Raw genomic sequence first — 113,654 nt, 5'->3', positions numbered from 1 at the left:
GTGCGGCTGCTGCGGCGGGGTGGCGGTTTCGACCTGCTGCTGCGGATGGAGCGGCCCGGCGGGGACGGCGGCTATCTGCTCGCCCTGGACACCACCGGGGGCAACGGGCCGGACCGGCAGGGAAGTTGGGGGCACCAGCTGACCCGGCTGTACGCGATCCACCGGCTGCCGCCGGTACTGGTGGCGCTCTGCCGGGACACCGGCACCGCGCGCCGGGCGGCCGGGCCGCTGCGGATCGGGACGCCCGAGTGGGCGGCGCTCACCGTACGGCGCCTGGCCCTCGGGCCGCACAACGTCCCCCTCGTCCTGGACCCGGTCGCCGCCGGGCGCGACCTGCCGCTGGCGGCGTTCGCCGCGATCACCCACAGCCGGCAACCGCACGGCGGCGCGGTGCTGAGCGCGCTGGCCGCCGCGCTGAAGTCCGCGGCGGACGGCCGGTACGCGGACCTGGTCCCCGTACTCGCGGAGCTGGTCGCCACCGGGGTGGCCGAGGAACCGAGGGCCGCCCGCATCTGGCACGGCCTGGCCCCCAGACCGCGCCGGCGGCCGCGGAACGCGTAGCCGAGGGAGCGCTCCTCGGCGGTCGTACACATGGCGAAGGGCCCCGTACCTCGCGGTACGGGGCCCTCCACGCAGCTCGCAGGAGCTACCAGGTCCGGTCGGGCCACGCGCGGCCGGGGCCGCGGGGGTCAGACCGCCGGGATCACTTGGTGATCTTGGTGACCTGGCCGGCACCGACGGTCCGGCCACCCTCACGGATGGCGAACTTCAGGCCCTCCTCCATGGCGATCGGCTGGATCAGCTGAACCGACATGGTGGTGTTGTCGCCCGGCATGACCATCTCGGTGCCCTCGGGGAGGGTCACCACGCCGGTCACGTCCGTGGTACGGAAGTAGAACTGCGGGCGGTAGTTGTTGAAGAACGGCGTGTGGCGGCCACCCTCGTCCTTGGACAGGATGTAGGCCTGCGCCTCGAACTCGGTGTGCGGGGTGACCGAGCCCGGCTTGATGATGACCTGGCCGCGCTCGACGTCCTCGCGCTTGATGCCGCGGAGCAGCAGACCGACGTTCTCACCGGCCTGGCCCTCGTCGAGCAGCTTGCGGAACATCTCGATGCCGGTGACCGTGGTGGTGGTCTTCTCGGTCTTGATGCCGATGATGTCGACGGTCTCGTTGACCTTGAGGACACCACGCTCGATACGACCGGTGACGACGGTGCCACGACCGGTGATCGTGAAGACGTCCTCGATCGGCATCAGGAACGGCTTGTCGACGTCACGCTCGGGCTGCGGGATGGACTCGTCCACGGCCTTCATGAGGCCGAGGAGCTTCTCGCCCCACTCCTTGTCGCCCTCAAGCGCCTTGAGCGCCGAGACCTGGACGACCGGAACGTCGTCGCCCGGGAACTCGTACTCGGTGAGGAGCTCACGGACCTCGAGCTCGACGAGCTCCAGGATCTCCTCGTCGTCCACCATGTCGGCCTTGTTCAGGGCGACGACGATGTACGGAACGCCGACCTGGCGGGCCAGGAGCACGTGCTCCTTGGTCTGCGGCATCGGGCCGTCGGTGGCGGCGACCACCAGGATGGCGCCGTCCATCTGCGCCGCACCGGTGATCATGTTCTTGATGTAGTCCGCGTGACCCGGGCAGTCGACGTGGGCGTAGTGACGCGCCTCGGTCTGGTACTCGACGTGCGCGATGGAGATGGTGATACCGCGCTGGCGCTCCTCGGGAGCCTTGTCGATCTGGTCGAAGGCCGAGGCCTCGTTCAGGTCCGGGTACGCGTCGTGCAGCACCTTGGTAATGGCGGCCGTGAGGGTCGTCTTACCGTGGTCGATGTGACCGATGGTGCCGATGTTGACGTGCGGCTTAGTCCGCTCGAACTTCGCCTTCGCCACTGGGGTCCTCCTGTGGAGTGGTTCTGTACGCCTTACTCATCGGCGCCAGGTGATCTTTGCTGGGGTGCCATCCGCCGGGGCCGGCCTCGGGTTCGGGACCGGGCCCCCGGCGCATGGTGTCAAGCCTAAGGCGTGTACCTGGGTGGTTACTCGCCCTTGGCCTTCGCGATGATCTCCTCGGCGACGTTCCGCGGAACCTCGGCGTAGGAGTCGAACTGCATCGAGTAGCTTGCGCGACCCGAGGTCTTGCTGCGGAGGTCGCCGACGTAGCCGAACATCTCCGAGAGCGGCACCAGGCCCTTGACGACCCGGGCGCCGGCCCGCTCCTCCATGGCCTGGATCTGGCCACGGCGGGAGTTGATGTCGCCGATGACGTCGCCCATGTAGTCCTCGGGCGTGGTGACCTCGACGGCCATCATCGGCTCAAGGAGCACGGGGGACGCCTTGCGCGCGGCCTCCTTGAAGGCCTGCGAACCGGCGATCTTGAAGGCGAGCTCCGAGGAGTCGACCTCGTGGTAGCCACCGTCGAGAAGCGTGACGCGGACGCCCGTCATCTCGTAGCCGGCCAGGATGCCGAACTGCATGGCCTCCTGCGCACCCGCGTCCACCGAGGGGATGTACTCCTTGGGGATGCGGCCACCGGTGACCTTGTTGACGAACTCGTACGAGGCGTCGCCGCCCTCGATCGGCTCGATCGCGATCTGCACCTTGGCGAACTGACCGGTACCACCGGTCTGCTTCTTGTGGGTGTAGTCCACGCGCTCGACGGCCTTGCGGATCGTCTCGCGGTACGCGACCTGAGGCTTGCCGACGTTGGCCTCGACCTTGAACTCGCGCTTCATCCGGTCGACCAGCACCTCAAGGTGAAGCTCGCCCATACCGCCGATGACGGTCTGGCCGGTCTCCTCGTTGGTGTGCACCTGGAAGGAGGGGTCCTCCTCCGCGAGACGCTGGATGGCGACACCCAGCTTCTCCTGGTCACCCTTGGACTTGGGCTCGATCGCGACCTCGATGACCGGCGCCGGGAAGTCCATGGACTCCAGGATCACCGGCTGCTTGTCGTCGCACAGCGTCTCACCGGTGGTGGTCTGCTTCAGGCCCATGACGGCGACGATGTCGCCGGCGCCCACCGCCTCGATCTCCTCACGCTTGTTGGCGTGCATACGGTAGATCTTGCCGATGCGCTCCTTCTTGCCCTTGACGGAGTTCAGCACCGAGGTGCCGGACTCCAGGCGACCGGAGTAGATCCGGACGAAGGTGAGCTTGCCGAGGTGCGGGTCGCTCATGATCTTGAACGCCAGCGCCGACAGCGGCTCCTCGTCGGACGGCTTGCGCTTGACGACCGTCTCCGCGTCCTTCACGTCGTGGCCCTCGATGGCCTCGACGTCGAGCGGGGAGGGGAGGAAGCGCACGACCGCGTCGAGCAGGGGCTGGACGCCCTTGTTCTTGAACGCGGTGCCGCAGAACACCGGGGTGACCGTGGTGTCGTTGGACTTGCCGGAGGCGATGGTGATGCGGCGGATCGCGGTGTACAGCTGCTCCACGGTGGGCTCCTGGCCCTCCAGGTACAGCTCCATGATCTCTTCGTCGTTCTCGGCCACGGCCTCGATCAGCAGACCGCGGTACTCCTCGGCGGCCTCGGTGTGGGTGTCCGGGATGTCGACGGTGTCGTACATCTCGCCCTTGGCGGCCTCGGCGGACCAGACCAGGGCCTTCATCGTCACGAGGTCGATGACGCCCTTGAAGTCGGCCTCGGCACCGATCGGCAGCTGCATGACCAGCGGCTGGGCACCCAGCCGGTCCTTGATCATGTCGACACAGCGGTGGAACTCGGCGCCGGTGCGGTCGAGCTTGTTGACGAAGCAGATACGCGGAACGCCGTAGCGGTCCGCCTGACGCCAGACGGTCTCGGACTGCGGCTCGACACCGGCGACGCCGTCGAACACCGTCACGGCACCGTCGAGCACGCGGAGCGAACGCTCCACCTCTACGGTGAAGTCGACGTGGCCCGGGGTGTCGATGATGTTGATGGTGTGGTCAACGTCTTCCAGCGGCCAGTGGCAGGTCGTCGCGGCGGACGTGATCGTGATGCCGCGCTCCTGCTCCTGCTCCATCCAGTCCATCGTGGCAGCGCCGTCGTGGACTTCACCGATCTTGTAGGAGACACCGGTGTAGAACAGGATCCGCTCGGTGGTGGTCGTCTTGCCCGCGTCGATGTGGGCCATGATCCCGATGTTGCGGACCTTGGCCAGGTCAAGCGAAGTGGTAGCCATAAGGCTTCAGTCTTCTCTCGGTCTCGATGTGGGGTGCGACTACCAGCGGTAGTGCGCGAAGGCCTTGTTGGACTCGGCCATCTTGTGCGTGTCCTCGCGCTTCTTGACCGAGGCGCCGAGGCCGTTCGAGGCGTCCAGCAGCTCGTTCATGAGGCGCTCGGTCATGGTCTTCTCGCGACGGGCGCGGGAGTAGCCGACGAGCCAGCGCAGCGCGAGCGTGGAGGCGCGACCGGGCTTGACCTCGATCGGCACCTGGTACGTGGCGCCACCGACACGGCGGGACTTGACCTCGAGCGACGGCTTGACGTTCTCCAGCGCGCGCTTCAGCGTGATGACCGGGTCGTTGCCGGTCTTCTCGCGGAGGCCTTCCATGGCGCCGTAGACGATGCGCTCGGCGGTGGAGCGCTTGCCGTTCAGGAGGAGCTTGTTGATGAGCGAGGTCACCAGAGGAGAGCCGTAGACCGGGTCGATGATGACCGGGCGCTTCGGGGCGGGGCCCTTACGAGGCATTCTTACTTCTCCTTCTTGGCGCCGTAGCGGCTGCGGGCCTGCTTGCGGTTCTTGACACCCTGGGTGTCCAGCGAGCCGCGGATGATCTTGTAGCGAACACCCGGCAGGTCCTTCACACGGCCACCACGCACGAGCACGATGGAGTGCTCCTGCAGGTTGTGTCCCTCACCCGGGATGTAGGCCGTGACCTCGATGCCGCTGGTCAGACGCACACGCGCGACCTTACGCAGGGCCGAGTTCGGCTTCTTCGGGGTGGTCGTGAACACACGCGTGCAGACGCCGCGGCGCTGGGGCGAACCCTCCAGTGCGGGCGTCTTGTTCTTCTCGACCTTGTCCTGCCGGCCCTTGCGGACCAGCTGCTGGATCGTAGGCACTACTTCTCCGGTTTCTGTGTGCCGTGTAGTGAAGCTAACCTGGAACGTCACCGACCCACGCGGTCGGGTGTGTCGGATACCGCGGACTTCCCCGGTCAAGCGGAGGAGGCGCGGATCGCGGTGGCCGTGACCGGCTCGCCGTGCGGCTGAGGACACGCACACGAGCCCAGGCACACCCCAGGCACAAGGTCTGAGCGTACCTACCGTATGGACCTGGGTCAAAACAAATGACCATGCCCACCCAGCGGACGGTTCGTTCGCCCGGGGACTGGCGCCCGGTACGGGGTCTCGGGACGCCGGGGCGGCGGGTGACAGCGCGGCGGTGTCGCCGTCACGGGGGCGGGTGGGCCTCGCCCGAGGCGGAGCCCGGCCGCTCGGGGTCGGGGGTCTCGGAGTCGGCTGACGGGGCAGGGCCCGGGTCGGGCGCCGGGTGTTCGGGGCCGGCCGGCGGGTCGGGGCGCTCGTGACGGGCTGCCCGGCTGGTGGTGAGGCGGGGGATGGTGGGCACCCGGGAGGCGCGCCGCTTGGGGACGAGTACGGGGCGGATGGCCGGCTCCGCCGGGTCCGGGGCGGGCTCGGCGGCGGGGGCGGAGCCGGGAGCGGACGGGCCCAAGGGCGGGCGCCGGTGCGGCTCCCGGTGCCGATCCGGTTCCCGGGGCGGTTCCTGGTCCGGTTCCCGGTGCGGACTCGGCTGCGACGAGCCGCCGGAAGGGCGGGTTCCGGGGGCGTCCGGGCCGCCGGCCTCCCGTACGGCTCCGGGCTCGGCCGGTCCGCCGGCGCGGCCGTTCCGCGGTGGCGCCGTGGCCTCCTTGCCCGGCACCGGCGGCGCACCGGCCCCGGTCGCGGTCTCGTCCGGGCCCCAGCGGTCCTGCGGAAACGGGATGACCGCGGACTGCCCCGGCGTCCGGCCGACCAGGCGCAGCCTGCGCCCCTGGGCGATCCGGCGGGCCTCCTCCAGCGCGGGCTCGTACTCGTCGGCGGCGTCCCGCCATCCGTTGACGTACGCCTGGAACTCGCGGCGGGACAGCTCTTCACGCAGCAGGACGACGACCTCCTCGGGCTCGTGGTCCTGGAGGTAGCGGCCGAGGCGGGCCAGAAAGGCCGCCAGGTCGGGAACAGGTTCGGGCAGTCCGCGCGACGGAGCGGAGGCACGGGACGCGTCCGGGCTCCGGGACTCGCGGCACTCGGGCCGGTCGAGGCGCTCGGGCTGCCCGGCGCGGGTGCGCCGCGGACCGGGTACCGGGTCGGCGCCTCCGCCGCGCTCGTCACCGCTGGGCCGGGAGCGGTGCTCGCTCTCGACCATGAGCCCTCTCTCTCGCAGCCCGGCGCCGTCGGTTCCGGCGGCTCGGGACGACCCGCCTCGGGGCGTTCCGCGAGATTCCGCGAGACAACGGAGTCCGGAGCACCCGCCCCTTCCCTCGAAACGGGCCCGCCCAGCTTACGAGAACGCCCGGTCAGGCCCGGCGGGACTTCTTGGCGTGATCCGCCGCCCCGAGCTCGCCCCGACCCGCCGCACTCTCCCAGTCGGGGAGGAACTGGCCGGCGACGCGGATGAACATCTCCCGCTGGTCCGCCGGCACCCCCAGCGCCGCGGCGGCCTGTTCCAGGGTGAGCCGGGCCGGCCGCGGCTCGTCGGCGAGCGGCGTGTGCTCGGGCAGCTTGGGCAGCGGCAGATCCTCCTCGGCCAGGCGGCCGGATCGGACCAGCATGTCGCGTACGGGGACACGGAGGACATGGGCGAGGCGGCGCATGGTCTCCAGGTCAGGTGTGCCCTGACCCTGGAGCAGCCGGGTGATCGCCGCCCGGTGCACTCCCGCCTCGTCCGCGAGACGGGACTTGCCACCGCCGCGCGGGCTGTCGATGTCGTACCCCTGGCGGCGGATCACCTCCTGAATCCATGCGGTGAACGTTTCCGGATCGCTGGCAGACATCGGGGCCTCCCTTCGGGCGGCACCACAGTATCGCGCTTGCACGCACACAGTTGCGCTTCCGCGCAATCAAGTACCGGAAGTTGCACCGATTCTCGGCCATTACACCGCGCGATCACGTGGTTGCGCGCACGCTCGCAACATGTGAAAGTGCGAACGCGCAACGAATGAATCGCTCAAGTGTTCGTACGTGCATCAGGGGGGTCCTGTCATGCCTGTCAGCCATTCACCGTCCACCGACCGGGCTCCGCAGCCGGCGTCCCCAGGGACGGCGCCGGACGCGGGGCGCCCGCCTGCCGACCTCGGCTGGTACGCCGAGGCGGCCTGTGCCGGGATGGCGCCGGACATCGTCTTCGCCCGGCGGGCCTCCGACGCCGCCCCCGCCCTGCTCGCCTGCGCCCGCTGCCCCGTCACCCGGGAGTGCGAGGCGATAGTCGACCCGTCGCACACCTGGTTCGACGGAGTCAGCGCGGGACGGCTCTGGCACAACGGACGCCCCGTCGACCTCGGCCGCGGCCGCTCGGCCCGCGCCCGCCGCCTGGCCGGGGCCCGCCGCGCGGCCGGCGGCGGCGGCTCCGGACAGACCGAACGGATCGAGCGGACGGAACGGATGGAACGGACGGAGCGGACCGGGCAGGGCCAGGCGGCGGCGACGGCGACGGTGGAACGGGGCGGGGCCCGGCCGGGGCCGGCGGCCGCGCCGTCCGGGCGGGTGGCGTGAGCCCTCTGCCGCCCTCGCTGATCGCCGACGCCGCCGGCCCGCGTGCCACACCACCGCCCACCCGCGTACGGCGTCCGTTCCGCCCTCGTCCCGACCCCGAAGGGAGCCCCCTCATGAACGACACCACCGACCGCCCGGCCGGCCCGCCCAGGCCGAGGACGGCGGCGAACGGACAGCCGGCCGCCCGGCGCGACCCCGCCGACGGCCTAGCGATCGCGCGGGACGCCGCACTCTGGATCACCGCGCTGGCCCGGCAGTTCCCCGAGCTGCACACCGAGCTCGCCCCGGCCCCCGGGCGCCGCGGGGCGCCGTCGACGCGGCACGCGCCGCTCGTACCCGACCTGGCGGAGCGGTCGGCGCTCCGGCGGGAGGAGCGGCGCGAGGCGCTGCTCAACGAGCAGCGCCACGGCCTGGCCGTCCCCGGATACGGCGCGGCCCCGATCCGGCTCCATGTCTCGGACGCCATCCGGGACGTCAGCGACGGGGTGATCGAGCTGGAGGAGGCGGTCTACGACCGGCTGGGCCTGGGGCGGCCCCGGCGCGCGGACGTCCCGCAGCGGCTCGCCCGAATCGGCGCGCTGCTCGGCCGGATCGCGGAGGACGCCACCCTCGCCCGGCATGTCCGCGATGAGCTGCGGCGGATGGCGCGGCGCTGCGGGCGGGCGCTGGGCGAGGCCGAGACGATGGTGCGGCTGCCGGGGCGCTGCCCCTGGTGCGAGTCGGTGTCGCTGCGGGCCTTCCCGGTGAGCCGGGCCGTGGTCTGCGTCAACCCCGGCTGCCGCTGCGGCGGGCCGGAGTGCGACTGCGCGACCGACCCGGCCTTCCGGCACGTCTGGGCCGAGAGCACCTGGCCGGAGCTGGCGGAGGCGGCCGGCCTGCCGCTTGCCGAGATCGCCGCGCGACTGGAGGCGCCCGCCGCCGCGGCCGGCACGGTCTCCGGAGGGGGCCGGTGAACGGCGCTTTGACCGGCGCCCCGCTGGTGACCGGCGATCTGGCCGCCCAGGAGGCGGGGGTCCTGCCCGCCACCATCCGCAAGTGGGTGCAGCTGGGACGGCTGTCACCGGCGGGCCGACGCGGCCGGGCGCAGCTGTACCGGCTGGAGGACGTGTTCGCCGCGGAGCGTTCGGCACGCCGCCGACCGGGGCGTACCCGATCGAGCGGTACGGGCTGAGCCGGCCCCCTGGCCCGCACGCAGACGACCACTACGAGCACATGGACGACCACGGCGCCGGGGCGCCGCGTTCCCTCAGGGTGACGCGGCGCCCCGGCGCCGTCATGTCCGCGCGTCGCCGTACACGCACCGGAGCTCAGGTGTGTTCGGGCCGGTCGGGCGGCTCGGCCTCCGGCCTGGCGCGGATGGGGAAGACGGGCGCGGGCGGGGTGGGGGCGGGGCGGTCGGGGGCCGTCACGCCGACTGCCCCGACGGCCTCGCGCCAGCCGAGGGAGAAGCCCCGCGCCTCGGCGTCGACGGCGAGGCGGGTGCCGGCCTTGACCACGACGGCCGTGAGCACACGGGCCGTTCCACTGGTGTACGTACCGGCCTGGGCGCTCTCGGCCGCCACCTCCACGGCCGCGGCCACCACGTCCGCCAGGCGCTGCCGCGCACGTACCGGTTCCGCTTCCTCCCAGCCGGCCCGCTCGTGCTGCTCTTCTTCTCCGCGCACCTCTGCACCGCTCCTCACAGGTCCCGTCGGATTCCTCCGTGCGTTCCACGCTGTGGTTCGACGCTCCTCGGGCGAGCCGAACAGCCTGTCGAACGTTTGTTCGGAGTAGCGAGAGTAGCGCAGCCGATGCCCCGGACGGAGTTGGTTGCGACGGCCGCGACGCCCGATCACACTGGGAGCAGCGGCAGAGCTGTGCCCGGTGACCGGGACGGCGTCTGCCGCTTCGTGTTTCCCGCACCGGTACGCGTACCCCCTGCGGCGACCCGTTCGCCTGCCCGTACGCGTACTCCCGCACCGCACCCGAAGGGAGCGTCCATGTGAGCCCACTCGCCTTCCCGGACGTGGAGCGGCTGGTGGTCGACCACCTCCGCGACCGGCCGGAACTGACCGGTGTCACCGTCGACAACCGGCCGCCCGCCGGCTTCGACGGCACCCAGCGGACCGTCCTGGTCTCCCGCGTCGGCGGAGCCTGGGTGGACGACCTCCATCTGGACCGGCCGCTGGTGGACCTGGAGGTCTACGGGCCGGACAAGACCGCCGCCCACACGGTGGCCCTCGCCGCCCGCGCCGCGCTGCTCCAGGCCGCCGGCACGGTCTACGGCTCCGCCGCCGTCACCGAGGTGGTGGAGGCGGACGGGCCGCGCTGGCTGCCGGAGTACAACCGGCCGAACGCCAACCGCTACCTCTCCACCGTCCGGCTCTCCATCCGCCCGGCGTCCTGACGCGCCCCACGGCGTCCCGGAACCACCCGGGAACCGTGGAGCGAGCACACCCCGAACCGGCCCCACTGCACCCGCGGCGGGGCCTTCGCCATGCCGGCGGCGCCGCCGGCATGCCGGCAACCGCCTCACACCAACCCTCCCCAGAAGGAGTCCCCATGCCGAACAACGGAAGCCAGATCCGCGTCGCGGGCACCGGTCGCATCCTCGTCGCCGCGACCGGCGCCACCCCGCCGGCCGCCCCGAAGAACACCACCGAGGAGTGGGCGGCCGGCTGGACGGAGCTCGGCTACACCAGCACCGACGGCATCAAGTTCAACAAGAAGGACAAGATCGACCCGGTCGACACCTGGCAGTCCGTCAGCCCGGCCCGGTTCATCTACTCCGACCGCGACCTGACCGTGAAGTTCCAGCTGCTCCAGTTCAACAAGGACACGCTGCCGTTCTTCATGGGCGGTGGCGCCGTCACCTCGGTCGGCGGCGCCGGTGTGACCGACACCTACAGCTTCGCCATGGGCGCGGAGCCGCAGAAGGACGAGCGTCAGCTCGGCATCGAGTTCAAGGACGGCTCCGACGTCACCTACCGCTTCGTCATCCCGCGCGGCCAGGTGACCGAGACCGAGGAGATCGCGCTGACCCGCACCGGCGCGCTGAAGCTCGGTGTCACCTTCACCGCCCTGGCCGTGGAGGGCAGCTCCACGCTGGCGACCTGGATCATGAAGGACAAGTCGTACGCGTAAGGGCGCGGCGCTCCCCGGCGCCCGCCCGCTCGGGCGTGGTGCTCTCCCGGCGCCCGCCCCTGCCCCTGCCGGTGTCCGGCGCCCGTCCTCGTGGCGGGCGCCGGACACCGGCGTCTCCGTTTCCCAGCCCCTCCCCCCTGTCTTTCGATTGCCTCCGAAGGAGCACGCATGTCCTCGTTCGATGTCAACGCCGCGCGCGCCCAGCGCCTGGAAGCCCTCGGCCGGGCCTGGTCGTTCGAGGTGGACGGCCAGTCCTTCGAGCTGCCCACCGAACTCACCCGCGCCACCGCCCGCAAGCTGCGCGACCTGGACGACAACGACGTCGACGGGCTGCTGCGGCTGCTCCTCGGCGAGCGGCAGTACGAGCGCTTCGACGCTCTGGAGGTCACGATGCAGGACATCGCGGCCGTCATGGAGGCCTACGGCAAGGAGACCGGGCTCGGCCTGGGGGAAGGCTGAGCCTCGGCGCGCTCGCGGAAGAGCACGCCGAGGCCCTGGAGGCCGATCTGCTGCGCCACTACGGCGTGGACCTGCTCGACTGGCACCGCGGCCGGCTCTCCTCGCGCCGCCTCGCGGTGCTCGTCCGCCATATGCCCCGCGACAGCGCCCTCGCCCGCGCCCTGCACGGTGAGGCCGCGGAGTGGCAGGTGGGCGACTACCTGCTGGCCGCGGCCGTGGACCATCTCGCCGAGTCCAACTGGATGTTCGCCACGGTCAACCAGGACGAGGACGCGGAGCCGCTGGAGTACCCGGTGCCGGTGGTCCGGCCGGGTGCCGACGACGGTGCCGGCGACGGGACGGGCGGCGAGCAGGCCGAGGAGACCGGGCCGCCCGTGGCCGCCGGACCGGGCCCGGCCGAACTGCTGCACTTCTTCAGGTGACCACCCGGGGCCGGGAGCGGCCACCGGTACGCGGGCGCGGCCCGTCAGTGGATCACGCCCGCCTCGTACATCACGACGGCGACGAAGCCGAGCAGCATCAGGACCTCCAGGCCCAGCATCCCCCAGAGGATCGTCAACGCCTCCGGCCGGGCGGTGAGTTCGCTCTTGCTGCGCACGAAGCGGCGGGGGAAGCCCGGGTCGTACACCAGCACGGCCTCCCGGCCTGGGGTGCCCCAGCTGCGCCAGCTCAGTCGCGACCGGTAGTAGACCTTCTCACCGACGGCGGTCGTGAACACGAAGCTCGTGCTGCGGCGGTCCTCGGAGGTGGCGACGGAGCGGCATTCACCGACGGCCTCCACGCCGACCCGGCCCAGACGCCGCCTCAGCCACAGCGGATAGACGCCGAACCACGCCATGAACGGCAGCGGTGCCACCACCCACACCACAGCGACCCACAACATGACCGTCACGCCCGGATCGTGGCACGCGGCGGCGCGGAATGACAAGGGATCCCGTCACCACAGGAGGTGACCGAAGTTGGCAGGGAACAACGACCCGGTCCTGCATTTGTGGACCAAGAGCGAAGCAGACCAGGTAAAGCACAAACTCAACGGACTGAGCACCACCGTCGAAGGGCTCAAAGTCGCCGTCGGCATCGTCGGGCTCGGCTTCACACCCTTCAAGTTCGACGCGTCCGTGCTCAAGGGCGATGAGAAGGGGATCGTCTTCCTCGGACGTCAGCTGGTGACCTTCCCCTGGGCGAAGGACAAGGACGACCGTGATGCGAACAAGCTGGTCCGGCTCGCCGAGAAGGCGGAGAAGGCCGGCGACAAGGCCGTCCAGGCGCGCGATGACGCCGAGCACATCCGATCGCGGGTGGCGCAGGGGATGTCGGGGTCGAACGGCGGGCGGGCCGGCGACAATTCCGCTGTCGAATCCACCCGGCGGCGGGCCGAAAAGGCCGCCAAGGATGCCGAGAAGGTGCTCGTGAAGGCACGTCGGCACTACGTCGACACGCTGAAGACCGCGCAGAAGACCCGGCACGGAGAAATGGACGCGGAGAAGTCCAAGGAGAAGGCGGTGAAGTCCCTGCACTCCGTGCGGAGCGACCTCCGCACCACCAGGGACCACCTGCGCAGGCTCCAAGAGGAGCTCGCCGGATGACCCGCACGCAGGGCCGTCTTCCCGAGGTGATCGACAAGGAGAGCAGCACGTGGGTCTGAACAGCGCATTCAGCAAGGCCGCCGGCGGAGCGGGCAGATTCCGCTCCGCCATGGACCAGGCCAACGCCTCACTGGGCCGCATCAGGCAGTCCTCCGGCACCGCGTCCACCGCGGTGGGGGCCATCAAGTCGTCGGCGGGCCACGCCACCACCGCCATGAACAAGGTCAAGGCCGGCACCGACAAGGCGCACACCTCCCTCGGCCGGCTCCGCACCTCCGCGAACAACGGCGACAAGGCCGTCGGCACGCTGCGGACCGGGCTGAACAACGCCAACACCGCCTTCGGCAAGGCCAAGGGCGGCACCGACAAACTCAAGTCCTCCCTGGACAAGCTCAGGGGCTCGGCCGACAAGGCGAAGAAGTCGCTCGGCGACGTCAAGCGCCAGGCCGACTCCGTGGAGAAGTCGGTCGGCAAGGCCGGCAAGGGCGCCGACCGGACCGGCAAGTCCATGGGCGGCGGGCTGGCCAAGGGCCTCAAGGGGGCGGGCCTGGCGCAGAAGGGGCTCAACCTCGCCATGGCGGCCAGTCCCTTCGGGCTGATCATGACCCTGCTCGCGCCGCTGATCACCAGGTTCGTCGACATGGACAAGATCGTCGACATGGTGTCCAAGGGCTTCAAGACCGGCATGTCCGTGATCGGCAAGGCCGTCTCGGCGGCCAACCGCGCCGTGGTCCCGATCCTGAAGGGCCTGGGCAACCTTATGCTCGCGCCGTTCCGCGGCTTCGCCAACGGCATGAACGTGGTCATCGGCGCCCTCAACGGCTTCAAGGTCAACATCCCCAGCTGGGTGCCGGTCTTCGGCGGCAAGAGCTTCACCATGAACCTGCCGAAGATCCCGGTCCCGCACCTCGCCAAGGGCGGCCTGGTCCAGCCCCGCAACGGCGGAACCCTGGCCGTGATCGGCGAGGCCGGCGAGCACGAGGCGGTCATCCCGCTCAGCCGGCTGGAGCGCATGCTCGGCGCCGGCGGCAACCGCGCCCAACTCGCCCGGCTGACCGAGGCCGTCGAGCGCCTTGCCGACCGGCCCGTACACGTCCAGGTCGACGGCCAGACCATCGCCCGCGCGGTGATCGCCGGACACCGCCAGCTCGCCCGTCGCTGACCCCCGCCACGGAAAGGAGGCACACCCATGCCACGCAACCTCTGGCTCGGCCTGCCCGGACGGCTCCGGGAGATCAGCCAGGCCGCCACCGCCTTCGAACGCGGTGCGGACCTCGGCATATCCCAGTTCACCTCGCTCGGCGGGCAGATCACCACGATCGCCCCCCGCCGCGCCCCGCGCCGGATCAAGCTCACCTTCGACCGGCTGTCCCCGGAGGACGCCGCCCATCTGGACCGGCTGGCCCGCCGTGTCGACGGCCCCGAACCGGTGGACCTGATCGACCCGGTGGGCCGCAACCTGCTGGACCCGCTCCAGGCCGCGGGCCGCGGGGCGACCAACAGCGCCGCCGGCTTCTGGTACACCTCTGTCACCGGCGCGGGCAGGCTCGAACCGTCCACCGCGCCGGAAGCGGCACCCCACACGTACCTGTGGAAGCCGGAGCAGACCACGGCCCAGCTCAACTGGCACCGCCGCCCCCGTGCGGGCTTCCCGGTGTCGCCCGGGATGCGGGTCCGGTTCACCCTGCCGCCGTCCTGGCGTACGGGGCCCTGCACGACCCGGCTGCACTGGCGGGATGCCGCGGGCACCTACCTGTCGTCCGCCGCCGACACCGGGCACACCCTGCTGGCGACCGCGCCGGCCGGGGCCGCGCTGGTCACCCCCTCCGGGATCGCGGGCGAGATCGGCACCTACGCCCTGGACGGCGCCGTCCTGACCATCGACGACGACCAGGTGCCGGCCGCCCCGGCCAACCTGCTCCCCGCCGACCAGGCCGCCGGCAAGGGACCGCTCACCCAGTGGTCCGCCACCGGACTCACCCTGTCCACGGACGCGTCGGGCTTCGCCGTGGCGTCGCTGGCCGCCACCACCGCGGGCACCCTGACCTTCGTCAACGGCACCGCGAAGGGCCACCCCCTGCCGGCCGGCCCCGGACAGGTCGGGCTGGTGCTGCCGACGGCCGTCCGCACCCGGGCCTCCGGCTGCCAGCTGACCTTCTTCGACGCGGCCGGCGCCACGCTGGGCACCGTCAGCGGATGGTCCCCCGCCGCCGTGCCGGCCGGGGCCGCCCAGGTCTCGGCGACCGTGTCCTTCGCCTCCGCGGCGGCGGCGTTCCAGTCCCGGATCGGGCCGGCCAGGCTGCTGCACACCGACCCGACCGCACCCCAACCGCCCGGCGACGGCTGCCCGGTGATGTCCGTGGTCTCCTACACCGACACCCCGGCCCGCCCCCTGCCGTACCGCAACATCTCGATCGAGCTGGCGGAGGTGACCCATGCGAGTGGCTGACGAGAAACTGACCGACTCGCTCCGCACCGGGGCGCGCCTGACCGACCAGACCGTCCGCCTCGGCGGCCGGGACGTCACCGAGCAGGTGCAGTCCTGGCAGCTGGAGCGCAGCTACAGCACCGATCTGCCCGACGCCATGCGGGCCTTCGCCGGCAGCGCCTCGGCGCAGCTCCAGCTCCAGGTCTCCGGTGCCGACGGACGCTCGGCACCGGCCCTGTACTCGCCGTGGGCGCCGCGCGCCACCGGTGACCTCGCCCGCCCCGGCCAGTCCGTGGTCCAGGGCTACGGCACCGAGGCGGGCGTCCTGCCGGCCTTCCGCGGCACGGTGCGCAACCGCTCCGCCGCCTCCGGGACGGACACCGTGCAGATCACCGCCCTGGACGGGGCGGAGCGGCTGCGCGGTCCGGCCGAGCTGCCCAAGCCGTACGCCGGGTTCTACTGGCGCCGGCCGGTGGCCACCGCCACCTGGTGCGTGGACGAGCTGCTGCGCCAGGCCGGGCTGCACTCCGCTCCCCCGCCGCGCTATCCGGAGTTCCAGGCCGCCGCGCCGCTGACCCTGGTGCACGCCTCCCTGCACGGCGGCTTCGCGGCCGGCTACGGGCAGCCGGAGGTCGTCCCGGACCCCCGGCACTACCGCTGGAGCCGGGAGGGCGCCCCGCACGAGATGGCGCTGGTGCCGCACGCCGCTGCCCCGGACACCGCCGCGCTGACCGCGACCTGGTTCCCGCGCAGCCGGGTGACCGTGCCCGGCAGCCGGCTGTTCGCCGAGGCCTGGGTGAACAGCGCGGTGGGCTTCGGCTCCACCGCGGCCCTGGAGGTGGACCTCAACCGGACCGGCACCCAGACCGGGCGGCTGCGGCTGGCCGTCGACTTCGCGGCCGGCAAGGTGATCATGCACTCGGGCACCCGCGAGGGCACCGGCTGGTTCTTCTCCTGGGGCGTCTCCGCGCTCACCAGGAAGCCGGGAGTGTGGCACATCGGCGGCTTCTTCGACACCGTGTCGGCGGGCTCCTCCGTACTGCCCACGGTGCAGCCCTTCCTCACCGCCCCGGACGGCGTGCACTACCCGTGCACCCCGGCGACCTTCGCGGACGCCTCGGCCGCGCAGCCGGCCGCCGAGCTGTACCAGCTGCGGCTGGTGACCCAGCTGGCCGCCGAGAGCGTCCAGCTCAGCAGCGGTCTGGCCGCGGCCCCCACCGCCTCCGAGTTCGCCCAGACCGGGGCCTGGACCAAGGAGGTGGTGCTCGACGACGCCATCCTGCCGCTGTACGCGCTCCCGCGGGTCTCCGGCTCCCAGTGGGAGGTGATCACCCAGATCGCCAAGGCCAGCATGTCCACGGCCGAGCTGGACGAGCGCGGGGTCTTCCGCTGGCGCAACCACACCCGGTTCGAGAAGACGCCCACCGCGGCCGACCTGACCCTCACCTCCGTACGGGACATCGCGGCCCTCACCGTCACCGAGGAGATCGACGCCTGCCGCAACTACTGCGTCCAGCCCTACCGGGACTGGTCCAAGGTCGCGGTGGTCTCCGGCACCACGTACCACGACACCGCCGTCCGGGAGATCCCGCCGGCCGGCTCGGTGACCCTGAAGTACGTACTTGCGGAGGAGGAGTTCGACGTCGGCCCGCCGAACGTGGACGACGACCAGAGCGTCGCCCCGGGCTTCTCGGTGCGGTTCGCCGCCTCCAACGCGGCCGGCGCGCCGGCCGTCAAGGGCGAGGTGGACATCCTGGCCCGCCGCGAGGAGGGCGTGCTCATCCTGCGGCTCACCAACCGCGGCAGCCGCCGGCTGTACACGGTCTCCGAGGACGGCAGGCCGTCGGTGTTCATCCAGACCCTCAAGCCGTCCACCGAGGCCGCCGAGCGGGAGGCCACCTCGTACTCCTCCGGCAGCGCCAGCGAACGCTTCTACGGCCGGCAGGAGTTCTCCGCCGAGGCCAGCGACTGGGTGCAGGACTACCCCGCCGCCCAGGACCTGGCCGACGCCATGCGGCAGGCCGGGCAGTACCCCGTACCGGTCCTCGGCGAGGTGGAGGTGCTGTACGACCCGCGCATCCAGCTCGGCGACGTCGTACGGGTGGTGGACACCAGCGGCGCCGCCCTCGACACCCTCGCCTGGGTCGTCGGCATCAAGACCGCCTCCACGGCGCCCGGCACCGTCCAGCAGACCCTCACCCTGCGCGGCACCAGGTCCAACGGCCTGCCGCAGGACGCCGGACTGACTCCCGACACCGCCTCCGACCGGGACCCGCTGCCGGCCGGACCCGACTACGCCGCCGTGGCCGCCGCGTACCCCACGCTCGGCGACCTCGCCGCCGACTGGCGCACCTGGCGACGCGTCAAGGAGGGCACCTGATGACCGAGCAGCCGCCCGGGACCGCGCTCCCGCAGCCGGCGACCGACGCGAGCACCACCGAGCCGCCGGGCTCCGACCCGACGCTGCCGGTCGAGGTGGTCGTGGAGGACCACTCCGCCGAGCCCGGCCCCGAGACCCCCGCCCCGCCCGCGCCGGACCTCCCGGCCCCGGACACCGCCCCCGTCGCCCCCGTCACCGGCGGAGGACAGGAGGAGATCGCATGACCACCCAGTACACCCCGCTCAGCGGTCTGCCCTACCCGCAGCCGAGCGACCCCGCCGACCTGCCGGCCCACCTCAGGTCCCTCGCCGAGGCCGTCGACGGGCGCACCGTGCTGCGCTTCGGCACCGCCGCCGAACGAGACGCCAAGGCGCCCACCCCGGTCGCCGGGACCATCGCCTGGATCGCCTCCCCCGGCCGGCTGATGTACTACACCGGCTCGGCCTGGGCGCCGGTCGGCGCGGTGCCCGTCTTCCGGGTCAACATCGACGGCGGCTCCACCACCAGCACCACCTACGCCGAGACCCTCACCGACGCGGTCGGCGACCCGATGAACGCCGCGTTCACCGTGCCCGCCTCCGGCCAGGTGATCATCACCGTCGGCTGCTACATGAACAGCACCAACGCCGGTGTCGCCGCCTATATGTCGGCCACCGTGCGCAACGCCTCCAACGCCGTGGTGCTGGCCGCCTCGGACGACCGGGCCGCGCTGATCATCAACACCAACCGCTCCTCGGTGTCCACGCAGTTCCTGGTCAGCGGCCTGGCGATCGGCACCAGCCACACCGCCACCCCCGGCTACCGCACGGCGAACGCCGCCAGCGCCGGCCACTTCGACACCCGCTTCATCCGCATCGACCCCGTCGTCTGACGGCCATGTGACCGCCCCGCCCGACAAGCACCACGCAACCCGCCCGGCCCCGCCCCACCTCCGCCGCCCGGCCGCCCCGCACCCACCCGCGGGACGGCCGGGCGGCGGCGTTCGCGCACGAGCCAGGGCCCACCGCCAAGGAGGCCCCGATGGCAGTCCCCCTCACCCCCGACCGGCTCCTCGCCGCCCTGCGCGCCGAGGGCGTCCACGTCGTCGAGCACCCCGGCTGGCGCACCCGCAACCGCAACCACAAGGGCGCCTGGGGACCGGTGCACGGGGTGATCGTCCACCACACCGTCAGCAGCGGCTCCGCCGCCTCGGTCGCGCTCTGCCGCGACGGCCACGCCGCGCTGCCCGGCCCGCTCTGCCAGGCCGTCGTCGACAAGGCGGGCACCGTCCATCTGATCGCCAACGGCCGCGCCAACCACGCCGGTTCCGGTGACGGCCGGGTGCTGCGCGCGGTCACCGCCGAGGCGGCCGCCCCCGCGCCCCGGTCCCAGGACACCGACGGCAACGCGCACTTCTACGGCTTCGAGTGCGTCAACCTCGGCGACGGCCGGGACCCCTGGCCGACCGCCCAGCTCGACGCCGTCGAACGCGCCGCCGCCGCACTCTGCCGGGCCCACGGCTGGTCCGCCGCCTCGGTGATCGGCCACAAGGAGTGGACCGCCACCAAGATCGACCCCCGGGGCTTCGCGATGAGCGGTCTGCGCGAGCGGATCACCGCCCGCCTCGCCGCCACCCCCCAGGGCCGCCCCGCCCCGCGCCACCACCCCTTCCCCGGCCGGGCGTTCTTCACCGGCTCCCCGGACTCCCCGCTGATCACCGCGATGGGCCGCCGGCTGGTCGCCGAGGGCTGTTCGGCGTACGCGCAGGGGCCCGGCCCCCGCTGGAGCGAGGCCGACCGGCGCTCGTACGCCCGGTGGCAGCGGAAGCTCGGCTACCGCGGCGCCGACGCCGACGGCCGGCCGGGCGCCGCGTCCTGGGACGCCCTGAAGGTCCCGTACACACCCTGACGTCCCGAGGAGGGGAGATCCCGTGTCCGACACCGCCAAGCGCACGGCCCGTACCGTGCTGCAGACCGCCCTCGCGCTCGCCGTCGTCCTGCCCGCCGTCGTGGAGGCGGCCGGGCTGCCGGCCGCCCTGCCCTGGGTCGCCGGGGCACTGGCCGCCGCGGGGGCGCTGACCCGGGTGATGGCCCTGCCCGCCGTACAGGCGCTGCTGCCCCGCTGGCTCCGCACCGAGGCGGCCGAGGGCCCGCACACCGTCCACGCCCCGGGGGCCGCCCATGAACGGAACTGACCGCAACGACCCGATCATGGTCACCCTGGAGCTGGAGCGGCTGCGGGGCACCGTGGAGGCAGGGTTCGCCCGCGCCGACGGCTCGCTCGCCCTGCTGGTCCAGCGCAGCGACCAGACCGACAAGCAGCTGGCCGACCACGAGGCCCGGCTGGACGCCCTGGAGCACTCCCGCTGGCCACTGGCCAGTGTCTCGGTGCTGATCGCCGCCGCCGGGCTGGTCCTCGCCCTCTGGACGGCCACCGGCCGTTGAGACCCCGCCGTACGCCGAAGGGCGGCCACCCCCAGCCTCGGGAGTGGCCGCCCTTCGTATCGCTACTTACTGGTTGTACGGACCGTAGTCGTAGTCCTCCAGCGGAACGGCCTGGCCGGAGCCGGTGCCGAACGGCGAGTAGTCGATGTCGTCGTAGCCGACGGCCGAGTACATCGCGGCCTTGGCCTCCTCGGTCGGCTCGACCCGGATGTTGCGGTAGCGGGACAGGCCCGTACCGGCCGGGATGAGCTTACCGATGATCACGTTCTCCTTCAGGCCGATCAGGGAGTCGGACTTGGCGTTGATCGCCGCGTCCGTCAGGACCCTGGTCGTCTCCTGGAAGGAGGCCGCCGACAGCCACGACTCGGTGGCCAGCGACGCCTTGGTGATACCCATCAGCTGCGGACGGCCGGAGGCGGGGTGACCGCCCTCGGTGACCACCCGGCGGTTCTCCGACTCGAACTTCGACCGCTCGACCAGCTCGCCCGGCAGCAGCTCCGCGTCGCCGGACTCGATGATCGTCACCCGGCGCAGCATCTGCCGGATGATGATCTCGATGTGCTTGTCGTGGATCGACACGCCCTGCGAGTTGTAGACCTTCTGGACCTCGCCGACCAGGTGGACCTGGACGGCCCGCTGGCCGAGGATGCGCAGCACGTCGTGCGGGTTGGTGGCACCCGCGGTGAGCTTCTGGCCCACCTGGACGTGCTCGCCCTCGGAGACCTCGACACGGGCGCGCTTCGAGATCGGGAAGGCCGTCTCGTCGCTGCCGTCGTCGGGGGTGACGACGATCTTCTTGGTCTTCTCGGTCTCCTCGATCCGGACGCGGCCGGCCGCCTCCGAGATCGGGGCGACACCCTTGGGCGTACGGGCCTCGAAGAGCTCGACGACACGCGGCAGACCCTGGGTGATGTCGTCACCGGCCACACCACCGGTGTGGAAGGTACGCATCGTCAGCTGGGTGCCGGGCTCACCGATGGACTGGGCGGCGATGATGCCGACCGCCTCGCCGATGTCCACCAGCTTGCCGGTCGCGAGCGAACGGCCGTAGCAGAAGGCACAGGTGCCCACCGCGGACTCGCAGGTCAGGACCGAGCGGGTCTTGACCTCCTCGACGCCGGCGGCGACCAGCTGGTCGATGAGCACATCGCCCAGGTCGACGTTGGCGGGCGCGATGACCCGGCCGTCGACCACGACGTCCTCGGCGAGCATCCGCGCGTACACGGACGTCTCGACGTCGTCCGCCTTGCGGAGCACACCGGCCTCGTCCCGGCCCGCGATCTTCAGCTTCAGACCACGCTCGGTGCCGCAGTCCTCCTCGCGGATGATCACGTCCTGCGAGACGTCCACCAGACGACGGGTCAGGTAACCCGAGTCGGCGGTACGCAGCGCGGTGTCGGCCAGACCCTTACGGGCACCGTGGGTGGAGATGAAGTACTCCAGCACGGACAGGCCCTCGCGGAAGGACGCCTTGATGGGACGGGGGATCGTCTCGTTCTTGGCGTTCGACACCAGACCACGCATACCGGCGATCTGACGCATCTGCATCATGTTTCCGCGCGCGCCCGAGTTGACCATCATGAAGATCGGGTTGGTCTTCGGGAAGTTGGAGTTCATCGCCTCGGCGACCTCGTTGGTCGCCTCGGTCCAGATCTTGATGAGCTCCTGGGTGCGCTCGTCCTTGGTGATCAGACCGCGCTCGTACTGCTTCTGGACCTTCTCGTCGCGCGCCTCGTAGGAGCGGACGATCTCCTTCTTCGCCTCGGGGACGACGACGTCCGAGATGGCGACGGTGACGCCGGAGCGGGTGGCCCAGTAGAAGCCGGAGGACTTCAGGTTGTCGAGCGTGGCCGCCACGATGACCTTGGGGTAGCGCTCGGCGAGGTCGTTGACGATCTCGGAGAGCTGCTTCTTGCCCACCGAGTAGTCGACGAACGGGTAGTCCTCGGGCAGCAGCTCGTTGAAGAGCGCGCGGCCCAGCGTGGTGCGCAGCCGGAAGCTGTCACCCTGCTGCCACTCGGGCTCACCCTCCTCGGCCACCGGCGGGGTCCAGTCGCGGGGCGGGACGGTGCCGATCGGGAAGCGGATGTCGATCTTCGCCTGGAGCGAGAGCTCCCGGGCGTCGAACGCCATGATCGCCTCGGCGGTCGAGTTGAACGCCCGGCCCTCGCCCTTGACCTCGCGCTCGTCCTCGTCGGTGGTGAGGAAGAACAGGCCCAGCACCATGTCCTGGGTCGGCATGGTGACCGGACGGCCGTCGGCCGGCTTGAGGATGTTGTTCGAGGACAGCATCAGGATGCGGGCCTCGGCCTGCGCCTCCGCGGACAGCGGCAGGTGCACGGCCATCTGGTCGCCGTCGAAGTCCGCGTTGAACGCGGTGCAGACGAGCGGGTGGATCTGGATGGCCTTGCCCTCGACCAGCTGCGGCTCGAAGGCCTGGATGCCGAGTCGGTGCAGGGTGGGCGCACGGTTCAGCAGCACCGGGTGCTCGGCGATGACCTCTTCGAGGACGTCGTACACCACGGTGCGGCCACGCTCGACCATGCGCTTGGCCGACTTGATGTTCTGCGCGTGGTTCAGGTCGACCAGGCGCTTCATCACGAACGGCTTGAACAGCTCCAGCGCCATCGCCTTGGGCAGACCGCACTGGTGCAGCTTGAGCTGCGGGCCGACGACGATGACGGAACGGGCCGAGTAGTCGACGCGCTTGCCGAGCAGGTTCTGGCGGAAGCGGCCCTGCTTGCCCTTGAGCATGTCGGACAGCGACTTCAGCGGGCGGTTGCCCGGACCGGTGACCGGGCGGCCGCGGCGGCCGTTGTCGAACAGGGCGTCGACGGCCTCCTGGAGCATGCGCTTCTCGTTGTTCACGATGATCTCGGGCGCGCCGAGGTCGAGAAGCCGCTTCAGGCGGTTGTTGCGGTTGATGACGCGGCGGTACAGGTCGTTGAGGTCGGAGGTCGCGAAGCGGCCACCGTCCAGCTGCACCATCGGACGCAGGTCCGGCGGGATCACCGGGACGCAGTCCAGCACCATGCCCTTGGGGCTGTTGCTGGTCTGCAGGAAGGCGGAGACGACCTTGAGGCGCTTGAGCGCACGGGTCTTCTTCTGGCCCTTGCCGGTGCGGATGATCTCGCGGAGGCGCTCGGCCTCCTCGTCGAGGTCGAAGGACTCCAGGCGCTTCTGCAGCGCGGCGGCGCCCATCGAGCCGTCGAAGTAGGTGCCGAAGCGGTCGCGCAGCTCGCGGTAGAGCAGCTCGTCGCCCTCCAGGTCCTGGACCTTGAGGTTCTTGAAGCGGCTCCACACCTCGTCGAGGCGGTCGATCTCGCGCTGGGCGCGGTCGCGCAGCTGCTTCATCTCGCGCTCGGCGCCCTCGCGCACCTTGCGGCGCACGTCGGCCTTGGCGCCCTCGGCCTCCAGCTCGGCCAGGTCGGTCTCGAGCTTCTTGGCGCGGGCCTCCAGGTCGGCGTCGCGGCGGTTCTCGATCTGCTGGCGCTCGACGGAGACATGGGCCTCCAGCGAGGGCAGGTCGCGGGTGCGGCGCTCGTCGTCCACGTACGTGATCATGTACGCGGCGAAGTAGATGACCTTCTCAAGGTCCTTCGGGGCGAGGTCCAGCAGGTAGCCCAGCCGGGACGGGACGCCCTTGAAGTACCAGATGTGGGTGACGGGGGCGGCCAGCTCGATGTGGCCCATCCGCTCACGGCGCACCTTGGCGCGGGTCACCTCGACGCCGCAGCGCTCACAGATGATGCCCTTGAAGCGGACGCGCTTGTACTTGCCGCAGTAGCACTCCCAGTCCCGGGTCGGACCGAAGATCTTCTCGCAGAAGAGTCCGTCCTTCTCGGGCTTGAGGGTGCGGTAGTTGATGGTCTCCGGCTTCTTGACCTCGCCGTGGGACCACTGACGGATGTCGTCAGCGGTGGCGAGGCCGATACGCAGCTCGTCGAAGAAGTTGACGTCGAGCACTATGCGTCAATCCCTCTCAGGGTCGTGCCCCTCGTGATCAGCGAGTGAAGATCAGCGAACGTAATGGGGCGCTCAATCATGGTCTGTACGGTCCCGGGGACGGCCGGGGCTCCTGGTTCGGAGCCCCGGCCGGGCCCGTCAGACCTCTTCGACGCTGCTCGGCTCGCGCCGCGACAGGTCGATGCCGAGCTCCTCCGCCGCGCGGAAGACGTCCTCGTCGGTGTCGCGCATCTCGATGGACATGCCGTCCGAGGACAGCACCTCCACGTTGAGGCACAGGGACTGCATCTCCTTGATGAGCACCTTGAAGGACTCGGGGATGCCGGGCTCAGGGATGTTCTCGCCCTTGACGATGGCCTCGTAGACCTTCACACGGCCGGTGACGTCGTCGGACTTGATGGTCAGCAGCTCCTGGAGGGCGTACGCGGCGCCGTAAGCCTCCAGCGCCCACACCTCCATCTCACCGAACCGCTGGCCACCGAACTGGGCCTTACCACCCAGCGGCTGCTGGGTGATCATCGAGTACGGGCCGGTCGACCGGGCGTGCAGCTTGTCGTCGACCAGGTGGTGCAGCTTGAGGATGTACATGTACCCGACCGAGATCGGGTCCGGGAACGGCTCGCCGGAGCGGCCGTCGAACATCCGGGCCTTGCCGGTGGGCTCCACCATCCGCTCACCGTCCCGGTTGGGGATGGTGTGCTGGAGCAGGCCGGCCAGCTCGTCCTCGCGGGCGCCGTCGAACACCGGGGTGGCGACGTTGGTGCCCGGGGCGACCGAGTCGGCGCCGATGGCCTGGAGGCGCTGCGCCCAGTCGTCGGCGAGGCCGGAGACGTCCCAGCCGCGGCTGGCGAGCCAGCCGAGGTGGATCTCCAAAACCTGTCCCGGGTTCATCCGGGACGGGACGCCGAGCGGGTTGAGGATGATGTCGACCGGGGTGCCGTCCTCCAGGAACGGCATGTCCTCGATCGGCAGGATCTTGGAGATGACGCCCTTGTTGCCGTGGCGGCCGGCGAGCTTGTCACCGTCGGTGATCTTGCGCTTCTGGGCCACGTAGACGCGGACGAGCTGGTTGACGCCCGGGGGCAGCTCGTCGCCCTCCTCGCGGTCGAAGACGCGCACGCCGATGATCTTGCCGGTCTCGCCGTGCGGCACCTTCAGCGAGGTGTCGCGGACCTCGCGCGCCTTCTCGCCGAAGATCGCGCGGAGCAGGCGCTCCTCCGGGGTCAGCTCGGTCTCGCCCTTCGGGGTGACCTTGCCGACCAGGATGTCGCCGGCGACGACCTCGGCACCGATGCGGATGATGCCGCGCTCGTCGAGGTCGGCGAGGACCTCCTCGGAGACGTTCGGGATGTCCCGGGTGATCTCCTCGGGGCCCAGCTTGGTGTCACGGGCGTCGACCTCGTGCTCCTCGATGTGGATCGAGGAGAGGACGTCGTCCTGCACGAGGCGCTGCGACAGGATGATCGCGTCCTCGTAGTTGTGGCCCTCCCACGGCATGAAGGCGACCAGCAGGTTCTTGCCGAGCGCCATCTCGCCGTTCTCGGTGGCGGGGCCGTCGGCCAGCACCTGGCCCTCGATCACCCGGTCGCCCTCGGAGACGACGACCTTCTGGTTGACCGAGGTGCCCTGGTTGGAGCGGGAGAACTTGGCGATGCGGTACGTGGTGTACGTGCCGTCGTCGTTGGCGACGGTGACGTAGTCGGCCGAGACCTCCTGGATGACACCGTCCTTCTCCGCCTTGATGACGTCGCCGGCGTCGGTGGCGCAGCGGTACTCCATGCCGGTGCCGACCAGCGGGGCCTCCGCCTTGATCAGCGGAACGGCCTGGCGCATCATGTTCGCGCCCATCAGGGCGCGGTTGGCGTCGTCGTGCTCCAGGAACGGGATCATGGCGGTCGCGACCGACACCATCTGGCGCGGCGAGACGTCCATGTAGTCCACGTCGTCGGGCGCGACGTAGTCGACCTCGCCGCCACGGCGGCGGACCAGGACGCGGGCCTCCTCGAAGCGGAGGTCGTCATTGAGCGGCGCGTTGGCCTGCGCGATGACGAAGCGGTCCTCCTCGTCGGCGGTCAGGTAGTCCACCTCGTCGGTGACCTGACCCTCGACGACCTTGCGGTACGGGGTCTCCACGAAGCCGAAGGCGTTGACCCGGCCGTAGGAGGCGAGCGAACCGATCAGACCGATGTTCGGGCCTTCGGGGGTCTCGATCGGGCACATGCGTCCGTAGTGGGACGGGTGCACGTCGCGGACCTCGAAGCCGGCCCGCTCACGGGACAGACCGCCGGGGCCCAGCGCCGAGAGGCGGCGCTTGTGGGTCAGGCCCGAGAGCGGGTTGTTCTGGTCCATGAACTGCGACAGCTGGCTGGTGCCGAAGAACTCCTTGATGGAGGCGACGACCGGCCGGATGTTGATCAGGGTCTGCGGCGTGATCGCCTCGACGTCCTGGGTGGTCATGCGCTCGCGCACGACCCGCTCCATACGGGCGAGACCCGTACGGACCTGGTTCTGGATCAGCTCGCCGACGTTGCGCAGGCGGCGGTTGCCGAAGTGGTCGATGTCGTCGGTCTCGACGACGATCTCGGTGCCGTTCTCGCCGGTCGTCTCGGTCTCGCCGGCGTGCAGCTTGACCAGGTACTTGATGGTGGCGATGACGTCGTCGGTGGTGAGCACGCCGGCGTCCAGCGGCTCGTCCGCGCCGAGCTTCTTGTTGACCTTGTAGCGGCCGACCTTCGCCAGGTCGTAGCGCTTGGGGTTGAAGTAGAGGTTCTCCAGCAGCGTCTGCGCGGCCTCACGGGTCGGCGGCTCGCCCGGGCGCAGCTTGCGGTAGATGTCGAGCAGCGCGTCGTCCTGGCCCTGGGTGTGGTCCTTCTCCAGGGTGGCGCGCATGGACTCGTACTCGCCGAACTCCTGGAGGATCTGCTCGGTGGTCCAGCCGAGCGCCTTGAGGAGGACGGTGACGGACTGCTTGCGCTTGCGGTCGATGCGCACACCGACCATGTCGCGCTTGTCGATCTCCATCTCCAGCCAGGCACCCCGGGACGGGATGATCTTGGCGGAGAAGATGTCCTTGTCGGACGTCTTGTCGATGGAGGAGTCGAAGTAGACACCGGGCGAGCGGACCAGCTGGGACACCACGACACGCTCGGTGCCGTTGATGACGAAGGTGCCCTTGTTGGTCATGAGCGGGAAGTCGCCCATGAAGACCGTCTGGGACTTGATCTCGCCGGTCTCGTTGTTGGTGAACTCGGCCGTGACGAAGAGCGGCGCGGCGAACGTGAAGTCGCGCTCCTTGCACTCGTCGATGGAGTTCTTCGGGGGCTCGAAACGGTGGTCGCGGAAGGTCAGCGACATCGACCCGGAGAAGTCCTCGATCGGAGAGATCTCCTCGAAGATCTCCTCCAGACCGGACTTGGTGGGAACGTCCTGTCCGGACTCCAGAGCGGCCTCGACACGAGCCTTCCACGCCGCGTTGCCGAGCAGCCAGTCAAAGCTCTCGGTCTGCAGAGCGAGCAGGTTCGGAACCTCGAGGGGCTCCTTGATCTTTGCAAAGGAGATGCGCAGCGGGGCGGTGCTGGCGCCGTTGTTCGTATTCGCGGTCGAGGCGTTGCGCGAGGCGGCCAAGAGGGGGTCCTTCCGAGGGCTCGGACTCACTACGCGCGTACCGGCCCCTCGGCGGACATATCGGCGAACACTCCACATCCTGGTGGAAGACCAGGTCAGAGAGGTAGGCCGACGATGTTCTTACGAGGGTATGCCCCTGGTGACGGGCAGGGAGCAGCTAACAGGCAGCGCAAAGGGACAGTGTAGCCACATGGCTCACTGATGTCCAGGGCGAGTAAATCGCATCCCTCGTTGTTCTCAACTCCACGGCCCTCGCGCCGTCGGCGCACATCGATACTTCCCACTGCGCCGTCGATCCATGCCTCGGATGCGGACCGTTGTGACGGCGCGTCCTGAGAATTGCGCGCCGCGTGCGGTTCGTCAAGGCCCTCGGCCCCGCGCGGCGCACGGCGAAGATCACCATACCCCCCGTGCGGCACGGTGCAAGGCAGCCGCCCCACCTGTCCCGGGTACGCCGAAGGGCGACCACCCGGATGGGTGATCGCCCTTGGGGACGCCCGCTGACGGGCGCCGTACGGAGCGCTCAGGCCCCGCTCATCGAGTCATCGGACCCGAAGGAGAGTCACTTGACCTCGACGCCGGCGCCGGCGGCCTTGAGGGACTCGGCAGCCTTCTCGGCGGCCTCCTTGGTGACCTTCTCCAGGACCGGCTTCGGGGTGCCGTCCACGAGGTCCTTGGCCTCCTTCAGACCCAGCGAGGTCAGCTCGCGCACGACCTTGATGACCTGGATCTTCTTGTCGCCGGCACCGGTGAGGATGACGTCGAACTCGTCCTGCTCCTCGGCGGCCTCGGCGGCCGGGGCACCGGGGACACCGGCGGCGACGGCGACCGGAGCGGCGGCGGTGACGTCGAACTTGTCCTCGAAGGCCTTCACGAACTCGGAGAGCTCGATGAGGGTCATCTCCTCGAACTGAGCGAGCAGGTCGTCCTGAGAGAGCTTCGCCATGATGGCGGTCCTTCCACTAATTCGGCTGGTGCCGGATGTACTGGGTGAGGCGGGCGTACGTCGGCCCGCTGCGACCCCCGCCGCCTCAGGCGGCAGGAGTCAGAAAGCGAGCCGAGTTACTCGGCACCGCCCTGCTCGTCCTGCTTGGCACGAAGCGCTTCCACGGTGCGGACGAGCTTCGAGGGGAGCGCCTGGAAGAGCGCGGCAGTCTGGGACTGCTTGCCCTTCATGGCACCCGCCAGCTTGGCGAGCAGAACCTCGCGGGACTCGAGGTCCGCGAGCTTCTTGATCTCATCGGCGGACAGCGCCTTGCCGTCAAGGACACCGCCCTTGATGATCAGGTTGGGGTTGTCCTTGGCGAAGTCACGGAGACCCTTCGCCGACTCCACCGGGTCACCGGTGACGAAGGCGACCGCCGTCGGGCCAGCGAAGAGCTGGTCGTCGAGCGAGTCGATCCCGGCCTCACGGGCCGCAATCTTGGTCAGCGTGTTCTTCACCACGGCGTACTGGGCGTTCTCACCGAGCGAACGGCGCAGCGTCTTGAGCTGCGCCACGGTGAGACCGCGGTACTCGGTCAGCACGGCGGCGTTCGAGCTGCGGAACTTGTCCGTCAGCTCGGCAACCGCGTCAGCCTTGTCGGGCCTCGCCATGAGCCTCGGCCTCCTTCCGGGTGATTCAGGACCGCGCTCGCTGAAAGGGAAGGAGACTTGCGCAAAACGAAACGCCCCGGCGCAGGCGCACGGGGCGTGACTCGACCAGAACCGGAATTCTGGGAGTTCATCCACTGTCACCTGCGCAGGCCGTCCGCGATCAGCGGAATCCTTCGGCTGTCGCGGCTACGGGAGCGCACGTCAGCGACCAGCGGTCTTTGGCTTCCGGGGAAGCGTACGGGAGCGGTACGCCGCCATGCAAATCGGGCCATCCGGGTGAGGCGCCGACGGTGCGGGACCGGCGCGGGGCCGACGGTGCGGGACCGGCGCGGGGCCGACGGTGCGGGACCGGCGCGGGGCTGCGGCGCGGGGCCGACGGTGCGGGCGTACGGGACGGGGGGCCTGGGCGGGCCCGTACGGACCCTGTACGGGTGCGGGAGGCTCCGTACGGGCCCGGTGGCGCCCGCCCCCGCCTCGGCCGCGTACCCGAACGCCTCCAACCCTCGTACACGAGCGCCCCCGCCCCCGTACACGCGGACGGCCCCCGTCCCCTCCGGCGTGCGGAGGGGACGGGGGCCGGATGCACGCGGTGCCCGCGGCGGTCGTCAGGTTCAGACGGCGGCCGGGTCCTCCTCGACGAGGAGGTTGCGGGTGCGGTTCGGGTCCAGCGGGATGCCGGGGCCCATGGTGGTGGTCAGGGTCGCCTTCTTGATGTAGCGGCCCTTCGCGGCGGACGGCTTGAGGCGGTTGATCTCCTCAAGGGCGGCCGCGTAGTTCTCCACCAGCTTGGTCTCGTCGAAGGAGACCTTGCCGATGATGAAGTGGAGGTTGGAGTGCTTGTCCACGCGGAACTCGATCTTGCCGCCCTTGATCTCGGTGACGGCCTTGGCGACGTCCATGGTGACGGTGCCGGTCTTCGGGTTCGGCATGAGACCACGCGGGCCGAGGACGCGGCCGAGGCGGCCGACCTTGCCCATGAGGTCCGGGGTGGCGACGACCGCGTCGAACTCGTTCAGGCGCTGGCCCTTGGAGATCTCGTCGATCAGTTCGTCCGAGCCGACGATGTCGGCGCCGGCGGCCTCCGCGGCCGCAGCACGGTCACCGGTCGCGAAGACCAGGACCCGGGCGGTCTTGCCGGTGCCGTGCGGGAGGTTCACGGTGCCACGGACCATCTGGTCCGCCTTGCGCGGGTCGACACCCAGGCGGAAGGCGACCTCGACGGTGCCGTCGAACTTGGTGGCGGCGGTGTCCTTGGCGATACGGACGGCCTCCAGCGGCGCGTAGCTACGCGTCTTGTCGACCTTGGCGTCCGCGCTGCGGAGAGCCTTGCTGCGCTTCACTTCTTCTCCTGCGTTGTTCAGGGGTGGAGTCGTGGTCCGGGCCGGCGCTGGCCCTGCCACTGGGGTACGGGGCTGATGCTCAGCCTCCGACCGGGGAACGTCAGCCCTCGACGGTGATGCCCATGGAACGGGCGGTGCCGGCGATGATCTTCTCGGCGGCGTCGAGGTCGTTGGCGTTCAGGTCGGGGAGCTTCGTGGTGGCGATCTCGCGGACCTGGTCGCGCGTCAGCTTGGCGACCTTCGTCTTGTGCGGCTCGCCGGAGCCCTTGTCCACACCCGCGGCCTTGAGGATCAGCTTGGCGGCCGGCGGAGTCTTGGTGATGAAGGTGAAGGAGCGGTCCTCGTAGACCGTGATCTCCACCGGCACGACCATGCCACGCTGCGACTCGGTCGCGGCGTTGTAGGCCTTGCAGAACTCCATGATGTTGACGCCGTGCTGGCCCAGCGCGGGGCCGACCGGCGGGGCCGGGTTGGCCGCGCCGGCCTGGATCTGGAGCTTGATAAGCCCCGTGACCTTCTTCTTCTTGGGAGGCATAGCTCTCTCCGGGTCCTAGTGAGAGTTTTCCAGCCACCGTCCGGTCATCCGGATGGAGGCATACCGCACAACGATAACGGGTATGGCTGTACGGCCAAAAACCGACAGGTCAGGCACGGCCCGGAGGCCGACCTGACCTGTCGGAAGACTGCTTGGATCCGTCAGTTCTTCTGGATCTGGTCGAAGCTCAGCTCGACCGGGGTCTCGCGGCCGAAGATCTCCACCAGGCCCTTGACCTTCTTGGAGTCGGCGTTGATCTCGTTGATGGTGGCCTGGAGGGTGGCGAAGGGGCCGTCGGTGACGGTGACCGAGTCGCCGACCTCGAAGTCCAGCACCTGCACCTCGACCTTGCGGGCGGGGGCGGGCTTGCCCTCGGCCTCGGCGGCCTCGCGGGCGGCCTTCTCCTCGGCCTCCGGGGCGAGCATCTTGACGATCTCGTCCAGGGTCAGCGGGTACGGGTCGTAGGCGTTGCCCACGAAGCCGGTGACGCCGGGGGTGTTGCGGACGACGCCCCAGGACTCGTTGGTGAGGTCCATGCGGACGAGGACGTAACCGGGCAGCTTGTTCTGCCGGACGTTCTTCCGCTCGCCGTTCTTGATCTGGACGATCTCTTCCTCGGGGACCTCGGCCTGGTAGATGAAGTCCTCGACGTTGAGCGAGACGGCGCGCTGCTCCAGGTTGGCCTTCACGCGCTTCTCGTAGCCCGCGTAGGTGTGGATCACGTACCACTCGCCGGGCAGCCCGCGCAGCTCGTCGCGGAGCGCGGCGACCGGGTCGACCGGGGCCTCGGGCGCGGCGTCGGGCTCCGCCTCCGCCTCCTCCTCGGCCAGCGCGGCGTCCTCGGCGTCGGCGGCGCCCTCGGCGTCCACCGCGGCCTCGACGTCCTGCGCGACCGCGACCGGCTGCGCCTCCACGGCGTCGTCCTCGACCAGGGCCTCGTCCTCGGCCTCGATGAGGGACTCTTCCTCGACCAGGGCCTCGTCCTCGGTCAGCGCCTCGTCCTCGACGTGCAGCGCCTCTTCCTCGGCGGCCTCGCCGGCGGCGGCGTCCGCAGCTTCCGCCTGGTCCTCGTCGGCCGCCTTGACGATGTCGAGCTCGTCCTGGGCGGACTCGTTCAGGTTCGGGTCAGACACGGTGGCTGCTTCTTCCTGGATACAGATGGGGTGGAACATGCGAAAAGGGGCGCCCGACGGGGCGCCCTCCGCGGGAATCAGCCGAAGACGTACTTGACTGCTTCCTGGAAGCCGAGGTCGATCACGGTCACCAGACCGATCATGACGACGACGAAGATGATCACGACGGTGGTGTATGTCGACAGCTGGCTGCGGGTGGGCCAGACGACCTTGCGCAGCTCGGCGATGATCTGCCGGTAGAAGAGCGCGAGACGGCCCAGCGGGCCCTTCTTGCCGCGCTTGCCGCCCTTGCGGTTCTTCTTGGGGGCCTCGTCCTCGGCATCAGGCATGTCGATGGAGCCTACGGCGTCCGTCATGTCTCTCACCTGATTCCGGGTCGGCCGTGCCGCGCCCGGGTTGAGCCGCACGGCGGTGCAATGACATACATACCTGCGCACACATCCTGGCGGTGTGTGGAGCAGGGCCGGAGGGACTTGAACCCCCAACCGCCGGTTTTGGAGACCGGTGCTCTACCAATTGAGCTACGACCCTCTGTCGTTCTCCACCAACGTACCGCATCGGGAGCGGTGGTCGGTGCGAGCCAACGAGCAGTGAGTGTACGTGGTCAGCGGCCTCCCGTCGAACAGAAAGCGGCGGCGCCCCCGCCCCGGCCGGCCCCGCCGCACGGCCGTACACATCCCGCCCGTACCGCGAAACCCGGGTACGGGGGCCCCGCGGGGTCTGGGACGATGGGCCGCATGAGCGCTGCTACTCCTCCCTCCGAGCGCCGGGTCTCCGCCCGAGTCGGCGCGATCTCCGAGTCCGCGACCCTCGCCGTGGACGCCAAGGCCAAGGCCCTGAAGGCCGCCGGGCGTCCGGTGATCGGCTTCGGCGCCGGTGAGCCCGACTTCCCGACGCCGGACTACATCGTCGAGGCCGCGATCGAGGCCTGCCGCAACCCGAAGTACCACCGCTACACCCCGGCCGGCGGCCTGCCCGAGCTGAAGAAGGCCATCGCCGAGAAGACGCTGCGGGACTCCGGCTACCAGGTCGACCCGGCCGAGGTGCTGGTGACCAACGGCGGCAAGCAGGCGATCTACGAGGCGTTCGCCGCGATCCTGGACCCGGGTGACGAGGTCATCGTGCCCGCCCCGTACTGGACGACCTACCCGGAGTCCATCCGGCTGGCCGGCGGTGTCCCGGTGGAGGTGGTGGCCGACGAGACCACCGGCTACCGGGTGTCCGTGGAGCAGCTGGAGGCGGCCCGCACCGAGAACACCAAGGTCGTGCTCTTCGTCTCCCCGTCCAACCCCACCGGCGCGGTCTACAGCCGCGAGGACGCCGAGGCGATCGGCCGCTGGGCCGTCGAGCACGGCCTGTGGGTGCTGACCGACGAGATCTACGAGCACCTGGTATACGGGGACGCGGAGTTCACCTCGCTGCCCGCGCTCCTGCCCGAGCTGCGCGACAAGTGCGTCGTGGTCAACGGGGTGGCGAAGACCTACGCGATGACCGGCTGGCGGGTGGGCTGGATCATCGGCCCCAAGGACGTGGTGAAGGCGGCGACCAACCTCCAGTCGCACGCCACCTCCAACGTCTCCAACGTGGCGCAGGTCGCCGCGCTGGCCGCGGTCTCCGGCAGCCTGGACGCGGTCGCCGAGATGCGGACCGCCTTCGACCGCCGCCGCCAGACCATCGTGCGGATGCTCAACGAGATCGACGGCGTCCTCTGCCCGACGCCCGAGGGCGCCTTCTACGCGTACCCCTCGGTGAAGGCCCTGCTGGGCAAGGAGATCCGCGGCAAGCGCCCGCGGACCACGGTGGAGCTGGCCGAGCTGATCCTCACCGAGGTCGAGGTGGCGGTCGTGCCGGGTGAGGCGTTCGGCACCCCCGGCTATCTGCGGCTGTCCTACGCGCTGGGCGACGAGGACCTGGTCGAGGGCATCTCGCGGGTGCAGAAGCTGCTGGCCGAGGCGCGCGACTGACCGGCGTACACCGCCTGCGAGCGGGTCCGGGGACGCCTCCCCGGGCCCGCTCTCGCGTTCTGGCAAGCACCCGATCAGGGCCCGGACAGGGAAAGGGGCTGCCCTCGGCGCGCCGCCTTTGGCAGGATCCTGGGATGGAGCACCCTCACCCCCCGCGCGATCTGCGTCTGCTGCCGAAGGCCCATCTGCACCTGCACTTCACCGGCTCGATGCGCCCCGGCACCCTGCTGGAGCTGGCCGACAAGTACGGCATCCACCTGCCCGACGCGCTGCGGGGAGGCGAGCCGCCGAAGCTGCGGGCGACCGACGAGCGGGGCTGGTTCCGCTTCCAGCGGCTGTACGACGCGGCGCGCTCCTGCCTGCGGGAGCCGGAGGACATCGTGCGCCTGGTGCGCGAGGCGGCCGAGGAGGACGTCCGGGACGGCTCGGGGTGGCTGGAGATCCAGGTCGACCCCACCTCGTACGCCCCCCGGCTCGGCGGGCTGATCCCGGCGCTGGAGATCATCCTGGACGCGGTGGACTCCGCCTCCCGGGAGACCGGGCTCGGGATGCGGGTGATCGTCGCGGCGAACCGGATGAAGCACCCGCTGGACGCCCGCACCCTGGCCCGGCTCGCGGTGCGGTTCGCGGACCGCGGGGTGATCGGCTTCGGGCTCTCCAACGACGAGCGGCGCGGGATGGCCCGGGACTTCGACCGGGCGTTCGCCATCGCCCGGGAGGGCGGGCTGCTGGCCGCTCCGCACGGCGGCGAGCTGACCGGCCCGGCCTCGGTACGGGACTGCCTGGACGACCTGGGCGCGGCGCGGATCGGGCACGGCGTACGGGCGGCGGAGGACCCGCGGCTGCTGCGCCGGCTGGCCGAGCGGGGCGTGACCTGCGAGGTGTGCCCGGCGTCCAATGTGGCGCTGGGGGTGTACGAGAAGCCGGAGCAGGTGCCGCTGCGGACGCTCTACGAGGCGGGGGTGCCGATGGCGCTCGGGGCGGACGACCCGCTGCTGTTCGGCTCCCGGCTGGCCGCCCAGTACGAGTTCGCCCGGGCCCACCACGGCTTCACCGACGAGGAGTTGGCCGAGCTGGCCCGCCAGTCGGTGCGCGGCTCGGCGGCCCCGGAGGATGTCCGGGCGAAGCTGCTGGCCGGCGTGGACGAATGGCTGGGGTCCTAGCCCGCCGCATCCCCCGCGTCCGGTCCGATGCCGGCCAGCAGGGTGCGGGCGAGGGAGGCGGCGAAGGCGTCCAGGCCCTGCGGGGGACGGCCCGCGGGGGTCGCCTCGTAGGCGAACGCCCGGTGCACACAGGCGCCGAGGAGCAGTGAGGCGGCGGCCGAGGGGTCGGCTCCGGGGCGCAGCCGGCCGGCATCCCGCTCGGCGGTGAGGTAGCGGGTCAGCGCCTCGACGGGCTGGTGGGGTCCGGCGCCCAGCTCCCGCAGGACGGCGTCGTGCCGCTCCTTGAGCCGGGGCTCGGCGTAGAGCGAGGCGCCGATCGGGAAGCTCTCCGCGTAGAAGAGGGCGGCGTGCCGGGCGACGTCGGTGAGGTTCTCCTCGACCGTGCGCCCGCCGGGGTCGGCGGTGAGCCGTTCGAGCAGTGGACCGAGCCGGGGCAGCCGCTCCCGCAACACGGCGACGAACAGCTCCTCCTTGCTGCCGTAGAACTTGTACAGCGCCGCCTCGGAGCAGTCGGCCGCCCGGGCGATCTCCTTGGTGGTGGTACGGGCGAGGCCGATCCCGCGCCACAACTCGTGGGCCGCGTCCAGGATGCGCTCCCGCGCGGGCTTCGTCACGTGGGGGCCTCGCTCTCCGGTCGTGGTCGGTCGCGGTCGGTCGCGGTCCGGCCGGTGTTGACGGCGGCCCGCCGGGGCGCCCATCCTAGTGGGTGAGTGAGCACTCACCCACACAGGTGGGTGGTCACTCACCCACCCAGGTGGACCACCCGCGGTAGGTGGCTGCTCACTCACGGGGGAAGTGAGCACTCACCCACCCGGCGGTCTCCGGTCCGGAAGGCGGGATCCGATGCGGCTCACGGTGTTCGGGGCGACCGGCGGAATCGGCCGGGAGCTTGTCGGCCAGGCACTGGCGGCCGGTCATCAGGTGACGGCGGTGGTACGTGATCCGTCCCGGCTGACCGTCACCGGGGAGCGCCTGGAGGTGTTCACGGTCCCCCGGATGGACCAGCCGGACGCGCTGCGGCCGGCGGTGGCCGGCCGGGACGCGGTGCTCTCCGCGCTCGGCCCGCGCGGCCGCGCCCAGGTGGGCGTGGCCGCGTCCCTGACCACGGCGGTGCTGCGGGCGATGGAGGCGGAGGGCGTCTCGCGGTTCCTGGCGGTGAGCGCGGCGCCGCTGGGCCCCGTACCGGAGCGGGAGACCCTGGCGCTGCGCCTCCTCACCCCGATCGTCTCCCGGGTGCTGCGGGGCGCACTACGACGATCTGCGGGCCATGGAGGAGCAGCTGCGGCGCAGTGCCACGGAGTGGACGGCGGTGCGGCCGCCCCGGCTGCTCGACCGCGCGGGGACCGGCCGCTACCGCACGGCGGTGGGCGCCTCACTGCGGGGCGGGGCCGCCATCGCCCGGGCGGACGTGGCGCACGCCATGCTGGCGATGGTCGACGACCCGGCGACGGTACGGCAGCCGGTGGCCGTGGCCTACTGACGTACCGCCGACCGCGGGAGTGGGCTCAGAGGCTGACGCCGACCGTCACCGGCTCGTTGACCAGGGTCACCCCGAAGGCGTCCCGGACGCCCTCGACCACCTCGCGGGCGAGCGCGAGCAGGTCCTCGGTGGTGGCCTCGCCCCGGTTGGTGAGCGCGAGGGTGTGCTTGGTGGAGATCCGGGCCGGGCCGGAGCCGTACCCCTTGGTGAAGCCGGCCTTGTCGATCAGCCAGGCGGCCGAGGTCTTGGTCAGCCCCTCGCCGGCCGGGTAGGCGGGCGGGGCGGTGTCCCCGCCGAGCCGCTCGCGGACCCGGTCGAGGAAGATCCCGTACGCCTCGTCGGTCAGGATCGGGTTGGTGAAGAAGGACCCGGCGGACCAGGTGTCGTGGTCCTCGGCGTCCAGCACCATGCCCTTGCCGGCGCGCAGCGCGAGCACCGTCCTGCGGGCGTCGGCGGCGGGCACCCGGTCCCCCACGCCCACCCCGAGGGCGCGGGCCGTCTCGGCGTACCGGAGCGGGGCGCTCATCCCGCCGGCGTCCTCCAGCTCGAAGCGGACGCGCAGCACCACATAGCGGCTGGGGTCGGCCTTGAAACGGCTGTGCCGGTAGGAGAACGCGCACTCGGCGTTCGGCACGACCACGGTCTCCCGGGTGCGCCGGTCGTAGGCGACGACCTCGGTGATGGTGGTGGAGACCTCCTGGCCGTACGCCCCGACGTTCTGGATCGGGGTGGCGCCGGCCGAGCCGGGGATGCCGGCCAGGCACTCGATCCCGGCGAGCCCCGCCTCGACGGTACGGGCGACGGCCTCCGACCAGTTCTCGCCGGCGGCCAGCTCCAGCCGGGTGCCGTCCAGCATGACGCCGCTGGTGGCGATGCGCAGGGCGGTGCCCTCGAAGCCCTTGTCGCCGATGACCAGGTTGGATCCGCCGCCGATGATCAGCAGCGGGGTGCCGCTCTGGTCCGCCTCGCGGACGGCGGCGATCACCTCGTCGTCGGTGGTCGCCGTCGCGAGCCGGGTGGCGGGCCCGCCGAGCCGGAAGGTCGTCAGGGGCGCGAGGGGGGCGTCGTGGAGTACGTGCACGGGTGCAAGGTTACGGGGCAGACGGGCGGGCCCGATCGTCCGGCGTCCCGCACCGCCGGGAGCGCGTACGGCCACCGCCCGGGTGGCGGCCCGGGCGGTGGCCGTGCGGCGGCTCACGCCAGCCGGACCACCGCGCGGGCCATGCCCAGCACCTTCTGCCCGGCGCTGGTCGCGGTCAGGTCGACCCGGACCCTGTTCTCCTCCAGCTTGGCGGCGACCTTGGCGCTGACCTCGATCAGTGCGCCGGTGTCGTCGTTGGGCACCACGACCGGCCTGGTGAAGCGCACGCCGTACTCGACCACCGCGCCCGGGTCGCCGACCCAGTCGGTGACCACCCGGGCGGCCTCGGCCATGGTGAACATGCCGTGCGCGATGACGTCCGGCAGGCCGACCTCGACAGCGAACTTCTCGTTCCAGTGGATCGGGTTGAAGTCACCGGAGGCGCCCGCGTACCGCACCAGCGTGGCGCGGGTCACCGGGAAGCTCTGCGCCGGCAGCTCGGTGCCGACCTCGACCTCGTCGTACGCGATCTTCGCGGTCATCGGCTCAGGCCTCCTCGTCGGCGGCGCGGGCCACCAGCTTGATCCAGGCCGTCACCACGTGCTCCCCGGCCTCGTCGTGCACCTCACCCCGGATGTCCAGGATGTCGTTGCCCGCCATCGACTTGATCTTCTCGATGGTGGAGGTGACGGCGAGCCGGTCCCCGGCCCGTACCGGGCGGGTGTACGCGAACCGCTGGTCGCCGTGGACCACCCGGTTGTAGTCCAGCCCGAGCTGCGGGTCCCCGATCACCTGCTCGGCGGCACGGAAGGTGATGGCGAACACGAAGGTCGGCGGGGCGATCACCTCCGGGTGTCCGAGCGCCTTCGCCGCCTCCGCGTCGAGGTAGACGGGATTCGCGTCGCCGATCGCCTCGGCGAATTCGCGGATCTTCTCCCGCCCCACCTCGTAGGGGGCGGTGGGCGGATAGCTCCGCCCTACGAAGGACTGGTCGAGCGCCATGGACGCGTTACCTCCTGAAGCGATCAATATCAGCGACAAACGACACGAGGCCGCCCCCGGATGGGGAGCGGCCTCGTGTACGAGCCTGATTCAGCGAGTCTCGCGGTGCGCGGTGTGCGAGTTGCAGCGAGGGCAGTGCTTCTTCATCTCAAGACGGTCCGGGTTGTTGCGCCGGTTCTTCTTGGTGATGTAGTTCCGCTCCTTGCACTCCACGCAGGCCAGCGTGATCTTCGGGCGGACGTCGGTGGCAGCCACGTGAGTGCTCCTTGACGGACGGATGGACGGATGAACGCAAGAAAGAGTAGCCGATCGAAGGACCGACCCTGCAATCGGCTACACTTAGTGAGTAGCGGTGACCGGACTTGAACCGGTGACACAGCGATTATGAGCCGCTTGCTCTACCGACTGAGCTACACCGCTTCGATGCTGGCTCCCCCCGCCCGAGGGCGAGGGTCACCGACATCAGAGCCCCAATACGGAATCGAACCGTAGACCTTCTCCTTACCATGGAGACGCTCTACCGACTGAGCTATTGGGGCGAGCGATGAAGACATTACACGGTCGTCCGCCGTTCGCCCAAATCCGTTTCACCGCGCCCACACCACCCTGGCCGGCCGCCCCACCCGGCCTCTGATCACCGCCTCGCCGGGCCCGTGATCGCCTCCCGCCCGCCACCGTGCCGGGCTCTCGACGCGCGCCCCGCCGGCCCCCCGACCGCCGGCGGTACCGGCGTACGGCGTCGCGCGGCGCGGGCGCATTCCGCCCGGCTCCCGTCCGCCACCGCGCCGGTACGACTAACGCGCCCCCATGCGCCCCTCCACGCCCCTCCGCCCCGGGCGCCCTAGGCTCGTCTCACCCTGTGTGATCATTCACCTACCCAGCGCACCCGCTCCCCTCTTCCTCCCCCCCCTCTCCGCGCCCCCATGCCGCCCGTCCGCGCCCCCACCGCCCTCCCTCTCCCGGGCGGCGGCGCACCCGAGCCACGCCAGGAGCCCGATGTCCTTCGACAGCCAGCAGCCGCGACCATCCGAGAGCGCCACCACCGACGCCACGGCGCTGCTGCTGAGCGGCGCCCGACTGGCGGACGGCCGGACCGTGGACGTCAGGCTGGCCGGGGGCCGCATCGAGGCGGTCGGTACGGCGGGCAGCCTCCCCGCGCACGGGGCCAGGGTCGACCTCGGGGGGTATCTGCTGCTGCCCGCCCCGGCCGAGCCGCACGCCCATGCCGACACCGCGCTGACCGCCGACGCGCCCGGCCCCGTCCCGTACACCCCGGAGGAGGTGGAGCGCCGGGCCACCGAGGCGGCCCTGCTCCAGCTGGGACACGGCGCGACGGCGCTGCGGGCGCAGGTGCGGATCGGGGATGTGCAGGGACTGGGAGCGCTGGAGGCGGTGCTCCAGGCCCGCCGGTCGCTGCACGGGCTGGCCGAGCTGGCGACGGTCGCGGTGCCCCGGCTGCTGACCGGGGTGGCGGGCGCGGACGGTCTGGCGATGCTGCGGGACGCGGTGCGGATGGGCGCCTCGGTGGTCGGGGGGCGGCCCGATCTGGACCCCGATCCGGCGGGGTACGTGGAGGCCGTGCTGGAGGTGGCGGCGGAGCACGGCCGCCCGGTCGATCTGCACCTGGACGGGGACGACCCGGCCCGGCTGGCGCGGCTGGCGGCGATGGCCGGCGGGCTGCGCCCCGGAGTGGTGATCGGCCCGTGCGGAGCGCTGGGCCGGTTGCCGGCCGAGGTGGCCGGGCGGGCCGCCGACCAGCTCGCGGCCACCGGGGTGACGGTGGTCTGCCTGCCGCAGGGCGGTTGCGCGGGCACCGACACCCGGGAGGTGGCGCCGGTGCGGCTGCTGCGGTCGGCGGGGGTGCGGGTGGCGGCCGGCGGCGGCGCACTGCGCGACCTGGCCAACCCGGTGGGGCGCGGAGATCCCCTGGAGGCCGCGTTCCTGCTGGCCTCGCAGGCGGGACTGCGGCCGGAGGAGGCGTACGCGGCGGTCAGCGGCGAGGCCAGGCAGGCGATGGGGCTGCCGGGCGTACGGGTGGAGGCGGGCTTCCCCGCCGAGCTGCTGGCGGTGCGGGGTGAGCGGCTGTCAGGGGCGCTGTCCCTGGCGTACAGCCGCATCGTGGTGCACCGGGGCCGGGTGGTCGCCCGGACCAGCGCGGTACGGGAGTACTGCGACTCCGCCGGCGCCCTGGACCTCCCCCGCCAGGGCCGCCCCGAGCCCCGCCCGTAGAGCTCCCTACCGCCGATGAGGTGCCCTGGTGGTAGGGGGAACCCGCGCGCTCACTGCGCGTTTCGGGCGGCCGAGTCGTACGGTCGGGAGCATGCGCATTGTCATCGCTGGAGGACACGGTCAGATCGCCCTGCGGCTGGAGCGGCTGCTCTCGGCAGGCGGGCACCAGGTGGCGGGGCTGATCCGCGACCCGGATCAGGCGGACGACCTGCGGGAGGCGGGCGCGGAGCCCGTGGAGCTGGATCTGGAGTCGGCGGCGATCGAGGCGGTCGAGTCCGTCCTGGCCGGTGCCGATGTGGCGGTCTTCGCGGCGGGCGCGGGCCCGGACAGCGGGGTCGAGCGCAAGCAGACCGTCGACCGGGACGCGGCGGTGCTCTTCGCCGACGCGGCGGTACGGGCGGGGGTGCCGCGGTTCGTCCTGGTCTCCTCGATGGGGGCCGACCCCGACCACCAGGGCGACGAGGTCTTCGACATCTACCTGCGGGCCAAGGGCGAGGCGGACGCCCATGTGCGGTCCCTGGCGGGGCTGGGCTGGACGATCCTCAAGCCCGGCATGCTGACCAACGACGCGGGCACCGGGCTGGTCCGGCTGGAGGCGTCGACCGGTCGCGGCCCGGTACCGCGCGACGACGTGGCCGCCGTCCTCGCCGAACTGGTCGAGACCCCGGCGGCCGTGGGCCTCACCCTGGAACTGGTCGGCGGCTCGGTGCCGGTGACGGTCGCCGTCAAGGACATCGCGGGGAACTGATGGCGCAGGGGAACGGCGATCTGACAGCCGATGAGACCCCGGCCGGCCAGGACTTTGTGACGTCCGGTCCGGAGGTGCGGTCCCGCCCCGAGCAGCCGTACGCCTTCCTGCGCCGCACCGTGCGCATGGACGGCTTCGCCGCGATCGCGGACCGGCTGCCCGAACTGGCCGCCTGGCTCGCGGCCCGGGACGTCCAGGCGGACGGGGCGCCCTTCTTCCGCTACAACTCCCTCCACCTGGACGGCGAGTCGGAGGTGGAGGCGGGCATCCCGGTCGCCGCCCTCCCGGAGCCGGAGGGCGACGTCGGCGTCGCCCTCCTCCCCGCCGGCCGCTACGCCGTCCTCACCCACACCGGCCCCCCGGACCTGCTCCCCGACACGGAAGCCGCCCTGCGCGACTGGGCGAGGACCGAGGGCCTGGACTGGGACATGCGCGAGGTGGACGGCGTCGAGCGCTGGGGCTGCCGCCTGGAGATCCTCCGCACCGACCCCCGCGCCCACCCCGACCCCGCCCACTGGCAGACCGACCTCGCCTTCCGCCTAGCCGACACGGGCCCTGCCGATACGGGCCCTGCGAGCTGAAGTGGCGGGCGTCCGGGCCTCGCCCCGCCCGCTCCCTGCTTCCGGGAAGCAACGAGAACGGCCCCCGACCGCGTTTCCGCAGTCAGGGGCCGTCTCGTCGTGTGGCGGCGCCAGGATTCGAACCTGGGTAGGCTACGCCGACGGATTTACAGTCCGCTCCCATTGGCCACTCGGGCACACCGCCATGGGACGTCGCCGTGGAAGGGGCCGCTTTGGGGCGGTTCTCCGTGGCAACGACGTAAACGATACCTGATGCCAGGGGGTGCTCTGCCACCCGATTGATCAGCGCTTCCGGTGGGTCCGGGTGGCTAGGCTTTGCGGTGCGGCCGGGGTCCGGTCGCCACTCCCGGCAGACCGTACGCGCAGGTGCGCCCGTACGTGTCCGCACATCCGTACGCACCCGAACCAAGGAGCCACAGGACATGGCCGACTCCAGTTTCGACATCGTCTCGAAGGTCGAGCGGCAGGAGGTCGACAACGCCCTCAACCAGGCCGCGAAGGAGATCTCGCAGCGCTACGACTTCAAGAACGTCGGGGCCTCCATCGCCTGGTCCGGCGAGAAGATCCTGATGCAGGCGAACTCCGAGGAGCGGGTCAACGCGATCCTCGACGTCTTCCAGTCCAAGCTGATCAAGCGCGGCATCTCGCTGAAGGCACTGGACGCCGGCGAGCCGCAGCTGTCCGGCAAGGAGTACAAGATCTTCGCGTCCATCGAGGAGGGCATCTCCCAGGACAACGCCAAGAAGGTGGCGAAGATCATCCGTGACGAGGGGCCGAAGGGCGTGAAGGCCCAGGTGCAGGGCGACGAGCTGCGGGTCAGCTCCAAGAGCCGGGACGACCTCCAGGCCGTGATCGCGCTGCTGAAGGGCCAGGACTTCGAGTTCGCCCTGCAGTTCGTGAACTACCGGTAGGACGTGACCACCGGCAGGACGTGGACTGCCGGTGGGAGCGGTGGCGGACGGCCGCTGATCGCGCTCGGGTGGCGCGGTCGGCGGCCGTCGGTGTCGGGGGCGGCGTCGGGGCCCGGCGCAGTGGGGCGTCGCTGTCCGAAACCCGCCAGCCCCGGCCCGGGCACACCGCCAGACTGGACGGTGAAGACGGGGACGGGAACGAGGACGGGGACGGAAGGAAGGGACGGATCATGACGGTGTACGCGTATACCGAGAGCCCGCTCGGCGACATGCTGCTGGTCGGCAGCGAGGATGCCGGGCGGCCCGGGCGGACCGCGCTGGTCTCGCTGTCCCTGCCGGGCCAGAAGGGCGGCGCCGTGGTCCGGGAGGGGTGGCGGCACGCGCCGGGGGCCTTCGACGGCATCACGGAGCAGCTGCGGGCCTACTTCGACTCCACGCTGACCCGGTTCGACGTGGAGTACGCGGACGCCGGGACGGACTTCCAGCGGCGGGTGTGGCGGGCGCTGGAGGACATCCCGTACGGCACCACGGTCAGCTACGGGGAGATCGCGGCGCTGGTCGGGTCGAGCGGCGCGGGGGTGCGTGCGGTCGGGACCGCGATCGGCCGCAACCCGCTGCTGGTGGTCCGCCCGTGCCACCGGGTGATCGGCGCGGACGGGGCACTGCGCGGCTACGCGGCCGGGCTGGACCGCAAGCGGCTGCTGCTCGGGTTGGAGGGGACGGGGGGCGGGGCCGAGGGGCCGGTGGCGTCCGGGGCCGGGGTGGGCGTGCCGTCGTCGTGACGGAGGACGCGCTGTTCCCGGTGGAGCGGAGGCGGCAGGAGGTCGCCCCCGGTGCCGTCCACCTGCCCGGATGGCTGCCGGCCGAGCGCCGGCGGGAGCTGGTCGAGGCGTGCCGGAGCTGGGCGCGGGGGCCGGTGCCGATGCGCCACACGGTGCTGCCGAACGGCGGGGTGATGTCGGTGCAGACGGTCTGCCTGGGCTGGCACTGGCAGCCGTACCGCTACTCCCGTACGGCCGACGACGTGAACGGGGCGCCGGTCGCGGCCTTCCCGGAGTGGCTGGCCGAGTGGGGCCGGGCGGCGGTGGCCGACGCGTACGGCGACGACGGCGGCTACGCCCCGGACACGGCCCTGGTGAACTTCTACGGCGGCGCCGCCCGGATGGGCATGCACCAGGACAAGGAGGAGCGGTCGAGCGCTCCGGTGGTGTCCCTGAGCATCGGGGACGCCTGTGTCTTCCGGTTCGGGAACACCGAGACGCGCGGCCGCCCCTACACGGACGTCGAGCTGCGGTCGGGGGACCTGTTCGTCTTCGGCGGGCCCTCTCGCTTCGCCTACCACGGGGTGCCCAAGGTGCTGACCGGGACCGGCGACCCGGCCGCGGGGCTGGACTCCGGCCGGCTGAACATCACCCTGCGCGAGACGGGACTGGGCGGCGGTCGCGGCCCCGCCCAGACCGGGGCGACCGCGCCGACCGGGGCGCCTCAGCGCTCGCGCGAGTGGCCGAAGAGCACGCGGTAGACGATCAGCAGCACGAGGGAGCCGCCTATCGCGGCCAGCCAGGTGGCGCCGTCGTAGAACTCGTTGGTGATCGGGCGGTCGAGGAAGCGCGCCGAGATCCAGCCGCCGACGAAGGCGCCGGCGACCCCGATGAGGGTGGTGCCGATCAGGCCTCCCGGGTCCCGGCCCGGAAGCAGGACCTTGGCGACGACTCCGGCCAGCAGGCCCAGAACGATCCAGCTCACGATGGACATACGGAGGGAACCCGCCTTTCGTGGAACGGTGCGACGGCGGACGACGGTGCCGTGCACAGGGGAAGACGCCCGGTCGGCGGGTGGAGGTTCCGAAGCCGGCGAGGATGAGGCGGGCCGGGGTCAGACGCCGACGAGCAGGGAGGGCTCCGCCCGTACGGGCAGCGGGGACGCCGTACGGACGGGCAGCGGGGACGCCGTACGTATGCACGCCCGGGCGGCGGGCCTGGCGAGCGCCGCGTAGGCGGACTCGGCCGATCCGTGGATGCCGTACTCGTCCGCGTACCAGCCCGTGCCGTCGAGCAGGGGCTCCAGCTCCTCGGCGAGGGTGAGCGCGTCCACGCCCCAGGGGTCGTCGGCGGGCGCCGCGGCGAGGGCGCTTGTCGACGGCGTCGGGTACCTGCCGAACGCCCCGTACCTCACGTACTCGGTCATGGCCTCATGCTGCACCATGCCACTGACAACGGGTGGCGGGACGGTTACCAGCCGGAGACCAGGGGGCGGTCCGTGGGGACGATCTCCTTGCCCAGCGGGAACAGCGAGACCGGGATGAGCTTGAAGTTGGCGATGCCCAGCGGGATGCCGATGATCGAGACGCACAGGGCGATGCCGGTGAGGATGTGCCCCAGCGCGAGCCACCAGCCGGCGAGGATCAGCCACAGCACGTTGACGACGAAGGAGCCGGCGCCGGCGTCCCGGCGGTCCACCACGGTCTGGCCGAAGGGCCACAGCGCGTAGACGCCGATGCGGAAGGCGGCCACACCGAAGGGGATGCCGATGATGGTGACGCAGAGCAGCAGTCCGGCGGCCAGATAGCCGAGGAACATCCAGAAGCCGCAGAGGACGAGCCAGATGACGTTCAGGATTGTCTTCATGGTCGGGGACCTGCCATCCGTTCGAGTCGGGCGATGCGCTCCGCCATGGGCGGGTGGGTCGAGAACATCTTCGAAAGGCCCTGCCCGGGCCGGAACGGGTTCGCGATCATCATATGACTGGCCGTCTCCAGGCGGGGCTCGGGCGGCAGCGGCAGCTGCTTGGTCCCGGCCTCCAGCTTGCGCAGGGCACTGGCCAGCGCCAGCGGGTCCCCGGTGAGCTGGGCGCCCGAGGCGTCCGCCTCGTACTCCCGGGAGCGGCTGATGGCCAGCTGGATGACGGAGGCGGCGAGCGGCCCCAGCAGCATGATCAGCAGCATCCCGAGCAGCCCGGGGCCCTCGTCGTCGTCCGAGCGGCCGATCGGGATCAGCCAGGCGAAGTTCACCAGAAACATGATCACGGAGGCGAGCGCTCCGGCGACCGAGGAGATCAGGATGTCCCGGTTGTAGACATGGCTCAGCTCATGGCCGATGACCCCGCGCAGCTCCCGCTCGTCCAGGAGCTGGAGGATGCCCTCGGTGCAGCAGACCGCGGCGTTGCGCGGGTTGCGGCCGGTGGCGAAGGCGTTGGGCGCCTGGGTGGGCGAGATGTACAGCCGGGGCATCGGCTGCCGGGCCTGGGTGGAGAGCTCGCGGACCATCCGGTACAGCTGGGGCGCCTGGAACTCGCTGACCGGGCGGGCCCGCATGGCGCGCAGGGCCAGCTTGTCGCTGTTCCAGTACGCGTAGGCGTTGGTGCCGAGCGCGACCAGGAGCGCCACGACCAGACCCGTACGCCCGAAGAAACTGCCGATCAGGATGATGAGTGCGGACAGTCCTCCGAGGAGTACAGCGGTCTTCAGCCCGTTGTGCCGGCGGTGCACGGTACGCCCTCCAAGTGGTGCGGCAGGGGAACCCTTTCCGTGGTCCTGGTCCACGTCCTCAGTGGACCCTTCCCTGTGGGTCAACGCCAGGCGGGAAGCACGGGTTCCCAGGTCCGCGGGGCGGCGGGCTCTGCCGTACAGGTGAGGGGCGGGCCCTCCGGGGCGGCGGAGGGGGTTACCGCTGGACGGGCACGCCTGCCTTCCGGGCGGTGTCCAGGGCCTCGGGCAGCGGCTCGATCTCGCTGGTGCAGTGGCCGCAGCGGGTGGCGACGGCCGGGATCTCGGTGTAGCAGCGGGGGCAGTCGCGGACCGCGGCCTTGATGTCGAAGGGGGCGTCCCGCTTGAACCGGTTCTGGATCTTCATCATGGGCACGACGACGCAGAAGTAGAGCACGGCGGCGGTGATGACGAAGGCGAGCGCGGCGCTGATGAAGAGGCCGTAGGGGAAGTGCGCGCCCTGCACGGTGAAGGTCTTCTTGCTGAAGTCGCCCACGGTTCCGGTCGCGATGCCGATCAGCGGGGTGATGAAGGCGTTGCTGAACGCCGTGACGACCGCCGTGAAGGCGGCGCCCACCGCGAGGCCGATCGCCATGGTGATGATGTTGCCGCGGAGGATGAAGTCCTTGAAGCCGTTGAGCACGGGCTGCTCCCTGTGATGATGCGTGATGCGTGATGCGGGTGGTGCCCGGCGGCGGGGGTCCGTCCGGTGGGGCCGGGAAGACTCTAGAAGCTTGGACCCCTCGCGGGCACACCGATCAGGTCAGAAGAGGTTCCGGGCGGCGAAGGTCAGGATGAGCTGGGGATAGCCGGAGAGGGCCACGGCCGCCACGGTGGTGAGGGCGAGCGCCGCCGCCAGTGGGAGCGGCACGGGCTCCCTGACCGGGGCGATGGCGGTCGCCGTTCCCGCGGAGACGGTGGCGGCGGCTGCCGGAACCGGCGCTTCCGCACGGGCCGGGGCGCGGAAGAGGACGGCCGTCCAGCGGAGGTAGTAGGAGAGGCCGAGCACCACGTTGACGGCCATGATCGCGGCGAGCCAGCCCAGGCCCGCGTCCACGGCCGCGGAGAAGACGGTGACCTTGGCGAACAGGCCGATGATGCCGGGCGGCAGTCCGGCCAGGCAGAGCAGGAAGAAGGCCAGGGCCAGCGCGGCGGCGGGGCGGTCGGCGTAGAGGCCGCGGAAGTCCGCGATCCGCTTGGCCGGGTGGGTACGGGCCACCAGGGCGACCACCGCGAAGGCGCCCAGGTTGACCACCGCGTACATCAGGGCGTACGCGATCGTCGCGCCGACCGCGGCGGCGCCGGTGTACGCGGCGGCGGCCACCGGCACCAGCAGATAGCCCGCCTGGGCCACCGAGGACCAGGCGAGCAGCCGTACGGCGCTGAGCGCGCGGGCGGCGGACTGGCGCAGGGCGGCGGCGTTCCCCGCGGTCATGGTCAGCGCGGCGAGCACGGCCAGGGCGGGGCCCCAGACGTCGGCGTACGCGGGGAAGGCGATGACCGCGACCAGGATCAGCCCGGTGAAGCCGACCGCCTTGCCGACCACCGACAGATAGGCGGCGACCGGCAGCGGAGCGCCGGCGTAGGTGTCCGGCACCCAGAAGTGGAACGGCACGGCGGCCGTCTTGAAGGCGAAGCCCACCAGGGTGAGGGCGACACCCGCGGTGGCCAGGGTGCCGAGCTGCCCCGGCACCCGCGGCAGGGCCTCGGCGACACCGGTCAGATGGAGGCTGCCGGTCGCGGCGTAGACGAAGCTCACGCCGAGCAGGGTGACGGCGGTCGCGGTGACCGAGGAGAGGAAGAACTTCAGCGCGGCCTCGCCGGACAGCCGGTCGCCGCGCCGGAGGCCGACCAGCGCGAAGGCCGGGAGGGAGGCCACCTCCAGGGCGACGACCAGGGTGGCGAGGTCGCGGGAGGCGGGCAGCAGCGCGGCGCCGGCGGTGGAGGAGAGCAGCAGGAACCAGAACTCACCGGCCGGGAGGCCGGTGCTCCCGTCCCGCCGCGGCTCCGTCTCGGTGAGCGCGAGCAGGGCGGTCAGCAGGGCCCCGCCGAGCACCAGGAACTGCACCGCTAGGGTGAAGTGGTCGGCGGTGTAACTGCAGGTGGCGGGGTCGGTGGTGAGGCAGAAGGTGGACCGGTCGCCCGCTCGCAGCGGCAGCAGCGCGAGCAGCGCGGCGGCCAGCCCGGCGATGGCGGTCCAGCCGAGCAGCCGGCGGCGTGCCGGGGGGACGAAGAGGTCGGCGACGAGCGCGACCAGCGCCACGACGGCGGTGATCACCGGGGGTGCGATGGCCGCCCAGTCGACGGACTGGACGAGCTCGGCGGAGGCGGTCGTGGCGGCGGTCACTGGTTGCCTCCTGCGAGGAGCTGCTGCACGGCCGGGTCGGTGAGGCCGAGGAGGACCGCGGGCCAGAGGCCGGCGACGACGGTCAGGACGGCGAGCGGGGCCCAGGCGGCGGCCTCGTACGGCCGGATGTCGGCGAGGGGGGTGCCCTCGGTACGGGACGGGGTGCCGGCGCCCCCGTGGGCCTTTGCGGTACGGGTCCCCGTCTCGGCGATGGCGGTGGGGCCCCGGCCCATGCAGAGGCGGCGCACCACCACCAGCAGATACGCGGCGGTGAGCAGGGTGCCGAAGGCGCCGATCGCGGTGAAGGTGAGGAAGGCGGGGCGGCTGAGGCCCTCGGCGGGGCGGAAGGCGCCGAAGAGGGCGAGCATCTCACCCCAGAAGCCGGCCAGCCCCGGCAGGCCGAGCGAGGCGACGGCCGCGAAGGCGAACAGGCCGCCGAGACGCGGGGCGCGCCCGTAGAGGGCGGCGCCGGTGGCCCCAGCGAGGGTGTCCAGGTCGGCCGTGCCGTACCGCTCCTTGACGGCTCCGACCAGGAAGAACAGCAGTCCGGTGATGAGCCCGTGGGCGATGTTGGCGAACAGCGCGCCGTTGATCCCGGTGGGGGTCATGGACGCGATGCCGAGCAGCACGAAGCCCATGTGGCCGACCGAGGAGTAGGCGATGAGCCGCTTCAGGTCGCCCTTGGCGCCGGTCCGGGCGAGGGCGAGGCAGGCCAGTGAGCCGTAGATGATGCCGATGACGGCGAGCGCGGCGAGGTACGGGGCGAAGACCCGCATTCCGTCGGGTGCGACGGGCACGACGATCCGGACGAAGCCGTAGGTCCCCATCTTCAGCAGGACACCGGCGAGCAGCACCGAGCCGACGGTCGGGGCGGCGGTGTGGGCGTCCGGCAGCCAGCTGTGCAGCGGCCACATCGGGGCCTTCACGGCGAGCCCGATCCCGATCGCCAGCACGGCGATGACCTGCACGGTCACGGTGAGTGAGCGTCCGTTGTCAATGGCGAGTGCCACCATGTCGAATGTGCCCGCCCTCAGGCCTACGAGGAGCAGGCCGAGCAGCATGACGACCGAGCCGAGCAGGGTGTAGAGGATGAAGCGCCAGGCGGCGGCCTGGCGCCGGGCACCGCCCCAGCGGGCGATGAGGAAGTACATCGGGATGAGCACCATCTCGAAGGCCAGGAAGAGCAGCAGCAGGTCGAGGACGGCGAAGCTGGCGATGGTCCCGGCTTCCAGGACGAGGAGGAGCGCGGTGAACGCCTTCGGGGAGGCGCCCGTGGGCGGGGAGAAGTAGCTGTAGAGCGCGCAGAGGAAGGTCAGCAGCGCGGTGAGCACCAGAAGGGGGAGGGAGATGCCGTCGATGCCGAGGTGGATGCGCACGTCCAGCGCGGGGATCCAGCTGATGTCGGTGGTCGCCTGCATCCTGGACGGCTGGTCGTGGTCGAAGCCGAGCGCGAGGACGACGGCGGCGATGAGCAGGGCCGCGGTGACCGTGACACCGTGGCGCAGCACCGCCTGGTCGGGAGACTTTCCCCTGAGTCCCGGCGGGGCCGGGAGCAGGGCGGCGCCGGCGCCGAGGAGCGGGCCGACCACGAGGAACGCGAGAAGGAACTGCATCACGGACGGGCTGATATCGATCACGGCACGGCTCACGATCCGGCGTTGACGTGGGCAAGGACGACGGCGGCGACCGCCAGGACCGTGGAGCCGGCCAGCAGCACGCTGAGGTACGTCTGCACATTGCCGGTCTGGGCGCGGCGGACGGTCCAGCCGAGCAGCCGTGAGCCGGCGCCCGCGCCGCGGACGTAGCTCTCCACCACCTCGCGGTCGAGGAAGGCGACCAGGGAGGCGGCGGCCCGGACGGGCCGGACGAAGAGGGCCGAGTAGACGGCGTCCAGATGGAAGCCGGCTGCGGCCGGGCGGTGCAGTGGGCCGAGGAGCAGGCGCCCGGGGTCGGCCGGGTCGGGGGCGGCGGCGATGTCCCCGTAGGCGGGGGTGTGGCTGGCGATGGCCTCCGCCTCGGAGACGGCGGGCTCGGCCTCCGGGTGGGCGGCGACCGCGCCGAGCGGGGTGCGGGCGGCCAGCGCGGTGGTGTGCCGCCAGGTGGCGTAGGTGACCAGCGCTCCGACGAGCGCGACGCCGGTGGAGAGTACGGCGGTGGTGAGCGTCGGGGTGAGGCGGTGGCCGTCGAACCAGTCGGGCAGGAAGGGGGCGGCCAGCCCGAAGGCGAGCGAGGGGACGGCGAGCACCCACAGCACGGCGGTCATGGCGAGCGGCTGGCGGGCCGGGGCCTCCTCCGCTCGGCCGGGACGGAGCGCCGGGTGGAGGTCCGCCGCCTCGGCGCCGTCGCCGCGGAAGGCGAGCAGCCAGAGCCGGGTCGCGTAGGCGGCGGTGAGCAGGGCGGTGAGCAGACCGGAGACCAGGACGATCCAGCCGGCGCCGACCGGGATCTGCCCACCCGCCGCGGAGGGTTCGCCCAGGGCGGTGTGCTCGGCGGCCACCAGGACGGCCTCCTTGGAGAAGAAGCCGGCGAAGGGAGGGAGGGCGGCGAGCGCCAGCAGGGCGATCGTCATCGTCCAGTAGGCGTCGGGGATACGGCGGTTCAGGCCGCGCATCCGGGACATGGCGGCCAGCGAGTTGGTGCCGGCGGCGTGGATCACCACACCGGCGCCGAGGAACAGCAGCGCCTTGAAGGCGCCGTGCGCGAGGAGGTGGAAGAGGGCGGCGCCGCGGTCCCCGACGGCCAGGGCGCCGGTCATGTAGCCGAGCTGGCCGATGGTCGAGTAGGCGAGCACCCGCTTGATGTCGTCCTGGGCGAGTGCCGCGATACCGGAGCCGACCATGGTGATCGCGGCGAGCACGGCCAGCACGGTGAGGGCGGCCGCGGAGGCGGCGAAGACGGGAAGGAGCCGGGCCACGACATAGACGCCGGCCGCGACCATGGTGGCGGCGTGGATCAGCGCGGACACCGGGGTGGGGCCGGCCATGGCGTCGGGCAGCCAGGTGTGCAGCGGGAACTGCGCCGACTTGCCCGCGACCCCGGCGAGCAGCAGCAGCGCCACCACGGTGGGGTGGTCGAGCCGGCCCTGGGCGACCGCGTCCAGCACCCCGGTGATCCGGAAGGTCCCGGCGTCGGCGGCCAGGGCGAAGAGCCCGATGAGGAAGGGGACGTCACCCAGCTTGGTGACCAGAAAGGCCTTGAGCGAGGCGGCCCGGGCCTCGGGGGTCTCCCAGTAGTGGCCGACCAGGAAGTACGAGCAGATGCCCATGACCTCCCAGCCGACCAGCAGCACCATCAGGTCGCCGGAGTAGACGACGAGCAGCATCGCGGAGGTGAACAGGGAGACCAGCGCGGCGTACGAGGGGTAGCGCGGGTCGTCGCGCAGATAGGCCGTCGAGTAGATCTGCACACAGCAGGCGACCAGGGCGACGAGCACGGCGGTGAGCACCGCGAAGCCGTCGAGGTGCAGGGCGAGGTCGATCGGTACGGAGCCGGTGGGCGTGAGCCGGGTGGCGGCGTCGATCGCCGCTCCCCCGCCCTGCCGGACGGCCACCAGCACGGTGAGGCCGAGCGTGGCGAGCGTCGGCACGACGGCCAGCGGGCGGACGAACCCGGGCGCGGTGCGGCCGAGCAGCAGTCCGCCGGCGGCGGCGAGGAACGGAAGGAGGGGGACGAGGACGGCGAGGGTCGTGGTGGTCACGCGGTGGCCTCGGCCTTCTCGCCGGCCGCCCGGCCGGGGTCGCTGCTGTCGGAGTCGGGGTCGTCGGCGTCGGAGTCGTCGGCCTCGGGGTCGTCGGCACCGGAGCCGCTCGCGTCGGCGCCCGGATCGGTGGGACCGAGGGCGGCGGACAGGCGGGGGCGCGGCTCGGCGGTGTCCCGGAGGCGGTCGACGTCGGAGGTGTCGCGGTTGCGGTGGACCATCAGCACGATGGCCAGGCCGATGCCGATCTCGGCCGCGGCGATGGCGATGGTGAAGAGGGTCAGCGCCTGTCCCGCGTGCAGGGTGTCGCGGAGCCAGACGTCGAAGGCGACCAGGTTGAGGTTGACCGCGTTGAGCATCAGCTCGACGGACATCAGGACCAGGATCGCGTTCCGGCGGGCGAGCACCCCGTAGAGCCCGGTGCAGAACAGCAGGACGGCGAGGACCGCCGGATAGGCGAGGTGCATCAGCGGTCCTTCCCGGGGGCGGTGCGGTGGGGGCCCTGCCTCTTGAGGTCCTTCGCGTCGTCGCCGTCGCCGTCCCCGTCGCCGTTTCGGCGGGAGAGCACGATGGCGCCGACCAGCGCGGCGAGGAGGAGGACCGACAGCGCCTCGAAGGGCAGCACCCAGTGCCGGAAGAGGATTTCGCCGGACACCCGGGTGGAGCCCTGGGCCGGGCCGCCCAGGTCGATCCAGGTGGTGCGGAAGGCGTCGACCACCACCCAGAGCAGGGCGGCGGCCGCGGCGGCGGCCACGGCGAGCGCGACCGGGCGGTTGCCCGAGTCGGCGTCCGGGGAGCGCCCGATCGGCGCCCTGGTGAGCATCAGCCCGAACAGCAGGAGGACGACCACGGAACCGACGTAGATCAGGACCTGCACCCAGGCGATGAACTCGGCCGTCAGCAGCAGGTACTCCACGGCGAGGCCGCCGAGCGCCACGACGAGCCAGAGCGCGGCGTGCACCAGTTGCCGGGTGGTCACCGTGATCACGGCCGCCCCGAGGGTGACGGCACCCACGAGGAGGAAGGCGATCTCCACACCGGTCGGCGACAGGAAGCCGGGGGCGGTGGCGGCCGGGGCGGTCGCGGCGGTGGCGGTGGCGAGCGGGGTCACTCGGTGCCTCCCTGGGCCCCGGGGCCCGGCTGACCGTCGGCGGCCTGAGTGGGCGCCCCTGCGGCCCCCGTGGTCTCGGCGGCCTGGGCGGCCTGGGCGGCTTCGGCGGCCTGGGCGGCGGCGAGCTTGTCGGCGGCCTTGCGGGCGGCGGCCAGCTCCTTGGGCTCCTCCGCGCCCGGGTCGAGGGCCGGCGGCTCGGGCACGGTCCACATCCACTCGCGCAGCTTGTCCCGCTCGTGGGTCAGCTCGTGGATGTCCGTCTCCGCGTACTCGAACTCCGGCGACCAGAACAGCGCGTCGAAAGGACAGACCTCGATGCAGATACCGCAGTACATGCACAGGGCGAAGTCGATCGCGAAGCGGTCGAGGACATTGCGGCTGCGCTCCCGGCCCCCCGGGGTGGCGGCCGGCACCGTCTCCTTGTGGGAGTCGATGTAGATGCACCAGTCCGGGCACTCGCGGGCGCAGAGCATGCAGACGGTGCAGTTCTCCTCGAACAGCCCGATCACCCCGCGGGTGCGGGGCGGCAGTTCGGGCTGGGCGTCCGGGTACTGCGCCGTGTGGCTCTTGCGCGTCATCGTCCGCAGCGTGACGGCCAGCCCCTTGGCCAGGCCGGAGCCGGGGATCGGAGGCATTACTGGATCACCACCTTGACGACGCCGGTGAGGGCGATCTGGGCGAGGGCGAGCGGGACGAGCGTGGTCCAGGCGAGCTTCTGGAGCTGGTCCTCGCGCAGCCGCGGGTAGCTGACGCGCAGCCAGATGACGACGAAGGCGAGGACGGCCGTCTTCAGCAGGGTCCACAGCCAGCCGAGTCCGTCGGCGCCGAACGGCCCGTGCCAGCCGCCGAGGAAGAGGACGGTGGTCAGACCGCAGAGCACGACGATGCCCGCGTACTCGGCGAGCAGGAACAGCGCGAACCGCAGACCGGTGTACTCGGTGTAGGCGCCGAAGATGATCTCCGAGTCGGCGACCGGCATGTCGAACGGCGGCCGCTGGAGCTCGGCGAGGCCCGCGACGAAGAAGACCAGGGCGCCGGTGATCTGCCAGGGCAGCCACCACCACTCGAAGGCGTCCAGGATGCCGGGCAGCGACACGGTGCCGGCGGCCATCGCCACGGAGGCGGCGGCGAGCAGCATCGGCAGCTCGTAGGCGAGCAGCTGCGCGGCCGTGCGCAGACCGCCGAGCAGGGAGAACTTGTTGGCGGACGCCCAGCCCGCCATCAGGGAGCCGAGGACACCGACGCCCATCACGGCGAGCACGAAGAAGATCCCGGCATCGACCACCTGGCCGACGGCTCCCTCGCCGGGACCGATCGGGATGGCCACGAGGACCAGGAGGTACGGGAGGAGGGCGACGGCGGGGGCGAGCTGGAAGACTCGGCGGTCGGCGTCGGCCGGGACCACGTCCTCCTTCTGCGCGAACTTCACCCCGTCCGCGACCAGCTGGGCCCAGCCGTGGAACCCGCCCGCGTACATCGGCCCCAGCCGCCCCTGCATATGCGCCATGACCTTGTGCTCCGTCTGGCCGACCACCAGCGGCAGCACCAGGAACACGGCGAAGACGACGAGCAGCCGCAGGGCGATGTCGAGTGCGTCGCTCACGCGTCTGTGTCTCCTTCGGTGGGTCGATCGTCGGCGGGGGTGGAGGGGGTGTCCGGGGTGTCTGGGGTGTCCGGGGTGAGCGGGGCATCCGGGGTGTCCGAGGTGCGAGGGGTGTCCGGGGTGCGCGGGGCATCCGGGGTGCGCGGCTCGTCCGGCGTGCGGTCCTTGGGCGTTTTCTTCGGCCCGGTGGCTCTCTCGGCCTCGGCGGCTGTTGTCGGCTCGGCCGCCGTGGTCGGCTCGTCCGGCGCGCGAGGCGCGCTCGACCGGTCCGGCGCACTCGGCGCGCCTGCGCTGCCTGGCGTGGCCGGTGCGTCCGGCGTGCTCGGCTCGTCGGGCGTGCTTCGCGTGTTCGGCCGGTGGGATGCGCTCGGCGTGTCAGGCCCATGAGGCTCGTTCGGCGCGCCCGCGTTGCCCGGCTTGGCCGGTGCATCCGCCGTATTCGGCTCGTCCGGCGTGCCTGGCTCGTCCGGCGTGTTCGGCATACCCGGCCCGTCCGCCGCCCGGTCTTCGGGCGCGTTCTTCGGCCCGGTGGCTCTCTCGGCCTCAGCGGCTGTTGTCGGCTCGGCCGGTGTGGTCGGCTCGGCCGACGTGCGAGGCGCGCTCGACCGGTCCGGCGCGCTCGGCGCGCCCGCGCTGCCCGGCTTGGCCGATGCGTCCGGCGTGCTTGGCTCGTCCGGGGTGTTCGGCGTACCCGGCCCGTCCGGCGCCCGGTCTTCGGGCGTGTTCTTCGGCTCGGCGGCCCTCTCCGCCTCGGCGGCCGTGGTCGGCTCGGCGGTCCTCTCCGCCTTGGCGGCGTCGCCGGTCTCGGCGGTTGCGTCGTCGGCACCGTCGCCTTGGTCGTCGGTCTTCGCGGCGGGCGCGGCGGGGCGGGGGTCCTGGCGGGGCTCGGGCTTGTTGTCGAAGGCGGGGCGGGGGTTGTTCCAGGGGGCGTCCGAGCTACGGGTGCGCGGCGGCCGCGATGCGCCCCTGGGCGTACCGCCGGAGGTGTCGTCGGTGGAGGGCGGGGGCTCCGGGGACTCCGGGGCGCGGGGGGACCGCGTCCGCTCCGAGGGTGCGGGGCCGGTGGCGCGCTGGCTGGCCGAGCCCGCGCTCGCGCTGCGGTTGCGGCGGGGTCCGGCCGGGGCCGGCGGCTGGGCGGAGGGTTCGTCCGCGGCGGCGCCCGAGTCCGTATCCGGGGAGGGGGCCGTGTCCGGGGTTTGGCCGACCGAGCCCTCGGAGGCTCGCCGGTTGCGGCGGGGCGGGCGGGCGGCGTCCGGCGCCGGGGCGGCCCCCTCGTCCGGACCGGCCGTGTCCGGACCGGTGGCCGGGGGTGTCTGGCTGGCCGAGCCGTCCGAGGCGCGCCGGGCGCGGCGGGGGCGGGGGGCCTCGGACGGTTCCGCAGCGGCGGGGGCGGGGGCGCCGGGCGCTGCCGCCGTCGGGGCGGTCGGGTCGGTGGGGGCGGGCTGGCCGGCCGAGCCCTCGCCGGCCGTGCGGGTACGCCGTACCGGCCGGTCGCCCGGGGCGCGGGCCGGGCGCTCGCGGGTCGGGCGGGCCGGGGCTGGCGGGAGCTGGCCCTTGAGCGGTCCCCACTCGTTGGGGTCGGGCACGCCGGGCGGGAGCATCTGGCGCCGCTTCGGGCCGCCGTGCTCCGACTCGCCCGGCTCCTTGGCCCCCGGCCAGGCCTTCGCCACCCGGGCGGCCAGCACGAAGTCCTTGCGCAGCGGGTGGCCCTCGAAGTTCTCCGGCAGCAGCAGCGGCACCAGGTGCGGATGGCCGGTGAAGACCACGCCGAACATCTCGTGCGTCTCCCGCTCGTGCCAGGCGGCGCCCGCGTAGACGCCGACGGCGCTCGGCAGTTCGGGGGCGGTGTGCGGCACGGTGGTGCGCAGCATCAGCCGCCGCACCCGGCCGCCGTCGAGGGCGACCAGGTGGGCGCAGACGCGGAAGCCCGTGGCGGGCTCGTCGACGGCGCTCAGCCAGTCGAAGTAGGTGCAGGCCAGTGCGGAGCGGGCGGTCTCCAGGGCGGCGATCCAGCCGGTGGCCGGGACGTCCACGGTGAGCAGGTCGTATGCCCGCTCGGCGGTGGCCTCCGGGCCGAAGACCTCGGTGACGGCGTCCGGCAGGGAGTCGTGGGCGGCGTTCACGAGGGGCCCCCCGCGGGCGGCGGGGTCAGGCCGCTGCGGAGCCGCTCGACCGGGGACGGCGGGCGGCCGCCGTGGCCGTAGCGCTCGCCGAGCGACTCGTGGGCGATCTTCTCCTGGAGTTTGAGGATGCCTTGGAGCAGCGCCTCGGGCCGGGGCGGGCAGCCCGGTACGTACACGTCGACCGGGATGATCTGGTCGACGCCCTTGGTGACGGAGTACGAGTCCCAGTACGGTCCGCCGCAGTTGGAGCAGGCGCCGAAGGAGATGACGTACTTCGGCTCCGGCATCTGCTCGTACAGCCGCTTGACCGCGGGCGCCATCTTGTCGGTGACCGTCCCGGACACCACCATCAGGTCGGCCTGGCGCGGTCCGGGCGCGAACGGGATCACCCCGAGCCGGATGAAGTCGTGGCGGGCCATGGAGGCGGCGATGAACTCGATCGCGCAGCAGGCCAGCCCGAAGTTGAACACCCACAGGCTGTAGCGGCGGCCCCAGTTGAGGACCACCTTCATCGGCTCGGGGGCGAGCCGGGCGAGGGCGCCGAGGCGCCCGCCGCCGGTGGCCGGGGTCGCGCCGGTTCCGGTCGCGGAGGGGAGCTGGGGATCGGGGAGGTCGACCGGGGCCCCGGAAGTGGGGGTCACGTCCATGTCAGGACGCCCTTCTTGTACGCGTAGAGCAGCCCCACGGCGAGGAAGCCGAGGAAGACGAACATCTCGACCAGCGTGGTGCCGCCGTAGCCGGGCGCGGCGAAGACGGTCGCCCAGGGGAAGAGGAAGATCGAGTCCACCGCGAAGATGACGTACAGAAAAGCGTAGACGTAGTAGCGGACCTGGGTGTGGGCCCAGCCCTCGCCGACCGGGTCGACACCGCACTCGTACGTCAGCAGCTTCTCGGGGGTGGGGACGACGGGCCGCAGCAGCCGTCCGGCCCCGAAGGCGGCGGCGACGAACAGGACGCCGAGGACGGCGAGCAGGCCGACGACCGAGTAGCTCTGGAAGTAGTCCGCCGCGAGAGGGCCGGCGGCGCCCGGCGCGGTCGCCGTGGTCGGTGCGCTCGCCGCGATCGGCACCGCCGCCGCGGTCGGTTCCGGCACGTCCGTCTCCCTCGTTCCCTGCCCGTGTGCTTCGGTGTACGCCGCCGCCTGCGAGGTGCGCGCGGTCACCGGCGGTCCTTGTGCGATCTGTACGCACGGGAGTCTAGGCCCTGGGCAGGCGCCGGCGGCCAGCCGTACCGCCCGCCGGGACGGCGGACGGTACGGGCGCGGGGGTGGGGTTAACCCCCGGATGAATCCACCGACACACCCCATGGCGGCGCCGGGTGCGGCACCGGCACGCTGTTCCCATGACCGCACGTACCGCACGCATCAGCTTCGACCGGCAGGTCTGGCTGGAGGTCGTGTACCTCCTGACCAGCTTCCCGGCCGCCGTGATCGGCTTTGTCTACGCGATCGCCATGGTGTCCGTCGGCGCCGGGATGCTGGTGACCGTCGTCGGTGCCCCGCTGCTCGCCCTCGGGCTGGCCGGGGCGCGGCTGCTGGGGCGCGCGGAGCGTGCGCGGGCCCGGGCGCTGCTCGGGATACGGATCGAGGAGCCGAGCGCGTTGCCGGGGCCGTCGCAGGGCGGTGTGCTGCCCTGGCTCTGGGAGCGGTTGAAGGACCCGGTGGCCTGGCGGGCGGTGCTGTACGAGGTGGTGCGCCTCCCGTGGGGGGTGCTGACGTTCAGCGTCACCCTGGTCGCGCTGCTCGTGCTGTGGCCGGTGCTGCCCCTGCTGGTCCGCGGGCTGAGCAATGTGGACCGGATCCTGGTGCGGGGGCTGCTCTCCCCCTCCGACGACCTGGAGCGGCGGATCGCCCAATTGGAGTCGGATCGGGGGTTGGTGGTGGACACCGCCGCCGCCGACCTGCGCCGCATCGAACGCGACCTCCACGACGGCGCCCAAGCCCGACTCGTCGCCCTCGCCATGGACCTCGGCCTCGCCAAGGAAAAACTCACCGAAGACCCCCAAGCAGCCGCCCGCATGGTCGACGAAGCACACGGCGAAGTGAAAATCGCCCTCCAAGAACTCCGCGACCTCGCCCGCGGTATCCACCCCGCCGTCCTCACCGACCGCGGACTCGACGCCGCCCTCTCCGCCATAGCCACCCGCTGCACCGTCCCCGTCACCGTCGACGTCGACCTCCCCCAACGCCCCGCACCCGCCATCGAAGGCATCGCCTACTTCACCGTCTCCGAACTCCTCCAGAACATCTCCAAACACGCCCACGCCCACACCGCCACCATCGACGTCTGGCAGGTCGAGAACCGGTTGATGCTCCAGGTGGCGGACGACGGGCGCGGCGGCGCCCGGCTCGACGGCGCGGGCGGTACCGGCCGCAGCGGCGGTGCCGGTACCGAGGGCACCGGCAGCGGCGGCGGAGGTACCGGGATGGCGGGCCTGGCCGAGCGGATCGGTGCCGTGGACGGGGTGCTCCTGGTGGACTCGCCGGTGGGCGGACCGACCGTCGTCACCGCGGAACTGCCCTGGCGACCGGCCACCGAGGGCGCCCACCCGGTCCGCTGACCGCGGCTCCACGAGTGACGTTCGCCGACCGCGTCTCTCTCCCCCCCGACGACGTCCGCCGACCACGACTTCCACCCACCACACAGACGAAACGGACGGAGCCCTGCGATGGCCCTGGCCTACGGACCGGATACCCGACGCCACCACCTTCCCGCGGTGCTGCGTGCCCCGTTCGAGGCGCGCACCTGGCGCGAGTTCGGCTACCTCCTGCTCGGCCTTCCGCTGAGCCTGGCCTACTTCACCTTGGCCATCACCGCTATGGCGGTGGGCGCCGGCCTGCTGGTCACCTTCATCGGGATACCGCTGCTCGCCGCCGGCCTGGCCATGTGCCGCGGCTTCGGGGTGGTGGAGCGGGCCCGGGCGCGGGCGCTGCTCGGGCTCAGGATCCCCTCGCCCACCCCGGTGCTCGCCGGGTCCGGCAAGGGGACGATGAAGCGGACGGCCGCGCTCTTCAAGAGCGGTGAGTCATGGCGGCACCTGCTGTACGCGTTGCTGCACATGCCATGGGCCGTCTTCGCCTTCAGTGTGGCGCTGAGCTTCTGGGCGTACGGCTGGTCCTTCGCGACCTACCCGCTCTGGCGCTGGGTCTTCCCGGTCTACGCGGGCACGGGCGGCCTCCAGCTCTACGGTGACCGGGACCACGCGATCTACCTGGACGCCCCGGGCGAGATCGCCGCCACCAGCCTGGTGGGGCTGGCCCTGGTCCTGATCACGCCCTGGGTGATCCGGGCGCTGGCGATGGTGGACCGGGGACTGGTCATCGGTCTGCTCAGCCCCTCCCGGCTGGCCAGCCGGGTGTCGGAGCTGGAGTCGGATCGGGGGTTGGTGGTGGACACCGCCGCCGCCGACCTGCGCCGCATCGAACGCGACCTCCACGACGGCGCCCAAGCCCGACTCGTCGCCCTCGCCATGGACCTCGGCCTCGCCAAGGAAAAACTCACCGAAGACCCCCAAGCAGCCGCCCGCATGGTCGACGAAGCACACGGCGAAGTGAAAATCGCCCTCCAAGAACTCCGCGACCTCGCCCGCGGTATCCACCCCGCCGTCCTCACCGACCGCGGACTCGACGCCGCCCTCTCCGCCATAGCCACCCGCTGCACCGTCCCCGTCACCGTCGACGTCGACCTCCCCCAACGCCCCGCACCCGCCATCGAAGGCATCGCCTACTTCACCGTCTCCGAACTCCTCCAGAACATCTCCAAACACGCCCACGCCCACACCGCCACCATCGACGTCTGGCAGGTCGAGAACCGGTTGATGCTCCAGGTGGCGGACGACGGGAGGGGAGGGGCGGCGATCACCGCCGGCGGCGGGCTCGCCGGGCTGGCCGAGCGGCTGGACGCGGTGGACGGGATCCTGGCCGTGCACTCACCCCTGGGCGAGGGAACCACCGTCACCGCGGAGCTGCCCTGGCGGGTACGGAACTGAAGCGCCACCACCCGGGCGGGCGCCCCGGCGGTCGGCCGGACCCCCGGGCGAGCCGCGACCCCGAGCCGGGCCCCCCAGCCGGGACCCCGGGCGGGCCGCACCACCCGGGCGGGCCGCCCCCCCCGGCGGCGGCCGGGACTCCGGGTGGGCCGGGACCCCGAGCCGGGTCCCCCGGACAGGCGGGACCCCTGCGGCCGGGACCTCCGGCGGCCGGCGGGGCCTATGCGGCCGAGACCCCCGGCGGGCGGGAGGCCTGCGGTCGGCATCCGGGCGGCCACTACCCGGGCCGCCACCCTCGGGCGGGCCGGGACCCGAGCTGGGGCCTCCGGTGGCCGAGGACTTCTGCGGCCGAGCACCCGGGTGCGGCCGGCATCGGGGCGGGCCGCGCTCCCCGGCGGCCGGGCCCCGGGCGGGCCGGGACCCGGGTGTCCGAGGCCCCTGGGCGGCCACCACCCAGACGGCTGGCACCCGGGCGCGGCCACCACCCGGGCGGGCCACACTCCCCGGCGGCCGCACTCCCGGGCAGGCCAGTACCCGGGTGTCCGGGCACCCGGGCGGCCACCACCCGGGCCGGCCGGCAGCCGGACCACACCACCCGGGCGCGCCCACCACCCGGGCGGGTCGCCGCACGGGCGTCCATCACCTGGACGGCCGGCATCCCTGAGCCGGCGCATTCACGCCACATCCCCGTTGTCCACAGGCTCGCACCCGGCGGTGGGAGGACTGGGATGCTGTACCGGACGCGCGGTGGACGCGTGTGCGGATCGACATCAGGGGGATGCACGTTCATGGCGGAGGACAGGGTGCGGGTGGTCATCGCGGAGGACTCGGTGCTGCTCCGGGAGGGGCTGACCCGGTTGCTGACCGATCGCGGGCACGAGGTGGTCGCTGGGGTGGGCGACGGTGAGGCGCTGATCAAGACGGTGGCGGAGCTGGCGGCCGAGGCGGCGCTCCCCGATGTGGTGGTGGCGGATGTGCGGATGCCGCCCAGCCACACGGACGAGGGCATCCGGGCGGCGGTGCGGTTGCGTCGCGATCACCCGGGGATCGGGGTGCTGGTGCTCTCGCAGTATGTGGAGGAGCGGTACGCCACCGAGCTGATGGCGGGCAGCGGCGGCGGGGTGGGCTATCTGCTGAAGGATCGGGTCGCGGAGGTGCGGGAGTTCGTCGACGCGGTGGTGCGGGTTGCCGGCGGGGGCACGGCCCTCGACCCCGAGGTGGTGGCGCAGCTGCTGGGCCGCAGCCGGAAGCAGGACGTGCTCGCCGCCCTGACCCCACGGGAGCGCGAGGTGCTGGCCCTGATGGCGGAGGGCCGGACGAACTCGGCGATCGCCAAGGCGCTGACGGTCAGCGAGGGCGCGGTGGAGAAGCACGTGAGCAACATCTTCCAGAAGCTGGGGCTCTCGCAGAGCGACGGCGACCACCGCCGGGTGCTGGCCGTGCTGACCTATCTCAACGGCTGACGGGGGGGCGACGGCCGAGCCAGGACATCGGGCGGCAGGGGAGGGCGGCCGGGGCCGCCGGGGACGGCGAGCAGGGTGCTCACCCGTACGGCGGAAAGGACGGTGCCGGGCCGAGGGGCGGTCCCGGGCGGCGCGGGCGGCGCAGGGCCGGGAGCGCCAGGGGTGGGGCGGCGCTTCGGGAACCGTCCGAAAGTGGTCCGACCTTTTCCACGCTCCAGGGAAGGCCGGGCCTGCCGACGTAGGGTTGATTGCGGGATGGCCGGTGGGCCGGTCATCCCCCGAACGCTCGCCCGCCGACGGCGGGGAGGCCCCTTGTCTCGAAGGAGGTCCAGTTCAGTGACCAGTCAGGTCAGTAGCCCGTCCGACCAAGCCGACGAGGCCGACGAGGCCGGGGACCGGCGCGGTATCCCGGGACAGCACGGTGTGGAGAAGGAAGTCCGCCGCCTGGATCGTGTGATCATCCGCTTCGCGGGTGACTCGGGTGATGGGATGCAGCTGACGGGTGACCGGTTCACCTCGGAGACGGCGTCGTTCGGGAACGATCTGTCCACGCTGCCGAACTTCCCCGCCGAGATCCGCGCCCCGGCCGGCACCCTGCCGGGTGTCTCCTCCTTCCAGCTGCACTTCGCCGACCACGACATCCTCACCCCGGGTGACGCGCCGAACGTGCTGGTCGCGATGAACCCGGCCGCCCTCAAGGCCAATATCGCCGATGTGCCGCTCGGCGGGGAGATCATCGTCAACACCGACGAGTTCGCCAAGCGCGCCATGGCCAAGGTCGGCTACGCCACCTCGCCGCTGGAGGACGGGTCCCTCGACGGCTACCGCCTCCACCCGGTGCCGCTGACCACCCTGACGATCGAGGCGCTGAAGGACTTCGGCCTGTCCCGCAAGGAGGCCGAGCGGTCGAAGAACATGTTCGCCCTGGGCCTGCTGAGCTGGATGTACCACCGCCCCACCGAGGGCACCGAGAACTTCCTGCGGACCAAGTTCGCCAAAAAGCCGCAGATCGCCGAGGCCAATGTGGCCGCCTTCCGGGCGGGGTGGAACTTCGGGGAGACCACGGAGGACTTCGCCGTCTCCTATGAGGTCTCGCCCGCGGTGACGGCGTTCCCGGCCGGCACCTACCGCAACATCTCGGGCAACCTGGCCCTCTCCTACGGGCTGGTCGCCGCCTCGCAGCAGGCCGGTCTGCCCCTCTATCTCGGTTCCTACCCGATCACCCCGGCCTCCGACATCCTGCACGAGCTGAGCAAGCACAAGAACTTCGGCGTGCGGACCTTCCAGGCCGAGGACGAGATCGCCGGCATCGGCGCCGCCCTAGGCGCGGCCTTCGGCGGTGCGCTGGCGGTGACCACCACCTCCGGGCCGGGGGTGGCGCTCAAGAGCGAGACCATCGGGCTGGCCGTCTCCCTGGAGCTGCCGCTGCTGGTGGTGGACATCCAGCGCGGCGGGCCCTCGACCGGGCTGCCGACCAAGACCGAGCAGGCCGATCTGCTGCAGGCGATGTACGGGCGCAACGGCGAGGCGCCGGTGCCGATCGTGGCTCCGCGCACCCCGGCGGACTGCTTCGACGCCGCGCTGGAGGCCGCCCGGATCGCACTGACCTACCGCACCCCGGTCTTCCTCCTCTCGGACGGCTATCTGGCGAACGGCTCGGAGCCATGGCGGATCCCGGACACCTCGGAACTGCCGGACCTCACGGTGGCCTTCGCGACCGGGCCGAACCACACCCTCGCCGACGGCACCGAGGTCTTCTGGCCCTACAAGCGCGATCCCCGCATCCTGGCCCGCCCCTGGGCGGTGCCCGGCACCCCCGGGCTTGAGCACCGGATCGGCGGCATCGAGAAGCAGGACGGCACCGGGAACATCTCCTACGACCCGGCCAACCACGAGCTCATGGTCCGCACCCGCCAGGCCAAGATCGACGGCATCGCGGTCCCCGAGCTGGAGGTGGACGACCCGGGCGCCACCGCCCGCACCCTGGTGCTGGGCTGGGGATCGACCTACGGGCCGATCACCGCCGCGGTCCGCCGGTTGCGGGCCGCCGGTGAGTCGATCGCCCAGGCCCACCTCCGCCATCTCAACCCGTTCCCGGGGAACCTGGGCGAGGTGCTCGGCCGCTATGACCGGGTCGTGGTGCCGGAGATGAACCTCGGCCAGCTCGCCACCCTGATCAGAGCCCGCTATCTCGTGGACGCCCGCAGCCACACCCAGGTGAACGGGATGCCGTTCAAGGCCGAACAGCTCGCCGCCGCGCTCAAGGAGTCCATCGATGACTGAGGTGTCCGAGATGACGGAGAGGGCGGCCGGGACGACCGGGCCGACGGAGGGCGCTGGGCCGGCCGAGGGCGCTGGGCCGACCGAGGCCACCGGACCGGCGGCCGAGGCAGCCGGGGCGGCGGAGAGAGCCGAAGGGGCCACGGCGGAAAGAGCCGAGGCGACGGCTGAGAAGGCCGAGGGGGCCAGGGCGGCCGGCGGGGCGGTGAAGGTGCGGGAGTCGCTGACGCTGGTTCCGAAGGCGCAGGGCGCGCAGTCCATGAAGGACTTCAAGTCCGACCAGGAGGTGCGCTGGTGCCCGGGCTGCGGGGACTACGCCATCCTCGCCGCCGTGCAGGGCTTCATGCCGGAGCTGGGCCTGGCCAAGGAGAACATCGTCTTCGTCTCCGGGATCGGCTGCTCCTCCCGCTTCCCGTACTACATGAACACCTACGGGATGCACTCCATCCACGGCCGGGCCCCGGCCATCGCCACCGGTCTCGCCTCCTCCCGGCCCGATCTGTCGGTCTGGGTGGTGACCGGCGACGGCGACGCGCTGTCCATCGGCGGCAACCACCTCATCCACGCCCTGCGCCGGAACGTCAATCTCAAGATCCTGCTGTTCAACAACCGCATCTACGGACTGACCAAGGGGCAGTACTCCCCCACCTCCGAGCTGGGCAAGGTCACCAAGTCGACGCCGATGGGTTCGCTGGACGCGCCCTTCAACCCGGTGTCGCTGGCGATCGGCGCGGAGGCCACCTTCGTCGCCCGGACCGTGGACTCGGACCGCAAGCACCTCACCGAGGTGCTGCGCGCGGCCGCCGACCACCCCGGCACCGCCCTGGTGGAGATCTACCAGAACTGCAACATCTTCAACGACGGCGCCTTCGAGGTCCTGAAGGACAAGCAGCAGGCTCAGGAGGCGGTGATCCGGCTGGAGCACGGCCGGCCGATCCGGTTCGGGGCCGACGGCGCCAAGGGCGTGGTGCGCGACCCGGCCACCGGTGATCTGCGGGTGGTCCAGGTCACCGCCGCCAACGAGGCGGACGTCCTGGTCCATGACGCGCGCGGCGAGAGCCCCACCACCGCCTTCGCGCTCTCCCGGCTCGCCGACCCCGACACCCTGCACCACACCCCCATCGGCGTCTTCCGCAGCGTCGACCGACCGGTCTACGACACCTTGATGGCCGACCAGCTCGACGCGGCCGTGGAGCGCGGCGGCAAGGGCGACCTGGCCGCGCTGCTCACCGGCGGCGACACCTGGACGGTCATCGGCTGACCAGCCGCCCCCGACGGCCGGTCCGCGCGCGGCCGATCGGCCCGCACGACCGAGCGCCAGCGGCCCGCACCTCTCAGGTGCGGGCCCTGTCGTCGTAGGCGGCGCGGGCCGCGCGGACGGTGTCGACCTGGTGCTCGGTCCACCGGGCGAGCGCCCACACCTGCTCGGCGGCCTCCCGGCCCAGCGGGGTGAGCGAGTAGTCGACCCTCGGCGGGATCACCGGCTTGGCGTCCCGGTGGACGAAGCCGTCGCGCTCCAGGGTCTGCAGGGTCTGGGCGAGCATCTTCTCGCTGACCCCGCCCACATGGCGCCGCAGCTCGCTGAACCGGTAGGAGCGGTCCAGCAGCGCGGCCAGCACCAGCACACCCCAGCGGCTGGTGACGTGCTCCAGGATCGCCCGCGAGGGGCACATGGCGTCGTTGACGTCCGGCACGAGGGCCGCGGGGGCGACGGGGGCCGCCGGACCATCGGCGGGCATTGCACTTACCTGCATGCCAGTACCTTACTTCAAAGTGGGTACTTTCCAGAAGTTAGTGAGCGTCCTACGTTGGATGGAGTCCCCCTCCCACGAAAACGGAACGGAAGTACGCGTACCCATGAGCATCGTCGTCACCGGAGCCACCGGACACCTCGGCCGACTGATCATCGACGCCCTGTTGGCCGGCGGCACCCCCGCCTCCGGCATCGCGGCCGTCGTCCGCAACAAGGAGAAGGCCGCCGGTCTGGCGGAGCTCGGCGTGGAGCTGCGCACCGCCGACTACGACCAGCCGGAGACCCTGGACGGGGCCTTCGCGGCCGGCGACCGGGTGGTGCTGGTCTCCGGCAGCGAGGTCGGCAAGCGGGTGCCGCAGCACACCGCCGTCATCGAGGCGGCGAAGGCCGCGGGCGTGGCCCAGCTCGCGTACACCTCCATCCTCGGCGGCCCGGAGGCCGACTTCGACCTGGCCGCCGAGCACCAGGCCACCGAGCGGCTGATCCTCGACTCCGGACTGCCGTACACGCTGCTGCGCAACGGCTGGTACACCGAGAACTACACGGCCAACCTCGGCCCGGTGCTGGAGCACGGAGCGGTCGTGGCCAACGCGGGCGAGGGCCGGGTGGCCTCCGCGGCCCGTGCCGACTACGCGGCCGCGGCCGCCGCGGTGGTGACCGGCGAGGGCCACCTCGGCCAGGTCTACGAGCTGAGCGGCGACACCGCCTGGTCGCTCGCCGAGTACGCGGCCGAGGTCGCCCGGCAGTCCGGCCGGGAGGTGGCGTACCGGAACGTCTCGCCCGAGGAGCACCTGGCGGTGCTGACCGGCGCCGGGGTGCCCGAGCCGTTCGCCGCGATCCTGGTCGACGTGGACCAGGCGATCGGGCGCGGCCGGCTGGCCGGCACCAGCGGCGACCTGGCCCGGCTGATCAGCCGGCCCACCACCCCGCTCACCGACACCGTCGCCGACGCCCTGCGGCAGCGCTGACCCACCGGGCGGACCCGACCGTCTCGGCGCACTGTCATGACCGTATGCCGATACGGCCATGACAGTGCGCCGTTCGCGGCGCTACCGTCGTCCCCGACGGACACCCGGGCGGACAGGCAACCGGGCGGACGGGCACGGAAAGGGGATGCCCAGTGGCGGCGAACGGCGGCGGAGACCGGCCGGGCCTTCAGACAACGCTCGGAACCGGCGGCCAGGACAGCACCGGCACCGGTGACGGTGACGGTCAGGGCGACGGCGGTCGGGACCAGCGGGCCGGACTGCTGTACGGGCTGGGCGCCTACGGGATGTGGGGCCTGGTCCCGCTCTTCTGGCCGCTGCTCAAACCGGCCGGCGCCGTGGAGATCCTCGCCCACCGCATGGTCTGGTCGCTGGTCGTGGTGGGCCTCGCTCTCCTCGCCGTACGCCGCTGGGGCTGGATACCCGAGCTGCTGCGGCAGCCGCGCAAGCTCGGCCTGATCACCGTCGCCGCGACGGTGATCACGATCAACTGGGGCATCTACATCTGGTCGGTGAACTCCGGCCATGTGGTGGAGGCCTCGCTCGGCTACTTCATCAACCCGCTGGTCACCATCGCGCTCGGGGTGCTGCTGCTCAAGGAGCGGCTGCGCCGCGCCCAGTGGGTCGCGGTCGGCACCGGCTTCGCCGCCGTGGTGGTGCTGGCGATCGGCTACGGGCGCCCGCCGTGGATCTCGCTCTGCCTCGCCGTCTCCTTCGCGGTGTACGGCCTGGTGAAGAAGAAGGTGAACCTCGGCGGCCTGGAGTCGCTGGCCGCCGAGACCACGGTGCAGTTCCTCCCGGCGCTGGGCTATCTGCTCTGGCTGGGCGCCCAGGGCTCGTCCACGTTCGGGACCTCGGGCGCCGGCCACGCGGCTCTGCTGGCCGCGACGGGCGTGGTCACCGCCATCCCGCTGGTCTTCTTCGGCGCGGCCGCGATCCGGGTGCCGCTGTCCACGCTCGGACTGCTCCAGTACCTGGCCCCGGTCTTCCAGTTCCTGCTCGGGGTGGCCTACTTCCATGAGGCGATGCCGCCGGAGCGCTGGGCCGGGTTCGCCCTGGTGTGGCTGGCCCTGTCCATCCTGACCTGGGACGCCCTGCGCACCGCGCGGCGCACCCGGGCCGAGATGGCGGCGCTGCGGGCCCAGGCGGCGAAGGGGACCGACGGCACGGCGGCCCCCGGCGGAGCCGGAGCGGCGGGGGCGAGCGGGTTCCTTGCGGCGGGCACCCGCGGCCCCTAGTAATGGTCCATGACCGCACTGCACTGGAAACTCGTCATCGACGCCGCCGACCCACACGCCCAGGCCGCCTTCTGGGCCGAGGCCCTGGGCTACCGGGTGGAGGACAACAGCGCCCTGGTGGAACGGGTGCTGAGCGCCGGGCAGGCCCCGGAGGCGGCGACCGTCGTGGTGGACGGCCGCCGTGCGTGGCGTGATCTGATCGCCGTCCGGCATCCGGACGACCCGGTGGACGAGCCGACCGGGATGGGGATGGGCCGGCGGCTGCTGTTCCAGCGGGTGCCCGAGCCGAAGACGGTGAAGAACCGTCTGCACATCGACGTCCATGCCGCACCCGGTGAGCGCGCGGTCGAGACGGCCCGGCTGGAGAGGCTGGGCGCCCGAGTGATTCGCCAGGTCAGCGGCGCGGGAGGGGAGTGGACGGTGATGTCCGACCCGGAGGGCAACGAGTTCTGCGTGCAGTGAGCGCCGCCGGGGGACGGTGAGCCGGAAGTGGCCCGGCGGTGAACGGGGGGCGGCCGGGGCCCGAGCGGTGGGAGACACCGGCTCCGGGCCCCCGTACCCGTAGCCAGGCGTTCGATCCTCGAACACCCGTGTCCGGAACCCGCCCTTGACGCTCGTTCACGCTCTCGCTCACCATTCAGCACGCACACCGCACCAGCCGCTCCAACGCCCCGTGTCGACGAGACGCGGGGCGCTCGCACGTTCCGTTCCCCATCCCCATACGGAATCCCGGAGCCCCCACATGAACCTCTCCGACCGTTCCTCCATATCCGCGATATCCGCCGGCCGCAGACGCGGGACCACCGCCGCCGCGGTCGCCGCTCTCGCCGCCGCCGGCCTGCTGGCCACCGCGGTCGCCCCCGCCGCCGAAGCGGCACCGGCCCTCCCGAGCACCGCCACCACCGCCGCGGTCGCCGCGCCGGACATCCCGCTGGCCAACGTCAAGGCGCACCTCAACCAGCTCTCCAGCATCGCCGCGAACAACGGCGGCAACCGCGCCCACGGCCGCCCCGGCTACAAGGCGTCCATCGACTACGTCAAGGGCAAGCTGGACGCGGCCGGGTTCACCACCAGCATCCAGCAGTTCACCAGCAGCGGCGCCACCGGCTACAACCTGATCGCCGACTGGCCCGGCGGCGACCCGAACCAGATCGTGTTCGCCGGGGCCCATCTGGACTCGGTGACCTCGGGCGCCGGGATCAACGACAACGGCTCCGGCTCGGCCGGCATCCTGGAGACCGCGCTCGCCGTCTCCCGCGCCCAGTACAAGCCGGCCAAGCACCTGCGGTTCGCCTGGTGGGGCGCCGAGGAGCTGGGCCTCATCGGCTCCAAGTACTACGTCAGCAACCTGCCGACGGCCGAGCGGTCCAAGATCTCCGGCTATCTGAACTTCGACATGATCGGCTCGCCCAACCCCGGCTACTTCGTCTACGACGACGACCCGACCATCGAGAAGACCTTCAAGGACTACTTCGCCGGCCTCGGGGTGGCCACCGAGATCGAGACGGAGGGCGACGGGCGCTCCGACCACGCCGCGTTCAAGAACGTGGGCATCCCGGTCGGCGGTCTGTTCACCGGCGCCAGCCGCACGAAGACGGCGGCCCAGGCGCAGAAGTGGGGCGGCACCTCCGGGCAGGCCTTCGACCGCTGCTACCACTCGTCCTGCGACTCCACGGCGAACATCAACGACACCGCGCTGGACCGCAACAGCGACGCCGCCGCCCACGCGATCTGGACCCTGTCGGCGGGCTCGACCCAGCCTCCCGGCGGTGACACCTACGAGAACACCGCCGATGTGTCCATCCCGGACAACGGCACGGCCGTCACCTCGACGGTCAACGTCTCCGGCCGCACCGGCAATGCCCCGGCCGCCCTCCAGGTCGGCGTGGACATCGTGCACACCTACCGCGGTGACCTGGTGATCGACCTGGTCGCGCCGGACGGCACGGCGTACCGGCTGAAGAACTCCAGCAGCTCGGACTCGGCCGACAACGTCCAGACCACCTACACCGTCAATGCCTCCAGCGAGGCGGCCAACGGGGCCTGGAAGCTGAAGGTGCAGGACATCGCCGCGCAGGACACCGGATACATCAACGCCTTCCGGCTGACCTTCTGACCCACCCGGGCCGGCCGCAGGCGGCAGACCACTGCCGGGGGCGCGTGACCACTCACACCGCGCCCCCGGCAGGCGTATGTCTCCCAGGCCCCGCCGGAGTCGTTACTTCCGGCCGTCGGCGGCGGCGACCAGGGCATCCTTGGTGACGGCCCCGACGTAGACCTTGCCGTCGTCCGTCATCAGGGCGTTGACCAGCCGGGTCTCGAAGACCGTGCCCGAGCCGAACTTCCCGGTCACCTTGTCCCCGAGCGAGTCCAGGAACTGCCCGACCTCGGCCGGGACCTCGTCCTCGGCGCCCGGGCGGCCGCCCTTCTCGGCCCCCTGGGGCGCCGCGGCGGCGGACGGGCCACCGGACAGCTCGGCGATCGCGGTCCAGCCCTCGCCGATCACGTTCACGCCCTCGCCGAACGCCTCGCCGCCGGCCAGCCCCGGCAGCCCCTCCGGGCCCTTGAAGTCCTTCTCACCCTTCGGGCCCTTGAAGTCCTTCGAGGCCTCCTTCGGCGCCTCGGTCACCTTGGCGCCCTGGGGCACGGCGAACTCCGAGGCGGCCGGCCGGTCGAAGCCGACCTTGGTGAAGCCCGCGTCCACCACCGGCTTGCCGCCGGACTTCGCGGTGAGCGTGAACTTGAGCGGAACGCCCTTCTCGGCGTCCACCGCGATCTTGATGGAGCCGATCGTGGAACCGCTCTGCTTCGGCTGGATGACGAGCTGGTAGGCGTCCCGGCCGGCGATCTTGGCCGTGCCGTCCACCGACACCCGGGTGGTGGGGCCCACCGCCTTGAGCGCCTGCTCGGCCAGCTGCTTGGGGCTGAGGTCGGGGGCCGCGCCGCGCTCGGCGTCCTTCTCGGCCTTCTCGCCCTTCGCCCCGGCCGGGTGCGCCTCCTGGGAGTGCAGGGCCTCCTTGGTGGAGCCGTCGTACGCCCAGACGTCGTCGCCGTTGCGGATCAGGCTGTACTCCGCGCCGTCCACGAAGGTCAGCCGCTGGCGGTCGGGCCCGTCGGCCGCGACCCGCAGGGTGTGGGTGCCGGAGGTGAGCTCCATCAGCTTGGCGGAGGCCGCGTCACCGGCCTCCTTGCCCTCCGCGCCGCCGCCGGCCAGGGAGCCCAGGTCCCCGAGCCCGCCCAGCGAGGGCAGCCCGAGGTCGGTCGTCACCTTCACGGTGCCGGAGACGGTGTCGGCGTCCGCCGAGGCGATCCGCTCCACCAGCTGCTGGGCGGTGATGTCGGGGAGGTCCGAGTCTCCGGAGGCCGCGAGCGCCGGGACCAGCCCGATCGTCGCCGCCGCCACCCCCGCCACCGCGACCGGGACCGCGTAACGGGTCGCCTTACGGGGACCGCCGCTGTCGTTCGGTGCCATCTGTGCCTACCTCCGTGGGTCAGCGAGCCTTCTGCTCTCCATATGACCGCACCGGAAGGCGCCAGTCGTCAGCCCCCGGACCCAACCCGTCTACCCCTGGAGGATGACGGACCCTGAGACGCCCCAGGGTCGGCCCTCGCACGACCGGGGAGAAGCGATCACCCGGCCCGGTGCACCACCAGGTCGCACAGCTCCTCCAGCGCCGTCCGGGCGATGCACTCCGGCAGCGGGGCCAGGATGGCGCGGGCCTCCTGGGCGTAGCGCACGGTGTCCCGGCGGGCCTGCTCCAGCGCGGGGTCCTCGCGCAGCCGGCGCAGCACCTCGGCGAGGCGCTCGTCGTCCGAGAGGTCCCCGTCGAGGAGGGCGACCAGCTCGGCGTCGTCCGGGCGGCCCTCGGCGGCGGCGCGGGCCCGCAGCCGCAGGACGGGCAGGGTGGGGATGCCCTCGCGCAGATCGGTGCCCGGGGTCTTGCCGGACTCGTGCGAGTCGGAGGCGATGTCCAGTACGTCGTCGGCGAGCTGGAAGGCGACACCGAGCCGCTCTCCGTACTGGGTGAGGATGTCCATCACCCGCTCGTCCGCCCCTGCGGTCAGCGCGCCGAAGCGGCAGGAGACGGCGACCAGCGAGCCGGTCTTGCCGCCCAGGACGTCGAGGTAGTGCTCGACCGGGTCGCGGCCGTCGCGCGGGCCGACGGTCTCCAGGATCTGCCCGGTGACCAGCCGCTCGAACGCCTCGGCCTGGATCCGGACGGCCTCCGGGCCCAGGTCGGCCAGGACGTGCGAGGCGCGGGCGAAGAGGAAGTCGCCGGTCAGGACGGCCAGCGAGTTGCCGTAGCGCTGGTTGGCGGACTCCACCCCGCGGCGCACCTCGGCCTCGTCCATGACGTCGTCGTGGTACAGCGTCGCCAGATGGGTGAGCTCGACCACGACCGCCGAGGGCACCACACCCGGGGCGTGCGGGTCGCCGAACTGCGCGGCGAGCATCACCAGCAGCGGGCGGAACCGCTTGCCCCCGGCGCGCACCAGGTGCTGGGCCGCTTCGGTGATGAACGGCACGTCGCTCTTGGTGGCGTCGAGGAGCCCGGCCTCGACGGCTGCCAATCCGGTCTGGACATCGGCCTCAAGAGCCTGGTCCCGCACGCTCAGCCCGAACGGCCCGACTGCGGTCACGAGGAGATCTCCTGTCTGCTGACGATCACACGGATTGTCGATGTGTCGCTGGATTCACTCCCGTCAGCGTATCCGGTCGCGTTTGGATCACCGTGGGCGCCTTCCCCACATCGGAGCACCGCCGGAGTGCCAGCGGAGCCACTGCCGAAGCACGCTCTACCGACGAGTACAGGCTCGGCACGTGTACGCCCCCGGGGTACCGCCCCCGCGCCTCCCGCCCCCGGTACGGTCGGCGGCCGCACCCGTACGGCCGGTCCGGTCCGCTATCACGCTATACGGTCTGTATTCAGGGCATACGATCGCCCCGCACCCATACAACCGGGAGTAAGGCCTTTGTCCGGCACCGAAACGGAACCCGACGCGACCGGCGACGACGACGGCCACGGGCCGCCTCCGGGGGACGACCACGCCTTCCTCGGCCAGCCGCGCGGACTGCTCACCCTCTCCGGGTTGGAGGTCTGGGAGCGGTTCTCCTTCCTCGGTATGCAGGCGATCCTCGTCCTGTACTTCGCCGACAGCGTCGCGAACGACGGCCTCGGCATGGCCCCGGCCACCGCCGCCTCGGTCTCGGCCGCCTACGGCACCCTGGTCTACCTGGTCAGCGTGGCCGGCGGCTGGCTGGCCGACCGGATCCTCGGCTCGTACCGGGCGGTGCTCTGGGGCGGGATCCTGATCGCCTGCGGGCACTACGCCATGGCGGTGCCGACCGCCGGGATGACCTGGACCGGGCTCGGGCTGATCAGCGCCGGCACCGGGCTGCTCAAGCCGAACGTCGCCACCATGGTCGGCAAGCTCTACCGCACCGACGACGACCGCCGGGACGCCGGCTTCGCCCTCTACTACATGGGCATCAACATCGGCGCGTTCCTCGGCCCGCTGATCACCGGCTGGCTCGGCGAGAACGAGGGCTGGCACCGGGGCTTCTCGGCCGCCGCCTTCGGAATGACGCTGGGGCTGATCCAGTACGTGGCGGGCCGCCGCCATCTGGCCGGAAGCAGGCACTCCGCCGAGTACGCCCTGGCCCCCGACGCCATGCGCCGCGCGGTGCTGCTGATCATCGCCGGGCTCCTCGCCCTGGCCGCGCTCGCCGGGCTGCTGGCCGGGACCGGCCGGCTGACCATGGACCGCTTCGTGGACGCCCTCACCCTGATCTCGGTGATCGCCCCGGTCGTCTACTTCGCGGTGATGTTCAAGAGCCCCCGGGTCAGCGCGGCCGAACGCGGCCGGCTGCGCCCGTATGTCGTCCTCTTCCTGGCCTCGGTGGTCTTCAACTTCATCCTGTTCCAGGCGTACTCCACGATGATCTTGCTGGCCTCCACCAACGCCGAGACCACCATCCTCGGCTTCGACTTCCCGGCCGGCTGGTACGCCTCCGCGCTCGGCGCCTTCGAGGTGGCGCTGGCGCCCGTGGTCGCCGCAGTCTGGGCCCGGATGGGCCACCGCCAGCCGCACGCCTCCGACAAGATCGCCCTGGGGGTGGTCCTCGGCGGGCTCTCCTTCCTGCTGATGGTCCTGCCGACCTCCGGGCACGCCGACGACACCTACCGGATGGCCGCCTGGTGGATCGTCGGCTCGTATCTGCTGCTCGGCCTCGGCGACATCCTGGTGAAGACCTCCGGGATGTCCGCCACCACCAAGCTCGCCCCGGCCGCGTTCTCCAGCCAGACCATGGCGCTGTGGTTCCTCTCCCTCGCCCTCGCCAACGGCATCCAGGCGCAGATCGTGAAGCTCTACGGGGTGCTCTCCCAGCCCGTCTACTTCGGCGTCAACGGGGCGGTCGCGGTCGCCGCCGGCCTCGCCGTGATGGCCGCCGCGCCCTGGCTCCGCCGCACCATGCACCCCGTCCACTGAAGCCCGCACCCGCCTCCCCCCACGGCCCCGAGGTGACCACCCATGCACATCCGCCCCGCCGACTCCTTCCCGTACGAGACCACCCACGAGGACGTCCGCATCCCCCTCGCGGACGGCCAGAGGCTCTTCGCCCGGGTATGGCGCCCGCTCACCGACGAGCCCGTCCCCGCCCTCCTCGAATACCTCCCGTACCGCCTCAGCGACTGGACCGCGCCCCGGGACTGGCAGCGGCATCCCTGGTACGCGGGCCACGGCTACGCCTCGGTACGGGTGGACGTGCGCGGGCACGGCAACAGCGAGGGGCTGCCCGGCGACGAGTACGACGCCACCGAGCTGGCCGACGGGGTGGCCGTCATCGAGTGGCTGGCCGCGCAGCCCTGGTGCGACGGGCGGGTCGGGATGTTCGGCATCTCCTGGGGCGGCTTCAACAGCCTCCAGCTCGCCGCCCTGCGCCCCGAACCGCTCAAGGCGGTCATCACCGTCTGCTCCGCCGACGACCGCTACGACAACGACGTCCACTACATGGGCGGCTCCGTACTCGCCGTGGACATGCACGCCTGGGCGGCCACCATGCTGGCCTTCACCTCCCGGCCGCCGGACCCGGTGTACGCGGGCGAGGGCTGGCGCGAGCAGTGGCTGACCCGGCTGGAGGCGGTCGAGCCGTTCATCCACACCTGGCTGACCCATCAGACCCGGGACGACTACTGGAAGCACGGCAGCGTCTGCGAGGACTACGGGGCGATCGACGCGGCCGTGCTCGCGGTGGGCGGCTGGCACGACCCGTACCGGGACACCGTGCTCCGCCTGGTCGAGCACCTGCCCCACGACCGGGTACGCGGGATCATCGGCCCCTGGTCGCACCAGTACCCCGACCGGGGGCTGCCGCCCGGCCCGGCGATCGGCTTCCTCCAGGAGACCCTGCGCTGGTGGGACCACCACCTCAAGGGCGAGGACACCGGGATCATGGCCGAACCGCTGCTCCGCTCGTACATCAGCGAGTCCCACCCGCCGGCCACCGTCTACCGCGAGCTGCCCGGCCGCTGGGTCGGCGACGACGCCTGGCCCTCGCCGAACGTCACCCCGCTCACCTACGCCCTCCAGGGCGAGCCGGTGCTGGTCCGCTCCCCGCAGCGCACCGGGCTGGACGCGGGCCGCTTCTTCCCGTTCGGCAACGAGGCCGACCTGCCGCCCGACCAGCGCGACGAGGACGCCCACTCGGCCTGCTTCGACTTCCCGGTCCCCGAGGACGGCGAGCCGATCGAGGTCCTGGGCCGGGCGGCGGTCAGCCTCAACCTGCGCCCGGACGCCCCGCGCGGCCAGGTCATCGCCCGGCTCTGCGATGTGGCGCCGGACGGCTCCTCCACCCTGGTCACCCGGGGCGCGCTGAACTTCTCCGCCCGCCGGGGCCGCGACCAGGCCGTCCCGTGCGAGCCCGGCGTCAACGACACCTTCGCCTTCGAGCTGAACGGCATCGGCCACACCTTCCCGCCCGGCCACCGGGTGCGGCTCGCGGTCTCCTCCGCGTACTGGCCGTGGATCTGGCCCCAGCCGGACGCGGCCGGCTTCACCCTGGACCCGGTCGGCAGCACCCTGGAGCTACCGGTGCGCGCCCGTACCGCCGCCGACGACGACGCCACCGCGCCCGCCGCCCGCCGGATCACCTTCCCCGCCCCCGAGCAGGCCGAGCCGCTGGGCGTCAGCCACCCGGTCACCCTGGACGAGCAGCGGCCCGAGCGGCTGGTCGTCCGGGATGTGGCCAAGGGCGAGTGGCGGCTGGAGGTCGACCCGCGCTACGGCGGGACCCGGGTCTACCCGGACGGCCTGGAATTCACCGAGGACGCCCTGGAGACGTACACCATCCAGGAGGACGACCCGCTGACCGCCCGCACCCGCTCCGACTGGAAGATCCGCCTCCACCGCCCGGAGCTCGGCTGGGACGTCACCGTGGACACCCGCTCGGAGATCTCCTGCGACGCCACCCACTTCATCACCGCCGACGAGGTGATCTGCGCCGAGGGCACCGAGGTGCTGTTCCACCGCACCTGGGAGAAGCGCATCCCGCGCACGGCGGGCTGAGCCCCCTCTCATCACGCTCGCCGGCACCCACTCTCTCCGGATATCGGACACCCTTATCCGTACACCGGACGAACTCCTCCCCCACACCGCCGCTGGAACGTCACCCTGCCGTCGTAACGTGTCCCCCACGACCCGTGGAAAGCGAGGCAAGCACCGATGCCCGAGCAGAGCCCGCTCGACCTGGCCGAGGGCGACCCCTTCGGCCCGCACAACCTCCCCTACGGAGTGTTCTCCACCGCTTCCGAGCCCGAGCGCCGGCGGCTCGGCGTCCGCATCGGCGACCACGTCCTGGACGCGGGCGCGGCCGCGCACGCGCTCGGCTCCCCGTACGCCGCGCTGCTCGCCCAGCCCAGCCTCAACCCGCTGCTCGCCGCCGGCCGCACCGCCTGGCGCGACGTCCGCCGGGCGCTCACCGCCTGGGTGACCGTCCCCGCCCACCGCCCCGACATAGAGCCGCTGCTCCACCCGCTCGCCGAGGTCACCCTGCACCTCCCCTACGAGGTCGCGGACTACGTCGACTTCTACGCCTCCGAGCACCACGCCACCAACGTGGGCCGCATCTTCCGCCCGGACGGCGAGCCGCTCACCCCCAACTGGAAGCACCTGCCGATCGGTTACCACGGCCGCTCCGGCACCGTCGTGGTCTCCGGCACCGAGGTCACCCGCCCCTCCGGCCAGCGCAAGCCCCCCGCCGAGCCCACCCCCGTCTTCGGGCCCTCCATCAAGCTGGACATCGAGGCGGAGGTCGGCTTCCTGGTCGGCACCCCCTCCACCCTCGGGACGCCCGTCCCCCTCGCCGACTTCCGCGACCATGTCTTCGGCCTCTTCCTTCTCAACGACTGGTCCGCCCGGGACATCCAGGCCTGGGAGTACGTGCCGCTGGGCCCGTTCCTCGGCAAGTCCTTCGCCACCTCGGTGTCCGCCTGGGTGACTCCCCTGGAGGCCCTGGACGCCGCCCGCACCGCGCCGCCCGCCCGGGACTTCCCGCTGCTCCCCTATCTCGACGACTCCGCCGAGGACGAGCCCGGCGGCTTCGACCTCCACATCACCGTCGCCATCAACGGTGAGACCGTCGCCGAGCCGCCCTTCTCCACCATGTACTGGACAGCGGCCCAGCAGCTCGCGCATATGACCGTCAACGGCGCCTCCCTCCGTACCGGCGACCTCTTCGGCTCCGGCACGGTCAGCGGCCCCGAGACCCACCAGCGCGGCTCGCTCCTCGAACTGACGTGGAACGGCCAGGAGCCCATCGAGCTCACCACCGGCAAGCGCGCCTTCCTGGAAGACGGCGACGAGGTCACCTTCACCGCCTGGGCCCCCGGCCCGGACGGCGTCAAGGTCGCCCTCGGAGAGGTCACCGGCCGCATCACCCCCACCCACTGAGCACAGGCCGAAGGGGCGCCCCGGGATCATCCACCGGTCCCAGGGCGCCCCCTTTTTCCTCTTGGGTCACACGGCCCGCCACAGCGCCGGAGTGGTCGACGGCTCCCATCCCCGTATCGCCGTATGGCCGATCAGGCAGGCGTACGTCCGCCCGCCGTGGGTCACCCGGTCACCGGCCCGGTACGCCGTCCCCACCGCCCACGCCTTGGCGGTCGGCGTCGGGGTGGGCGTCGGATCGGGCCCCGGGCCGGGCGTCTGCGGCACATCCAGCACGAAGTCGAACGACGCCTCCTTCCCGCCCCCGCCCCCCACGTCCCGGACCGCCATCAGCAGCCGCGCGTCGAAGATCGGGTCGGTGTTGTTGCGCGGCTCGCCCGGGAAGTACAGCTGCGTCGTCAGCACCGGACGGCCCGGCGCCTGCAACTTCACATGGATGTGCCGCGTCCGCCCCGGATAGAGCCCCGGCACGATCGTGCTGAGCGTGAACTTCCCGCCCGCGTCCGTAAACTGGTGCCCCCGGAAGCGGAACCCGGTGTTGTCGTACGCCCCGTTGTCGTCCGCCTGCCAGAAGTCGAGCAGTACGCCGCCCAGCGGCAGGCAGGCCCGCCCGAACACATACCCGCTCACGGTCAGCCGGGTGCCGACCGTGCCCGGCTCCACCAGCGAGGTCCGCAGCGGTGAGTTGGGCTTGAAGTACGGCCCCTCCGTCTGCGGCGGCGTCGGGTCGTCCCCGTCGTCGCACTCCGGCGTCAGCTCCGGCTCCACCCCGTTGCTCCGAGCGGTCCGCGCCAGCGCCGGAACCCCCATCAGCAGCACCGGCGCCGCCACCGAGGCGGCCACCGCCGCCCGCAGCACCGCCTTCCGGCTGGGCCGCCCGCGCTCGGTCGGGGTGTGGTCCATGGGGCCCGTGGGGTCCATCTCGCCATCCATGCCTGCTCCTTGTCCAGGGGGCGTCGGGATCGCTGACGAACCTAGGGGCGCGGCCCGGGGCGGGCGATGGACTCACTCCGCCGTTCATGGTGAATCCCCCGGCCCTCACCACCCTTCACGCATGCCGCCGACGTCCACCCCCCGCCGGAAATCCCCCGGACTGACCCCCGTCTCCCGCCGGAAGAACCGGCAGAAGTACGCCGGGTCGCTCATCCCCGTCCGCAGCGCCACCTGCCGTACCGTCAGGTCCGTGCACGCCAGCAGCCGCTTGGCCTCCCCCACCCGGGCCTCCCGGATCAACTCCCCCGGCGTCCGCCCGGTGGCCGCCTTCACCGCCTCGGCCAGATACCCGGCGCTCACCCCCAGCGCGTCCGCGCACCCCCTCACCGACCAACCCGCCGGATCACCCCCCGCGAGCAACCGCCCGAACCCCGTCGCGACCCCCACCGACCGCGCCCCCGCGCCCCCTTCCGGTACGAAGGGACCGGCCAGCCTCGCCGCCCGCACCACCAGGATGTGGAGCAGCGCCCGCAGCACCGTCGCGAACCCCTCCGCACCCCGCCGGAACTCCTCCTGCAACTCCCCCACCAACCGCCCCGCCCACACCTCCGCGGCCCCGTCCAACCCCAACCACGGCCGCTCGGCCGCCAACCGCCCCAACACCTCCCGGTCATCCGCGTACTCGACCAGGAAGTGCTCCGTGAACAGGATGACCGTCCCCTCCAACCCGCTCACCCCCTCCCAGTGGTGCACCTGCCCCGGCGCCACCACCCCCAGATGCGGGGGCTCCAGCGGATGCCGCTCCAGCTCCACCACATGCGTCCCGCTCCCGGCCGTGACATGCACGATCTCGTAGAACGTGTGCCGGTGCGGAAAGTCCGCGTACGCCTCCGGCCCGTACCCCTGAAACGTCCCGATCTTGAACGGCAGCACGTTGGGCATCGGCACCTCCAGCCGATGCATCGGCATCTCCCCGCCCACCGGTAACGGCGTCACGGTCCCCGGCGCCACCGTCGCTCCCCGCATCCCGCCCACACCCCTCCCGCACCTCTTGTCAGGTCCATACCAGGATGGCGCACCCGCAGCCCCGGGGTCACCGCCAATCCGGCCACCCGGCGGGCGCCTCACTCCAGGCAGTGCACCCGCAGCTCCGGCAGGGGCGGGGCGAAGGTCAGCCCGTTCTCGTCCATGGCGTTGAAGACGCCGATCCGGCCGCCGGGGAAGACGAAGCTCACCTCCACGTTGCCGTGAGCGGGTCCGGGCCCCGTCCACTCCAGCAGCTCGACGCGGTGGAGCACCGAGCCGCACAGCGCCTGGAGCTCGGGGAGGGGGTCCGGCCGCCACTCCCGTACGAAGTCGGCGCCGGGCCAGCGCACCGGTCGGCGCGGGTCGATGGTGGACCAGGTGACGGAGAGGTCGTCGAACGTGTTGTGCACCAGCTCGACCCGCTGTCCGTCGAAGTCCAGCAGCACCGGGCAGTCGGCGAACCACCGGTCCTCTTCCAGGTCCCAGACCAGCCAGGTACGGGTCAACGGGCGGCCCACCAGGGCACCGAGGCGGTGGCCGTGCCCGTGCCTCAGGTCACGTACGCCCTCCCGCCACTCGGGCTGGAAGCCCTCGATTCCGAAGTCGAATGCGCAGTCGAACACCCGGTCAGTCTGCCTGGTCGGTCTGACCGGCCGGCCTGCCCGGTCGGTCAGGACGTCGTCTGACGGGGCGCTCCTGCGGTGCGCGGTCGGCCGGGCCCCGCCGTCCGGTCGATGAGCCGCATCGTGACACGTCCTACTGACTCCCTCCCCCGGGCGATGGCCGGTTGTCTGCCCAACCGGTTGACCGCCCGGCTGTACGCGGCTTGGCTCCGGCCCGGGGCACCGGCCGCTGGGGGCGGTGCGCGCGGGGCGCCGTGGGGTGCCCCGCGGCGGAGGAGGGGGACCGTATGCGGCACGTCACGCTCACCGGCAGGAGAAGCCGGAGGGGCCGAGGGACGCGTGCGGCGGTGGCCGTCCTGGTCGGTGCCGGTCTGGTCGCGGGCGTGCTCGCCCCCGGCTCGGCCACGGCCCGCTCGGTGGGCGCCAGCACGACGGAGCGGGTCAGCCTCGGCGCGGGCGGGGTGCAGGGGAACGGGCCCTCGTACGCCGTCGACGTCAGCCCCGGCGGGCGGACGGTCACGTTCCTGTCCGAGGCCGACAATCTGGTGCCGGGGGACACCAACGGGCTCGCCGACATCTTCGTCCGCTCCCTGGCCACCGGGCGGATCGAGCGGATCGACCTCGGCCGGCCGGGCGCGGACCCGGTGTCGGCGTCCGTGAGCGCGGACGGGCGGACCCTGGTCGTGGAGGTGTACCACCGCGATCCGGGCACCGGAGAGCTACGGGACGAGCTGCTGGTGCACGACCGCCGTACCGGCCGGACCCGCCCGCTGCTCCCGGAGAACCCCACCACGGCGGGCTCCGGCCAGGCCGTGATCAGCGCCGACGGGCGGTTCGTCGCCTTCCAGTCGGCCCGCTCCGATCTGGTGCCGGGTGACACCAACAGGGTGGCCGACATCTTCGTGCGCGACCTCCGGCGCGGTACGACCCGGCGGGTGAACGTCTACAGCGACGGCACCCAGGCCGCACGGGCCGCCGCCTCGCCGACGATCAGCGCGGACGGCCGCCGGGTGGGCTTCAACTCCCGTACGGACCTCGCGGCCCCGGTGCCGGATGAGCCCGATGAGCCCGCGGGCCGTGAGGCGCGCAAGCCGCGCTCGTACCCGATGTTCGTGCACGATCTGCGCACCGGCCGGACCGTCGCCGCCAGCGTGTCCCTGGACGGCACCAGCGCGGGGGCCACCGGCCCCTCCCTCAGCGAGGACGGGCGCTACGCGGTCTTCGCCTCCACCTACACCGATCTGGTGCCGGGTGACACCAACGGCCAGAGCGATGTCTTCCTCCGCGACCTCGCCCGGCACACCACCACCCGGATCAGCCTCGCCCCCGGCGGCGCCCAGGCCGAGGGCGGCCCCAGCCACCTCGGTCAGCTCTCCGCCGACGGGCGCACCGTGGTCTTCGAGTCCGCCGCGGGCAACCTGGCGTCCGATGACACCAACGACGGCTACGACCTGTTCGCCCGGGATCTGCGCACGGGCACGGTGGAGCTGCTGACCAGGTCCGTGGACGGCCCCTTCACCGGGTGGACCGGGTCCGTCGCGCTGGATGCCCGGGCCCGCACGGTGGTCTTCGACTCGGAATCGGATCGGCTGGTCGCCGGGGACAGCAACGGCGCCTCCGATGTCTTCGCGGTGCACCGCCGGCGCTGAGGAGTGCTTCGACGGCGCCGCCATACGAACGGACGACGGGGCACCCCGGTGAGGGGGTGCCCCGCCGTCGGCGGTCGGGGGCGGGCTAGCGGACGAAGGTGCCGGCCGAGCCGGCCAGGTCCAGGAAGTACTGGGGGGCCAGGCCCAGGACCAGGGTGACGGCCACGCCGACGCCGATGGCGGTCATGGTGAGGGGGGAGGGAACGGCGACGGTGGGGCCCTCGGGCTTCGGTTCGCTGAAGAACATCAGCACGATGACCCGGATGTAGAAGAAGGCCGCGATGGCGGAGGCGATGACGCCGACGACGACCAGGGCGCCCGCGCCGCCTTCCGCCGCCGCCTTGAAGACGGCGAACTTGCCGGAGAAGCCGGAGGTCAGGGGGATGCCGGCGAAGGCCAGGAGGAAGACGGCGAAGACGGCGGCCACCAGGGGGGAGCGGCGGCCCAGGCCGGCCCACTGGGAGAGGTGGGTGGCCTCGCCGCCGGCGTCGCGGACCAGGGTGACCACGGCGAAGGCGCCGATGGTCACGAAGGAGTAGGCGGCCAGGTAGAAGAGGACGGAGGAGACGCCCTCGGGAGTGGCCGCGATGACACCGGCGAGGATGAAGCCGGCGTGGGCGATGGAGGAGTAGGCGAGCAGCCGCTTGATGTCGGTCTGGGTGATCGCGACCACCGCGCCGCCCAGCATGGTGACGATGGCGACGCCCCACATGACGGGCCGCCAGTCCCAGGTGAGGCCGGGGAGCACCACATAGAGCAGGCGGAGCATGGCGCCGAAGGCGGCGACCTTGGTGGCGGCGGCCGTGAAGCCGGTGACCGGCGTCGGGGCGCCCTGGTAGACGTCCGGGGTCCACATGTGGAAGGGGACGGCGCCGACCTTGAAGAGCAGGCCCGTCAGCAGGAGGGCGAAGCCGATGAGGAGCAGGACGTCGTTGCCCATGGTGGAGGCGAGCGCCGGGTCCACGTCGGTGACGGCGCCGTCCACCACGTCGGCGATCCGGGCGTAGGAGACCGAGCCCGCGTAGCCGTAGAGCAGGGCGATGCCGAAGAGGAGGAAGGCGGAGGAGAAGGCGCCCAGGAGGAAGTACTTGACGGCTGCTTCCTGGGACATCAGGCGCTTGCGGCGGGCCACCGCGCAGAGGAGGTAGAGGGGGAGGGAGAAGACCTCCAGGGCGATGAAGAGGGTCAGCAGGTCGTTGGCGGCCGGGAAGACCAGCATGCCGGCGACCGCGAACAGGGCGAGCGGGAACACCTCGGTGGTGGTGAAGCCCGCCTTGACGGCCGACTTCTCGTGCTCGCTGCCGGGGACGGCGGCCGCCTCGGCGGCGAAGGAGTCGACCCGGTGGCCGTGGTGGGCCGGGTCGAGCCGCCGCTCGGCAAAGGTGAAGACGGCGACCAGGGCGGTGAGGAGGATGGTGCCCTGGAGGAAGAGGGCGGGGCCGTCCACGGCGATGGCGCCCATGGCGGCGATCCGCGCCTGGGTGGAGGCGTGGCCGGAGGCGGCGAGGCCCACGGTGGCGGCGAAGGCGGCGGCGAGGCCGACCACGGCGAGGAAGAGCTGGGCGTGGTAGCGGGCCCGGCGGGGGACGAACGCCTCCAGCAGGATGCCCAGCACGGCGGCGCCGACCACGATCAGGATGGGCGCCAGCTGGGCGTACTCGATGGTGGGGGCGGGGATCTTGTCGACCGGTTCGGCGGCCGTCGTCCACAGGCTGTGGACGGCGGGGGCGCTCAGGACGGCTGCGGTGCTCACTTGGCCGCCTCCACTTCGGGCCGGGGGTCCTGCTGCTGGACGTCGGACATGGTGTGCCGTACGGCGGGGTCGACGATCTCGGTGAGGGGCTTGGGGAAGACGCCCAGGAGGACGAGGAGGGCGATGAGGGGGGCCACCACCGCCAGTTCGCGGGCTTTGAGGTCGGGGAGGGAGCGGACCTCGGGCTTCACCGGGCCGGTCATGGTCCGCTGGTAGAGGACCAGGACGTAGAGCGCGGCGAGCACAATGCCGACGGTGGCGACGATCCCGGCCGCCGGATAGCGGGCGAAGGTGCCGACCAGCACCAGGAACTCGGAGACGAAGGGGGCCAGGCCCGGGAGGGAGAGGGTGGCCAGGCCGCCGATCAGGAAGGTCCCGGCCAGGATCGGGGCGACCTTCTGGACGCCGCCGTAGTCGGCGATCAGACGCGAGCCCCGGCGGGTGATCAGGAAGCCGGCGACCAGCATCAACACGGCGGTGGAGATGCCGTGGTTGACCATGTAGAGGGTGGCGCCGCTCTGGCCCTGGCTGGTCATCGCGAAGATGCCCAGGATGATGAAGCCGAAGTGGGAGATCGAGGCGTAGGCGACCAGGCGCTTGATGTCGCGCTGGCCGACCGCGAGCAGGGCGCCGTAGATGATGCTGACCAGGGCCAGGACCACGATCACCGGGGTGGCCCACTTGGATGCCTCGGGGAAGAGCTGGAGGCAGAAGCGGAGCATCGCGAAGGTGCCGACCTTGTCCACGACCGCGGTGATGAGGACGGCTACAGGGGCGGTGGCCTCGCCCATGGCGTTGGGCAGCCAGGTGTGCAGCGGCCAGAGCGGGGCCTTGACCGCGAAGGCGAAGAAGAAGCCGAGGAAGAGCCAGCGCTCGGTGTTGGTGGCCATGGTGAGGTCACCGGCGGCGCGGGCCTCGGCGATCTCGGTGAGGGAGAAGTTCCCGGCGACCACGTAGAGGCCGATGACGGCGGCGAGCATGATCAGGCCGCCGACCAGGTTGTAGAGGAGGAACTTCACCGCCGCGTAGGAGCGCTGGGCGGCGGCGTTCTCGTCGCTGCCGCTGTGCGCGCGGTCTCCGAAGCCGCCGATGAGGAAGTACATCGGGATGAGCATGGCTTCGAACAGGATGTAGAAGAGGAAGACGTCGGTGGCCTCGAAGGAGAGGATCACCATCGCCTCGACGGCCAGGATCAGGGCGAAGAAGCCCTGGGTGGGGCGCCAGCGGCGGTTCGACTGCTGGTCCGGGTCGGCGTCGTGCCAGCCGGCCAGGATGACGAAGGGGATCAGCAGCGCGGTGAGCGCGATCAGCGCCACCCCGATGCCGTCCACGCCCAGTTCGTAGCGGACGCCGAAGTCGGCGATCCAGGCGTGGGATTCGGTGAGCTGGTAGCGGGCGCCGCCCGGGTCGAAGCGGACCGCAACGAGCGCGGCCAGCCCCAGGGTGGCCAGCGAGAAGACCAGCGCCAGCCACTTGGCGGCGGTGTGCCGGGCGGCGGGGACGGCGGCGGTGAGCACCGCGCCGAGCGCCGGGAGGGCGGCGGTTGCCGTCAGCAGGGGGAAGGACATCGGGTCACACCCCCCTCATCAGCAGGGTCGCGGCGATGAGCACCGCCGTACCTCCGAACATCGAGAGCGCGTAGGAGCGGGCGAAGCCGTTCTGCAGCTTGCGCAGCCGGCCGGAGAGTCCGCCGACGGAGGCGGCGGTACCGTTGACCACCCCGTCCACCAGGGAGTGGTCCAGATAGACCAGGGAGCGGGTGAGGTGCTCGCCGCCGCGGACCAGGACGACGTGGTTGAAGTCGTCCTGGAGCAGGTCGCGGCGGGCGGCCCGGGTGAGCAGCGAGCCGCGCGGGGCGGTGACCGGGACCGGCTTGCGCCCGTACTGGGCGTAGGCGATGCCGGCGCCGATGAGGAGGACCACGACGGTGGCGGTGGTGATCACGGCGGCGCCGACCGGCGGGTGGCCGTGCTCGAACCGGGTGACCGGCTCCAGCCAGTGGACGAAGGAGCTGTTGAAGGAGAACAGGGCGCCCGCGAAGACCGAGCCGAAGGCCAGCACGATCATCGGGACCGTCATGGACTTGGGGGACTCGTGGGGGTGCGGCAGTTCGCCGGGGTGGTGGTCGGCGGAGGGCTCGACGTCGGTGGCGGCGTCCGCCGCCGGGGCGGGCTGCCAGCGCTTCTCGCCGAAGAAGGTCATCAGCATCACGCGGGTCATGTAGTAGGCGGTGATGCCGGCGCCCAGCAGGGTGACCGCGCCGAGGATCCACCCCTCCGCGCCGCCCTTGGCGAACGCCGCCTCGATGATCTTGTCCTTGGACCAGAAGCCGGAGAGCCCCGGGAAGCCGATGATCGCCAGATAGCCGAGGCCGAAGGTGACGAAGGTGACGGGCATGTACTTACGCAGGCCGCCGTACTTGCGCATGTCGACCTCGTCGTTCATGGCGTGCATGACCGAGCCCGCGCCGAGGAACAGCCCGGCCTTGAAGAAGCCGTGGGTGACCAGGTGCATGATGGCGAAGACATAGCCGATCGGGCCCAGTCCGGCGGCCAGCACCATGTACCCGATCTGCGACATGGTCGAGCCGGCCAGCGCCTTCTTGATGTCGTCCTTGGCGCAACCGACGATCGCACCGAAGAGCAGGGTGACCGCGCCGACCACGACCACCACCAGCTGGGCGTCCGGGGCGGCGTTGAAGATCGCGCCGGAGCGGGTGATCAGATAGACGCCGGCGGTGACCATGGTGGCCGCGTGGATCAGGGCCGAGACCGGGGTCGGGCCCTCCATCGCGTCCCCCAGCCAGGACTGCAGCGGTACCTGAGCGGACTTGCCGCAGGCGGCCAGCAGCAGCATCAGCGCGATGGCGTTGAGGGTCCCCTCGCCCGCGCCGTCCAGCTCCTGGAACACCGGCCCGAAGGTGAAGGTGCCGAAGGTGGTGAACATCAGCATGATCGCGATGGAGAGGCCGATGTCGCCGACCCGGTTGACCAGGAAGGCCTTCTTGGCGGCGGTGGCGGCCGAGGGCTTGTGCTGCCAGAAGCCGATCAGCAGGTAGGAGGCGAGGCCCACACCCTCCCAGCCGAAGTACAGCAGCAGGTAGTTGTCGGCCAGGACGAGGAGCAGCATGGCCGCGAGGAAGAGGTTGAGATAGCCGAAGAAGCGGCGGCGGCGCTCGTCGTGCTCCATATAGCCGATGGAGTAGACGTGGATGAGGGTGCCGACACCGCTGATCAGCAGGACGAAGGTCATCGACAGCTGGTCGAGCTGGAAGGCGATGTTCGCCTGGAAGCCTTCCACCGGGACCCAGGCGAACAGGGTCTGGTAGAGGGCGCGTTCCTCGGCGCCCCGGCCCAGCATGTCGAAGAAGAGCACCGCCCCGATGACGAAGGAGGCGGCGGCCAGCACGGTGCCGAGCAGATGCCCGTACCGGTCCAGCCGGCGGCCGCCGCACAGCAGTACGGCCGCTCCCAGCAGAGGCGCCGCGACGAGCAGCGCGATCAGGTTCTCCACGTTTCAGCCCCTCACAGCTTCATCAGGCTGGCGTCGTCGACCGAGGCCGAGTGGCGGGAACGGAACAGCGACACGATGATCGCCAGCCCGACGACGACCTCCGCGGCGGCGACGACCATCGTGAAGAAGGCGATGATCTGGCCGTCGAGATTGCCGTGCATCCGGGAGAAGGCGACGAACGCGAGGTTGCAGGCGTTGAGCATCAGCTCCACGCACATGAACACCACGATGGCGTTCCGCCGGATGAGCACCCCGGTCGCGCCGATGGTGAACAGCAGCGCGGCCAGATACAGGTAGTTGACGGGGTTCACTGGTCCTTCTCCTCCTCGTGCGCCCGGCCCCGGCGGGCGGTGCCCGCGGGGGCGGGACGGCGGCCGAGGCGGTCCTCGGACCGCTGCTCCAGCGCCGCAAGGTCGTTCAGCGCCTCGATGGAGACATCGCGGACCTGGCCGCGGGCGCGCAGGGTCTGGCTGACGGTCAGCTCCGAGGGGGTGCCGTCCGGCAGCAGTCCGGCGACGTCCACCGCGTTGTGCCGGGCGTAGACGCCGGGGGCCGGCAGCGGCGGCAGGTGCCTGCCCTCGCGCACCCGGCGCTCGGCCAGCTCCCGCTGGGTGGCGGCCTTCTCGGTGCGCTCCCGGTGGGTGAGGACCATCGCGCCGACGGCGGCGGTGATCAGCAGGGCGCCGGTGATCTCGAAGGCGAAGACGTACTTGGTGAAGATCAGGGCGGCCAGGCCCTCGACATTGCCGCCGGCGTTGGCGGTGCCCAGGCCGTTGGAGGCTCCGAGCGAGGCCCGGCTGATGCCGGCGATCAGCAGGGCGCCGAAGCCCAGCGCGCAGAGCGCGGCCAGCCAGCGCTGGCCCTTGATGGACTCCTTCAGCGAGTCGGCGGCGGTGACGCCGACCAGCATGACCACGAAGAGGAAGAGCATCATGATCGCGCCGGTGTAGACCACGATCTGCACGATGCCCAGGAAGTAGGCCCCGTTGGCGAGGTAGAAGATCGCCAGGATGACCATCGTGCCGGCCAGGCAGAGGGCGCTGTGCACGGCCTTCCGCATCAGGATGGTGCACAGGGCGCCGACCACGGCGATGGTGCCGAGGATCCAGAACTGCACGGCCTCGCCGGTGGAGGTGGTGGAGGCCGCGAGCGCCACGGTGTCGGAGGCGGCGAGCGAGAGGGAGTCGGTGGCGGCGCTCATGACCCGATCACCTTCCTCGACGCGGGCTCGTCCTCGCCGAAGTCGGCCGCGGCCTCCTGCGGCTTGGCGTCCACGTCCTTGGAGACGGCCTGCTGCGGGACGGTGCCCGGGGCGGCCTCGGTGACCAGGCCCCGGTAGTAGTCCTGCTCGTCCATGCCGGGGAAGATGGCGTGCGGGGAGTCGACCATGCCCTCCTCCAGGCCCGCCAGCAGCTGCTCCTTGGTGTAGATCAGGTTCTGCCGGGAGCTGTCGGCGAGCTCGAACTCGTTGGTCATGGTGAGCGCGCGGGTGGGGCAGGCCTCGATGCACAGCCCGCACAGGATGCAGCGGGCGTAGTTGATCTGGTAGACCCGCCCGTACCGCTCGCCCGGCGAGTACCGCTCCTCCTCGGTGTTGTCCGCGCCCTCGACGTAGATCGCGTCGGCCGGACAGGCCCAGGCGCACAGCTCGCAGCCGACGCACTTCTCCAGCCCGTCCGGGTGCCGGTTGAGCTGGTGGCGGCCGTGGAAGCGCGGCGCCGTGGTCTTCTGCTGCTCCGGGTACTGCTCGGTGAGCCGCTTCTTGAACATGGCCTTGAAGGTCACGCCGAAGCCGGCGACCGGGTTCTGGAAGTCGCTATCGGACACCGTCAGCCTCCTTTCCGTCACTCTCCGTACGAGTATCGGGGCCACCACTGACAATCAGTTCCCGGTCCCCCCGCGGACGGCGCCGCGGGACCGGTGGGAGGGTCTGCCCGGGCAGCGGCGGTACGGGGTAGCCGCCGGCCATCGGGTCGAAGGCGGCCGGGTCGGCCTCGGCCTCCTCACCCTTGCCGCGCCCCCGGTCGCGGAAGGCGTCCGCCACGAAGGACAGCAGCAGCACGGCGAGGACCGCCCCGCCCACGTAGAGCACGATCTCGGTGAAGTCGTAGTTCTCGTTGCGTAGCGCCCGCACGGTGGCGACCAGCATCAGCCAGACCACCGAGGCCGGGATGAGCACCTTCCAGCCGAGCTTCATCAGCTGGTCGTAGCGGACCCGGGGCAGGGTGCCGCGCAGCCAGATGAAGAAGAAGAGGAGCAACTGCACCTTGAGGGTGAACCAGAGCAGCGGCCACCAGCCGTGGTTGGCGCCCTCCCAGAAGCCGGAGATCGGCCAGGGGGCGCGCCAGCCGCCGAGGAAGAGGGTCGCCGACACCGCGGAGACCGTCACCATGTTCACGTACTCGGCGAGCATGAACATCGCGAACTTGATGGAGCTGTACTCGGTGTTGAAGCCGCCGACCAGGTCCCCCTCGGACTCCGGCATGTCGAACGGGGCCCGGTTGGTCTCGCCGACCATGGTCACCACATAGATGATGAAGGAGACCGGCAGCAGCACGATGTACCAGCGGTCGGCCTGCGCCTCCACGATGGTGGAGGTCGACATCGAGCCGGAGTAGAGGAACACCGAGGCGAACGCGGCGCCCATGGCGATCTCGTAGCTGATCATCTGCGCGCAGGAGCGGAGCCCGCCGAGCAGCGGGTAGGTGGAGCCGGAGGACCAGCCGGCCAGCACGATGCCGTAGATGCCGACCGAGGCGACCGCGAGGATGTAGAGCATCGCGATCGGCAGGTCGGTGAGCTGCATCGTGGTGCGCTGGCCGAAGATCGAGACCTCGTTGCCGGCCGGGCCGAACGGGATGACCGCGATCGCCATGAACGCCGGGATGGCGGCCACGATCGGCGCCAGGACGTAGACCGCCTTGTCCGCGCGGCGGACGATCACGTCCTCCTTCAGCATCAGCTTGACGCCGTCGGCGAGCGACTGGAGCAGTCCCCAGGGGCCGTGCCGGTTGGGGCCGACGCGCAGCTGCATCCAGGCGACCACCTTGCGCTCCCACACGATGGAGAACAGCACGGTGACCATCAGGAAGGCGAAGCAGAAGACCGCCTTGACGGCCACCAGCCACCAGGGGTCGCGGCCGAACAGGGAAAGATCCTCAGCGGCCAGGATGTACGGCCCGGTGTACGGACTCAGGGACGGGCTCATTCCTCCACCTCCGTGGGGCCCGCGGGGGCGGGGGCGGCCGGGGCGATACGGACCAGCCGGCCGGGTACGGCTCCGGTGTCGGAGAGCACCCCGCCACCGGTGGACCGCAGCGGCAGCCACACCACCCGGTCCGGCATCTCGGTGATGTGCAGCGGGAGTTCCACGGAGCCGGCCGGGCCGCTGACGGCGAGCAGGTCGCCGTGCTCGACGCCGGTCTCGGCGGCGGTGGCGGCCGACAGCCGTACCACCGGGGCCCGCCGGGTGCCGGCCAGCGCCTCGTCGCCCTCCTGGAGCCGGCCGAGGTCCAGCAGCATCCGGTGCCCGGCGAGGACGGCCTCGCCCTCCCCGGCCCGGGGCAGCGGTACGGCGGACTCGGACGGCCCGGCCGAGGCGGCGCCGTCCCAGGGGCCGAGCCGGTCCAGTTCGCGGCGGATGGTGCGCGCGTCCGGCAGCCCGAAGTGCACGTCCATGGCGTCGGCCAGCATGTGCAGCACCCGGGCGTCGGTCGGCGGCAGCGCCCGGGTCAGCTGCTCGGGCTTCAGCGCGGCCTCGAACATCCGCACCCGGCCCTCCCAGTTGAGGAAGGTGCCCGCCTTCTCGGCCACCGCGGCGACCGGGAGGACCACGTCCGCCCGGTCGGTGACCTCGCCGGGCCGCAGCTCCAGCGAGACCACGAAGGCCGCGTCCAGCGCCTCGCGGGCGCGGGCCGGGTCGGGCAGGTCGGCCACGTCCACGCCGCCGACCAGCAGCGCGCCCAGCTCACCGGTGGCGGCGGCCTCCACGATCTGGCCGGTGTCCCGCCCGTAGCCGGTGGGCAGTTCGCGTACGCCCCAGGCCAGCGCCACGTCCTCGCGGGCCCGCGGGTCGGTGGCCGGGCGTCCGCCGGGCAGCAGCGCCGGGATGGCGCCCGCCCAGAGCGCGGCCCGCTCACCGGCCCGGCGCGGGATCCACACCAGGGCGGCGCCGGTGGCGGCGGCGGTGGCCACGGCGGCGGTCAGCGCGCCCGGCACCCCGGCCAGCCGCTCACCGACCACGATCACCGCGCCCTCGGCCCGTAGCGCCTCGGCGGCGGCCGTCCCGGACTCCTCAAGACCGTCCCGGGTGGCCAGCGCGTCCAGCCACTCGGTCTCGGTGCCGGGCGCGGCCGGCAGCAGGGTGCCGCCCGCCTTGGCCAGCCCGGGGGTGGCGTACGCGGCGAGGGCGAAGGTCTTCTGCCCGTGCTTGCGCCAGGCCTTGCGCAGCCGCAGGAAGACGCCGGGCGCCTCCTCCTCGGCCTCGATGCCCGCCAGCAGGACGGCCGGGGCCTTCTCCAGGGCGGTGTAGGTGACGCCGAGCCCGTCCAGGTCGGTGCCGTGCGCGGCGACCTGGGCGGCCAGGAAGTCGGCCTCCTCGCCGCTGTGCACCCTCGCCCGGAAGTCGATGTCGTTGGTGTCCAGCGCGACCCGGGCGAACTTGGCGTAGGCGTAGGCGTCCTCGACGGTCAGCCGGCCGCCGGTGAGCACTCCCGTGCGGCCCCGGACCAGCCCGCGGGCGGCCACCTCCAGTGCCTCCGGCCAGGAGGCGGGGGCGAGCACGCCGTCCGCTCCCCGTACCAGGGGGGTGGTGAGGCGGTCGCGCTGCTGGCCGTACCGGAAGGCGAAGCGGCCCTTGTCGCAGATCCACTCCTCGTTGACCGCCGGGTCGTCGGCGGCCAGCTTGCGCATGACCTTGCCGCGGCGGTGGTCGGTGCGGGTGGCGCAGCCGCCGGCGCAGTGCTCGCAGACCGAGGGGCTGGAGACCAGGTCGAAGGGGCGGGAGCGGAAGCGGTAGGCGGCCGAGGTGAGGGCGCCGACCGGGCAGATCTGGATGGTGTTGCCGGAGAAGTACGACTGGAAGGGGTCGCCCTCGCCGGTGCCGACCTGCTGGAGGGCGCCGCGCTCGACCAGCTCGATCATCGGGTCGCCGGCGACCTGGTTGGAGAAGCGGGTGCAGCGGGCGCAGAGCACACAGCGCTCGCGGTCCAGCAGCACCTGGGTGGAGATCGGCACCGGCTTCTCGTAGGTCCGCTTGCGGCCCTCGAAGCGGGAGTCGGACCGGCCGTGCGAGACGGCCTGGTTCTGCAGCGGGCACTCGCCGCCCTTGTCGCAGACCGGGCAGTCCAGCGGGTGGTTGATCAGCAGCAGCTCCATCACGCCGACCTGCGCCTTCTCGGCGACCGGCGAGGTGAGCTGGGACTTGACCACCATCCCGTCGGTGCAGGTGATGGTGCAGGAGGCCATCGGCTTGCGCTGGCCCTCCACCTCCACGATGCACTGGCGGCAGGCGCCGGCCGGGTCGAGCAGCGGGTGGTCGCAGAACCGGGGGATCTCGATGCCGAGCTGCTCGGCGGCCCGGATGACCAGGGTGCCCTTGGGTACGGAGACCTGGATGCCGTCGATGGTCAGGGTGACCAGGTCCTCGGGCGGGACGGCGGCGGCGCCGCCCCCGGCGGGGTTGGACGTCGTGACCGTCATGCCGTCACCTCCGGAGTGGGGCCGTGGGGGTTGTCGGCCCAGGCGGTGGACTTCGCCGGGTCGAAGGGGCAGCCGCGGCCGGTGATGTGCTGCTCGTACTCCTCGCGGAAGAACTGGAGCGAGGAGAAGATCGGCGAGGCGGCGCCGTCGCCGAGGGCGCAGAAGGACTTGCCGTTGATGTTGTCGGCGATGTCGCCCAGCTTGTCGAGGTCGCTCATGGCGCCCTTGCCGGCCTCGATGTCGCGCAGCAGCTGGACCAGCCAGTAGGTGCCCTCGCGGCAGGGGGTGCACTTGCCGCAGGACTCATGGGCGTAGAACTCGGTCCAGCGGGTGACGGCCCGCACCACGCAGGTGGTCTCGTCGAAGCACTGGAGGGCCTTGGTGCCGAGCATGGAGCCGGCGGCGCCGACGCCCTCGTAGTCCAGCGGCACGTCCAGGTGCTCGTCGGTGAGGAGCGGGGTGGAGGAGCCGCCGGGGGTCCAGAACTTGAGGCGGTGGCCGGGGCGGATGCCGCCGCTGAGGTCGAGCAGCTGGCGCAGGGTGATGCCGAGCGGGGCCTCGTACTGGCCGGGCGAGGCGACATGGCCGCTGAGCGAGTAGAGCGTGAAGCCGGGGGACTTCTCGCTGCCCATGGAGCGGAACCAGTCCTTGCCGCGGTGCAGGATCGCGGGAACGGAGGCGATGGACTCGACGTTGTTCACCACGGTGGGGCAGGCGTAGAGGCCGGCGACCGCGGGGAAGGGCGGCCGCAGCCGGGGCTGGCCGCGGCGGCCCTCCAGGGAGTCGAGCAGCGCGGTCTCCTCGCCGCAGATGTACGCGCCGGCGCCGGCGTGCACGGTCAGTTCGAGGTCCAGCCCGCTGCCGAGGATGTCGGAGCCGAGGTAGCCGGCCGCGTAGGCCTCCCGTACGGCCTCGTGCAGCCGGCGCAGTACGGGGACGACCTCGCCGCGCAGGTAGATGAAGGCGTGCGAGGAGCGGATCGCGTAGCAGGCGATCACGATGCCCTCGATGAGGGAGTGCGGGTTGGCGAAGAGGAGCGGGATGTCCTTGCAGGTGCCGGGCTCGGACTCGTCGGCGTTGACGACCAGGTAGTGCGGCTTGCCGTCGCCCTGCGGGATGAACTGCCACTTCATCCCGGTGGGGAAGCCGGCGCCGCCGCGGCCGCGCAGTCCGGAGTCCTTGACGTACGCGATGAGGTCGTCCGGCGTCATGGCGAGGGCCTTCTTCAGGCCCTCGTAGCCGTCGTGGCGGAGGTAGGTCTCCAGGGTCCAGGCGTCGGGCTGGTCCCAGAACGCCGACAGGACCGGTGCCAGCAGCTTGTCGGGGCTGTGGGTCTCGGTGGCCACGGTCATCACTCCCCCTCCTCGGCGGTCGGGCTGGCGGCCGGGTTGCTCGGGTCGGAGGCCGAGGTCGGCTGGGAGCCCTCGTGCGAGCTGAGGTGCTCGCGGTTCGGGGTGGTCTTCGCCGGGTCGTCCGGCTGGGAGGGCGGTACGGCGTCGTCCGGTGCGGCCGGGCGGGGGTGGACCACCCGGGCGGGGGCGGTCTCGCCCTTGGCCAGGCGCAGGCCGACCAGCGAGGCGGGTCCGGCGCCGCCGGTCGCGGCGACCGCGCCGGGGCGCTGGTCGGGGAAGCCGGCCAGGATGCGGGCGGTCTCCTTGTACGTGCAGAGCGGGGCGCCGCGGGTCGGCTCGACCGGGCGGCCGGCGCGCAGGTCGTCCACCAGGGCGCGGGCCGACTCCGGGGTCTGGTTGTCGAAGAACTCCCAGTTGACCATCACCACCGGGGCGAAGTCGCAGGCCGCGTTGCACTCGATGTGCTCCAGGGTGACCGCGCCGTCCTCGGTGGTCTCGCCGTTGCCGACGCCCAGGTGCTGCTTGAGCTCGTCGAAGATGGCGTCGCCGCCCATCACCGCGCAGAGGGTGTTGGTGCACACCCCGACCTGGTAGTCGCCGGAGGCCTTGCGCCGGTACATGGTGTAGAAGGTGGCCACCGCGGTGACCTCGGCGGTGGTCAGGCCCAGCAGGTCGGCGCAGAACCGCATCCCGGTGCGGGAGACGTAGCCCTCCTCGGACTGCACCAGGTGCAGCAGCGGCAGCAGCGCGGAGCGGCTGCCGGGGTAGCGGGCGATGACCTCCCTCGCGTCCGCTTCGAGCCGGGCCCGGACCTCGGCCGGGTACTCGGGGGCCGGGAGCTCCGGCATCCCGAGGCTCACCTCTTGGTTGGCGGTCACCGGTCGACGCCTCCCATCACGGGGTCGATGGACGCGACGGCGACGATGACGTCGGCGACCTGGCCGCCCTCGCACATCGCCGCCATGGACTGCAGGTTGGTGAAGGACGGGTCGCGGAAGTGGACCCGGTAGGGGCGGGTGCCGCCGTCGGAGACGACATGCGCGCCCAGCTCGCCCTTGGGGGACTCGACCGCGGCGTACGCCTGGCCGGGCGGGACCCGGAAGCCCTCGGTGACCAGCTTGAAGTGGTGGATCAGGGCCTCCATGGAGGTGCCCATGATCTTCTTGATGTGGTCCAGGCTGTTGCCGAGGCCGTCGGGGCCCATGGCGAGCTGCGCGGGCCAGGCGATCTTCTTGTCGGCGACCATCACCGGGCCGGGCTCCAGCCGGTCCAGGCACTGCTCGACGATGCGCAGCGACTGGCGCATCTCCTCCAGCCGGATCAGGAAGCGGCCGTAGGCGTCGCAGGTGTCGGCGGTGGGGACGTCGAATTCGTAGTCCTCATAGCCGCAGTACGGGTCGCTCTTGCGCAGGTCGTGCGGCAGCCCGGTGGAGCGCAGGATCGGGCCGGTGGCGCCGAGCGCCATGCAGCCGGCCAGGTCGAGGTAGCCGATGCCCTGCATCCGGGCCTTGAAGATGGGGTTGCCGGTGGCGAGCTTGTCGTACTCCGGCAGGTTCTTCTTCATGGTCTTCACGAACTCGCGCAGCCGGTCCACCGCGCCGGGCGGCAGGTCCTGGGCGAGCCCGCCGGGGCGGATGTAGGCGTGGTTCATACGCAGGCCGGTGATCAGCTCGTACAGGTCGAGGATCAGCTCGCGGTCCCGGAACCCGTAGATCATGATCGTGGTGGCGCCCAGCTCCATACCGCCGGTGGCGATGCACACCAGGTGCGAGGAGAGCCGGTTGAGCTCCATCAGCAGGACGCGGATCACCGAGGCGCGGTCGGGGATCTGGTCCTCGATGCCGAGCAGCCGCTCCACGCCCAGGCAGTAGGCGGTCTCGTTGAAGAAGGACGTGAGGTAGTCCATCCGCGTCACGAAGGTGGTGCCCTGTGTCCAGGTGCGGAACTCGAGGTTCTTCTCGATGCCGGTGTGCAGGTAGCCGATGCCGCAGCGGGCCTCGGTGACGGTCTCGCCGTCGATCTCCAGGATCAGCCGGAGCACGCCGTGGGTGGACGGGTGCTGGGGGCCCATGTTGACGACGATCCGCTCGTCGTCGGCCTTGGCCGCGGCCTCGGCGACCTCGTCCCAGTCGCCGCCGGTGACCGTGTAGACGGTGCCCTCGGTGGTCTCCCGGGCATCCGAGAGGTGGTCGGTGCTCATGAGTAGGACCTCCGCTGGTCCGGAGCCGGGATCTGGGCGCCCTTGTACTCGACCGCGATGCCGCCGAGGGGGTAGTCCTTGCGCTGCGGGAAGCCCTGCCAGTCGTCCGGCATCATGATCCGGGTGAGGGCGGGATGGCCGTCGAAGACCAGCCCGAAGAAGTCGTAGGTCTCCCGCTCGTGCCAGTCGTTGGTCGGGTAGACGGAGACCAGCGAGGGGACGTGCGGGTCGCTGTCCGGGGCGGAGACCTCCAGCCGGATCGCCCGGCCGTGGGTGAGCGAGCGCAGATGGTAGACGGCGTGCAGCTCGCGGCCCTTGTCGCCGGGGTAGTGCACCCCGCTGACCCCGGTGCACAGCTCGAAGCGGAGCGCCGGGTCGTCGCGCAGGGTGCGGGCGACGCGGAGCAGGTGCTCGCGCTCGATGTGGAAGGTCAGCTCGCCGCGGTCCACGACCGTCTTCTCGATGGCGTTGGCCGGGAGCAGGTCCTGCTCCTCCAGGGCGCCCTCCAGCTCGTCGGCCACCTCGTCGAACCAGCCGCCGTACGGGCGGGTGGCCGGTCCGGGGAGGCGTACGGAGCGGACCAGGCCGCCGTAGCCGGAGGTGTCGCCGCCGTTGTTCGCGCCGAACATGCCGCGCTGGACGCGGACCTCCTCGCCGGCGTCGCCACGCTGGCCGGGGAGGTTCTGGGCGCTGAGGTCCTTCTCGGGGTTGGGGTCGGCGGTACTCAACGCGTACACCTCTTCGCTTCTGCGCCCGCGCGGCGCGGCGGCGCCGGAATCGTCCTCGTCTGCGGCCCGGTGGCCCGGAGTGTCCGCGGCCCGGTGGCCGCGGGTGCGTCGCTCACCTCAGCAGCCCCTTCATCTCGATCGTGGGCAGGGCCTTGAGCGCCGCCTCCTCCGCCTCCCGGGCCGCCTCCTCGGCGTTCACGCCGAGCTTGGAACCCTGGATCTTGGTGTGGAGCTTGAGGATGGCGTCGATCAGCATCTCGGGCCGCGGCGGGCAGCCGGGCAGGTAGATGTCGACGGGGACGACGTGGTCGACGCCCTGCACGATCGCGTAGTTGTTGAACATCCCGCCGGAGGAGGCGCAGACGCCCATGGAGATGACCCACTTCGGGCTGGGCATCTGGTCGTAGACCTGGCGCAGCACGGGGGCCATCTTCTGGCTGACCCGGCCGGCCACGATCATCAGGTCCGCCTGGCGCGGTGAGCCGCGGAAGACCTCCATGCCGAACCGGGCGAGGTCGTACCGCCCGGCGCCGGTGGTCATCATCTCGATGGCGCAGCAGGCGAGGCCGAAGGTGGCCGGGAAGACGGACGCCTTGCGCACCCAGCCCGCGGCCTGTTCGACGGTCGTCAGCAGAAAGCCGCTCGGCAGTTTCTCTTCGAGTCCCATGAGGTGCCTTCAGCTCCTTGGTCAGTCCCAGTCCAGGCCGCCGCGCCGCCACACGTACGCGTAGGCGACGAAGACGGTGAGCACGAAGAGCAGCATCTCCACGAGCCCGAAAAGCCCCAGGGCGTCGAAGCTGACGGCCCAGGGATAGAGGAAGACGATCTCGATGTCGAAAATGATGAAGAGCATCGCCGTCAGGTAGTACTTGATCGGGAAGCGGCCGCCTCCGGCGGGAGTGGGCGTCGGCTCGATGCCGCACTCGTAGGCCTCCAACTTGGCCCGGTTGTACCTCTTGGGGCCGACAAGCGTGGCCATGACCACGGAGAAGATCGCAAACCCTGCCCCGAGGGCGCCGAGCACGAGGATGGGCGCGTAGGCATTCACGCTCCTCGCTCCTTCCAGTCGTCCTTGACCGTTGGACCGCATCGGGCTTTCCGTCTCCCCGCCCCTGCCGCGGACCCCGCGGGTACCGCGAAGATCACGCGTATGTGAGGCAGTTCACAAGCCCGACTGCCTCGCATCCTATGCCCGTCGTTCTGTGATCTGCGACACGGGGTACGAGAGCGACTTTGTGATCTCCACCACCTGACGAAGGATCATGGAACCGACAGAACGGCGATCTTCGTACCAGACGTGTCCAGTTGTTCACGTGACGTGATATGGACCTTGGTTACCGCTGGTCAGCGCGGGGGCGCACTATCAAGAGTTGGCCCCTACAAGCAAATTCGCGGGAGACTCGATCGAGTGGTAAGGGGACCCTTCCTTGGCTCGGGGCACCCCGAACCGGCCCCCTCGAAGCCGTCGGCGGACGCGCACCCGACCTCACTCCACCGAGCGGTTTCCAGGGAGCGAAGTGGACACGTGCGCGCGTTCACGATCTTTCGGACAGCTCCCGGGCGGGGGTGGGACGCGATTCGGTGACCTGCCCGTGACCTCCGTCACTCGCCCGGGGCGTCCGCGAAAGCGGGCTTGGCCACCGAGGTGAAGGGGTGGTAAGCGCGCGGCAATTCGGACCTTTTATGGAAAGCACATGATCACGGCGTTGATCACTAGCGTCCGCATTGTCCGTTACGGCGTCAATCGGACCCGGATGGAACCGGATTCACGTGTTCCGCCCGCAACTGTGGCGCAGCACACGTTTCTTGAAGGGAACCGTCTCTCCCTGGTAGCGGTTGTCCCATGTCCCACACCGCTCACATACCCAGCCACCGGAAGCCCCGGCGTAGCGCCTCGAAGCTCGCGCTGCGGGCCGGAGTTGCCGGTGGCGTCCTCAGCACCATCGCGGTGGCCGGCGCCGCCGGGCCGGCGAGCGCCGAACCGGTGACCGAGACCATCGAGATGCCCACGCTCAACGCGGACCTCGCGGGTGGCGGCCTCTCCAGCGCCGTCGCCGCCTCCGCTGAGACCACCCATCAGATCGCCCTGGACCAGGAACTCCAGTCCCTGGAGGACGCCTCGGCCGCCAAGGCCGCGAAGGACGCCAAGAAGGCCAAGGCCGAGGCGGACCGCAAGGCGGCGGAGGCCGAGGCCAAGCGCAAGGCCGAGGCCAAGGCGCAGGCGCAGGCCGTCGCCGAGCGCGCCTCCCGTGCCGCCGAGCGCACCACGCTCACTGCCGCCTCCGCCGACTCGGGCTCGGACTCCGGCTCCTCCTCCGACTCCGGCTCCTCCTCGGACTCGGGCGGCTCCTCCGTCGAGGCCTCGCTCCCCAGCGGCTCGGCGGCGGCGATCGTCGCCTTCGCCCGCGCCCAGGTCGGCGACGCGTATGTGATGGGCAGCACCGGCCCCAACTCGTGGGACTGCTCGGGCCTGGTGCAGGCCGCCTACCGCCAGGCCGGCATCGACCTGCCGCGGATCTCCGGCGACCAGTCCAGCCGCGGCACCGAGGTCTCGCTGAGCAACCTCCAGCCCGGCGACATCCTCTACTGGGGCAGCCGCAGCGGCTCGTACCACGTGGCGATCTACGTTGGCGGCGGCAACTTCGTCGGCGCGCAGAACCCCGGCACCGGTGTGGTGGAGCGCTCGCTCGACTACGACCAGCCGTCGGGCGCGGTCCGCGTCCTGTAGCACCGCTCGGTCCGAAGGGCCGTCGCTCCCCCGCTCGGGGTGGGAGCGACGGCCCTTCGCCGTGCCCGCGCCCTCCCTCGACCGCCGTGCGACCATACGTTCGACCTTCCGGCGCGGTGCCGGGGCGGCGGGAACGGAAGAGGTGCGGCAGTGAACGCGGTGGGGGGCCAGGACGGTTCGTCCGTCCCGGACGAGGAGTGGGAGCGGTTCCTGCGGGAGTCGGCGCAGGGTGCGGCGGGCGCGCCCAAGGAGCCGTCGGCACGGGCCCGGGGGGTGGCCGGGCGGCTCCGGGACACCTCGCGGGCCCGGGGGGTGGCCGGGCGGCTCCGGGACACCTCGCGGGCCCGGGGGGTGGCCGGGCGGCTCCGCGACACCCGCGAGGCGCCGCCCGTCTGGCGCGCCCACACCCCGCCCCGGCCGCGCCGGCGGACCGCCCGCGCCGTCGCCGGGCTGCTGGCGGTGTGCGCCCTGCTGCTGCTCGCCCTCTTCCCCGACCGGCTGCTCGGCTGGTTCGACGGGGACGGCGCTACGTCCGGCGGGGCGCCGCTCGCGGCCGAGACGGCCCGCCCGGACCAGGCGCCCGCCGTGGAGGAGGCCCGGCGGCCCACCCTGGACGAGCCGTTCAAGGGCTCTCCCGCGGCCCGTTGGGCGAGCGGTACGGAGGGGATCACCGTCCCCGCGGCCAAGGCGACCGGCTGGATGGACCAGGCGGAGGTGGCCCGGGCCCTGTCCCGCACCCGGGACTTCCTCGCCGCCGCCAACCTGGACCCGGCCGTACTGCGCGGGGAGCGCCCGCAGACCGCGATCACGCTGATCAACCCGCACCAGTCCGACGTACGGAAGACCCTGGCGGCCGCCTTCCCCGCACCGGGCGGCAAGCCCCCGGGCGCGGAGGACGACCCGCTGCTGCTGTTCAGCCGCTTCGACACCCGGGCGGTGCGCCTGGTCGGGGACGACATCAGGACCCGGGGCCGGCTCTCCTACGAGAAGGGCAAGGACGGCGCCCTGGAGGTGACCGCCGATGTCACCTTCGTCTACCCCGTGACCCGGGCGGCGGCCGACGGCGAGGAGGAGGTGGTGCGCACGATCGTACGGCGCGAGCTGGTGCTGAGCTGGGACGACCCGGAGCGGGTCGAGACCGAGCCGGGGACCTTCAGCCTCCTCTCGTACGCGGTCGACATCACCAACGGCGGCTGCGGGCGCGACACCGACACCGGCCTCCTCCGCCCGGAGTTCGCCGCCGAACGGTCGGCCTCGGCGGACGACGGCACCCCGGCGGTGGACCCGTACGACCGCAGCCGGCCGGTGGACAAGAGCGCGGGGGTCTCCGCGGACGGCGAGTGCGGGACGGTGACGCGGTCGTAGGGGGCGGGGGTCATAGGCGGCTTAGGTTGCCGGGCGGGGGCGAGGGCCTCGGGGGGCTGGCGGCCCGGGGGGGGTGAGAGCCCGGTGGGGCGGCGGTTTCCGGGCGGGGCCCCTGAAGGTCCCGAGGCGCGGCGGCTTACGGGCCGGGGGGTGCCGTCAGGCGTCCCCGGCGCCGGGGACCCGGTCGGTGAGTCGGGCGCCCTTGGCGGCGGCGCCCTCCGGGGCGGCTGGGTCCTGGTGAGCCTCGAAGTCGGTGGCGAGCTCGCGCAGAATGACCCGCTCATGCTGCCGTTGCCCCACCACCGTCCCGGTGCGCCGCGAGCAGGACGGCGGCGGCTTCGCGGGCCCGGTGGGCGGGGGCCGGGTCGCCGGTGATGCCGGCGGTGACGATGGCGCCCTCGGCGAGCAGGACGATGCCGTCGGGGCCCGGCAGTCCGGCGGCGCGCGTCCAGACCGCGATCCGGTCGTGGAACGCCCGCTTGTGGGACCGGACTTCGGCCAGCACGGCCTCGGAGGACGAGCCGAGCTCACCATGGGCGTTGACCCAGGCGCAGCCGCGGAAGCCCGGCTGCCCGAACCACCCGGCCAGCCAGTCGAAGAGGGCGAGCACCCGCTCCCCCGGCTCGGCGACCCGCTCCACATGCGCGGTCAGGGCGCCCCTCCACCGCTCGTCGCGGCGCCGCAGCACCGCCACGACCAGGTCCTCCTTGGCGGCGAAGAACCGGTAGATCCGCTTCAGCGGCAGACCGGACGCCGTACGCACCTCGTCCATGCCGACCGCCTGGATGCCGCGGGCGTAGAACAGCTCCTCCGCGGCGTCGAGCAGTGCCGCGCGGTCCTGACGGCTCTGTTCCTCGCTGATGGGCACGGGCATCCCAGCCCTCCCGTCTTCTTGACGTTGAGAACGGTCGTTCCCTATCTTACTCGCAGCAGGTGCAGAACGTACGTTCTCCACCGCCGAGCACTTGAGGAGGCCTTCGTGCCGGAAGCCCGCGCGCCGTATCCGCCGTTCACCCGGGAGACCGCTCTGCGGAAGGTCCAGGCGGCCGAGGACGCCTGGAACACCCGCGACCCCCACCGGGTGGCGCAGGCCTACACACCGGACTCGGTGTGGCGCAACCGCGACACCTTCGTCCGGGGACGCGAGGAGATCATCGGCCTTCTGACCCGGAAATGGGAGCGCGAACTCGACTACGCGCTGCGCAAGAGCCTGTGGTCGTTCCACGAGGACCGGATCGCCGTCCGCTTCCAGTACGAGTGGCGCGACGCGGCCGGGCAGTGGTGGCGCAGCTACGGCAACGAACTGTGGGAGTTCGACGGGCACGGCCTGATGCGCCGCCGCGAGGCGAGCGTCAACGACCTCGCCATCGCCGAGGGCGACCGCCGCATCCGCGGACCCCGGCCCGTGGCGGAGCACGGACGGGACGTCATCCCGGTCGCGTAGCCGAGCCGGGGACCGGCCGGCCCCCGGCGGGCCCGCGCCGGACCGCTCAGGCCTTCGGGGCCACCTTCGACAGGCCGTTGATGATGCGGTCCATGGCGTCGCCGCCGGTGGGGTCGGTGAGGTTGGCCAGCATCTTGAGGGTGAAGCGCATCAGCAGCGGGTGGGTGAGGCCGCGCTGGGTGGCGATCTTCATGACCTTGGGGTTGCCGATGAGCTTCACGAAGGCGCGGCCCAGGGTGTAGTAGCCGCCGTAGGTGTCCTTGAGGACCTGCGGGTAGGCGAGGAGGGCGCGTTCGCGCTGGGCGGGGGTGGCGCGGGCGTGCGCCTGGACGATGACGTCGGCGGCGAGCTGCCCGGACTCCATGGCGTACGCGATGCCCTCGCCGTTGAACGGGTTGACCAGGCCGCCCGCGTCACCGACCAGCAGCAGCCCGCGGGTGTAGTGGGGCTGGCGGTTGAAGGCCATCGGCAGCGCGGCCCCGCGGATCGGGCCGGTCATGTTCTCCTCGGTGTAGCCCCAGTCCGCCGGCATCGAGGCGCACCAGGCCTTCAGCACCTCGCGCCAGTCCAGCTCCTTGAAGGAGGCGGAGGTGTTGAGCACGCCCAGACCGACGTTGGATGTGCCGTCGCCCATGCCGAAGATCCAGCCGTAGCCGGGCAGCAGCCGGTCCTCGCCGGGGCCGCGGCGGTCCCACAGCTCCAGCCAGGACTCCAGGTAGTCGTCGTCGTGGCGCGGGCTGGTGAAGTAGGTGCGCACCGCCACGCCCATCGGGCGGTCCTCGCGCCGGTGCAGGCCCATGGCGAGCGAGATCCGCGAGGAGTTGCCGTCGGCGGCGACCACCAGCGGGGCGGAGAAGACCACCTCCCGCTTCTCCTCGCCCAGTTTGGCGCGCACCCCGGTGATCCGGCCGGTGCGCTCGTCGATCACCGGGGCGCCGACGTTGCACCGCTCGTACAGCCGCGCCCCGGCCTTCTGCGCCTGCCGGGCCAGCTGCTCGTCGAAGTCGTCGCGCTTGCGGACCAGTCCGTAGTCCGGGTAACTGGCGAGTTCCGGCCAGTCCAACTGGAGCCGCACCCCGCCGCCGATGATCCGCAGCCCCTTGTTGCGGAGCCAGCCGGCCTCTTCGGAGATGTCGATGCCCATGGCCACCAGCTGCTTGGTGGCGCGGGGGGTCAGTCCGTCGCCGCAGACCTTCTCCCGGGGGAACGCGGTCTTCTCCAGCAGCAGGACGTCCAGACCCGCCTTGGCCAGGTAGTACGCGGTGGTGGACCCGGCCGGGCCCGCCCCGACCACGATCACATCGGCGGTGTGCTCGGAGAGGGGCTGCTGCTCGGCCACGGCGGGTCTCCCGAAATGTCGAAACTGCGTATCGGACGGCACAGGTCAAGGGCAGTCTATGGGGGCGAGCCGACGCCGAACCGGAGGGCCACCCGATGACCGAGCTGCTTCCCGACGCCCCGCCCGCCACTTCCGACCCACCCCCAGCGCCGCTGACGCTGCGGGTGCCGACCGAGGAGGACGCGTACGCCTGGCACCAGGTGTTCGACCACCCCGAGGTCATGGAGTTCCTCGGCGGACGGTCCTCGGAGCTGTCGCTGTACTACGAGTTCACCGCCCGTCAGCGCCGCCATGACGCCGAGCACGGCTTCTGCCTGTGGACGGTGCTGGACGAGGCCGGTCAGGTTGTCGGCTTCGCCGGCGCCCAGCCCTGGCCGCACCCCTGGGGCCCGGCCGGGGAGATCGAGATCGGCTGGCGGCTGGCCCGTACCGCCTGGGGCCGGGGCTACGCCACCGCGGCGGCCCGGATGACGCTGGAGCGGCTGCGGGCGGCCGGGGTGGAGCGGGTGGTCGCCATGGTCAACACCCGCAACGAGCGGTCCCTGGCGGTCGCCGGCCGGCTGGGCATGGAGCCGGGCGAGACGATCCCGATCCCGGGACACGAGGGCGAGGAGGCGCGCTGCTTCCGGCTGGCGCTGTAGCGAGAGGGGAGTCGAGGGGCGCCGCGGATCGCGCGCCCGGCTCTTTCCACTCTCAACGTATAGCGCATGGGGGGTCTTGCGGCAAGGCCCCCCTCATCCCGCAAAATCCCAGGTCGGAAGCAAGGACAGCGGGATCGCGGGATTGCGGGGGTGTGGCCATGCGGGTGGTGCGTTCATCGGTGGAGGGCGGCGCGGGGGTGTTCGACCTGCCGGAGCGGCTGGCCGCCAAGGCCGACCCGGAGTCGATCGCCGGGGACGAGCTCCACTTCGCGGCGATCGCCCGGAGCCTGGAGGAGACCATCGCCGAACTGTCCGGCCAGCTCGCCACCGCGCTGAGGGCACCCGGCGGCGCCGGGCGGGAGGCGCTGGAGCGGGACCAGGAGGTCCACCGGCTGGGAGCCAGGCTGCGTGCGCTGCGCCGGTTCGGACTGGACCTGTGCCTGGGGCGGATGGTCGGCGAGGACGGCTCCGAGCCGGTGTACGTGGGCCGGCTCGGGCTCACCGACAGCACCGGGCGCCGGCTGCTGCTGGACTGGCGCTCCCCGGCGGCCGAGCCGTTCTTCGCCGCGACCCACGCCCGCCCGATGGGTCTGGCGAGCCGCCGCCGCTACCGCTGGACCGGCGGCCGGATCAGCGACTACTGGGACGAGGTGTTCACCGAGGAGGCGCTGCGCGGCCGGGCCGCGCTGGACGACCAGTCGGCGTTCATCGCCAGTCTGGGCGCCAACCGCTCGGCCCGGATGCGGGATGTGCTCGCCACCATCCAGACCGACCAGGACGCGATCATCCGGGCCGGGTCCCGGGGCGCCCTGGTGGTGGACGGCGGCCCCGGCACGGGCAAGACCGTGGTCGCCCTGCACCGCTCGGCGTACCTCCTCTACTCCGACCCCCGGCTCGGGCACCGCAAGGGCGGGGTGCTGTTCGTCGGCCCGCACCAGCCGTATCTGAACTACGTGGCCGATGTGCTGCCCAGCCTCGGCGAGGAGGGCGTGCGCACCTGCACCCTGCGGGACCTGGTCCCCGAGGGCGCGGCGGCGGTGGACGAGACCGACCCGGAGGTGGCCCGGCTGAAGTCCTCCGCGGAGCTGGTGCGGGCGATCGAGAAGGCCGTGCGGTTCTACGAGGAGCCGCCCACCGAGGCGCTGACGGTCAGCACCCCCTGGGCCGAGCTGCGCCTCGGCGCCGAGGACTGGGCGGAGGCGTTCGGCGCCCCGGAGCCGGGCACCCCGCACAACGAGGCCCGGGACCGGATCTGGGACGAGCTGGTCGCCATGCTGTACGACCGGCTGCCGGAGGCCGGGCACGGACCGGACGGGGAGGACGGCGAGCGGGTCCCGGCCGAGCTGTTCCGGCGGGCGCTGGAGCACGACCAGGAGCTGACCGGCGCCCTGGGGCGGGCCTGGCCGCTGCTGGAGGCCACCGACCTGGTCGGCGACCTCTGGTCGGTGCCCGCCTATCTGCGGCTGTGCGCCCCCTGGCTGAGCCCCGAGGAGGTGCGGACGCTGCGCCGGGCGCAGTCCCAGACCTGGACGGTGTCCGACCTGCCGCTCCTCGACGCCGCCCGGCAGCGGCTCGGCGACCCGGGGGCCTCCCGGCGCAACCGCCGCCACCGGGCCGCCCTGGCCGCCGAACGCGAGCGGATGGCCGGGGTCATCGACAACGTGCTCGCCGCCGACCAGGACGGCGAGGGCGCGGTGACCATGCTGCGCGGCGCCGACCTGCGCGCGAGCCTGGTGGACGAGGGGGCGCTGCCCACCGCCGAACGGGAGCCGTTGGACGGCCCGTTCGCCCATGTCGTGGTGGACGAGGCCCAGGAACTGACCGACGCCGAGTGGCAGATGCTGCTGACGCGCTGCCCGTCCCGCAGCTTCACCATCGTCGGGGACCGCGCCCAGGCCCGGCACGGCTTCACCGAGACCTGGCGGGAACGGCTGGCCCGGGTCGGCCTGGACCGGGTGGAGGTGGCCTCGCTGAGCGTCAACTACCGGACGCCGGAGGAGGTCATGGCGGAGGCGGAGCCGGTCATCCGCGCCGTACTCCCGGACGCCAACGTGCCCACCTCCGTACGCCGCAGCGGCATCCCCGTCACCCACGGCTCCCCCGCCGACCGGGACGCGGTCCTCCGCGACTGGCTCGCCGAGCACGAGGACGGGAACGGCATCGCCTGCGTCATCGGCGACCCCTCCTTCCGGGCCACCCCCCGGGTCCGCTCGCTGACCCCGGAGCTCTCCAAGGGGCTGGAGTTCGACCTGGTGGTGCTGGTCGACCCGGACGGGTTCGGGCAGGGCGTCCGGGGCGCGGTGGACCGCTATGTGGCGATGACCCGCGCCACCCAGCGCCTGGTCGTCCTCAACAACTGAGACCGCCCACCGGCTCCGGGACCCCGGTAGGCGCCGGGGCGCGATGGCGGCGTACCTCGTCCAGGTACTCCGCCATGGCGTCCCGGTTGCGGGTCAGACAGGCGATCCGCTCGTCCATCCGCGCGCGCTCCCGCTCCAGCAGCGCCGGCATCTGCTCGGTGGCGTCCGGGAAGTGGATGGTCCGGGGCTTGTCAAGGCAGGGCAGGATCTGCCGGATGATCCGGATCGGCAGCCCGGCGTCCAGCAGCCCCCGGACCTGGAGCACCCGGTCCACGAACCGCTCACCGTAGGACCGGTAGCCGTTGGCGTGTCCGCCGGGCCGGCGTGGGTGCTGCTCGGCGCGTACGGTACGGGGGCTCTGCCCTGGAGCGTGCTGGCGCTGCTCGTCCCGGTGGCGGCCGTGGTGGCCGCCGCCCGTACCCGCGGCTTCCCGCCCCGGCCGGCGGGCGGCTGAGGGAGCCGTCAGCCCTGGGGCCTGGTGCCGCGGTGCAGGGCGACGATCCCGCCGGAGAGGTTGCGCCAGGCGACCTTGGACCAGCCGGCCTTCTGCAGGCGCCGGGCCAGCTCCGGCTGGTCCGGCCAGGACTGGATGGACTCGGCCAGGTAGACGTACGCGTCCGGGCTGGAGGACACCGCGCGGGCCACCGGCGGCAGCGCGCGCATCAGGTACTCCTCGTACACCGTGCGGAACGGCGCCCAGGTGGGGTGGGAGAACTCGCAGATCACCACCCGCCCGCCGGGCCGGGTCACCCGGAACAGTTCGGCCAGCGCGGCGTCGGTGTCCTGGACGTTGCGCAGCCCGAAGGAGATGGTCACCGCGTCGAAGACGCCGTCCTTGAACGGCAGCCGGGTGGCGTCCCCGGCGGTCAGCGGCAACCAGCCGTGCCGCCTGCGGCCCTCCCGGAGCATGCCCAGCGAGAAGTCGCACGGCACGGTGAAGGCGCCCGCCAGCGCGAACGGCAGCGAGGAGGTGCCGGTCCCGGCGGCCAGGTCCAGCACCCGCTGGCCGGGCCGGGCGTCCACCGCGCGCGCGACCTCCTTGCGCCAGCGCCGGTCCTGGCCGAGCGAGAGGACGTCGTTGGTGAGGTCGTACCGTTCCGCGACGGCGTCGAACATCGAGGCGACGTCGTGCGGCTTCTTGTCCAGGGATGCGCGGGTCACCCGGCCATTGTGCAGCAGGTGTACGGGACTCCGTACAGCGCGCCCCGCGCCCGGAGTCAGGCCCTCCGGTACACCAGCCGCCCGCCGACCACCGTGACCAGGCAACTCCCGTCCTGCGCCAGCACGGTGAAGTCCGCCCGCCCGCCGGGGGCGAGGACGTCCGGGGCCGCCGGGGCGACCAGCACACCGGAGCGCTGGACGGCGGTGCGCACCGGGGCCCGGGTGAAGGGCCCGGCGACCGAGGTCACCCCGCGCCCCAGCATCCGCTGCAATCCGCGCCGGGCACTGGCGCCCCAGCGGGTGTCCGTCATCGCCACCGCGCCGGCCGGCAGCGGCTCCGTACCCAGCTCGTCCGCCTCGCGCGGATCGGGCCAGTAGAGCGTCTCCAGCAGCCGTACGGCCTCCGGCTCATGGCGCCCGGGCAGCAGCGTGCCCGCCCACTCGCGCACCCGCGCGCCCGGCCCCGGGTCCAGCTCCCCGTACGGCCCGAGGGCCACGACCAGACCGCCGTCGACCAGCACGCAGTCCCCGGCCGCCGGGCGGTGAACGGTCAGCATCTCCGCCTCAGTTGGCGTTGAGCAGCTTCAGCTCGGGGTGCGCGGTGCCGCCCTCGATCGCGGTGGAGGAGATGTGCGAGACCACCCGCTCGTCCACCGGGTCGTCCGCCGGGTCCTCGTGCACGGTGATGTGCTCGTAGGTGGTGGTCCGCTGGGCGGGGACGCGGCCCGCCTTGCGGATCAGGTCGATGATCTCCAGCCGGTTGGAGCGGTGCTTGGCACCGGCCGAGGAGACCACGTTCTCCTCCAGCATGATCGAGCCCAGGTCGTCGGCCCCGTAGTGCAGGGAGAGCTGGCCGACCTCCTTGCCGGTGGTGAGCCAGGAGCCCTGGATGTGCGCCACGTTGTCCAGGAAGAGGCGCGCGATGGCGATCATGCGCAGGTACTCGAACAGGGTCGCCTGGGTGCGGCCCTTCAGATGGTTGTTCTCCGGCTGGTAGGTGTACGGGATGAAGGCGCGGAAGCCGCCGGTGCGGTCCTGCACGTCGCGGATCATCCGCAGGTGCTCGATGCGCTCGGCGTTGGTCTCGCCGGTGCCCATCAGCATGGTGGAGGTGGACTCCACGCCCAGCCGGTGGGCGATCTCCATGATCTCCAGCCAGCGCTCGCCGGACTCCTTCAGCGGGGCGATCGCCTTGCGCGGGCGGGCCGGCAGCAGCTCCGCGCCGGCGCCCGCGAAGGAGTCCAGCCCGGCGGCGTGGATCCGGGTGATCGCCTCCTCGGCGGAGACCCCGGAGATCCGGGCCATGTGCTCGACCTCGGAGGCGCCGAGGGAGTGGATGACCAGCTGCGGGAAGGCCTTCTTGATCGCGGAGAAGTGCTCCTCGTAGTACTCCACGCCGTAGTCCGGGTGGTGCCCGCCCTGGAACATGATCTGGGTGCCGCCCAGCTCCACGGTCTCCGCGCAGCGGCGCAGGATGTCGTCGAGGTCGCGGGTCCAGCCCTTGTCGACGGCCTTCGGCGGCGCGTAGAAGGCGCAGAAGCGGCAGGCCGTGACGCAGACGTTGGTGTAGTTGATGTTGCGCTCGATGATGTACGTCGCGATGTGCTCCGTACCGGCGTAGCGCCGCCGCCGTACGGCATCCGCGGCCGCGCCGAGCGCGTGCAGCGGGGCCGACCGGTAGAGGTCGAGCGCCTCCTCGGGGGTGATCCGCCCGCCTTCGGCGGCGCGGTCGAGGACGGACTGGAGGTCGGCCTTCTCGGTCACCGGCGTCTCACCTTTCGGCGCGGGTTGCAGGGTGGTGCGGGCGGCCGTGCGGGGCTTTCCAGGGCCTCTACACGGACCGGACCAGCCTACGCCAGCCCCCGCCCCGCCCCGCCGGCGCCCGGTCACCCGCCACCGGCCTCCCGGGTGAGGGTCGCGCGCGGGTTGCCGGCCCGCTGCTCCTCGGAGACGTACGCCAGCTTCCCGTCCTTCAGGGTCAGGGTGACGGTGTGGGTGCCGGAGGTGCACTTGTTGCCCTCGGGCTTCCCGGTGGAGGAGCCGTCCAGGACGAGCTCGGTGGCGGTCGCGCGGCGCAGCACCAGCCGGTCCTGGCAGGAGAGGTTGCCGAGGGCGTCGTACTGGTCGGCGGTGCCGACCCGGCCGCCGCGCTCGCCGCCGGTGAGAGTGAGGGTGAAGGTGCCGCCCCGCACGTAGTCGCCGAGGAACTCGAACTCGAACGGGCCCTTCCAGGTGCCGCTGAACCCCTCCGGTACGGCGGCCAGGTCGCCGTCCGCGGGGCCGGACGGCTTCGGGGTGCCGCCGTCCCCCGGCGCCTCGGAGCTCGGCGAGGAGCTAGACGAGGGGCTCGGTGTCCGGGAGGCCGTGGCCGCCGGGGGCTGCCCGGCGGTGTCCGAGGGGCGTCCCTGCTCCTGGCGCAGCACCCCCAGCAGCCAGCCGCCGCCCACCGTCACCGCGGCCAGCGCCCCGGCGACCGCGAGGATGACCGTGCAGCTGAGCCGCCGGCTCCGCCCCGGGCCGCGCTCGCTCTCGGTGGTGACCGACACGGCGAGCGGACCGTGGGGGCCGGTGGCGGGGCCCGTCTTCCCGGCGGTGGAGGTCGGCAGCCCGTGCACCTCCGGGGGCGCGTCGGGCCGCGGCGGAACACCCGGCGAGGAGGGCGGGGCGGAGGGCTCGGTGGGCGGGCCGAAGACACCGAGCGCCGGGCTGCTGAACGGCACCGGCCCGGAGTGCCCGGCCACTCCCGCGTCCGTTCCTCCCTCCGGCTCCAGATCCAGCAGGCGTACGGCGGTGCGGCTGACCTCCTCCACCAGGGGGCCCGGCAGCCAGCCGGCCGCCAGGGCCGCGTCCAGGCCCTCCGGCAGCAGTGCGCGGGCGAGCGCGGCCGGGTCGGGGCGGGCCTCCGGGTCCTTGGCCAGGCAGCCGGCGACCAGCTCCCGCAGCTCCCCGGTCAGCCCCGCGCCCAGCTCCGCCTCCTCGTGGACGACCTTGTACAGCAGGGCCGCGGAGGAGTCGCCGGGGAACGGGGCGGTGCCGCAGGCCGCGTAGGCCAGGACCGCGCCCAGCGAGAAGACGTCGGCCGCGGCGGTGACCCCCTTGCCGAGGATCTGCTCGGGCGCCATGTAGCCGGGTGAGCCGACCGACACGCCGGTGGAGGTGAGGGAGGCGGTGCCCTCGGTGGCCCGGGCGATGCCGAAGTCGATGAGCCGGGGCCCGTCCAGGGCGAGCAGCACGTTGGACGGCTTGACGTCCCGGTGGACCAGGCCCAGGCCGTGCACGGCGGACAGCGCCTCGGCGAGTCCGGCGCCCAGCACCCGTACCGCCCGCTCGGGCAGCGGCCCGTGTCCGGCGACCGCCCGGCCGAGCGGCGGCCCCGCCACATACGCGGTCGCCACCCAGGGCACCGGCGCCTCGGGGTCGGCGTCGATGACCGGGGCGGTCCAGCGCCCGCCGACCGCCCGCGCCGAGGCGACCTCGCGCCGGAACCGGGCCCGGAACTCGTCGTCCATCGCGAAGTGCGGGTGCACCACCTTCACGGCCACCGTCCGGCCGCCGCCGCTACGGGCCAGGTAGACCCGGCCCATGCCGCCCGCGCCCAGCCTGCCGAGCAGCCGGAACGGCCCGATCACGGCCGGCTCCCCGGCCTCCAACGGCTGCATGCGCG

Annotated in this window: 107 protein-coding genes, 4 tRNA genes and 2 pseudogenes (1 of these 113 running past the window's edge); 45 read left to right on the top strand and 68 right to left on the bottom strand. The window is 72.1% G+C overall.

The genetic code is table 11. The annotated features are described in order from the left end of the window. A protein-coding gene (locus M1O15_RS23640; protein WP_248636138.1) for a hypothetical protein crosses the window boundary here: on the top strand, window positions 1–561 show its 3' portion. The gene continues 153 nt to the left of window position 1, outside the view; 561 of the gene's 714 nt are visible here — the last part of the coding sequence; its start codon lies beyond the left edge, outside the window; its stop codon occupies window positions 559–561. 142 nt (window positions 562–703) lie between these two features. On the opposite strand, the gene tuf is transcribed toward M1O15_RS23640, so the two are convergent. The 6 genes from tuf to M1O15_RS23610 form a co-directional block, all read right to left on the bottom strand. After that, entirely contained in the window at window positions 704–1,897 is a 1,194-nt protein-coding gene (gene tuf, locus M1O15_RS23635; RefSeq protein WP_248636137.1) for an elongation factor Tu, read from the bottom strand. Between the two features lie 146 nt (window positions 1,898–2,043). Next, window positions 2,044–4,170, bottom strand: a complete 2,127-nt coding sequence (gene fusA, locus M1O15_RS23630) for an elongation factor G (RefSeq protein WP_248636136.1) — start codon at window positions 4,168–4,170, stop codon at window positions 2,044–2,046. A 39-nt stretch (window positions 4,171–4,209) separates the two neighbouring features. Then, window positions 4,210–4,680: a 30S ribosomal protein S7 gene (gene rpsG, locus M1O15_RS23625; protein ID WP_023539364.1), complete on the bottom strand. Its 471-nt coding sequence runs from the start codon at window positions 4,678–4,680 to the stop codon at window positions 4,210–4,212. 2 nt (window positions 4,681–4,682) lie between these two features. Further along, complete coding sequence (gene rpsL / locus M1O15_RS23620; RefSeq protein ID WP_003948652.1) at window positions 4,683–5,054, bottom strand: 30S ribosomal protein S12; 372 nt, start codon at window positions 5,052–5,054, stop codon at window positions 4,683–4,685. 331 nt (window positions 5,055–5,385) lie between these two features. Beyond that, window positions 5,386–6,357, bottom strand: coding sequence for a hypothetical protein (locus M1O15_RS23615; protein WP_248636135.1), 972 nt, complete (start codon window positions 6,355–6,357; stop codon window positions 5,386–5,388). Window positions 6,358–6,508: 151 nt separating this feature from the next. After that, complete coding sequence (locus tag M1O15_RS23610) at window positions 6,509–6,985, bottom strand: helix-turn-helix transcriptional regulator (protein ID WP_248636134.1); 477 nt, start codon at window positions 6,983–6,985, stop codon at window positions 6,509–6,511. A gap of 208 nt (window positions 6,986–7,193) precedes the next feature. Between M1O15_RS23610 and M1O15_RS23605 the strand changes: the two genes are divergently transcribed. From M1O15_RS23605 to M1O15_RS23595, 3 genes are all read left to right on the top strand, one after another. Beyond that, a complete protein-coding gene (locus M1O15_RS23605; RefSeq protein ID WP_248636133.1) occupies window positions 7,194–7,703 on the top strand; it encodes a WhiB family transcriptional regulator in 510 nt (169 codons plus the stop codon). A gap of 113 nt (window positions 7,704–7,816) precedes the next feature. Continuing rightward, window positions 7,817–8,656: a hypothetical protein gene (locus M1O15_RS23600; RefSeq protein ID WP_248636132.1), complete on the top strand. Its 840-nt coding sequence runs from the start codon at window positions 7,817–7,819 to the stop codon at window positions 8,654–8,656. A gap of 8 nt (window positions 8,657–8,664) precedes the next feature. After that, window positions 8,665–8,874 (top strand): MerR family transcriptional regulator, encoded by a 210-nt coding sequence (locus tag M1O15_RS23595; protein ID WP_248636153.1) that lies wholly within the window; start codon window positions 8,665–8,667, stop codon window positions 8,872–8,874. 136 nt (window positions 8,875–9,010) lie between these two features. Here M1O15_RS23595 and M1O15_RS23590 read toward each other — a convergent pair whose 3' ends face one another. Beyond that, window positions 9,011–9,367, bottom strand: coding sequence for a hypothetical protein (locus tag M1O15_RS23590; protein ID WP_308282388.1), 357 nt, complete (start codon window positions 9,365–9,367; stop codon window positions 9,011–9,013). A gap of 317 nt (window positions 9,368–9,684) precedes the next feature. Here M1O15_RS23590 and M1O15_RS23585 point away from each other — a divergent pair, with 317 nt between their 5' ends. The 4 genes from M1O15_RS23585 (at window position 9,685) to M1O15_RS23570 (ending at window position 11,707) form a co-directional block, all read left to right on the top strand. Further along, window positions 9,685–10,089 (top strand): phage tail termination protein, encoded by a 405-nt coding sequence (locus tag M1O15_RS23585; RefSeq protein ID WP_248636131.1) that lies wholly within the window; start codon window positions 9,685–9,687, stop codon window positions 10,087–10,089. A gap of 155 nt (window positions 10,090–10,244) precedes the next feature. Further along, entirely contained in the window at window positions 10,245–10,826 is a 582-nt protein-coding gene (locus M1O15_RS23580; protein ID WP_248636130.1) for a phage tail tube protein, read from the top strand. 168 nt (window positions 10,827–10,994) lie between these two features. Then, on the top strand, window positions 10,995–11,285 hold the full coding sequence (locus M1O15_RS23575; protein ID WP_248636129.1) for a hypothetical protein: 291 nt from the start codon (window positions 10,995–10,997) through the stop codon (window positions 11,283–11,285). A 65-nt stretch (window positions 11,286–11,350) separates the two neighbouring features. Then, complete coding sequence (locus tag M1O15_RS23570) at window positions 11,351–11,707, top strand: hypothetical protein (protein ID WP_248636128.1); 357 nt, start codon at window positions 11,351–11,353, stop codon at window positions 11,705–11,707. Window positions 11,708–11,751: 44 nt separating this feature from the next. Here M1O15_RS23570 and M1O15_RS23565 read toward each other — a convergent pair whose 3' ends face one another. Beyond that, window positions 11,752–12,177 (bottom strand): hypothetical protein, encoded by a 426-nt coding sequence (locus M1O15_RS23565; RefSeq protein ID WP_248636127.1) that lies wholly within the window; start codon window positions 12,175–12,177, stop codon window positions 11,752–11,754. A gap of 67 nt (window positions 12,178–12,244) precedes the next feature. Here M1O15_RS23565 and M1O15_RS23560 point away from each other — a divergent pair, with 67 nt between their 5' ends. From M1O15_RS23560 to M1O15_RS23520, 9 genes are all read left to right on the top strand, one after another. Next, the gene (locus M1O15_RS23560; protein ID WP_248636126.1) at window positions 12,245–12,871 is read left to right on the top strand and encodes a hypothetical protein; all 627 of its coding nucleotides are present in this window, start codon (window positions 12,245–12,247) and stop codon (window positions 12,869–12,871) included. A gap of 49 nt (window positions 12,872–12,920) precedes the next feature. Next, a complete protein-coding gene (locus tag M1O15_RS23555; RefSeq protein ID WP_248636125.1) occupies window positions 12,921–14,033 on the top strand; it encodes a hypothetical protein in 1,113 nt (370 codons plus the stop codon). 27 nt (window positions 14,034–14,060) lie between these two features. Further along, a complete protein-coding gene (locus M1O15_RS23550; RefSeq protein ID WP_248636124.1) occupies window positions 14,061–15,320 on the top strand; it encodes a hypothetical protein in 1,260 nt (419 codons plus the stop codon). Then, on the top strand, window positions 15,313–17,679 hold the full coding sequence (locus M1O15_RS23545; protein WP_248636123.1) for a hypothetical protein: 2,367 nt from the start codon (window positions 15,313–15,315) through the stop codon (window positions 17,677–17,679). The genes M1O15_RS23550 and M1O15_RS23545 overlap by 8 nt, the downstream gene beginning before the upstream one ends. Then, a complete protein-coding gene (locus M1O15_RS23540; RefSeq protein ID WP_248636122.1) occupies window positions 17,679–17,903 on the top strand; it encodes a hypothetical protein in 225 nt (74 codons plus the stop codon). The genes M1O15_RS23545 and M1O15_RS23540 overlap by 1 nt, the downstream gene beginning before the upstream one ends. Next, entirely contained in the window at window positions 17,900–18,550 is a 651-nt protein-coding gene (locus M1O15_RS23535; RefSeq protein ID WP_248636121.1) for a hypothetical protein, read from the top strand. The genes M1O15_RS23540 and M1O15_RS23535 overlap by 4 nt, the downstream gene beginning before the upstream one ends. Window positions 18,551–18,699: 149 nt before the next feature. Continuing rightward, window positions 18,700–19,566 (top strand): peptidoglycan-binding protein, encoded by an 867-nt coding sequence (locus M1O15_RS23530; RefSeq protein ID WP_248636120.1) that lies wholly within the window; start codon window positions 18,700–18,702, stop codon window positions 19,564–19,566. Window positions 19,567–19,588: 22 nt separating this feature from the next. Further along, the gene (locus tag M1O15_RS23525; RefSeq protein WP_248636119.1) at window positions 19,589–19,852 is read left to right on the top strand and encodes a hypothetical protein; all 264 of its coding nucleotides are present in this window, start codon (window positions 19,589–19,591) and stop codon (window positions 19,850–19,852) included. Then, window positions 19,839–20,102: a hypothetical protein gene (locus tag M1O15_RS23520; protein WP_248636118.1), complete on the top strand. Its 264-nt coding sequence runs from the start codon at window positions 19,839–19,841 to the stop codon at window positions 20,100–20,102. The genes M1O15_RS23525 and M1O15_RS23520 overlap by 14 nt, the downstream gene beginning before the upstream one ends. A 66-nt stretch (window positions 20,103–20,168) precedes the next feature. On the opposite strand, the gene M1O15_RS23515 is transcribed toward M1O15_RS23520, so the two are convergent. From M1O15_RS23515 to M1O15_RS23475, 9 genes are all read right to left on the bottom strand, one after another. Continuing rightward, entirely contained in the window at window positions 20,169–24,068 is a 3,900-nt protein-coding gene (locus tag M1O15_RS23515; RefSeq protein ID WP_248636117.1) for a DNA-directed RNA polymerase subunit beta', read from the bottom strand. Window positions 24,069–24,206: 138 nt separating this feature from the next. Continuing rightward, window positions 24,207–27,692 carry a DNA-directed RNA polymerase subunit beta gene (rpoB, locus tag M1O15_RS23510; protein WP_248636116.1) on the bottom strand — a complete coding sequence of 1,162 codons (3,486 nt, stop codon included), beginning with the start codon at window positions 27,690–27,692 and terminating at the stop codon, window positions 24,207–24,209. Between the two features lie 562 nt (window positions 27,693–28,254). Next, a complete protein-coding gene (gene rplL, locus M1O15_RS23505; protein ID WP_248636115.1) occupies window positions 28,255–28,638 on the bottom strand; it encodes a 50S ribosomal protein L7/L12 in 384 nt (127 codons plus the stop codon). Between the two features lie 116 nt (window positions 28,639–28,754). Further along, a complete protein-coding gene (gene rplJ, locus M1O15_RS23500) occupies window positions 28,755–29,288 on the bottom strand; it encodes a 50S ribosomal protein L10 (RefSeq protein WP_248636114.1) in 534 nt (177 codons plus the stop codon). 611 nt (window positions 29,289–29,899) lie between these two features. Then, entirely contained in the window at window positions 29,900–30,628 is a 729-nt protein-coding gene (gene rplA / locus M1O15_RS23495; protein ID WP_248636113.1) for a 50S ribosomal protein L1, read from the bottom strand. Window positions 30,629–30,728: 100 nt separating this feature from the next. Next, complete coding sequence (gene rplK / locus M1O15_RS23490; protein WP_105867024.1) at window positions 30,729–31,163, bottom strand: 50S ribosomal protein L11; 435 nt, start codon at window positions 31,161–31,163, stop codon at window positions 30,729–30,731. A gap of 161 nt (window positions 31,164–31,324) precedes the next feature. After that, complete coding sequence (gene nusG, locus M1O15_RS23485; RefSeq protein WP_248636112.1) at window positions 31,325–32,296, bottom strand: transcription termination/antitermination protein NusG; 972 nt, start codon at window positions 32,294–32,296, stop codon at window positions 31,325–31,327. Window positions 32,297–32,373: 77 nt separating this feature from the next. Continuing rightward, window positions 32,374–32,652 (bottom strand): preprotein translocase subunit SecE, encoded by a 279-nt coding sequence (gene secE, locus M1O15_RS23480; protein WP_248636111.1) that lies wholly within the window; start codon window positions 32,650–32,652, stop codon window positions 32,374–32,376. A gap of 102 nt (window positions 32,653–32,754) precedes the next feature. Then, window positions 32,755–32,827: transfer RNA gene (locus M1O15_RS23475), tRNA-Trp, on the bottom strand. A gap of 206 nt (window positions 32,828–33,033) precedes the next feature. Between M1O15_RS23475 and M1O15_RS23470 the strand changes: the two genes are divergently transcribed. Together M1O15_RS23470 and M1O15_RS23465 are read left to right on the top strand one after the other, a co-directional pair. After that, a complete protein-coding gene (locus M1O15_RS23470; protein ID WP_248636110.1) occupies window positions 33,034–34,260 on the top strand; it encodes a pyridoxal phosphate-dependent aminotransferase in 1,227 nt (408 codons plus the stop codon). Between the two features lie 134 nt (window positions 34,261–34,394). Then, a complete protein-coding gene (locus M1O15_RS23465; RefSeq protein ID WP_248636109.1) occupies window positions 34,395–35,423 on the top strand; it encodes an adenosine deaminase in 1,029 nt (342 codons plus the stop codon). Here M1O15_RS23465 and M1O15_RS23460 read toward each other — a convergent pair. Beyond that, on the bottom strand, window positions 35,420–36,037 hold the full coding sequence (locus M1O15_RS23460; RefSeq protein WP_248636108.1) for a TetR/AcrR family transcriptional regulator: 618 nt from the start codon (window positions 36,035–36,037) through the stop codon (window positions 35,420–35,422). The genes M1O15_RS23465 and M1O15_RS23460 overlap by 4 nt on opposite strands. 229 nt (window positions 36,038–36,266) lie before the next feature. Here M1O15_RS23460 and M1O15_RS23455 point away from each other — a divergent pair. Then, window positions 36,267–36,903 (top strand): annotated as a pseudogene (locus M1O15_RS23455) (NAD(P)-dependent oxidoreductase). Window positions 36,904–36,928: 25 nt separating this feature from the next. Here the strand turns inward: M1O15_RS23455 and M1O15_RS23450 are convergent. From M1O15_RS23450 to M1O15_RS23425, 6 genes are all read right to left on the bottom strand, one after another. Then, entirely contained in the window at window positions 36,929–37,984 is a 1,056-nt protein-coding gene (locus M1O15_RS23450) for a UDP-N-acetylmuramate dehydrogenase (protein WP_248636107.1), read from the bottom strand. A gap of 113 nt (window positions 37,985–38,097) precedes the next feature. Beyond that, complete coding sequence (locus tag M1O15_RS23445; RefSeq protein ID WP_248636106.1) at window positions 38,098–38,526, bottom strand: MaoC family dehydratase; 429 nt, start codon at window positions 38,524–38,526, stop codon at window positions 38,098–38,100. A 4-nt stretch (window positions 38,527–38,530) separates the two neighbouring features. Further along, on the bottom strand, window positions 38,531–38,986 hold the full coding sequence (locus tag M1O15_RS23440) for a MaoC family dehydratase N-terminal domain-containing protein (RefSeq protein WP_248636105.1): 456 nt from the start codon (window positions 38,984–38,986) through the stop codon (window positions 38,531–38,533). 90 nt (window positions 38,987–39,076) lie between these two features. Next, window positions 39,077–39,241 carry a 50S ribosomal protein L33 gene (gene rpmG / locus M1O15_RS23435; protein ID WP_003956487.1) on the bottom strand — a complete coding sequence of 55 codons (165 nt, stop codon included), beginning with the start codon at window positions 39,239–39,241 and terminating at the stop codon, window positions 39,077–39,079. A 92-nt stretch (window positions 39,242–39,333) separates the two neighbouring features. Next, window positions 39,334–39,406, bottom strand: a tRNA-Met gene (locus M1O15_RS23430). A 46-nt stretch (window positions 39,407–39,452) separates the two neighbouring features. Continuing rightward, a tRNA-Thr gene (locus tag M1O15_RS23425) sits at window positions 39,453–39,525 on the bottom strand. A gap of 457 nt (window positions 39,526–39,982) precedes the next feature. Here M1O15_RS23425 and M1O15_RS23420 point away from each other — a divergent pair. The 3 genes from M1O15_RS23420 to M1O15_RS23410 all read left to right on the top strand — a co-directional run bounded on the left by M1O15_RS23420 (window position 39,983) and on the right by M1O15_RS23410 (window position 42,544). Further along, complete coding sequence (locus M1O15_RS23420; protein ID WP_248636104.1) at window positions 39,983–41,215, top strand: amidohydrolase family protein; 1,233 nt, start codon at window positions 39,983–39,985, stop codon at window positions 41,213–41,215. Between the two features lie 91 nt (window positions 41,216–41,306). Then, window positions 41,307–41,963, top strand: coding sequence for an SDR family oxidoreductase (locus tag M1O15_RS23415; protein ID WP_248636103.1), 657 nt, complete (start codon window positions 41,307–41,309; stop codon window positions 41,961–41,963). Next, window positions 41,963–42,544, top strand: a complete 582-nt coding sequence (locus M1O15_RS23410) for a GyrI-like domain-containing protein (RefSeq protein ID WP_248636102.1) — start codon at window positions 41,963–41,965, stop codon at window positions 42,542–42,544. Before M1O15_RS23415 ends, M1O15_RS23410 begins: the two co-directional genes overlap by 1 nt. Window positions 42,545–42,646: 102 nt before the next feature. Here the strand turns inward: M1O15_RS23410 and M1O15_RS23405 are convergent. Beyond that, window positions 42,647–42,728: transfer RNA gene (locus tag M1O15_RS23405), tRNA-Tyr, on the bottom strand. A 238-nt stretch (window positions 42,729–42,966) separates the two neighbouring features. Between M1O15_RS23405 and M1O15_RS23400 the strand changes: the two genes are divergently transcribed. The 3 genes from M1O15_RS23400 to M1O15_RS23390 all read left to right on the top strand — a co-directional run bounded on the left by M1O15_RS23400 (window position 42,967) and on the right by M1O15_RS23390 (window position 44,977). Further along, window positions 42,967–43,455, top strand: coding sequence for a YajQ family cyclic di-GMP-binding protein (locus M1O15_RS23400; protein ID WP_248636101.1), 489 nt, complete (start codon window positions 42,967–42,969; stop codon window positions 43,453–43,455). A gap of 230 nt (window positions 43,456–43,685) precedes the next feature. Then, entirely contained in the window at window positions 43,686–44,237 is a 552-nt protein-coding gene (locus tag M1O15_RS23395; protein WP_248636100.1) for a methylated-DNA--[protein]-cysteine S-methyltransferase, read from the top strand. Then, window positions 44,234–44,977, top strand: coding sequence for an alpha-ketoglutarate-dependent dioxygenase AlkB family protein (locus M1O15_RS23390; RefSeq protein WP_248636099.1), 744 nt, complete (start codon window positions 44,234–44,236; stop codon window positions 44,975–44,977). The genes M1O15_RS23395 and M1O15_RS23390 overlap by 4 nt, the downstream gene beginning before the upstream one ends. On the opposite strand, the gene M1O15_RS23385 is transcribed toward M1O15_RS23390, so the two are convergent. The 15 genes from M1O15_RS23385 to M1O15_RS23315 all read right to left on the bottom strand — a co-directional run bounded on the left by M1O15_RS23385 (window position 44,941) and on the right by M1O15_RS23315 (window position 58,913). Continuing rightward, a complete protein-coding gene (locus M1O15_RS23385) occupies window positions 44,941–45,210 on the bottom strand; it encodes a GlsB/YeaQ/YmgE family stress response membrane protein (protein WP_248636098.1) in 270 nt (89 codons plus the stop codon). The genes M1O15_RS23390 and M1O15_RS23385 overlap by 37 nt on opposite strands. 120 nt (window positions 45,211–45,330) lie before the next feature. After that, window positions 45,331–45,642, bottom strand: coding sequence for a hypothetical protein (locus M1O15_RS23380; protein ID WP_248636097.1), 312 nt, complete (start codon window positions 45,640–45,642; stop codon window positions 45,331–45,333). Between the two features lie 44 nt (window positions 45,643–45,686). Then, window positions 45,687–46,082, bottom strand: coding sequence for a YccF domain-containing protein (locus M1O15_RS23375; protein ID WP_248636096.1), 396 nt, complete (start codon window positions 46,080–46,082; stop codon window positions 45,687–45,689). Then, window positions 46,079–46,942, bottom strand: coding sequence for a zinc metalloprotease HtpX (gene htpX, locus M1O15_RS23370; RefSeq protein ID WP_248636095.1), 864 nt, complete (start codon window positions 46,940–46,942; stop codon window positions 46,079–46,081). Before htpX ends, M1O15_RS23375 begins: the two co-directional genes overlap by 4 nt. A gap of 175 nt (window positions 46,943–47,117) precedes the next feature. Further along, window positions 47,118–47,582, bottom strand: a complete 465-nt coding sequence (mscL, locus tag M1O15_RS23365; RefSeq protein ID WP_248636094.1) for a large conductance mechanosensitive channel protein MscL — start codon at window positions 47,580–47,582, stop codon at window positions 47,118–47,120. 120 nt (window positions 47,583–47,702) lie between these two features. Beyond that, on the bottom strand, window positions 47,703–49,286 hold the full coding sequence (locus tag M1O15_RS23360; RefSeq protein ID WP_248636093.1) for an NADH-quinone oxidoreductase subunit N: 1,584 nt from the start codon (window positions 49,284–49,286) through the stop codon (window positions 47,703–47,705). Beyond that, window positions 49,283–50,899 carry a complex I subunit 4 family protein gene (locus M1O15_RS23355; protein WP_248636150.1) on the bottom strand — a complete coding sequence of 539 codons (1,617 nt, stop codon included), beginning with the start codon at window positions 50,897–50,899 and terminating at the stop codon, window positions 49,283–49,285. Before M1O15_RS23355 ends, M1O15_RS23360 begins: the two co-directional genes overlap by 4 nt. Before the next feature lie 32 nt (window positions 50,900–50,931). Next, window positions 50,932–52,983 carry an NADH-quinone oxidoreductase subunit 5 family protein gene (locus tag M1O15_RS23350; protein ID WP_248636092.1) on the bottom strand — a complete coding sequence of 684 codons (2,052 nt, stop codon included), beginning with the start codon at window positions 52,981–52,983 and terminating at the stop codon, window positions 50,932–50,934. Further along, complete coding sequence (gene nuoK, locus M1O15_RS23345; RefSeq protein WP_248636091.1) at window positions 52,980–53,450, bottom strand: NADH-quinone oxidoreductase subunit NuoK; 471 nt, start codon at window positions 53,448–53,450, stop codon at window positions 52,980–52,982. The genes M1O15_RS23350 and nuoK (M1O15_RS23345) overlap by 4 nt, the downstream gene beginning before the upstream one ends. Further along, on the bottom strand, window positions 53,450–54,094 hold the full coding sequence (locus M1O15_RS23340) for an NADH-quinone oxidoreductase subunit J family protein (RefSeq protein ID WP_248636090.1): 645 nt from the start codon (window positions 54,092–54,094) through the stop codon (window positions 53,450–53,452). Before M1O15_RS23340 ends, nuoK (M1O15_RS23345) begins: the two co-directional genes overlap by 1 nt. Further along, window positions 54,091–54,729, bottom strand: coding sequence for a NuoI/complex I 23 kDa subunit family protein (locus M1O15_RS23335; RefSeq protein WP_248636089.1), 639 nt, complete (start codon window positions 54,727–54,729; stop codon window positions 54,091–54,093). Before M1O15_RS23335 ends, M1O15_RS23340 begins: the two co-directional genes overlap by 4 nt. After that, window positions 54,729–55,697, bottom strand: coding sequence for a complex I subunit 1/NuoH family protein (locus tag M1O15_RS23330; RefSeq protein WP_248636088.1), 969 nt, complete (start codon window positions 55,695–55,697; stop codon window positions 54,729–54,731). The genes M1O15_RS23335 and M1O15_RS23330 overlap by 1 nt, the downstream gene beginning before the upstream one ends. Beyond that, complete coding sequence (locus M1O15_RS23325) at window positions 55,694–57,820, bottom strand: NADH-quinone oxidoreductase subunit C (protein WP_248636087.1); 2,127 nt, start codon at window positions 57,818–57,820, stop codon at window positions 55,694–55,696. The genes M1O15_RS23330 and M1O15_RS23325 overlap by 4 nt, the downstream gene beginning before the upstream one ends. Continuing rightward, the gene (locus M1O15_RS23320; RefSeq protein ID WP_248636086.1) at window positions 57,817–58,467 is read right to left on the bottom strand and encodes an NADH-quinone oxidoreductase subunit B; all 651 of its coding nucleotides are present in this window, start codon (window positions 58,465–58,467) and stop codon (window positions 57,817–57,819) included. The genes M1O15_RS23325 and M1O15_RS23320 overlap by 4 nt, the downstream gene beginning before the upstream one ends. After that, window positions 58,458–58,913 carry an NADH-quinone oxidoreductase subunit A gene (locus tag M1O15_RS23315; RefSeq protein ID WP_372499563.1) on the bottom strand — a complete coding sequence of 152 codons (456 nt, stop codon included), beginning with the start codon at window positions 58,911–58,913 and terminating at the stop codon, window positions 58,458–58,460. The genes M1O15_RS23320 and M1O15_RS23315 overlap by 10 nt, the downstream gene beginning before the upstream one ends. A gap of 248 nt (window positions 58,914–59,161) precedes the next feature. On the opposite strand from M1O15_RS23315, the gene M1O15_RS23310 reads away from it, so the two are divergent. The 5 genes from M1O15_RS23310 to M1O15_RS23290 all read left to right on the top strand — a co-directional run bounded on the left by M1O15_RS23310 (window position 59,162) and on the right by M1O15_RS23290 (window position 66,811). Next, entirely contained in the window at window positions 59,162–60,379 is a 1,218-nt protein-coding gene (locus M1O15_RS23310) for a sensor histidine kinase (protein WP_248636085.1), read from the top strand. A 108-nt stretch (window positions 60,380–60,487) separates the two neighbouring features. Beyond that, complete coding sequence (locus tag M1O15_RS23305) at window positions 60,488–61,807, top strand: sensor histidine kinase (protein ID WP_248636084.1); 1,320 nt, start codon at window positions 60,488–60,490, stop codon at window positions 61,805–61,807. A gap of 788 nt (window positions 61,808–62,595) precedes the next feature. Beyond that, entirely contained in the window at window positions 62,596–63,270 is a 675-nt protein-coding gene (locus M1O15_RS23300) for a response regulator transcription factor (protein ID WP_248636083.1), read from the top strand. Window positions 63,271–63,606: 336 nt separating this feature from the next. After that, on the top strand, window positions 63,607–65,553 hold the full coding sequence (locus M1O15_RS23295) for a 2-oxoacid:acceptor oxidoreductase subunit alpha (protein ID WP_248636082.1): 1,947 nt from the start codon (window positions 63,607–63,609) through the stop codon (window positions 65,551–65,553). A gap of 256 nt (window positions 65,554–65,809) precedes the next feature. After that, a complete protein-coding gene (locus tag M1O15_RS23290; protein WP_248636148.1) occupies window positions 65,810–66,811 on the top strand; it encodes a 2-oxoacid:ferredoxin oxidoreductase subunit beta in 1,002 nt (333 codons plus the stop codon). A gap of 73 nt (window positions 66,812–66,884) precedes the next feature. On the opposite strand, the gene M1O15_RS23285 is transcribed toward M1O15_RS23290, so the two are convergent. Further along, a complete protein-coding gene (locus tag M1O15_RS23285; protein WP_248636147.1) occupies window positions 66,885–67,289 on the bottom strand; it encodes a winged helix-turn-helix transcriptional regulator in 405 nt (134 codons plus the stop codon). A gap of 118 nt (window positions 67,290–67,407) precedes the next feature. Here M1O15_RS23285 and M1O15_RS23280 point away from each other — a divergent pair, with 118 nt between their 5' ends. The 4 genes from M1O15_RS23280 (at window position 67,408) to M1O15_RS23265 (ending at window position 71,643) form a co-directional block, all read left to right on the top strand. After that, entirely contained in the window at window positions 67,408–68,271 is an 864-nt protein-coding gene (locus M1O15_RS23280) for an SDR family oxidoreductase (RefSeq protein ID WP_248636081.1), read from the top strand. A gap of 305 nt (window positions 68,272–68,576) precedes the next feature. Further along, on the top strand, window positions 68,577–69,527 hold the full coding sequence (rarD, locus tag M1O15_RS23275; protein WP_248636146.1) for an EamA family transporter RarD: 951 nt from the start codon (window positions 68,577–68,579) through the stop codon (window positions 69,525–69,527). Between the two features lie 9 nt (window positions 69,528–69,536). Further along, complete coding sequence (locus M1O15_RS23270) at window positions 69,537–69,989, top strand: VOC family protein (RefSeq protein WP_248636080.1); 453 nt, start codon at window positions 69,537–69,539, stop codon at window positions 69,987–69,989. Between the two features lie 280 nt (window positions 69,990–70,269). After that, window positions 70,270–71,643 (top strand): M28 family metallopeptidase, encoded by a 1,374-nt coding sequence (locus M1O15_RS23265; protein WP_248636079.1) that lies wholly within the window; start codon window positions 70,270–70,272, stop codon window positions 71,641–71,643. A 102-nt stretch (window positions 71,644–71,745) separates the two neighbouring features. Here M1O15_RS23265 and M1O15_RS23260 read toward each other — a convergent pair whose 3' ends face one another. Then, window positions 71,746–72,999 carry a LolA family protein gene (locus M1O15_RS23260; RefSeq protein WP_248636078.1) on the bottom strand — a complete coding sequence of 418 codons (1,254 nt, stop codon included), beginning with the start codon at window positions 72,997–72,999 and terminating at the stop codon, window positions 71,746–71,748. 158 nt (window positions 73,000–73,157) lie between these two features. Beyond that, window positions 73,158–74,168, bottom strand: a complete 1,011-nt coding sequence (locus M1O15_RS23255) for a polyprenyl synthetase family protein (RefSeq protein ID WP_248636077.1) — start codon at window positions 74,166–74,168, stop codon at window positions 73,158–73,160. 333 nt (window positions 74,169–74,501) lie between these two features. On the opposite strand from M1O15_RS23255, the gene M1O15_RS23250 reads away from it, so the two are divergent. The 3 genes from M1O15_RS23250 (at window position 74,502) to fahA (ending at window position 79,478) form a co-directional block, all read left to right on the top strand. After that, a complete protein-coding gene (locus M1O15_RS23250; protein ID WP_248636076.1) occupies window positions 74,502–76,019 on the top strand; it encodes a peptide MFS transporter in 1,518 nt (505 codons plus the stop codon). 42 nt (window positions 76,020–76,061) lie between these two features. Beyond that, entirely contained in the window at window positions 76,062–78,095 is a 2,034-nt protein-coding gene (locus tag M1O15_RS23245; RefSeq protein WP_248636075.1) for a CocE/NonD family hydrolase, read from the top strand. Between the two features lie 156 nt (window positions 78,096–78,251). Beyond that, on the top strand, window positions 78,252–79,478 hold the full coding sequence (gene fahA, locus M1O15_RS23240) for a fumarylacetoacetase (protein WP_248636074.1): 1,227 nt from the start codon (window positions 78,252–78,254) through the stop codon (window positions 79,476–79,478). A gap of 66 nt (window positions 79,479–79,544) precedes the next feature. Here the strand turns inward: fahA and M1O15_RS23235 are convergent, their stop codons facing one another. From M1O15_RS23235 to M1O15_RS23220, 3 genes are all read right to left on the bottom strand, one after another. Beyond that, window positions 79,545–80,408, bottom strand: coding sequence for a dioxygenase family protein (locus tag M1O15_RS23235; RefSeq protein ID WP_372499561.1), 864 nt, complete (start codon window positions 80,406–80,408; stop codon window positions 79,545–79,547). Window positions 80,409–80,513: 105 nt separating this feature from the next. Next, complete coding sequence (locus M1O15_RS31500) at window positions 80,514–81,371, bottom strand: helix-turn-helix transcriptional regulator (protein ID WP_282577141.1); 858 nt, start codon at window positions 81,369–81,371, stop codon at window positions 80,514–80,516. Between the two features lie 161 nt (window positions 81,372–81,532). Continuing rightward, window positions 81,533–82,057: a hypothetical protein gene (locus tag M1O15_RS23220; RefSeq protein ID WP_248636073.1), complete on the bottom strand. Its 525-nt coding sequence runs from the start codon at window positions 82,055–82,057 to the stop codon at window positions 81,533–81,535. A 287-nt stretch (window positions 82,058–82,344) separates the two neighbouring features. Between M1O15_RS23220 and M1O15_RS23215 the strand changes: the two genes are divergently transcribed. Next, complete coding sequence (locus M1O15_RS23215) at window positions 82,345–83,706, top strand: TolB family protein (protein ID WP_248636072.1); 1,362 nt, start codon at window positions 82,345–82,347, stop codon at window positions 83,704–83,706. 85 nt (window positions 83,707–83,791) lie between these two features. Here M1O15_RS23215 and nuoN read toward each other — a convergent pair whose 3' ends face one another. The 14 genes from nuoN to M1O15_RS23145 all read right to left on the bottom strand — a co-directional run bounded on the left by nuoN (window position 83,792) and on the right by M1O15_RS23145 (window position 100,000). Continuing rightward, complete coding sequence (nuoN, locus tag M1O15_RS23210) at window positions 83,792–85,441, bottom strand: NADH-quinone oxidoreductase subunit NuoN (protein ID WP_248636144.1); 1,650 nt, start codon at window positions 85,439–85,441, stop codon at window positions 83,792–83,794. Between the two features lie 14 nt (window positions 85,442–85,455). Further along, the gene (locus M1O15_RS23205) at window positions 85,456–87,027 is read right to left on the bottom strand and encodes an NADH-quinone oxidoreductase subunit M (RefSeq protein WP_248636071.1); all 1,572 of its coding nucleotides are present in this window, start codon (window positions 87,025–87,027) and stop codon (window positions 85,456–85,458) included. 4 nt (window positions 87,028–87,031) lie between these two features. Then, window positions 87,032–88,972: an NADH-quinone oxidoreductase subunit L gene (gene nuoL / locus M1O15_RS23200; RefSeq protein ID WP_248636070.1), complete on the bottom strand. Its 1,941-nt coding sequence runs from the start codon at window positions 88,970–88,972 to the stop codon at window positions 87,032–87,034. Between the two features lie 11 nt (window positions 88,973–88,983). Next, a complete protein-coding gene (nuoK, locus tag M1O15_RS23195) occupies window positions 88,984–89,283 on the bottom strand; it encodes an NADH-quinone oxidoreductase subunit NuoK (protein ID WP_004927567.1) in 300 nt (99 codons plus the stop codon). Next, window positions 89,280–90,173, bottom strand: coding sequence for an NADH-quinone oxidoreductase subunit J (locus M1O15_RS23190; RefSeq protein ID WP_248636069.1), 894 nt, complete (start codon window positions 90,171–90,173; stop codon window positions 89,280–89,282). Before M1O15_RS23190 ends, nuoK (M1O15_RS23195) begins: the two co-directional genes overlap by 4 nt. After that, window positions 90,170–90,805, bottom strand: coding sequence for an NADH-quinone oxidoreductase subunit NuoI (gene nuoI / locus M1O15_RS23185; protein WP_248636143.1), 636 nt, complete (start codon window positions 90,803–90,805; stop codon window positions 90,170–90,172). Before nuoI ends, M1O15_RS23190 begins: the two co-directional genes overlap by 4 nt. Then, window positions 90,789–92,180, bottom strand: a complete 1,392-nt coding sequence (gene nuoH / locus M1O15_RS23180) for an NADH-quinone oxidoreductase subunit NuoH (RefSeq protein WP_248636068.1) — start codon at window positions 92,178–92,180, stop codon at window positions 90,789–90,791. The genes nuoI and nuoH overlap by 17 nt, the downstream gene beginning before the upstream one ends. Next, the gene (locus tag M1O15_RS23175; protein ID WP_248636067.1) at window positions 92,177–94,672 is read right to left on the bottom strand and encodes an NADH-quinone oxidoreductase subunit G; all 2,496 of its coding nucleotides are present in this window, start codon (window positions 94,670–94,672) and stop codon (window positions 92,177–92,179) included. The genes nuoH and M1O15_RS23175 overlap by 4 nt, the downstream gene beginning before the upstream one ends. Continuing rightward, window positions 94,669–96,024 (bottom strand): NADH-quinone oxidoreductase subunit NuoF, encoded by a 1,356-nt coding sequence (nuoF, locus tag M1O15_RS23170; RefSeq protein ID WP_248636066.1) that lies wholly within the window; start codon window positions 96,022–96,024, stop codon window positions 94,669–94,671. Before nuoF ends, M1O15_RS23175 begins: the two co-directional genes overlap by 4 nt. Further along, a complete protein-coding gene (gene nuoE / locus M1O15_RS23165) occupies window positions 96,024–96,872 on the bottom strand; it encodes an NADH-quinone oxidoreductase subunit NuoE (protein WP_248636142.1) in 849 nt (282 codons plus the stop codon). The genes nuoF and nuoE overlap by 1 nt, the downstream gene beginning before the upstream one ends. 26 nt (window positions 96,873–96,898) lie before the next feature. Beyond that, a complete protein-coding gene (locus tag M1O15_RS23160) occupies window positions 96,899–98,224 on the bottom strand; it encodes an NADH-quinone oxidoreductase subunit D (RefSeq protein ID WP_248636065.1) in 1,326 nt (441 codons plus the stop codon). Beyond that, window positions 98,221–98,952: an NADH-quinone oxidoreductase subunit C gene (locus M1O15_RS23155; protein ID WP_248636064.1), complete on the bottom strand. Its 732-nt coding sequence runs from the start codon at window positions 98,950–98,952 to the stop codon at window positions 98,221–98,223. Before M1O15_RS23155 ends, M1O15_RS23160 begins: the two co-directional genes overlap by 4 nt. A gap of 112 nt (window positions 98,953–99,064) precedes the next feature. Then, window positions 99,065–99,619 carry a NuoB/complex I 20 kDa subunit family protein gene (locus M1O15_RS23150; RefSeq protein ID WP_248636063.1) on the bottom strand — a complete coding sequence of 185 codons (555 nt, stop codon included), beginning with the start codon at window positions 99,617–99,619 and terminating at the stop codon, window positions 99,065–99,067. Window positions 99,620–99,640: 21 nt separating this feature from the next. Beyond that, window positions 99,641–100,000 (bottom strand): NADH-quinone oxidoreductase subunit A, encoded by a 360-nt coding sequence (locus tag M1O15_RS23145; RefSeq protein WP_248636062.1) that lies wholly within the window; start codon window positions 99,998–100,000, stop codon window positions 99,641–99,643. Window positions 100,001–100,795: 795 nt separating this feature from the next. Between M1O15_RS23145 and M1O15_RS23140 the strand changes: the two genes are divergently transcribed. After that, window positions 100,796–101,680: a C40 family peptidase gene (locus M1O15_RS23140; RefSeq protein WP_248636061.1), complete on the top strand. Its 885-nt coding sequence runs from the start codon at window positions 100,796–100,798 to the stop codon at window positions 101,678–101,680. Between the two features lie 150 nt (window positions 101,681–101,830). Continuing rightward, on the top strand, window positions 101,831–103,045 hold the full coding sequence (locus M1O15_RS23135; RefSeq protein WP_248636060.1) for a hypothetical protein: 1,215 nt from the start codon (window positions 101,831–101,833) through the stop codon (window positions 103,043–103,045). Window positions 103,046–103,201: 156 nt separating this feature from the next. Here M1O15_RS23135 and M1O15_RS23130 read toward each other — a convergent pair whose 3' ends face one another. After that, window positions 103,202–103,345, bottom strand: a complete 144-nt coding sequence (locus M1O15_RS23130) for a hypothetical protein (RefSeq protein WP_248636059.1) — start codon at window positions 103,343–103,345, stop codon at window positions 103,202–103,204. Then, entirely contained in the window at window positions 103,326–103,919 is a 594-nt protein-coding gene (locus M1O15_RS23125) for a TetR/AcrR family transcriptional regulator (RefSeq protein WP_248636058.1), read from the bottom strand. The genes M1O15_RS23130 and M1O15_RS23125 overlap by 20 nt, the downstream gene beginning before the upstream one ends. Before the next feature lie 105 nt (window positions 103,920–104,024). Between M1O15_RS23125 and M1O15_RS23120 the strand changes: the two genes are divergently transcribed. After that, window positions 104,025–104,489 (top strand): nuclear transport factor 2 family protein, encoded by a 465-nt coding sequence (locus M1O15_RS23120; protein WP_248636057.1) that lies wholly within the window; start codon window positions 104,025–104,027, stop codon window positions 104,487–104,489. 46 nt (window positions 104,490–104,535) lie between these two features. Here M1O15_RS23120 and M1O15_RS23115 read toward each other — a convergent pair whose 3' ends face one another. Continuing rightward, complete coding sequence (locus tag M1O15_RS23115; RefSeq protein ID WP_248636056.1) at window positions 104,536–105,828, bottom strand: geranylgeranyl reductase family protein; 1,293 nt, start codon at window positions 105,826–105,828, stop codon at window positions 104,536–104,538. A 95-nt stretch (window positions 105,829–105,923) separates the two neighbouring features. Here M1O15_RS23115 and M1O15_RS23110 point away from each other — a divergent pair, with 95 nt between their 5' ends. Continuing rightward, the gene (locus M1O15_RS23110) at window positions 105,924–106,469 is read left to right on the top strand and encodes a GNAT family N-acetyltransferase (protein WP_248636055.1); all 546 of its coding nucleotides are present in this window, start codon (window positions 105,924–105,926) and stop codon (window positions 106,467–106,469) included. A gap of 158 nt (window positions 106,470–106,627) precedes the next feature. Beyond that, on the top strand, window positions 106,628–108,829 hold the full coding sequence (helR, locus tag M1O15_RS23105) for an RNA polymerase recycling motor ATPase HelR (RefSeq protein WP_248636054.1): 2,202 nt from the start codon (window positions 106,628–106,630) through the stop codon (window positions 108,827–108,829). Here helR and M1O15_RS23100 read toward each other — a convergent pair. After that, window positions 108,819–109,136, bottom strand: a pseudogene (locus M1O15_RS23100) (MerR family transcriptional regulator); the annotation flags it as partial. The gene helR and the pseudogene M1O15_RS23100 sit on opposite strands and share 11 nt — an antisense overlap. On the opposite strand from M1O15_RS23100, the gene M1O15_RS23095 reads away from it, so the two are divergent. Continuing rightward, window positions 109,137–109,283 carry a hypothetical protein gene (locus M1O15_RS23095; RefSeq protein WP_248636155.1) on the top strand — a complete coding sequence of 49 codons (147 nt, stop codon included), beginning with the start codon at window positions 109,137–109,139 and terminating at the stop codon, window positions 109,281–109,283. An 8-nt stretch (window positions 109,284–109,291) separates the two neighbouring features. On the opposite strand, the gene M1O15_RS23090 is transcribed toward M1O15_RS23095, so the two are convergent. From M1O15_RS23090 to M1O15_RS23075, 4 genes are all read right to left on the bottom strand, one after another. Beyond that, entirely contained in the window at window positions 109,292–109,990 is a 699-nt protein-coding gene (locus M1O15_RS23090) for a demethylmenaquinone methyltransferase (RefSeq protein ID WP_248636053.1), read from the bottom strand. A gap of 56 nt (window positions 109,991–110,046) precedes the next feature. Next, a complete protein-coding gene (locus M1O15_RS23085; RefSeq protein WP_248636052.1) occupies window positions 110,047–110,547 on the bottom strand; it encodes a hypothetical protein in 501 nt (166 codons plus the stop codon). 7 nt (window positions 110,548–110,554) lie between these two features. Then, the gene (gene mqnC, locus M1O15_RS23080; RefSeq protein ID WP_248636051.1) at window positions 110,555–111,754 is read right to left on the bottom strand and encodes a cyclic dehypoxanthinyl futalosine synthase; all 1,200 of its coding nucleotides are present in this window, start codon (window positions 111,752–111,754) and stop codon (window positions 110,555–110,557) included. Window positions 111,755–111,876: 122 nt separating this feature from the next. Next, the gene (locus tag M1O15_RS23075; RefSeq protein WP_248636141.1) at window positions 111,877–113,649 is read right to left on the bottom strand and encodes a serine/threonine-protein kinase; all 1,773 of its coding nucleotides are present in this window, start codon (window positions 113,647–113,649) and stop codon (window positions 111,877–111,879) included. Window positions 113,650–113,654: the final 5 nt, after the last annotated feature.

The organism is Streptomyces lichenis (assembly GCF_023218175.1).
In the GTDB taxonomy this organism is placed as follows: domain Bacteria; phylum Actinomycetota; class Actinomycetes; order Streptomycetales; family Streptomycetaceae; genus Streptomyces; species Streptomyces lichenis.
This window is presented reverse-complemented; position numbering and strand designations above follow the sequence as displayed.

Coding starts and splice junctions, on each gene's coding strand:
- fusA (WP_248636136.1), bottom strand. CDS start 4,170: ATGGCTACCACTTCGCTTGACCTGGCCAAGGTCCGCAACATCGGGATC.
- rpsG (WP_023539364.1), bottom strand. CDS start 4,680: ATGCCTCGTAAGGGCCCCGCCCCGAAGCGCCCGGTCATCATCGACCCG.
- M1O15_RS23615 (WP_248636135.1), bottom strand. CDS start 6,357: ATGGTCGAGAGCGAGCACCGCTCCCGGCCCAGCGGTGACGAGCGCGGC.
- M1O15_RS23610 (WP_248636134.1), bottom strand. CDS start 6,985: ATGTCTGCCAGCGATCCGGAAACGTTCACCGCATGGATTCAGGAGGTG.
- M1O15_RS23605 (WP_248636133.1), top strand. CDS start 7,194: ATGCCTGTCAGCCATTCACCGTCCACCGACCGGGCTCCGCAGCCGGCG.
- M1O15_RS23600 (WP_248636132.1), top strand. CDS start 7,817: ATGAACGACACCACCGACCGCCCGGCCGGCCCGCCCAGGCCGAGGACG.
- M1O15_RS23580 (WP_248636130.1), top strand. CDS start 10,245: ATGCCGAACAACGGAAGCCAGATCCGCGTCGCGGGCACCGGTCGCATC.
- M1O15_RS23575 (WP_248636129.1), top strand. CDS start 10,995: ATGTCCTCGTTCGATGTCAACGCCGCGCGCGCCCAGCGCCTGGAAGCC.
- M1O15_RS23550 (WP_248636124.1), top strand. CDS start 14,061: ATGCCACGCAACCTCTGGCTCGGCCTGCCCGGACGGCTCCGGGAGATC.
- M1O15_RS23540 (WP_248636122.1), top strand. CDS start 17,679: ATGACCGAGCAGCCGCCCGGGACCGCGCTCCCGCAGCCGGCGACCGAC.
- M1O15_RS23535 (WP_248636121.1), top strand. CDS start 17,900: ATGACCACCCAGTACACCCCGCTCAGCGGTCTGCCCTACCCGCAGCCG.
- M1O15_RS23530 (WP_248636120.1), top strand. CDS start 18,700: ATGGCAGTCCCCCTCACCCCCGACCGGCTCCTCGCCGCCCTGCGCGCC.
- M1O15_RS23520 (WP_248636118.1), top strand. CDS start 19,839: ATGAACGGAACTGACCGCAACGACCCGATCATGGTCACCCTGGAGCTG.
- rplL (WP_248636115.1), bottom strand. CDS start 28,638: ATGGCGAAGCTCTCTCAGGACGACCTGCTCGCTCAGTTCGAGGAGATG.
- rplJ (WP_248636114.1), bottom strand. CDS start 29,288: ATGGCGAGGCCCGACAAGGCTGACGCGGTTGCCGAGCTGACGGACAAG.
- rplK (WP_105867024.1), bottom strand. CDS start 31,163: ATGCCTCCCAAGAAGAAGAAGGTCACGGGGCTTATCAAGCTCCAGATC.
- secE (WP_248636111.1), bottom strand. CDS start 32,652: ATGACGGACGCCGTAGGCTCCATCGACATGCCTGATGCCGAGGACGAG.
- M1O15_RS23470 (WP_248636110.1), top strand. CDS start 33,034: ATGAGCGCTGCTACTCCTCCCTCCGAGCGCCGGGTCTCCGCCCGAGTC.
- M1O15_RS23465 (WP_248636109.1), top strand. CDS start 34,395: ATGGAGCACCCTCACCCCCCGCGCGATCTGCGTCTGCTGCCGAAGGCC.
- M1O15_RS23445 (WP_248636106.1), bottom strand. CDS start 38,526: ATGACCGCGAAGATCGCGTACGACGAGGTCGAGGTCGGCACCGAGCTG.
- M1O15_RS23440 (WP_248636105.1), bottom strand. CDS start 38,986: ATGGCGCTCGACCAGTCCTTCGTAGGGCGGAGCTATCCGCCCACCGCC.
- M1O15_RS23420 (WP_248636104.1), top strand. CDS start 39,983: ATGTCCTTCGACAGCCAGCAGCCGCGACCATCCGAGAGCGCCACCACC.
- M1O15_RS23415 (WP_248636103.1), top strand. CDS start 41,307: ATGCGCATTGTCATCGCTGGAGGACACGGTCAGATCGCCCTGCGGCTG.
- M1O15_RS23410 (WP_248636102.1), top strand. CDS start 41,963: ATGGCGCAGGGGAACGGCGATCTGACAGCCGATGAGACCCCGGCCGGC.
- M1O15_RS23400 (WP_248636101.1), top strand. CDS start 42,967: ATGGCCGACTCCAGTTTCGACATCGTCTCGAAGGTCGAGCGGCAGGAG.
- M1O15_RS23395 (WP_248636100.1), top strand. CDS start 43,686: ATGACGGTGTACGCGTATACCGAGAGCCCGCTCGGCGACATGCTGCTG.
- M1O15_RS23385 (WP_248636098.1), bottom strand. CDS start 45,210: ATGTCCATCGTGAGCTGGATCGTTCTGGGCCTGCTGGCCGGAGTCGTC.
- M1O15_RS23380 (WP_248636097.1), bottom strand. CDS start 45,642: ATGACCGAGTACGTGAGGTACGGGGCGTTCGGCAGGTACCCGACGCCG.
- M1O15_RS23375 (WP_248636096.1), bottom strand. CDS start 46,082: ATGAAGACAATCCTGAACGTCATCTGGCTCGTCCTCTGCGGCTTCTGG.
- M1O15_RS23355 (WP_248636150.1), bottom strand. CDS start 50,899: ATGCAGTTCCTTCTCGCGTTCCTCGTGGTCGGCCCGCTCCTCGGCGCC.
- nuoK (WP_248636091.1), bottom strand. CDS start 53,450: ATGCACCTCGCCTATCCGGCGGTCCTCGCCGTCCTGCTGTTCTGCACC.
- M1O15_RS23335 (WP_248636089.1), bottom strand. CDS start 54,729: ATGCCTCCGATCCCCGGCTCCGGCCTGGCCAAGGGGCTGGCCGTCACG.
- M1O15_RS23320 (WP_248636086.1), bottom strand. CDS start 58,467: ATGGACGTGACCCCCACTTCCGGGGCCCCGGTCGACCTCCCCGATCCC.
- M1O15_RS23310 (WP_248636085.1), top strand. CDS start 59,162: ATGACCGCACGTACCGCACGCATCAGCTTCGACCGGCAGGTCTGGCTG.
- M1O15_RS23305 (WP_248636084.1), top strand. CDS start 60,488: ATGGCCCTGGCCTACGGACCGGATACCCGACGCCACCACCTTCCCGCG.
- M1O15_RS23300 (WP_248636083.1), top strand. CDS start 62,596: ATGGCGGAGGACAGGGTGCGGGTGGTCATCGCGGAGGACTCGGTGCTG.
- M1O15_RS23290 (WP_248636148.1), top strand. CDS start 65,810: ATGAAGGACTTCAAGTCCGACCAGGAGGTGCGCTGGTGCCCGGGCTGC.
- M1O15_RS23285 (WP_248636147.1), bottom strand. CDS start 67,289: ATGCCCGCCGATGGTCCGGCGGCCCCCGTCGCCCCCGCGGCCCTCGTG.
- M1O15_RS23280 (WP_248636081.1), top strand. CDS start 67,408: ATGAGCATCGTCGTCACCGGAGCCACCGGACACCTCGGCCGACTGATC.
- rarD (WP_248636146.1), top strand. CDS start 68,577: ATGTGGGGCCTGGTCCCGCTCTTCTGGCCGCTGCTCAAACCGGCCGGC.
- M1O15_RS23270 (WP_248636080.1), top strand. CDS start 69,537: ATGACCGCACTGCACTGGAAACTCGTCATCGACGCCGCCGACCCACAC.
- M1O15_RS23265 (WP_248636079.1), top strand. CDS start 70,270: ATGAACCTCTCCGACCGTTCCTCCATATCCGCGATATCCGCCGGCCGC.
- M1O15_RS23260 (WP_248636078.1), bottom strand. CDS start 72,999: ATGGCACCGAACGACAGCGGCGGTCCCCGTAAGGCGACCCGTTACGCG.
- M1O15_RS23245 (WP_248636075.1), top strand. CDS start 76,062: ATGCACATCCGCCCCGCCGACTCCTTCCCGTACGAGACCACCCACGAG.
- fahA (WP_248636074.1), top strand. CDS start 78,252: ATGCCCGAGCAGAGCCCGCTCGACCTGGCCGAGGGCGACCCCTTCGGC.
- M1O15_RS23235 (WP_372499561.1), bottom strand. CDS start 80,408: ATGGATGGCGAGATGGACCCCACGGGCCCCATGGACCACACCCCGACC.
- M1O15_RS31500 (WP_282577141.1), bottom strand. CDS start 81,371: ATGCATCGGCTGGAGGTGCCGATGCCCAACGTGCTGCCGTTCAAGATC.
- M1O15_RS23215 (WP_248636072.1), top strand. CDS start 82,345: ATGCGGCACGTCACGCTCACCGGCAGGAGAAGCCGGAGGGGCCGAGGG.
- M1O15_RS23205 (WP_248636071.1), bottom strand. CDS start 87,027: ATGTCCTTCCCCCTGCTGACGGCAACCGCCGCCCTCCCGGCGCTCGGC.
- M1O15_RS23190 (WP_248636069.1), bottom strand. CDS start 90,173: ATGAGCGCCGCCACCGACTCCCTCTCGCTCGCCGCCTCCGACACCGTG.
- nuoH (WP_248636068.1), bottom strand. CDS start 92,180: ATGAGCCCGTCCCTGAGTCCGTACACCGGGCCGTACATCCTGGCCGCT.
- M1O15_RS23175 (WP_248636067.1), bottom strand. CDS start 94,672: ATGACGGTCACGACGTCCAACCCCGCCGGGGGCGGCGCCGCCGCCGTC.
- nuoF (WP_248636066.1), bottom strand. CDS start 96,024: ATGACCGTGGCCACCGAGACCCACAGCCCCGACAAGCTGCTGGCACCG.
- nuoE (WP_248636142.1), bottom strand. CDS start 96,872: ATGCCGGAGCTCCCGGCCCCCGAGTACCCGGCCGAGGTCCGGGCCCGG.
- M1O15_RS23160 (WP_248636065.1), bottom strand. CDS start 98,224: ATGAGCACCGACCACCTCTCGGATGCCCGGGAGACCACCGAGGGCACC.
- M1O15_RS23150 (WP_248636063.1), bottom strand. CDS start 99,619: ATGGGACTCGAAGAGAAACTGCCGAGCGGCTTTCTGCTGACGACCGTC.
- M1O15_RS23140 (WP_248636061.1), top strand. CDS start 100,796: ATGTCCCACACCGCTCACATACCCAGCCACCGGAAGCCCCGGCGTAGC.
- M1O15_RS23125 (WP_248636058.1), bottom strand. CDS start 103,919: ATGCCCGTGCCCATCAGCGAGGAACAGAGCCGTCAGGACCGCGCGGCA.
- M1O15_RS23110 (WP_248636055.1), top strand. CDS start 105,924: ATGACCGAGCTGCTTCCCGACGCCCCGCCCGCCACTTCCGACCCACCC.
- helR (WP_248636054.1), top strand. CDS start 106,628: ATGCGGGTGGTGCGTTCATCGGTGGAGGGCGGCGCGGGGGTGTTCGAC.
- M1O15_RS23085 (WP_248636052.1), bottom strand. CDS start 110,547: ATGCTGACCGTTCACCGCCCGGCGGCCGGGGACTGCGTGCTGGTCGAC.
- M1O15_RS23075 (WP_248636141.1), bottom strand. CDS start 113,649: ATGCAGCCGTTGGAGGCCGGGGAGCCGGCCGTGATCGGGCCGTTCCGG.